A 114,898-nucleotide genomic window follows, 5' to 3' on the forward strand; every position below is an offset into this window, starting at 1 on the left:
CATCCTCCGATGATCCCAAACCCCGACCGCCTTCAGGCTCACTTCACGCTGGAATCACGTCCCTCCTTCAGGCTCATGTGTCGTTGGACAAGGCTCGGAATTGACGATGTACCCCTCCTTGTCCACCTTGAACTGACCGGCGCGGGTGTATTCCACCACCCCATCCCGCTCCAGCATGTAGAAGCCCTGCCCATTGATGGCCATGTCCAGGTTGTTGTCCGTGTATTCCAGGTCCCCCTGGGTGAACTGCTGGGCCACGTCCGCCAGGCGCACCCCGCTGCCGGTGGCCGTCTTGGATACCCCGGTATAGGAGAGGGCGAAGACGTCCGCGAACTCCGCCCGGGATCCCTTGAACCCCGCCGTGGAGGCGTTGGCCACGTTGTGACCCGTGACCTCCAGGTCCTGGGAGGCGGCGTTGAGGCCGGTCAATCCGATATTGAAAGGCATGGTGGTTTCCTCGCTGGATGCTGTTCTGAGCCGTTTAACCGATGCGGCGGACCTCGGAGAGACCGATCTCCCCGAATCCATTGACCTGGAGCATGACCCCGTCATCCCCCTGGCCGGTGCGCACACTGTTCACCCGGGCATTGAGCAGGGTCTGGGGCTGGACGTTGCCGTCCTCTCCCTGGGCCTGGGCCCGGAATTCGTAGATCCCCGCCGGGGCGCGCTCACCGGAGTGGGTGGTCCCGTCCCAATGGAAGGTGCTCAGCCCCTCGGGCTGGGATCCCAGGGGGATGCGTTTCACCAGACTGCCGGAGGTGTCATAGACGCCCACGGTGACCTCCGAGGCGGAGCGCTCCAGGTCCACCGCGCCTTCCACACCCCCTTCCGCCCCCAGGGTGGCCAGATCCACCGGCACCAGCACCTCCCGGTCCACCAGGTTGGCCGCCTGCAGGGTCTGGTTGGACTGCATGGAACCGGCGATCTCCTTGAAGGACTGCTGCATCTCGGTGATGCCGTTCACGGTGCTGAACTGGGCCATCTGGCTGAGGAAATCGCCGCTCTCCATGGGCTTGAACGGGTCCTGGTTCTTCATCTGGGTGATCATCATCTCCAGGAAATCCTCCTGGCCCAGTTCCCCGCGGCTGCTCTTGGTCTCCTGCGTCCCGGTGGAACCGGTGAGGCCCAGCCGCTGCAATACACTTGGATCGATGGTGCTCATATCGGTCTACCTCAGCCTTGCCCCATCTGCAGGGTGCGCAGGAGCAGTTGCTTGGTGGTGTTCATCACCTCCACGTTGTTCTCGTAGCTGCGGGAGGCGGAGATCATGTTGGCCATCTCGTCCACCATGTTGACGTTGGGCATGTAGACATAGCCCTCGTCATTGGCCTGGGGATGATGGGGCTCGTATTTCAGCCGCGGCTCGGCATCGCTCTCCACGATGTCCACTACCCGCACCGAGGCGCTGGAGGGCTGACTGCTGCCCGCTCCGGCGCTCACCTCTTCCATCACCGCCTGGAACACCGGCTGCTTGGAGCGGTAGGCCCCCTCGGCGGTGGGACTGCCCACCTGGGCGTTGGCCATATTGCTGGCGATGGTATTGAGGCGCACCGACTGGGCGGCCATGGCCGACCCGGAAACATCAAAGGCCTTGAACAGGTTGCTCATGATTCACTCCTCCACGGCCTACTGACCGCCCTTGAGGGCGTTCTTCAGACCGACGAACTTGTCACCGAGAAAGTCCAGGCTGGCCTGGTACTGCACGGCGTTCTCCGCGAAGGCCGCCTGCTCCAATTGGGGATCCACCGTGTTGCCGTCCAGGGATGGCTGGGTGGGGACGCGGTAGAGGACCTCGTCGCCCCCCCCTTTCCCGACGGCGGGGATATGGGCGGCATGGGTGGTGCGCAGATGCAGCCCCCCCGAGGTATCCGCCTCTTCCAGGGCCTGACGGAAATCCAGGTCCCGGGCCTTGTAATGGGGGGTGTCGGCGTTGGCGATGTTGGAGGACAGCAGCTCCATGCGCCGGGCACGGACCTGCAGGGCCTGCTCATGGATGCCGAGGGCGTCGTTGAAAGAAAGGGGCATGGTCTTCGACCTCAAGAATTCCTCTTGCCGATCGAGTTGCAAGCCCTGTGCCATCCCTTGGAATGGCTTGTCACTCAGCGACTTGAAGGCTGGCAGCTGCCAGAGGAAAGGCCCCATGCGGCAAACATTCACCGCCAGGGACCGGACGCGGGGGAGGGAAAAGACGGATTCTTGACGGGTTGCCGCGGGACGTTGCGGGCGCAAGTGCCGCCGTCAGCGATCCTTGTCCTTGAGGCGGTAGACCACACCGGGGTTGCAACGCACCATCTCGAAGGCATCGGAGTAGTTGGTCATGGATTCCGAGGCCCCGAGGAAGAGATAGCCACCGGGATTGAGCACCTGGGCGATGCGCTGCAGGATCAGCTTCTTGGACTCCACGGAGAAGTAGATCAGCACGTTGCGGCAGAAGACGATATCGAACCGCCCCAGGGCCGTGTACTGGTCCAGCAGGTTGAATTCCCGAAAGCTCACCCGGTTACGGATCTCCGGGCGCACCTCCCAGCGGTCCCCCTTTTGCACAAAGAAGCGGTTGCGCCTCTCCAGGGAGAGGCCGCGGGCCACGGAGAGGGCGTCATAGGTGGCCTCCTTGGCATCGGCGAGCACGGCTGCGGAGATATCGGTACCCAGGATCTGCACGTCCCGCAGGCTCCCGGGATGGGACTGGAGGTATTCACTGGTGGCCATGCTCACGGAGTAGGGCTCCTGGCCGGAGGAACAGGCGGCACACCAGATGCGGACCGCGGCATTGCCCTTGCGGCGGGCCAGCTCGGGGTAGACGCGGCTCTTGAGGATCTCGAAGGGGAAGACGTCCCGGAACCAGTAGGTCTCGTTGGTGGTCATCGCCTCGATGACCCGCTCCCGCAGGGCGGCATTGCCGCCCCGGCGGAGCATCCGCAGCAGCTCGCTCACGGAATCCACGGAGAATTCCTTCATCAGCCGGGAGAGCCGGCTGGTGACCAGGTAGTGCTTGTTGTCCCCCAGGACGAGGCCGCAGGACCTCTCCAGGAATTTCCGGAAATCCTCGTAGTCCTGGGGCTCGATGGGGTTGGGTGTCAAGGTGATCCTGCTTGTTCTGTTTGAAGGTTGCGGGCTGCGAGGGCAGCGCCCCGCCCGGCCTCAGGCGTCCGTTTCCCCCGAGCGCAGGCATTCCAGCACCGCCTCGGCCAGTTCGTCCGGACTGAACTTGGGAAGGAACCGGTTGGCCCCGGCCCGTTTCACCATGCTCTCGTTGAAGGTCCCGCTGAGGGAAGAATGCAACAGGATATACACCCCCGACAACTCCGGGATGCGCCGTATTTCCGAGGAAAGGGTATAGCCATCCATCTCCGGCATCTCAATATCGGAGATGACCATGCCCAGCTGCTCGTGGATGGGCCCCTGTCTGGCCATCTCCCGCAGGGCCTCCAGGGCCTGGCGCCCGTCGTGCACCACCACGGACTCCACACCGATCTGCTCCAGGGCCCGCACCACCTGTTTGCGCGCCACTGCCGAGTCATCCGCCACCAGGGCCCGGGGCACGCGTCCCCCCTCACCGGCCCGGGCCGCCAGGGAGGCATCCACGTCCTTGGAGGGGCCGGTGACCATCTCCAGGACCTTCTCCACATCGATGATCTCCACCAGCCGGTCGTCCACCTGGGTGACGGCCGTCAGAAAACTGTCCTTGTGGGTGCCCCGCGGCGGCGGACGGATCTGATCCCAGTTCAGGTTGATGATGCGGTCCACCCCGGCCACCAGCAGCCCCTGCACCGAGCGGTTGAACTCGGTGAGGATGATAAACCCCTTGTCGGGCTCCGGCGCATTCATGCCGATGGCCCGGGCCAGATCCACCACCGACACGGTTTGTCCGCGCAGGGTGGCCACGCCCCGCACGATGGGATGGGCCCGGGGCATGCGGTTCAGCGGGGGACAGGTGATGACCTCGCGCACCTTGAAGACATTGATGGCAAACATCTGCCGCGTCCCCAGGGAGAACAGCAGCAGTTCCAGCCGGTTCTGCCCCACCATCTGGGTGCGGCGGTTGACGTCTTCCAGAAGATCACTCATCGGCCCCTCCCGCGGACACCCGGGATCCGCGGTCCCCGGGTGATGATCGCCCCGTATGCCGGGGCTGACCGGTTGTATCGGCGGATCCCCCGGGTCCTTGACCCTGAATCCGGCATTAATATTGCTTTAACTACCAACAATTGTCCGGGCGCGCCGGTTTTCCGTCACTCCGGTGAGGGCCGCCGCCCGGCGGATTCGCGAACCCTTGTTGCGAGGTCTATTATGAAACAACAGTGTGTGCGTTGCCGCCAGGGATTCTTCCTCGCCCTCATCCTCGTGCTGCTGTTGCCGACGGCCGGATCCGCCGCCGAGAACGCCGCAGGGATCCAGGATCATGAGACCATTCAGGCGGCCGCACGGGCGTACCTGCAGGAAGTGGCGCGGGATCACCATGGCGAGGGGGTGGAGGTTCAGGTCGTAGCCGGCCGCCTGGATCCCCGCCTGCGCCTCAGGGCCTGCGGCGAACCCCTGCAGGCAAGCCTTCCCCCGGGAGCCCGGCTCATGGGCAGCACCACGGTGGGGGTGCGTTGTGACGGGCCGGCGCCATGGCGTCTGTTCGTCCCCATGGAGGTCCGGGTCTCCGGGGAGGTGCTGGTGACCCGCCGCCCCCTGCCCCGGGACACGGTCCTTTCCGGGGAGGACATACGCCTGGAACGCCGCGCCCTGGACGATCTGTACGGCGGCTATCTCGTGGACCCGCAACGGGTCCAGGGCATGGTGCTGAGACGCTCCCTGCAGGCGGGCACGGTGCTCACACCGCAGTTGGTAGAGCCACGGCAACTGGTGCACCGGGGACAGAAGGTGACCCTCATGGCCCAGAATGCCGCCATCAGCGTGCGCGTCCGGGGAGAGGCCCTGGGGGATGGGGCCTACGGCGAGCAGGTCCGGGTGCGTAACCTCTCCTCCGGCCGGGTGGTGGAGGGTCGGGTACTGTCCAGCGGGGTCGTGGGTGTTACGATGTGACGTGCATCCTACGGCATTTCCTAAAGGAAGCGGCCGCCATGCCGATAAAGGCGATAGTGAACGCCTTGAATTGTCTTTGCGAGGAATGGAAATGTCCATCGAAATCAAGAACCTGAACCAACCCCAGGCGCGGGGTGCGGGGGATGCCCGCAACACCCCCGAAGCGCCCCGGGGTGGCCGGGGGAATGCGGGGGGCACCGCACCCACGGGCCCCGGCGACAAGGTCACCCTGACGGAGACGGCCCGCCGTCTGAGCGATCTGGAGCAGAGCGCCACCGCCCAGCCGGAGGTGAACAGCGAGCGCGTGGAGGCTTTGCGCCAGGCCATCGCCGAAGGACGCTACGAGGTGGATGCCCGCGCGGTGGCCGAGAAGATCATGAACGCCGAGCGGATGATCTGATCCATGGGTGCCGAAACCCTCCCGCAGCGGCTGGAGCGGATCCTCGGTGACGCCCTGCGTCATGCGGGTGCCCTGGAATCCGCCCTGCAGCGTGAGAGCGCGGCCCTCTCCAGCCGCGACCTGGACGGGATGGACGCCGCCGTGGCCGAAAAACAGGAACGGGTACGGCAACTGGAGGCCCTGACCCAGGAGCAGACACAACTGCTCACCCGGGAGGGCTACAGCGCCGACGCCCAGGGCATGGAACGCTGCCTGCGGGACTGGGACGAGGATGAGATCCTGCACCCCCTGTGGCAACGCCTGACGCAGATCATGCATCACTGCCGGCAACTGAACCAGGTGAACGGCGGTGTGGTAGAAACCGCCCGGCGCCGCGTGGATCAGGCGATCCATATCCTGCGCAGTGGCGGCGATACGCGCACCGAACTCTACGACCCCCGGGGTCGCACCTTCTCCACCGCCTCCTCCCAGAGCATCACCAAGGCCTGACCCCTCCCCTTCCCGTACCATGTGCTAACCTTATTACAGGAGCACATGGATCGGGTCGTCCTATCCCGGGTGAGTGCGCGTACGCTTCGATCCCCCGAAGCGCATCGGCCCCTGGCCAGCGATGGCCCAGCCCACCCGGGCCACGGCCCGAGCATTCGAGAGGTCCGGTGCCATGCTACAGACCCCGACGGCCAATCCGGGCACCTCGCCCGGCGAACAGGGTCCCCCCCATGGGGCAGCCGATACCATCCTCACCCGGCTGCGCGAACTGGAGGCCCGGCAAACATCCCTGCACGTGCGCCTGGACAGCGAGCCGGAATTCTTCTCCACCCGGCTGCTGCGCCTGGACCCCGGGCACGGCTGGCTGTTCCTCGAGGAACTGACCCCCTACCAGGGGCATCTGCGCGTCGCCCCCGGGCGGGTCATGCAGATCTACACCACGCTCGATGGCACCCCCCTGCACTTTCAAAGCCCGGTCCTGCACACCGGCGAGCATGACGACGCTGCCTTCTATGTGGTGGAGGTCCCCGAGGCCATGGACGATGCCCAAAAACGCCTCCATTTCCGCACCCATCTGTCCGGGCGGTCGCCGGTGGAACTGATCGTGCAGGACCGGGCCGGCAGGGAATACCCCGGCCATCTGGATGACCTGTCCCTGGGGGGGCTGCGCGCCCTGCTCCCCGGCGAGCCCCCAGTGGACCGCGGGGACCTGCTTCAGGTGAAAGACCTGGCCCTACCCGGGGAACCCCCCTTCGCCTGCGGCCTCCAGGTGCGTTTCGCCCGGCAGGACACGCACAGGGGGGGGATTATTCTGGGCGGGCGCTTCTACGATCTGGAGGAAGCGGAGGCGCAGCGCCTCCTGAGGGTGCTCCTGCGCCTGGAGCGGGAACGCCATCACCCGGCGGGCTGATCCGTAAAGCCCCTGCGCAGCCCCCCGGCGGCCGCCGTGCAGGTATCCACCACCCCCAGGAAAAGCTCCAGGTCCAGGGGCTTGCTCAGGTAATCATCGAATCCGGCACGCCGGCCCCGTTCCGCGTCCCGCTCCGTGGCATTGGCGGTCAGGGCCACCACGGGGATCGTGGCCGTCACGGGATCCCCGCGCAGTTGCTCCAACACCTGATAACCGTTCAGACCCGGCATGTTGATATCCAGGAGGATGAGATCCGGGCGGTGCACCCCGGCCAGTTCCAACCCCAGCCCGGCCGATGGGGCGCTGATCACCCGCACGGCGGGGCGGCGGCTCAAGGCCTGCTCCACCAGGCGCAGGTTCGAGGGGTTGTCGTCCACATGCAGGAGGGTGAAGGGGTATGGTTCCGGCGCGGACCGCTCGATAATCCCCTCATCCCCCGATCGCGGCGCCGGGGTGGACCATCTGCCCCGTTGCAACTGGAACCAGAAGCAACTCCCTCCGCTCTCCATCGCCTCATAGCCCATGTCCCCCTGCATCAACCCCACCAGGCGTTGGCAGATGGCCAGGCCGATGCCCGTCCCCTCCGAACCGGGATGGGTCTGCTCATGCAGTCGGGAAAAGGGCTTGAACAGCTCCTGCCGCAAGCCCTCCGGGATACCGGGACCGGTGTCCCGCACCTGCACCCGCACGGCATCGGACCCGGTGAACTCCTGCAGGACCTGGACCCACCCACCGGACCGGTTGTACTTGATGGCGTTGGAGATCAGGTTGATCAGCACCTGTTTGAGGCGGATCCGGTCCGCCACCAGCACGGCATCCAGGGGGTGCACCTGGAGATCCACCCCCGCTTCCCGGGCCAGGGGAGCCAGCAGGGTGATGCACTCGTCCACCACCTCGCCCAGCGGTACCGGCTCCATGGACAATTCCAGTCGCCCGGACTCCACGCGGGAGAGGTCCAGCACCTCGTTGATCAACGCCAAAAGGTGCCGGCCGCCGCGCAGGATCTCATGGACATGGGCCCGCTGCTCCCCCCCCAGTGCCGGATCCGCCTCCAGCAGCTGGGAGAACCCCAGAACGGCGTTCATGGGGGTGCGCAGCTCGTGGCTCATACGGGAGAGGAACTCCGATTTGGCACGGCTGGCCCGCTCCGCCTCCTCCTTGGCGCGCCTCCACTGGCATACCGCCTTGTGACGCCCCTCCTCGGCGCTCAGGGCCGCCGCCAGGATGCCCACCACCCGCCGGTCCTCCTCCGTGGGGGTGTACTCGCTACGGAATACCACGCACAGGGAACCCACCGGCGCGTCGCCGCAGCGCACCACATGCCCGAGATAGGCCCGCAGCTCATAACGGCGCACATAGGGATCGGTGTGGGCGTAGCAGGTCCGGGCCAGATCGGGGGCGGCATAGAGATCCCCGTGGACACCACAGATCATGTCGTAGCAGACATGTCCTTCGGGATCATCCTCAGCGGGCATGTCCTTCGGGGTCCGCCAGCCCCCGAGGACACAGAGCCGCTCCCCCTCCAACCGGTGGTAGATGGCGGCATCGCTCTCCAAAAGTTCGCCGCAGACTTGGGTGATGCTGGCGATGTTGTCGCGATAATCGGGCCCCAGACGGGCCAGGCAATCGTTCAGGCGCATCAGGCGCGCCTCGGTGCGCTTGCGCCCCCCCAGATCCCGCAGGATCCCCACGGCATGCCAGCCCTCCCCGGAGGGAAAGGCGGACAGGGACAACTCCATGTCCATGGGCGTGCCATCCCGGTGCCGGGCCTGCACCTCCACCGTTCGCCCCACACGCTCGCCGATGCCGCTGTGAAAGAAACGTTCCAGGGATGCCCGCATGGCATCGGAGACCCCATGGGGCGTGATGCAGGCGTGGAGTTCCCGGCCCAGGACCTCTTCGGCCCGGTATCCCAGGAGGGATTCCGCGGCGGGATTCCAAAAGACGATGCGGCCGTGGGCGTCCATCATGACGATGGCATCCCGGGCCGCCGAGGTGATGGCGGTGACCAGGGCCTGGGGGGGCTGATCCAGGGAGGTGGCCATCAGGGACGCATCTTACCGAAAGGGCTGGAGACGGCGACCCGCCTGCCGGGCGGGATCCACGGAAAAGACCGGCCTGCCCCTTTGGCGGCGCGCATCTCCCTTTCCATGGTGCGTGAGGTGTTCCGGTTCGGCGCCGGGGGGATCATGGGATGGAAAGGATCCACCGCCGTGGATCGGGCGTGATCGGGGAAGGTAAGGAGAGGATCACCCTGGACCGCCTTGGTGCTTGCCAAAGCCGATCAGAATGATCAATAATAAATCTGGAATGATTCAAAAACGGCAGGCAGGCCTTCCGAGCAACCCGTGGGCGCGTCTCTGGAAAAGTCTTGCCCATGATGGTGTTGGCTCAGTCGGCCCCCTGCCGTGGTCACCGCGTCAATGGCGCAGTGGAGAAGACCTCAGTAGAAGGGTCTCCACAGGAACACCAGGAAGTGCGCGGCGGCAGCCAGGACCATGAACACCGTGAAGGTGGTCTTGAACTGTTCGTGGAATTCCTTGGCCTGTTCTTCGCTCAGACCGGAGATGCTGTTTTCATTCATGCTCGATTCCTCCGTTACTCGGAAGCGGATTCTTCAGCGGCAGCCGCGGAAGCGTCGTAGGTCAGGGGGTTGTAGTTGTCGTTGCTGTACACGAAGGCGTGCACGGCCAGGGCGACAACCAGCACGGCCATCAGGATGGGCATCAGCCAGGTGCCGGGGTTCACCACCAGCCACAGCTTCCAGTCGTCACGGGGATTGCTCGGCTTGCTCGGTCTGTACTCGCTCATGGAAATTACCCTCTTTTTTTGAATCCGGGTCCGCGGACCCGATGGTGCTCATCCCTGCATGGCCACGTGGCCATCAGGGGTGGAACGAAACGGTCTCTGTTCAGTTGCCCGGGCGGACTGCCTGCCTGAGCGCTTGAACCATGTACTCCCTGCATCGGCCGAATGACCGTGCCTGTCGTCGGGTTGTAAGTCTACGTTGACAAGGCCAAATGTCAAGCAATGACAACGCCGTGAATCCCCCCAAAAAGACCTTTACTATCAATAGGTTAAGTACAGAACCCCCGGATGCCTCAGGGAAAGTTCCCGGACATCCGGATTTTTTCTGACCCAGATCATGATTTCCTCCAGCCCCTCAGGCACCGGGGAAATCGGAGATGCCAAAACGGGAGGATCCGCCGTGGCGGGGTCCACCCTCGCGCAGCAACGGCACCATCATCACCAGGGCCGCCACCAGCAGGCCGATCTCCAGGTAATAGACCGCAAGGTACCCCGTGGCGGCTCCGGACAGACCCTCTCCGAAGAGCCCCCAGCCGGCGAACAGCCCGACCAGGTCGCGCAGGATCCCCCCCAGGGCCATGGCGGCCCCGGCGGCGGTGGCCTGGACGGCCCCCCAGGCCCCCACGGCCATGCCGCTCTGATCCCCTTGGGCGAAGGCCATCATGGCCAGCAGGGTGGACACGGCGAACAGGCCGCCGCCGAACCCGATGAGGCCGGTCCCCAGGCGAAAGATGAGGGTGGACTCCAGGGGGACCGCCGCCACCACGATCAGGAAGGCCGCCACACCGATGAGCGCCCCCAGGGCCGCCACCCGATAGGGATCGGCACCCCGGGTGAGCTGGTAGGCCGCCAGGGAGAAGGCCGCCAGCATCCCCGCCGCCCACAGGGCCGTGAGGGTGGTGGTGGCGGAGACGGACATCCCCAGGATCTCGCCGCCATAGGGTTCCAGGAGGATGTCCTGCATGTTCAATCCCAGGGTGCCCAGACCGATCACCACCAAGAGGCGGCGGATCTGGCTGTGGGCACTGAAGGAGCGCCAGGCCTCCAGGAAGGGCACACCCGGCTCATGGCGCGCCTTGGCCCGCTCGTGATTCACCGCCTCCTGCTTCCACAGGGCCAGGAGATTGAGGCCGATGGTGACCACCGCCGCCCCCTGGAGGACCTCGATGAGCCGTCCCGGGCTGTAGTCCCGCAGCAGCAGCCCGAAGACCGCCGAGGCCAGGAGCATGCCCGCCAGCAGGATGACGTACAGCAGGGCCACCACCCGGGGACGCTGCTCCTGGGCGGCCAGGTCGGTGGCCAGGGCCAGGCCGGCGGTCTGAGTGGTGTGCATGCCCGCCCCCACCAGCAGGAAGGCCAGAGCCGCCGCCAGGGGACCGAGGAAGAAGGGTCCGCTGCCCTCGGAGAGCACCAGCAGGGCAAAGGGCATGATGGCCAGGCCCGCGAACTGCAGCAGGGTCCCCATCCAGAGGTAGGGCACCCGCCGCCAGCCGAAGGCCGATTTGTGGTTGTCCGAGCGGTGCCCCAAAAGGGCCCGCAGGGGGGCGAAGGTGATGGGCAGGGCCACCATGACCGCCACCAGCCAGGCGGAGACCCCCAGTTCCACCACCATCACCCGGTTGAGGGTACCGGTGAGCAGCACCATGGACATGCCCACCGAGACCTGGAACAGGGCCAGCCGCAGCAGCCGCTGCAGGGGCAGTTCCTCGCTGGCCGCATCCGCGAAGGGCAGGATGCTGGGACCGAAGCGGTTGATCAGCCCCATGAAAGCGCCGGCGCCCTTTTTACCTGTCATGAGCGTTCTCCTCCCACCTTACATGCGTCATGCCCGTGAAACCGGGCGGGGCGGGTGCCCCACCCGTTGCCGCATCCCCTCCACCGGGGCGGCATCAGGCAAATCCCAGAAAATCGAAGATATCCCGGTCCTTCATGGGGGTGGCCCGCTGCGACTCCACCCCGTCCAGGAGGCTCTGCGCCAGGCGCAGGTATTCCTGCTGCGCGGCCTCCAGCTCCGGCTCCGGGTCCATCTCGAAGACGGTGGACTTCTTCAGGCGGCTGCGGCGGATCACGTCCAGCAGGGGGAAGTGGGCCAGCCGCTGCAGCCCCACCGCGCCGATGAAACGGTCGATCTCGTCGGTCTCCACGCTGCGGTTGGCGATGACCCCGCCGATGCGCACGGGATAGTGCTTGGCCTTGACCTCGATGGCCGCGGCGATGCGGTTGAGGGCGAAGATGGAGTCGAAGTCGTTGGCGGTGACGATCAGGGCCTGGTGGGCATGCTGCAGGGGGGCGGCGAAGCCGCCGCAGACCACGTCCCCCAGCACATCGAACACCACCACGTCCGCGTCCTCCAGCAGGTGGTGCTGCTTGAGCAGCTTCACCGTCTGGCCCACCACGTAGCCGCCGCAGCCGGTACCGGCGGGGGGGCCTCCGGCCTCGACACACTGGACCCCGTTGTACCCCTCGAAGACGAAGTCCTCGGGCCGCAACTCCTCCTCGTGGAAGTTCACCGACTCCAGCACGTCGATCACCGTGGGGATCATGCGCTTGGTGAGGGTGAAGGTGGAGTCGTGCTTGGGATCGCAGCCGATCTGGATCACCCGCTTGCCCAGCTTGGAGAAGGCGGCCGAGAGATTGGACGACGTGGTGCTCTTGCCGATGCCGCCCTTGCCGTAGACGGCGAAGATCCTGGCCTTGCCCTCCGGGATGCGGGTATCCATGGATACCTGAACGCTGCCCTCACCGTCCGGGGGGGTCGTGCAATCTGTGTTGCAACTGGAAGTCACACCGTCATCTCCTCGGTCACTAGCATGGGAATGGTCAGATGGTCGGCCACGGGCACAGAACGGACCCGGCCCCCTGGGCATGGGGTGGATCACGCCGTATCCATCGTGATGCATGGCCGCGGGGCACCCGTGCCCCGGCGGGGGAACGGCCCGCCACGGCGGGCATGGGGCTGGGCATCAGCCGCCGAGTCTGCGGTGATACCAGAGGTTGCGCCCCTCGTTGTAGATCAGCCAGATGATCCCGGCCCAGACCATCAGGTCCGCCAGGTAGTAGACCAGGGGCCGGCCGCCGTCGGGATCGTAGCCGAGCCAGGTCTTCATCCCCATGCCCAGGGTCAGGCCGCCGAAGAACAGCAGCACCGAAAGGACGCGGTGGCGCTGGACGCGATCGTTGAACTCCATCTCCTCCAGCTCCGCATCGGTCCACTGGCGCTCGTCCTGACCCTCTACATCATGGTCCTGCGGGGGTTGCTGTTCACTCTCCTGCGGCTGGGCCGTGGCATACGACGGCTGCGAGGCGATGGGCACCCCGCAATTCGGGCAGGTGGGCGCCTTGTCGGAGACCTGCCGTCCGCACTCGGGACATTCGATCAAAGCCATGTTTCTTCATCCCCTTCGAAAGCAGAACGCCCCGATCCCGGGCATACCCGGCAGGGCGGCGGATCGGATCGTCAATCCGCTGCATGATACAAGGCGATCCTCACCTGGTGAATACTTATCCGCCCGTCGCGGCCTGTGCACCCAGGATTCGGGGTGCGCGCCGGACCATACGGGAGACGGCGGGCAGGGATTCAGATCAGGCCCAGGGAGGCCATGGCCCGCCCCACCCGCAAAAAGCCGGCGATGTTGGCCCCGGCCACGTAGTCCCCCGGGAGACCGAAGCGCTCGGCGGTTTCGAAGCTCTGGTGGTGGATCTGCGCCATGATCTCCCGCAGGCGGGACTCGGTGTAGGCAAAGCTCCAGGAATCCCGACTGGCGTTCTGCTGCATCTCCAGGGCGCTGGTGGCCACCCCCCCGGCGTTCACCGCCTTGGCGGGGCCGAACAGGACCCCCGCATCCCGCAACAGGCGCACCGCCTCGGGGGTGCAGGGCATATTGGCCCCCTCGGCCACCAGCAGACAGCCATTGTTCACCAGGGCGCGGGCATCATCTGCAGTGAGCTCGTTCTGGGTGGCGCAGGGCAGCGCCACGTGGCAGGGCACCTCCCAGATGTTCCCCCCCTCCAGGTAGTTCACCCCGGACTTGCCCTCGGCATAGACGCGGATGCGTCCCCGCTCCAGCTCCTTGATGCGCTTGACCCGCTCCAGATCGATGCCGTTCCAGTCCACCACCACGCCGTCGGAATCGGAGCAGGCCACCACCCGTGCCCCCAGGGCCATGGCCTTCTCCATGGCATAGATGGCCACATTACCGGAACCGGAGACGATGCAGGTCTTGCCCTCCAGGTGATCCTGATGGGCCTGGAGCATCTCCTGGGTGAAGAAGACGACGCCATATCCCGTGGCCTCACGCCGCGCGCGACTCCCCCCCCAATCCAGCCCCTTGCCGGTGAAGACGCCGGATTCATAGCGGTTGGTGATGCGCTTGTACTGGCCAAAGAGGTAGCCGATCTCCCGCTGCCCCACACCGATGTCCCCGGCGGGCACGTCGGTGTGTTCCCCCAGATGGCGGTAGAGCTCCGTCATCAGACTCTGGCAAAAGCGCATGATCTCGGCGTCGGAGCGGCCCTTGGGGTCGAAATCGCTGCCCCCCTTGCCCCCGCCGATGGGCAATCCGGTGAGGGCGTTCTTGAAGACCTGCTCGAATCCCAGGAACTTGACGATCCCCAGGTACACCGAGGGATGGAAGCGCAGCCCGCCCTTGTAGGGCCCCAGGGCGCTGTTGAACTCCACTCGGAAGGCGCGGTTGATGCGGGTGCGGCCCTGGTCGTCCTGCCAGGGGACCCGGAAGATGATCTGGCGCTCGGGCTCGCACAGGAGTTCGATGATGCGCCGCTGGGCCAGTTCCGGATGGCGCTCCAGGACCGGACCCAGGGTCTCCAGGACCTCCCGCACCGCCTGATGGAATTCCCGTTCGCCGGGATTCCGGCGCAGGACCTCCTGATAGAGGGTTTCCATTTTTTCCCGTTGTCTGCCCGGATCGGATGCCATCGCCCTCGCTGCTCCCCTTGCCATGGATGGCGGGGCAGCCTACAGCAAGCGGGACCTCCTGTCCCGGGGCGTTTGGGGGATCAGACCTTGAAGCGGCCCACCCGGTCCTGCAGATCCGCCGCCAGTCGCGCCAGTTCCTCGCTGGCGGAGGCGATCTGATCGGCACCGGAGGCGGCGTGCTCCACACCGTCGTTGATGTTGACCACGTTGCGGTTCACCTCCTCGGCGACGGTGGACTGCTCCTCGGCGGCGCTGGCGATCTGGCTGTTCATGTCGTTGAGGGTGCCCACGGAGCGGGTGATCACCTCCAGGGACTGCCCGGCACGGCCGGCCTGGTCCACCCCGTCCCGCGCCCTGGAGCGCCCCTGATCCATGGCCTTCACCGCCTTGGAGGCCCCGGACTGCAGGCGCTCGATCATGTCCTGCACCTCGTTGGTGGATTCCTGGGTGCGGCTGGCCAGGGTGCGCACCTCATCCGCCACCACGGCAAACCCGCGCCCCTGCTCCCCGGCCCGGGCCGCCTCGATGGCGGCGTTCAGGGCCAGCAGGTTGGTCTGTTCGGCGATGCCCCGGATCACGTCCAGCACCTTGCCGATCTCCTCGCTGTCGGCGGAGAGACGGTGGATCACCTCGGCGGCGTCCTCCACCTCCTTGGCCAGGGTCTCGATGGTGTGGATGGTCTGCGTCACCTCCCGGCCCCCGGTCTGGGCCTGTTCGTCGGTGGTGCGGGTGGTCTGGGCCGCCTCGGCGGCGTTGCGCGCCACCTCCTGCACGGTACTGGTCATCTCGTTCATGGCGGTGGCCACCTGCTCCACCTCCGATTTCTGGTGCTGCACCTGCTGGCGGGTCTCGCCGCTGGTGGCGGAGAGCTCCTCCGCCGCCGCCGCCAGTTGCGAGGCGGCCCCCACCACCTGTTTCACCAGCTCATGCACCCGGTCGGCGAAGCCGTTGAAGGCCCGTGACAGATCGCCGATCTCGTCCCGGCTTTCCACCGGCAAGCGCTGGGTCAGGTCCCCGTCCCCCTCGGCGATGGCCCGCAGATGGGCCGTGGTGGCCCGCACCGGTCCCACGATGGCCCGGGTGATGAGCAGGCCCAGCCCCCCGGCCACCAGGATGCCGAACACGGCCGCCCCTCCCATGATGGAGGTGGCGGTGGCGGCGGCGGTGCGGGCCGAATCGTCCGCGGCGCGGCGCTCGCGGGTCAGGTCCTGCTTGAGGTCCGCGAACAGGTCCTGAAGGGTGGCCAGCTCCGCCAGGGTGCGGTCCCGGTAGATGCGCAGGGCCTCCCCCCGGTCCCCCGCCTCCTGGGCCTCGAGGATGTCATGGGCGCTCTGATGCAGGCGCTCATGCGGGGCCTCGATGGCATCGAAGGTACGGCGGAAGGACTCGGGGGCCTCGCTGTAGGCGGGGCTGTCCCGGAAGTCGTAATACCACTGGCCGAAGTCGCAGCGGGTGGGATCCAACTGCCCGGAAAAGCTGGACCCCAGGATGAAGGTGTTGGCCAGATTATTGACCCAGGCCAGGTGATCCACCTCCTTCTCCACCTGGAACAGGGCCTGCTCATAGGCCGCGGCGGAGGTATCATGGGCCGTTCCGAGGCGGTTCAGGCCCAACCAGCCGATGAGGGCAACGATCACCAGGAGTGTCAGGATCAAGCCGAACGACAGGGCCAGCTTGCGCCCGATCGTGAGGGAGGAAACCTTCATCGTGTACCCACCTTAGGTTCTTGCCGCGCCGAAGGACGCGTCTTTATTGTCCACGCCCCCGGGGCCCTGATCCCAACCGCGTGCCCCTCCCTGAGGGGGATTCTCCATCGCCCTGAGCACCGCGGGCATCGCCCGCCGATGCTCGCGGTATCGGCCGGCAAGGCCATGACTTGAAGGTGACAACCATCAAGTCGGCCATCCTAGGCCCTTCAGCCGCCCCTTTCAAAGACCCGCACGCAGTCGCGGCCGCTGGACTTGGCCCGGTAGAGGGCCGTGTCGGCCCGCTGCAGGGCCTCGTCCGGGGAGGGATCCTCGGGCCGCAATCGCGTGATGCCGATGCTCACGGTGACCGGGATGCAGGCCCCCTCCACGGCCACGGGATGCTGCGCCAAGCGGGCGCGCAGGCGCTCGGCCATCTTCTGCGCATCCTGGATGCCGGCGTCGGGCAGCAGCACGGCGAACTCCTCCCCCCCCACCCGTCCGGGCAGGTCGATACGCCGCAGCCCCTCGCGCAGCAACCCCGCGAAATGGCGCAGCACGGCATCCCCCGCGGAGTGGCCGTAGCGGTCGTTCACGGACTTGAAGTGATCCAGGTCCAGCATGAGCACGGCGGCCTCGTTATCGGAATGGCGGGACAACCGGGCCAGTTCCTCGGAGACCCGGGCCAGGAAATGGCGCCGGTTGGCCAGCCCCGTGAGGTAATCGGTGGTGGCCAGGGCCCGCAGCTCCTCCTCCAGGCGCTTGCGTTCGCTGATATCGGCCACCGTGCCCACCATGCGCAGGGGCCGGCCGTGGGCATCGCGGCGCACCACCAGCCCCCGGGCCAGGATCCATTTCCATGCCCCCTCCCCGGTCCGCACCCGGTGTTCGAAGACATAATGGGGGCTTTGCCCCTGCAGATGCGCGTCCAGGGCGGCCTCCAGCGGGGCCTGGTCCTCGGGATGCACCCGCGCGACCCAGTCCTTCACGCGGCTCATGCCGCTGCCCTGGGGCAACTCCAGGATCTCGTCACAGCGACGGGAGTAAAGCACCCGATCGGAAGACAGGTCCCAGTCCCATACCCCGTCCCCGGCCCCCTCGATGGCGAAGCGCCAGCGCTCGGCGTTCTCCCGCAGGGACTGGCTGTCCCGGGTCCGCTCGATGGCGATGGCGGCGAGGTTGGCCTTGTCCTGGATCTGGCGCATCTCACCCTCATCCGGGGCCCCGGCCACCGCCCGGAAGATGGCGGAGACCCCCAGCACCTCCCCGGTGGAGGCCAGGATGGGCACCGCCCAGCAGGCCGCCACCCCCGCCTCCCGGGTCACATCCAGGACCTTCGCCCAGGCGGGATCGCGGGCGATGTCGTGGCTGATGACCGTCTGACGCGTGGCCGCCGCCCGGGCACAGCCCCCCACCCCGGGACGGATCCGGATGCGCTGCAGGCAGGACCGGAAACCGGGAGGCAGCCCCGGTGCCACCGCCAGACGCAGAAACGCCCCGCCCTCCTCGGTGAGCAGGATGGCGCAGCGCTGCGCGATGGGCTCTTCCACCTCCTGGACCCCCTCCGCCAGGGCCTCCAGGATCAACTGCAGGTCCGCTCCGTGGGCCAGCAGGGAGAGCACGCGGTTACGCGCCACCTCCCGACGCTCGTGGCGTCTGCGCTCGGTGATGTCCGAGAGCACCCCTTCCAGGGCCAGCAGACCCCCGTCGGGACCATAGGTGGCACAGCTGTAGTCCTCGATCCACAGCCAGTCCCCCCGGGCGGTCCCCAAGCGGTACTCCCGGCGGAAGCGGCGGCGCCGATGGCGGATATGATTGTGCAGTTCCCGTTCCACCCGCCCCCGGTCCCGCGGGTGCATCAGCTCCATAAACGGACGCTCCCGGGACACCAGTTCGGCCGCGGAATACCCCCAGCGGGCCACGTTGGCCGAGATGTATTCCAGGGGCCAGCCCGGGCGCGGAATCCATCGGCAGACCACCACGGGGCTGGACTCCACCACCTTGCGCGCGGTCTCCAGGGCCTCCGCCGCCGTGATGCGATCCACCGCCAGGGAGAGATTGCCCGCCATCTCCCGCAGCAGGGCCTTCACCTGCTCGCTGAAGACCCCGGGCTCGTCGGCGAAGAGATTGAGGGTGCCGGTAACGGCCCCGCGGCGACCCAGGGTGAAGCGGGCCAGGGCACGCTGTCCCGCCTGCGCGGCGGCCCGTGTCTCGGAAAGATCGCCGGAGTCGACTTCCAGGTCATTGAGGACGAGGGGATTCTCCCGCTGCCCGTCCCCCGGCAGCCATTCCCCGGCGCTGGCCTGCGGATCCACGTCCCCCACATCGGCCCCGGCGCGGGCGAAGAGACGCAGACTGCGCACATCCATGGCCTCCCAGAGCCCGATCCAGCAGGCGCTGAACCCCCCCACCTCCACGGCCATGTGGCAGATCCGGTGCAACAACTCCCGCAGCCCCACCTCGCGCACGATGGCCTGGTTCACCTGCCCCAGCAACTGCTCCACGCGCCGCAACCGCTGGGTTCGGCGCATGAATTGCCGCAGATGGGTCATGTCCCTCAGGATCACGGCACAGCAGCGCAGCGTGCCGTCGGTGGCGCACACCGCACGACGCTCCAGGTGGGCATGGATGGTGCGGCCCCCCGCCCCCAGAAGGACCCGCTCCCCGACATGGATCGCATCCTCCCCGGCGCACATGCGCTGGAAGAGGTGACCATCGGCGGCGCGCTCGTGGGGATGGAGCAGGTCGCCCCAGGCCATGCCCTCCAAATCCTCCCGGGAATAACCCAGGATCTCCCTGAAGCGCTCGTTGAAGCCCAGCCAGGCACGGCCCTCGGGGGAGATCAGGGCCATGCCCACGGCATGCAGGTCGTAGAAGTGGCGCAGGGTGGTCTCACCATCCCCCGGGGACCCGAGGGACGGCATGCGCTCGGCGAGGATGAACAGGAACGGCGCGGGATCGGGGTCCTTGCGGGAGGCATGCAGGACCAGGAGATCGGCCCGGAAGGCGCGCCCCCCGGCATCCTTGAGGTGCAGATCCCGGGCCAGGGACCCGCCCTGCCCGCGGGCCTCCTCCAGGAGATGATCCAGGACCCCCGGATCCTCGCCCGCGAAGAAGTCCGCCACCCGCGCCATCGTCCCGTCCCCGCCGATCTGCGCCCCCAGGAGGTCGGCCGCGGTCTCGTTGGCGGCATGGATGTCCCCCACCCGGTCCACCCGCAGACGGGCCAACGGCAGGGTCGCCATCTCGATATCCGAAAGCCCCCAGTCCATTCTTCCCAGGGGGTTCCATTCCCGTGCTGTCCACGCACCTTCCCGCATCGCTTCCCACCGGTCTCCGACGCCGGTCCCGATCCCCGGGAACCCAAGGCATCCCCTGGCCACAGAGGGGCAGCGATCCATTCAGGCGGTGAACGGCGCCCCGCCCTGTCCCCTTAAGGACAAGCATAGACCCTTTGAAGGCCTCCATCGGGTCGGATGGCCCATTCGCGGAAGATCAAAGATCGGACCGGCCAGGGGCATGCCCCATGCAAGGGGGATCCGACCGGAGAAGGGAAAAACCACAAAAAGGAAGGGAATAAAAGGAAGGGAATCGAAAAAGTAAAGGCCCCTTGCGGGGCCTTTCTTTCGGGTCTATCCTGAACCCTTCATCCTTGACACCACTTGAATCATGCTCAAGAATGATTATGTATGGCGTCCCCACGGGGATTCGAACCCCGGTCGCCGCCGTGAAAGGGCGGTGTCCTAGGCCTCTAGACGATGGGGACTAGAGAAAGCATTATTTTAACAACAAAACCTGTTTTTGCAAGCCTTCTTAAATCTTCAAAAAATAAATTGTTTTGCAGATGGATACGAAGGCCTTGCAACGCCATCCATGGATTTACTTTTTACTTCAGAAAATAAAGTCATTCATCCTGAAGCAGATTGATGCCCTTATCCCTGGGCAAATCACTTTTGTTTGGTGGAGCCAGGCGGGATCGAACCGCCGACCTCCTGCATGCCATGCAGGCGCTCTCCCAGCTGAGCTATGGCCCCGTGTTGAAGAAGTTGCGTACTATACAGACCGCTTCATGCGTTGTCAACCGTTTTTGTTTCAATCCATTGAACGGCGTTTTCGATGCGCTTCAGCGTCCGATCCCGACCGATGAGACGCAGGGTCTGATCGATGGGCGGGGATACCGTTCCCCCGGTGACGGCCACGCGAAGCGGCTGTGCAACTTTTCCTAATTTTAACCCCATCCTTTCCGAAACATCAATCACCGCCTGATGGATCGGGCCGTCCTCCCACTGCCCCAGGGCGCCCAGGGCGCCGTGCAGGGCCTGCAGCACGGGGGCGGAATCGGCGGTGAGATTCTTGCGCGCCGCCTTCTCGTCGTAGGTCTCCACCTCCCGGTAGAAATAGAGGCTGTTGTCCGCCATCTCCACCAGGGTCTTGGCCCGCTCCCGCTGCGCCTCCACCACGTCCCGCAGCGGGGGATTACAGGCCGGATCCACGCCCCGCTGGCCCATGTGCCAGGAGAGCTGGCGCGCCACGTGGTCCGTGCCCAGGGTCTTCAGGTAATGCTGGTTCAGCCACAACAGCTTGTCGGGGTTGATGGCCGAGGCGGAGTGGTTCACGTCCTCGATATCGAACAACTCGATCAGCTCGTCCAGGGAGAAGATCTCCTGGTCCCCATGGGCCCAGCCCAGACGCACCAGGTAATTGAGCAGGGCCTCGGGGAGATAGCCCTCGTCCCGGTACTGCATGACGCTCACGGCCCCGTGGCGCTTGGAGAGTTTGGCCCCGTCCGGCCCCAGGATCATGGGCAGATGGGCGTACCGGGGCGGCTCCACCCCCAGGGCCTTGAGGATGTTGATCTGGCGCGGGGTATTGTTGAGATGGTCGTCCCCGCGGATGACATGGGTGATGCCCATGTCCCAATCGTCCACCACCACCGTGAGGTTGTAGGTGGGGGTGCCGTCGGAGCGGGCGATGATCAGATCGTCCAGCTCGCTGTTCTGGAAGGTGACCCGGCCGCGCACCATGTCGTCCACCACCGTGATCCCCTCCATGGGGTTCTTGAAGCGGATCACCGGATCCACCCCTTCCCGGGGCGCCTTGCGCATGCGGCAGCGGCCATCGTAACGGGGCTTCTCCTTGCGGGCCATCTGTTCCTCGCGCATGGCCTCCAGCTCTTCCTTGGTGCAGTAGCAGTAGTAGGCATGCCCCTCGTCCAGCAGGCGCTGCACCACCTCCTTGTACCGGTCGAAACGCTGGGTCTGGTAGAAGGGGCCCTCGTCGTACTCCAGCCCAAGCCAGCTCATCCCCTCCAGGATGGCATTCACCGATTCGGCGTTGGATCGGGCCAGGTCGGTGTCCTCCACCCGAAGCACGAACTCGCCGCCGTGCTTGCGGGCGTACAGCCAGGAGAACAGCGCCGTGCGGGCACCGCCGATGTGGAGATAACCGGTGGGGCTTGGTGCGAATCGGGTGCGGACTTTCATAGAGGCCCTCTGTGTACCAGGGGTGGACGATCAAGCCGCATAGAGTAGCAGAGCCCCGGCGGGGCTTCATCCCGCCCAGACGCCCTCAGCCCGCCGCCAGCACCACCGCCACCAGCACCCCGGTCTCCACCAGTTCCACCAGGGCCCCGGCGGTGTCCCCCGTGGTGCCCCCGATGCGGTGGCGCATCCAGGCCCGGCCCGCCAGGAAGACCCCCAGGGCCCCCGCCAGGGCCGCCAGGACCACCCCCCCCTGCCCCAGGGCAAGGCCGCCCAGCAGGGACGCCACCGCCGTCGCCGCCACCACGCCCCAGGCCCCGCGCCGGGGCAGATACTCCGCCAGCAGGCTGCCCATGCCCCCGGGGCGCACGTAGGGGGTGGTGACGAACAGCAGGGGCAGGGCCGCGCGCCCCAGGAAGGGGGCCAGCAGCACCGCCGCCCCGACCCCCTGCCCCGCCAGTTCCAGCAGGGCCGCATACTTCACCAGGAGCACCAGGATCAGCACCGCCACGGCGGCGGGGCCGCAGCGGGGATCCTTCATGATCTCCAGGGTGCGCTCCCGGTCGCCGATGCCGCCGATCCAGGCGTCGGCGGCGTCCGCCAGGCCGTCCATGTGCATCAACCCGGTGAGCACCACCCACAGGGCCACCACCAGGGCCGCCGCCAGGGGGCCCGTGCCCAGAAGGCCCAGGGCCGCCGCCAGGGCGCCCCCCATGAGCAACCCCACCAGGGGATAGTGCAGCAGGGATTGCCCCACCTGCTGCGGCGTAGGGTCGTTCCAGGTCACGGGGAAGCGGGTGAGAAAGCGCAGGGCCACGAGGAAGGGTTTCACTGCGGGGACTCCATGGGGTCGGCGGGGTCCGTGGGCACCGGCAGGCGCTCCACCCGGTGCCCGCCGGGATGCAGATGGATGCGGTACAGGCAGGCATGGGGCACCTCCAGCACCAGCAGGTCCTGGAGGGGACGCCGCTGCTCGTGCAGCAGGATGAGACGGATCACGCCACCGTGGGTCACCACCAGCCGGCGCGCCGGCGCGGGGGCACGCACCAGATCCCCCCAGGCCGCAAGGACCCGGTCGCGAAAGGCCGTCAGGGGCTCGGCCCCGGGGGGCACGTGGTGCAGGGGGTCCTCCCAGAAGCGGGCCAGGGCCTCGGGTTCCGACTCCATGAGATCGGCGGGGGTGCGCCCCTCCCAGACCCCGAAGTGCATCTCCCGCAGACGGGGCTCCTCCTGCAGGGCGAGCCCAGCGGCCCCGGCCCAGGCACGGGCCGGGGCCAGGCAGCGCTGCAGCGGCGAGGCGATGAGGGCATCCCAGGGGCCATGGGCGTCGAAGCTGCCCTGCATCTGCCCCCAGCCTTCAGGGGTCAGGGGCTCGTCCAGACTCCCCCGGAAGGCGAACCCCCCGGTGGTCTGGCCGTGACGCATGAGATCGATCCGGGGGACCTGGCTCAAAGGGCCTCCGCCACCTGGGCCTCGTCGAAGGTGGCCATGCGGCCGTGGATGTCGCAGGCCAGACGCAGCAGGGGCACGGCGGTGGCCGCCCCGCTGGCCTCGCCCAGACGCATGCCCAGATCCAGCAGGGGCCGGGCGGAGAGGGCCTCCAGCACCCGGCGGTGACCCGGTTCGGCGGAGGTATGGGCAAACAGGAACCAGTCCCGGGCGCTGGGGCAGATGCGGGCGGTGGCCAGGGCCGACACGGAACTGATGAAACCATCCACCAGCACGGGCATCCCCATCTGGGCGCAGGCCAGATAGGCCCCGCTCATGGCGGCGATCTCGAAACCGCCTACCCGGCGCAGGCATTCCACCGGTTCGTCCATATGCCCCCGGTGCAGATCCAGGGCACGGCGGAGGACCTCGGCCTTGTGCCGCACCCCCGCATCGTCCAGGCCGGTGCCCGGCCCCACCAGTTCCTCCGGCTCGGCCCCCATGAGGGCGCAGGCCACGGCGGCGGCGGCGGTGGTGTTGCCGATGCCCATCTCCCCCGCCAGGTAGACCTCGGTCCCCGCCAGCCGGGCCCGCTCCGCCGCGTGGCGGCCGGCGTTCATGGCCAGGGCCAGTTGATGCAGGTCCATGGCCGGACCCTGGACGAAGTTGGCGGTGCCCGGGCCGATGCGCACATCGGTGACCCCCTCCAGGGGCCCGGTCTCCTCCACCGTACCCAGATTGATCACCTCCAGGCGGGCGTCGATGGAGCGGGCCAGGACACTGATCCCGGCCCCGCCGCGCACGAAGTTGCGCACCATCTCCATGGTCACCGACTGGGGGAAACGGGAGATCCCCTCGGCGGCCACGCCGTGATCCCCCGCGAAGATGCTGATGTGCACCGTATCGGCCCGGGGGGTATCACTGCCCTGCATGCCGGCCAGGCGGGTGGCCAGGGTCTCCAGCTGGCCCAGGGAGCCCAGGGGCTTGGTGAGGCGGGTCTGGCGCTCCTCCGCGCGGCGGCGGGCGTCTTCGTCGATGGGTGCCGCGGGCACCTGCAACCAGGGGGTTTCTTGATTCACAATGGGTCTCCTTTCAGTACCAGGGGCAGACCGGCCACCGTCAGGGTGACGCGCTCGCAGCGCGCCGCCACCGCCTGATGCAGCCGGCCGGCCTCGTCACAGAACCGGCGGGTGAGTTCCCCCAGGGGCACGATGCCCATACCGGTCTCGTTGCTCACCAGGATCAGCCGCCCCGGCAGATCCGCAAGGACCTGCAGAAGGCGGGTCTGTTCCCGGCTACAGGTGGCCTCATCCTCGTCCCATAAGAGATGAGTGAGCCAGAGGGTGAGGCAGTCCACCAGCAGACAGCGGTCCGGGGCGGCATGGGCGCGCAGCACCCCGGCCAGATCGGGCCCCGCCTCCACCAGGCCCCAGTGCGCGGGGCGGCGCTCCTGGTGATGGCGGATGCGGGCCCGCATCTCCTCGTCCTCCCCCGGCCGGGCCGTGGCCACGTAGGTCACCCCCAGAGCGCTCTCCGCGGCCAGGCGCTCCGCCAGGGCGCTCTTGCCCGAACGGGCCCCGCCCAGGATCAGTTCTTTCATGCCCGATGCCTCCCCAGATGTGACCTGCCCGATGCAGGCGGTGGTGGCGACGCCGCCGGGGCCTCCAGCCCCAGAAGGGCCAGGATGCGGGCCATGTCCAGATGGGCCTCCACCGCGTCCGCCAACTGCTCGAAACCGTCCTCCCGATCCCACTCCAGATCGCGCCCCCCGGCGGCATCCCCCAGGCCCGCCCAGGCCAGCAGGGACCGGGCCGCCCCGGCGCGGTCGAAGACCCCGTGCACATAGGTGCCCAGGATGGCCCCGTCCTCGGAGACGGCGCCGTCGGGTCCCTGCCCCTCCAGGGTCACGGCCGGCCGCTGCAGACCCGGCCCCCGGGTCACCCCGGCATGGATCTCGTAGCCCTCCACCCGGGCCCCGTCGGCCAGTTGTCCCCGCACCTGGCGCAGCTGCTTGCCCGGGGCCAGGGTGGTCTCCACCTCCAGCAGCCCCAGGCCCGGGGTGCTGCCGGGGGCACCTTCCACCCCGTCGGGGTCATGCACCCACTGCCCCAGCATCTGAAAGCCCCCGCAGATCCCCATCACCCGGCCGCCGTAGCGCAGGTGGCGCAGGATGGCCCGGTCAAAGCCCTGTTGCCGCAACCAGTCCAGGTCCGCGCGCACCGCCTTGGAGCCGGGCAGCACGATCAGGTCCGCCGGCGGCAGGGGCCGCCCCGGTGCGGCGAAGGTGACGCGCACCCGCGGGTGCAGCCGCAGGGGATCGAGATCCGTGTGGTTGCTGATGCGCGGCAGCGCCGGCACCACCACCTGCAGCGGCTCCCCTTCCCCCTGGCCACCCCGCGGCGCGGGGGGTAAGGCCCCCGGCAGGGCATCCTCCGCCTCCAGGTACAACCCCTGGAGATAGGGCAGCACCCCCAGCACGGGCTTGCCCGTCTCCCGCTGCAGCCAGTCCAGACCCGGATCCAGCAAGGCCTTATCCCCTCGGAAGCGGTTGATGACAAAACCCGCCACCCGCGCCCGTTCCGTGGGGGAGAGCAGCGCCAGGGTGCCCACCAGGTGGGCGAACACCCCGCCGCGGTCGATGTCCGCCACCAGGATCACCGGGCAGTCCACCGCCTCGGCAAAACCCATGTTGGCGATGTCCCCCTGCCGCAGGTTGATCTCCGCCGGGGACCCGGCCCCCTCCACCAGCACCACCCGGTGGCGCCGGGCCAGGCGCCCATGGGCCGCCACCACCCGCTCCAGCAGCGTGGGCTTGAGGCGATGGTAGGCGGCCGCATCCGACATGGACAGGGGCCGTCCGTCCAGGATCACCTGGGCACCCCGGTCGGAACAGGGCTTGAGCAGCACCGGATTCATGTCCGTGTGGGGCACCACCCGGCAGGCCGCCGCCTGCACCGCCTGGGCGCGGCCCATCTCCCCGCCCTCCGGGGTGACGGCGCTGTTCAGGGCCATGTTCTGGGACTTGAACGGGGCCACGGCGATCCCCCGGCGGGCCAGGGCCCGGCCCAGGGCGGTCACCAGCAGGCTCTTGCCGGCATCGGAGGTGGTGCCCTGCACCATCAGGGTGGCCGCCGTCACGACCGTCCCTCCGCATCCGACAACGCCCCCAGGGCGGCCTCCAGCCGGGCCCAGCCCATCTCATCCCCCGGCAGACCGAAACGCAGGCTTGGGGGGTCGTCGAACAGGCGGGTGAGGATGCCGCGCCGGCGCAGGGCCGCGTGGATCGCCCCGGCCCGGGGGGTGCGCACCCACTGGAACAGGGGCGTGCCGCCGTCGGGGGGCAGCCCGTGGCGGCTGAGGACGTCCCGCAGCCGTGCCCCGGCACGGGCCAGGCCCTCCCGGGTCTGTTCCTGCCAACCCAGATCCGACAGGGCGCCGCAGGCCGCCCAACGGGAGGGGCCGGGGACCGTCCACGGCCCCAGATGGGCCGCCAACTCTGCCCGCAGGCCCGGCTCGGCAAAGACGAAACCCACCCGCGCCCCGGCCAGACCGAAGAACTTGCCCAGGGAGCGCAGCACCACCAGTCCGGGCTGGGGGCAGCGGGGCACCAGGCTGTGCTCCGGGGTGGCGTCCATGAAGGCCTCGTCCACCACCAGCCAGCCCCCCTTGACGGCCAGCCGTGCCTGCCAGTCCTGCAGGCACCGGAGATCGAAGCGGTGGCCCGAGGGGTTGTTGGGGTTCACCAGCAGCAGATGGTCCAGTGTCTCCAGCCGGTCCTCCACCGTCTGCGGCGACAGGGGCAGCACCTGATGCCCCGCCCGCCGCCAGGCGTGGGCGTGTTCGGCATAGGAGGGATGCAGCATGCCCACCCGCCGGCCGGGGGGCAGCAGGGCCGGCAGGGCCTGGATGGCCGCCTGGGACCCGGCCACCGGCAGCAGGGCCGAGGAACCGAAGTACCCGGCGGCGGCGGCCTCCAGGCCGTCCTCCTCCTCGGGCAGACGCATCCAGGCCTCGGGGGGCACCGGCGGCACCGCCCAGCCATGGGGGTTGATGCCCGTGGACAGGTCCAGCCAGTCCGCCAGGGGGATGCCCTCCTCCCGGGCCGCCCTGCGCAGGCGGCCGCCGTGGGGGAGCATCCCCGGCAACGGGTTCCCGGGATCTGCGGTGTCTTCGCTTGGGGACAAGGGGCGGGCACCTTTGTGGATCATGAAAGAAATGGACCTCAGGAGCCGATCATATGAATAAGGAGTCCGGCCAACCCCAGACCCAGGACCCAGACCCCCAGGGCCCGGTCCAGGAGGGTCAGGGCCCTGGGGATATCCGCCGGGGCGGCCTCCGGTCCCTGGCCCAGGTCGGGCCGGGGCTGTAGGCGTCCATGGTAGACCGCCGCGCCCCCCAGACGGACCCCCAGGGCCCCGGCCCCGGCGGCCATCACCGGACCGGCGTTGGGGCTCTTCCATACCCGCCCCTGGCGGCGCCAGCAGTCCAGGGCCCGGCGCGCCCCCGCCCAGCCCCCCGAGGCCAGGGCATAGGCCAGGGCCGTGAACCGGGCGGGGAGGTAATTGAGGCCATCGTCCAGCCGCGCCGCCGCCCAGCCAAAGTGCCGGTAGCGATCCGTGCGATAGCCCCACATGGCATCCAGGGTGTTCACCAGGCGGTAGGCCACCACCCCGGGGGCCCCGGCCACGGCGAACCAGAACAGGGGGGCGAAGACGGCATCGTTGCCGTTCTCCAGCACCGATTCCACGGTGGCCTTGCTGATCTGCGTGGCGTCGATGTCCTGGGTGTCCCGGCTCACCAGGAAGGCCACCCGATCACGGGCGGCCTCCAGATCCCCCTGCTGCAGCGCCCCGGCGATGCCCCGCCCGTGCTCCCCCAGGCTGCGCCAGCCCACCGCCAGATAGAGCAGCACCACCTCCAGCACCCATCCCCCCGGCAGCGCCGCGGCAAGGGCGGCCAGGGCCGTGAAGGGCAGCACCAGCAGGGCCAGCAGGAGGGCGCCCCGCAGCCGGTCATCGCCATAGCCGCGGCGCTCCACCGCCTCGATGAGGGCGCCAAAGGCCACCAGGGGATGCCCGCGCCGGGGTTCCCCCAGCAGGCGGTCCAGGGCCAGGGCGACCAGGATCCCCAGCAGGGTGGCCATCATGTGCGTCCCTCCCCCGTGAACAGCCGCGCCGTGCCCTGGGGATCCGCGGGGAAGTACAGGTGCACATAGCTGGCGGTCACCGCGCCCTTGCGATAGACCGCCTCCGCCGTATCCCGGCCGTTGGGGCAGCGGGCCCGGGCGATGGGCTCCAGGGGGGAGTGCATGGCGGAATGATGGAAGGTGTGGCCGCGGAACACCCCCTCCGGCAGGGTCACCTCCTGGGGCCCCAGGGCCGCCAGCCGGCCCTGCATACGGGCCTGTCCCGGCAGCAGGCCCACCAGGTCCGCCCCCTGCCCTTCCGTATCCTCCAGCCGTTCCAGGAGGTAGAGCATGCCGCCGCATTCCGCCAGCAGCGGCCGGCCCGCCGCCGCATGGGCGGCCAGGTCCCGCTTCAGCCGCTCATTGGCGGCCAGGGCCTCCAGGTGCAGCTCCGGATAGCCGCCGGGGAGATAGACGGCCTGCGTCCCCTGCGGCAGCCCATCCCCCTGCACGGGGGAGAAGAAATGCAATTCGGCCCCCATCTCCCGCAACAGGTCCAGATTGGCCGGGTAGAGGAAGGCGAAGGCCGCATCCCGGGCCACGGCGATGCGCCGCCCCGCCAGGTGCCGGGGCGGCGGCGGGGTCTCCTCCGGGGCGAAGGCCACCGCGGGCGGCAGCCCCGGGGCCTTCCACACCAACTGCTCCGCCGCCGCGTCCAGGCGCCGGTCCAGGTCGGCGATCTCCGCCGCCTGCACCAGCCCCAGATGGCGGCTGGGCAGGGCGGTGTCCGCCGACCGGGGCAGGTAGCCGAAGGCGGGCCGCCCCGCCGGCAGGCCCTCGGTGAGCAGGGCATAATGCCGCTCGCCGCTGACCCGGTTGGCGAAGACCCCGGCGAAGGGGACCTCCGCACGGTAGGTGGCCAGGCCATGGGCCAGGGCGGCGAAGGTCTGGGCCATGGCCGCCCCGCTGATGGCGGGCATCACCGGGATGCCGAAACGTGCCGCCAGGTCGGCGCTGGAGGGATGGCCGTCGAACAGCCCCATCACCCCCTCCACCAGGATCAGGTCCGCCTCCCCGGCCGCGGCATACAGGCGCCGGCGGATGTCCGCCTCCCCGGTCATCCACAGGTCCGCCACGTACACCGGCGCGCCGCTGGCCCGCTGGTGGATCATGGGGTCGAGGAAGTCCGGTCCCGTCTTGAACACCCGCACCCGGCGGCCCCGGTTGCGGTGATACCGGGCCAGGGCCGCCGTCACCGTGGTCTTGCCCTGGCCGGAGGCCGGGGCGGTGACAAGGAGGGCGGGACAGTGACGCAAGGGCGGACCTACTGCTGGTAGTGGAGGCTGAGGAAGACGGCGCGGCCGGGCTCGTTGTAATCATCGCCGAAGCCCCGGACCTGCACGTAGTCATGGTCCAGGGCATTGTCCAGGGTCGCCCGCAGCGTCCACTGGGACGAGAAGGCATAGGCCGCCCGCAGGTTCAGGAGGGCATACCCGGGGATGGGGTCGCTCTCGGCTTCGTCATTGTAGCGCCGCCCCTGGGCCAGGACAGTCCCCCCCAGGGACCAGCGCCCCAGGCTGCGGTCCAGATCCAGGCGCAGACTGTCATCCGGCCGCCGGGCCAGGGCCTGTCCGGTGTTGCGGTTTTCGTGGTCCAGATGGGTGAAGGCCAGCACCGCCGACCAGTCCCCGCGCCGGATACCGGTCTCCCATTCGATCCCGCGGATGCGCACCTCATCGACATTCTGCGGGATCCACCAGCGGCCGCCCCCCGGGGGCGGGGCCCAGTCGATCATGTCCTCCAGATCCGTCCTGAAGACGGTCACGTCGGAGCGGACCCCCTCTCCGGTGAAGCGCAGCCCCAACTCCGCCGTGCGTGAGCGCTCCGGCTTCAGATCGGGGTTGCCCGACCCCGGCCAGTAGAGATCGTTGAAAGTGGGGGCCTTGAAGGCGGTGCCGTAACCGGCCCGGAGCCGCCAGGCCTCGCTCATCTCCAGGCCCCAGGCCACCTGCCCCGTGGTCTCGTGGCCGAAGGCCTCGTTGTCGTCCTGGCGCAGGCTGGCGGACAGATCCTGGGCCCCCAGTTCCGTCTGCAGCTGGGCGAACAGGCCCCAGTTGTCGCGGCGGGTCCGGGCATAGTCGTTGCTGCTCTGCACCCGATCCTCCCGGTAGTCCGCCCCCAGGGTCAGCAGGTGTCTCCCCAGGAGGACATCGTTCTGCCAGGTCACCAGGTCCCGCAGGGTGTCGATGCGGGAATCGAAGGCGCCATCGTAAAAGGTCTCGGCCTCGTCACGGCTATGGGCCAGGGTCAACCGGCTGCGCCAGTGGTCGGTCACCGGACCGCGGATGCCGGCCCGCACGGCGTGATGACCGTAATCGGTCCAGTCGCGGAATTCCCCCGTGCCCACGTCGATCTCCGTCTCCCCCGTGGAATACAGGAAGGAGCCGAACAACTCCGCGCCCCCCGCCAGGCGATGGCTCACCCGACCGCTGAAGCTGCTGTTGTCGTAGCCATCGTCCGCCCGGTCCCCGGTGTTCTCCTGAATATCGATGCCGTCGGTCTGGAAATGGCTCCCCGAGAGGCTGTAGCGGGTATCCCCCTGGCCTGCGGAGATGCCGGCCCCGAATTCCCGGGTGCCGAAGGACCCGGTGCCCAGATGGGCCCGGGCCCGTGGTGCGCCGTCTCCCTCGCGGGTGAAGACCTGCACCACGCCGCCGATGGCGTCGGACCCGTACAGGCTGGTGCGCGGCCCGCGCACGATCTCCACCCGTTCGATCTCCGGGATGGGCAGGAACTGCCACGACGGGCTGCCCAGGGTGGCCGAACCCATGCGCACCCCGTCCACCAGCAGCAGGGTATGGCCGGAATCGGTGCCGCGGCTGTAGAGGCTGGCCGTCTTGCCAAAGGGACCGTTCTGGGTCACCGCCAGCCCGGCCCGGCCCCGGAGCAGATCGGTGAAGCTCTTGGGCTGCAGCCGGTCGATCTCCTCGCGGTCGATGACGGTCACCGACGCCAGGGTCTCGTCAACGGTCTCGGCCGTGCGGGTGGGGGTGACCAGGATGGGGTCCAGCTGCGCCAGATGGTTCTGGGCCAAAGCCATGGGAGGGAGGGCCAGCAGCACCGCTGCCGGCAGGGAAGCCTTGCGAATCATCGAAGTCGTCTCTCCTGCGCGCCGCCCGCGCGCGGATGGGGTGCATGGGCGGCATGGCAGGAGGGAGCGCACGCGAATCGCGGACCCGGGGCCCGCAGTGCCGGGGGATGGATCACCGGAGAGACGCGCCGCGCAAGGCCCACCGCAATGCCGCGTGAACACTCCAGGCCGGTCTCCGGGCTCGCGGACGGGTCAGGATCTGACCGGGGCAAGGCACCTTCCCACGCTTGCGCGCAGTGGCATTCCGCCTTGCCGGGGCCCTGCGGTGACGTGCAGGGCCCGCGTCTCGCCTACCGTTGCGGGGGCAGCGCCGGACTGGTCCGAGGACGGACGCACCGGCTTCCCGTTTCACCAGGCGGTTGTCATGCGCCTGGCACCTGAAGCGAGGCGGTATCATACGCAAACCGGATCCAGACCGCCAACCCAAGCCCCCGCCGCACCCCATTCCCCCACCGCCAGGACCGCCCCCTGCCGGCGGGACGCCGTGGATCCCTCCCTGGAGTTTTTTTGCGCGCCGCTTCCCTGCGGCGCACAGCCGCCGGCAGGGAGTGGTCCCGGCGGGTTTGTGGGGTGATGGACGCTGGTCCGCCAGGGCATCGCTGGTATGATGCCCTCCTTTCACGCGCCCCGATGAAACGCCATGACAGGCCCAGAGATACCGGATCCAAAATCAAAAAAAGCCCACAAATGGCTTCTTTTACTCGCCATTTATCTCCTTTTCGCCGCAATTTTCATCCCCCTGCACGGCCATGCGGCGCCCCTGACCGTAACCGACGACCGGGGCCGCCAGGTACAACTGCAGGCACCGGCGAAGCGCATCATCAGCCTGGCCCCCCACATCACCGAGAACCTCTTCGCCGTGGGCGCCGGGGAGCGGATCGTGGGTACGGTGAACTTCAGTGACCACCCCGAGGCCGCCCGGGAGATCCCCCGGGTAGGCAGCTACAAGCAATTGGACCTGGAATCCATCATTGCCCTCGAACCGGATCTGATCATCGCCTGGGAGGCGGGCAATGTGCGCAGCCAGCTGGAACGCCTGGAGGCCATGGGCTACACCCTCTACTACAGCGATCCCCGGAACATCCGCCAACTGGTGCGGGGGCTGGAGACCCTGGGACGGCTGGCGGGCCACCCGGAACAAGGACGCCGCACCGCCCGGGAGCTGGAACGGACCCTGGAAGGACTGCGGGACCGCTACGCCGGGCGCTCCCCGGTGACGGTCTTCTACCAGGTCTGGGATCGCCCCCTCATGACCCTCAATGACGCACACATCATCTCTCAGGTGATCCGCCTGTGCGGAGGCCGCAACGTCTTCGGCCATCTGGACGCCGCCGTACCCCGGCTGAACCGGGAGGTGGTCCTGGCCGCCGACCCGGAGGTGATCATGGGCGGCGGCATGGGGGAGGAAGACCCCCAATGGGTGGAGGACTGGCGCCGCTGGACGGAGATGACCGCCGTGGCCCGGGACAACCTGTTCTTCATCCCCCCCTCCCTGCTGCAACGCCCCACCCCCCGCCTGGCGGACGGCGCCCGGCGGGTCTGCCAGGCCCTGGAAGAGGCCCGCCAGCGGCGCCCGGAGGATGGTGAGTGACCCGCCTGGCGGGCATCCTCACCGTCCTGCTCCTGGCCGCCCTGGCGGCACTGGTCACCGCCGTGGCCCTGGGCAGCGTGCAGCTCACGCCCGCCCAGACCCTGGCCGTCCTCACCGGGGACGGCGATCCCCTGCACCGTACCCTGATCCTGGAACTGCGCCTGCCCCGGGCCCTGGCGGCCTTCGCCACCGGCGGCCTGCTGGCCGTGGCCGGGGCCCTGATGCAGGTGCTGCTGCGCAACCCCCTGGCCGACCCCTACGTCCTCGGACTCTCCGGCGGCGCGGCGGTGGGGGCCCTGGCCTCCATGCTCCTGGGCGCGGGCACCGTACTGATCTCGGGATCAGCCTTCGCCGGCGCCATGCTCTCCACCTTCATCGTCTTCGGGCTGGCCCACGGCACCGGCAGCTGGACCCCCACCCGGCTGCTGCTCACGGGGGTGGTGGTGGCCGCCGGCTGGGGGGCCCTCATCAGCTTCCTGCTGGCGGTGAGCCCCACGGAGGAACTGCCGGGGATGCTCTACTGGCTCATGGGGGATCTGTCCCACGCCCGGCGCATCTGGCCCGCCTGGATGGTGCTGGTGATCGTGGTCCTGGCCGCCCTGCCCCTGGGCCGCAGCCTCAACGTCCTGGCCCGCGGCCCCATGCAGGCCGCCGCCCTGGGGGTGGCCGTGCGGCCTTTGGAATGGACGGTATACATCGTCGCCGCCCTGGTGACCGCCACCGCCGTCACCCTGGCCGGCAGCGTGGGCTTCGTGGGCCTGATCGTGCCCCACATGCTGCGCCTGGTACTGGGCAACGACCAGCGCATCATCCTGCCCGCCTCGGCCCTGGCCGGCGGCATCCTGCTCACCCTGGCGGACACCCTGGCCCGCACCCTCATGGCCCCGCAGCAACTCCCCGTGGGGGTGATCACCGCCATGCTGGGGGTGCCGGTGTTCCTGTATCTTTTGCATCGCAGCAGGTGAACAGAAAACGCCCCCTGTGCCAGAGTTTGCCCTTGCGCCGGGGTCTCCCTTGCGCGGGCCGCCGTGAATCCATCCCTGGAGGCTTGCGCGCCGCTTCCCTGCGGCGCACACCCGCGCAAGGGAGACCCCGGCGCAACCACGCACTTCCCCTGGAGCGGATAGATGCCCCAGGGAAGCGGCGCGCACGAAAAACCCCGCCATCACGACGCTGCCATCCTTCTCCAATCCCCTGAAAGCGAAGGCATCACCGGAAACCCCATGGCCCCCGACAATCGCAGCATGCCTCCCCTCCTGCAACTGGATGACCTGGTGGTGGACATCCCCGGACGCCCGGACGGTGCCGCGCTGCGCCTGGCCGTACGGCCCGGCCAGTGCTGGGGCGTGCTCGGGCCCAACGGCGCGGGCAAGAGCACCCTCCTGCACACCCTGGCCGGCCTGCGTCCCGCCCGCCGCGGCGGCCTGCGTCTGGACGGCCACCCCATGGACGATCTGCCCCGGCGCCGCATCGCCCGCCACCTGGGCATGGTCTTCCAGGACCAGCAGGACGGCTTTCCCGCCACGGTACTGGAGACCGCCCTCATCGGCCGCCACCCCTATCTGCGCCCCTGGGAGATGGAATCCGCCGCCGACTACGCCGCCGCCCAGGACGCCCTGGAACGCACCGGCCTGGAGGGACTGGAGCACCGCCCCGTATCCACCCTCTCCGGCGGCGAGCGCCAGCGCCTGGCCATCGCCACCGCCCTCACCCAGGACCCCCGGGTCTTCCTCCTGGACGAGCCCACCAACCACCTGGACCTGCACCATCAGGTGGAGGTGCTGGACATCGTCCGCCACATGGTCGCCCATGGCCGGGGGGCGATCCTCACCATGCACGACGTGAACCTCACGGCCCGCTATTGTGATCATCTGCTCCTCATGTACCCTAATGGCGACGCCTGCTGGGGTCCCACCCGGGACATGCTCATCCCCCGGGCCCTGGAACGGCTCTACGGACAGCCCCTGGCCGTGGGGCAGGTGGACGGCATGCCGGTGTTCCTCCCCCTGGGCACGGAACGGGAGGACGCCGAACCCGTCCAATCCCGGCAGAACGATCTCTCCACCCGCGCTCGTCACAAGGACGCCCCCGCCCCATGAAACGCCTGCAACCGGTCCGCCGTCTCCTCCCCCTGATCCTGCTGGGGCTGGGGGTCCTGGGGTTCACGCTGCTGGTCCTCACCCGCCCCGAGCAGCCATCGCGCTCCGTGGCCGAGCGGACCTGGCGGGTCACGGCCCAGGAGATCCAGCCCCGCAGCCTGGCCCCTCGCCTCACCCTGTACGGGCACGTGCAATCTCCCCGCAGCGCGCAACTGCAAGCCGCGGTCACGGCGGATGTGCTGCGGGTACCGGCACGGGAGGGCCGCATCGTGGACGCCGGGGCGGATCTGGTGATCCTGGATGACCGGGAACTGCAACTGATCCACACCCAACGGGCCGCGGAGGTGAAGGATCTGGAGGCCCAGCTGCGGGCCCTGGAGCTGGCCCATGAACGGGACCAGGCGGCACTGGAACGGGAACGCACCCTGCTGCAGCTGGCACAGCGGGACCTGCAGCGGGCCCGGGACCTGCAGGGCCGTGATCTGGGCTCGCGCAGCGCCGTGGACGACGCCCAGCGCGCCATGGAACAGCAGGCCCTGGCGGTGGCCAACCGGCAACTGGCGGTGAACGACTACCCGGCCCGGGCGGATCAGCTGCGCGCCCGCCTGGACCGGGCCCGGGCCCTGGCGGAACAGGCCCGCCTGGATCTGGAGCGCACCCGCATCCGGGCCCCCTTCCGGGGCCGTATCGCGACCGTGCCCGTGGCCCCCGGGGAACGGGTGCGCCCCGGAGATCCCCTGGTGACCCTCTACGACCTGGACGCCCTGGAGGTGCGCGCCCTCATTCCCGCCACCTACCTGCCCCGGGTGCGGGCCGCCCTGGAGGCCGGGCTGAAACCCGCCGCCACCGGCCACGTGGATGGACAGGAGGTCCCTCTGGTGCTGCAAGGACTGGCAGGGGAGAGCCCCGCCGGGAGCGCTGGCGTGGAGGGCATCCTGCAGGTGCAAAGCACAGAGGATGATCTGCCCCTGGGACGCTTCATCACGGTGGAACTCGCCCTTCCGGAGCAACCCGGGGTGGTCCCCCTGCCCTTCGAGGCCCTCTACGGCATGGACCGAGTCTACCGCATCGAGGACGGCCGCATGCGGCGCGTCTCCGTGCAACGGGTGGGGGAATGGACCGATGCCAGCGGTAAAACCCGCATCCTGGTCACCGGCCCCGATCTCGAAGCCGGCGACCGCATCGTCACCATCCGCCTGCCCAACGCCATGGACGGGCTGCGGGTCACCGAGGCGGGGGAATGATCCATGAGGCGTGACCGCGGCATCATCGGGCTCTTCCTGCGCCACCCGGTGGCGGCCAACCTGCTGGTGGCCCTCATGCTCCTCACCGGGGCCTGGGCCCTGCTCAAGCTCAACACCCAGTTCTTCCCCAACTTCGCCCTGGATTTCGTCACCGTCCAGGTGCCCTGGACCGGCGCCAGCGCCGAGGACGTGGAGACGGGCATCACCATCCCCCTGGAGCAGGAGCTGCGCACCGTGGACGGGCTGCGCAACCTCACCTCCACCTCCAGTCTCGGCCTGTCCACCGTCACCCTGGAATTCGAGTCCGGCACCGACATGACCCTGGCCACCAACCAGGTGAAGAACGTGGTGGACCGCCAGCGGGACCTGCCCGAGGCCGCCGAGAAACCGGTGGTGACCCGCATCATCCGCTATGAACCCATCGCCAAGCTGCTGGTCACCGGCCCCGATGACCTGCGGGAACTGCGCCCCCTGGTGCGGGACCTGGAACGCCAGCTCCTGGATGCCGGCATCGCCCAGATCGAGTTCACCGGGCTGCCCGAGGAGGAGATGGCCATCCAGGTGCCCATGGCCCGGCTGCTGGACCTGAAGATGGGCCTGAACGACATCGCCGAGCGGGTGGACGACCTCTCCCGGGACCTGCCGGCGGGCATGGTGGGACGCAACGACACCGCGCGCCAGGTGCGCAGCCTGGAACAGGCCCGGGATGCCCTGGCCTTCGCCCGGCTGCCCCTGCGCGCCGATGCCGAGGAGGGACTGATCCGCCTCGGCGACGTGGCCAGCGCCATCGAGCGCCGCCCCCGGGACAACCAGGTGCTGGTGCGCTACCAGGGTCAGCCCGCCGTGGAGATGGCCCTGCAGCGGGCGGAACAGGACGACGCCCTGGAGGCCTCCCGCATCCTGCGGGACTGGCTGGAACAGACCCGCCCCGCCCTGCCCCCGGGAGTGGAACTCCATCTCTATGACGAATTCTACGAACCCCTGGCGGAGCGCATCGGCCTGTTGCTGAAGAACGGCGCCGGCGGACTGCTGCTGGTACTGGGGATCCTGTTCCTCTTCCTCAACGGACGCCTGGCCCTGCGCGTGGCCCTGAGCATCCCCGTGTCCTTCACCGCCGCCTTCGTGGCCCTGTGGGCCCTGGGGGGCAGCATCAACATGATGTCCCTGTTCGGCTTCATCATGGCCCTGGGGATCATCGTGGACAACGCCATCGTCGTCAGCGAACACGCCTACAGCGAATACCAGCGGGGCCGCACTGCGGAACAGGCCGCAGAACAAGGGGCCCGGCGCATGCTGGCCCCGGTGTTCTCCGCCTCCCTGACCACCATCGCCGCCTTCCTGCCCCTGATGCTGGTGGGGGGGATCATCGGCAACATCCTCTTCGACATCCCCCTGGTGGTAATCTGCATCCTCATCGCCACCCTGGTCATCAGCTTCCTGGTGTTGCCCCATCACCTGCGCGGCAGCCTGGAAAAGGTGCGCCCGCCCCGTCCCGGCAGCTTCCGTCACCGCTTCGACCGCACCTTCGAGGGCTTCCGTGAAGGCCCCTTCCGGCGCCTGGTGACCGGAGCCGTCAGCAACGCCGGCCTCACCCTGGCCGCCGCCCTGGCGGTGCTCATCCTGGCCCTGGGTCTGCTCTTCGGCGGCCGCCTGGGCTTCACCTTCTTCCCCTCCCCCGAAGGCACGGTGATCAACGCCAGCGTGCACTTCGTGGCCGGCACCCCGCCGCAGCGGGTGGACCGGTTCCTGGATCATGTGGAGGACGAACTCTACGCCGCCGAAGAGGCCCTGGGCGGGGACCTGATCCGCAACGTGGTGGTGCGCTCGGGCGCGGGCCTGGACACCGGCGGGGCGCAGCAGCCCCCGCGGGGGGATCAGTTCGGCTCCATCGTGGTGGAACTGGCCTCCCCGGACCGGCGCCAGGTACGCAACACCGAGTTCATCCAGGCCTGGCAGGACCGCATCCAGCAGCCCCCGGGGCTGGAGCTGTTCAGCATCACCGAGCGCCAGTCCGGGCCACCGGGGCGCGATGTGGAGGTGCGCCTCACCGGCGAGGATCCCGGGGCCCTCAAGGCCGCCGCCCTGGACCTGTCCGAGACCCTGAACGACTTCCCCGGGGTCTATGCCGTGGAGGACAACATGCCCTTCGGCCGGGAACAGCTCATCTACCGGCTCACACCGGAGGGCGAGGCCCTGGGGCTCACCACCGAATCCCTGGGACGGCAGTTGCGCGCCGCCTTCGACGGCGCCCTGAGCCAGATCTACCAGGACGGCCTGGAGGAGATCGAGGTGCGGGTGCGGCTTCCGGACGCCCAGCGCCACGACGCCGCCATCCTGGAGCGCTTCGCCGTGGTCCTGCCCGGCGGCGGCACGGCCCCCCTGGACACCGTGGCGGAACTGCGCCCGCGCCAGGGCTTCGAAACCCTGCGCCACGCCGAGGCCCGCCTTGCGGTCACCATCTCGGCGGATGTGGACCGGGCAGTGAACAACGCCGGGCGCATCCGGGAGCAACTGGAGCGGGAGGTGCTCCCCGAACTCCTGCAAAAGCATCCGGTGCAGTGGTCCTTCCAGGGCCGCGCCGTGGACCAGGCCGAGACCCTGGGGGACATGCGCATGGGCCTGGTGATCGCCCTGGCCCTGATCTACATCACCCTGGCCTGGGTGTTCGGCTCCTACGGCTGGCCCCTGGTGATCATGGCCATCATCCCCTTCGGCCTGCTGGGGGCCCTGGTGGGGCACTGGCTGCTGGGGGTGGAGCTCACCATCCTCTCCCTGTTCGGCCTCTTCGGCCTCACCGGCATCGTGGTGAACAACGCCATCATCCTGGTGAGCTTCTACCAGTCCCTGCGGGCCGAAGGCCTGGCCCAGGACGACGCCATCGTGGAGGCTTCCTGCCAGCGCCTGCGGGCGGTGGTGCTCACCTCCTTCACCACCATCGCCGGCCTGGTGCCGCTGCTGTTCGAAGGCTCCACCCAGGCCCAGTTCCTCATCCCCATGGCCATCTCCATCGTCTTCGGCCTGGCCTTCGCCACGGTGCTGGTACTGGTGGTGATCCCCGCCCTGCTGGCCTCCCACGAACGCCTGGCGGGCTGGCTGCAGGGAGGGGAACGGACCGCGGAGGGGTGATCTTCCCGGCGTGGGGCGAAAAATTCAGCGAGCAACAACTCATGATGCTTCAAAAGAAGCGATCATGTATTCATTCAACCGGAAATGAGGGCGATGATCGCTATGCGTATTTCCTGGAACTTGCCCACGTCCAGGGCCGCAGGTGCGGAAGAGAACAGATATTCGTTTGCCGTGAATAATTTGCCCGGACGGGCATAACTGATGCGCTGCAACCCCCCAGAAGCGAAATCGGTTTCTGTAATCTCGACGGCGTATGGATCAGAGTAAGGATTGCTGGTGATCTGACAGGCAATCCAGTCCCCCCGTCCGGCATGGGCAATCAGTAGCGCAGGCCGGTATTTGCTACGGCTCAGGTCCGAAAAAGGAAATGGCAGGACGACTAAGTGCCCGGCTGTAAATGCGCCCATGCCTCATCCTCTTCCGCCTTGGACCAGTCCTCTGCAAGGGCCGCTTCAGACAACAGGGCCGTTTCATCGGCAGGCGGGGTCAGCAGGGTCAGCAGAGCCCGTCCTGCCGGGATTCGCGACACCGGGTCGATCGGTTGGATGTGACCGGTGCTATCGATCTCCACTTCAATTGTATGCAGCATGGATCGCTCCTGAATCTCTTCGTGTACACCATTTTCGTCCGACGGTCTTCGGGCTTCAAATCATGTCGTACGTGCGGGCCACCGAGAAAGAACGCCCATTGCCCTAGTAACGCTGCTCCAGCACCAGCACGCTGCCCTCGTTGCGCATCTCCAGGCGTTCGAGGAAGCTCATGCCCAGCAGCGCCACCCGCGGTTCCCGCCCCGGGAGCACCAGGGCCGGGACGTTGCGCAGGCGGATGGCACCCACCCGCACCCGGTCCAGGCGCACCCGGCGGCCCCATTCCATGCCGGAGGCGGTGCGCACCGGCACCGACTGCCCCCGGTCGGGGTCGATCCCCAGGCGGCGGGCCTCGGGGGCGTTCAGCACCACGGCGGAGGCGCCGGTGTCCACCAGGAAGGTGAGGGCATGGCCGTTGATGGCCCCGGTGGTGGTGAAGGCGCCATTGGAGTCGCGGTGGATGCGGGCCGTGGCCTGCCGCCGCGGGGCATAGCCGCCCCCCACGCGCTCGCCGATGCGGATCTGGCGCACCCGGCCTTCCACCCGCACCCGGGCGGTGCCGTTGCGCCCGTCGGCGGCCTCCAGGACCACCCCCTCGGGGCTGGCCTCCCCCACCGCCAGCACCCGGCGCGTGCCGTCCACCTCCAGCACCGCCTGATCCCCGAACACCCCCACCACGCGCACGTCCAGGGCCGCGGCCGGCGGTATCGCCATAAGGCATAGGAGTGCACAGAGGATGGGGAACGACCTGAGAAGGGCGCGTGGCACGGACCGGTACCCCTACCGCTTGGGAAAGGATCGATCCTCAAGATGCCCCCGGGGCGGCAGGGATGCAAGCGGAGCTTTGAGGGCGCCGCCGGGCGGACAGGGGCGCCCGCCCCTCAGAGGAGTACCCAGGCCAGGGCCTGGAGCCCCCCCAGGGCATACAGGCCCGCCAGCACATCGTCCAGCATGATGCCGAGGCCGCCGCCCACGTGCCGGTCCAGCCAGCCGATGGGCCAGGGCTTGAGGATGTCGAACAGGCGAAACAGCACAAATCCCGCCAGGATCCAGGGCCAGCCCGCCGGGACGGCGATCAGGGTGATCCACAGGCCGACGAACTCGTCCCAGACGATCCCCGGGTGGTCATGCACCCCCAGGCGCCGGGCGCTGTCGCCGCAAAGCCATACCCCCGCCACCGCCGCCAGGGCCGTGACCAGCAGATAGGCCCACAGGGGCAGGCCCTGCAGCAGCAGGAACAGCGGCACCGCCGCCAGGGTGCCCGCCGTCCCCGGGGCCCTGGGGGAAAGGCCGCTGCCCAGGCCGAAGGCCAGGAGATGCACCGGGTCGCGCAGGATGCGTCCGGCGGGGGGGGTCTGGGGGGATGCTGCGGCCATGGGGGCGGTCCGGGTCGGGCGTGGATTCAGGAATCGAAATGGGTGTAGCCGCCCCGCTGCAGGGACAGGGGGTTGCCCTGGGGGTCCAGGATGCGCAGGCCCGGTTCGGTCTCGATGCGGCCGATGACGCTGGCCGCACACCCCAGCCCGTCCAAGGTCCGGCAGAGGGGCCCCACGGCCGCCTGCGGGGCGGTGAAGAGCAGTTCGTAATCATCGCCCCCGGCCAGGGGCAGGCCCCAGTCCACGGCATCCCCCTGGACCTCCCGGAAGGCGGCGGACAGGGGCAGGCGGGCGGTCTCCAGGGTGGCGCCGACGCCAGAGGCCGTCAGGATATGGCCAAGATCCTGGGCCAGGCCGTCGGAGACATCGATGCAGGCACTGGCCAGCCCCCGCAGGGCCTGGCCGGCGGCCACCCGGGGCTCGGGCCGGTCCAGGCGCGCCCGCAGGCCCGGATCCGGCGTGCCCCGCCCCAGCTCCCGCAGGGCCAGGGCCGCGTCCCCCACGCTGCCGGTCACCAGGACCGCGTCCCCCGCACGCGCCCCGCTGCGGCGCAGGGCGGTGCCGGCGGGGACCACCCCCATGGCCTGCACGGTGATGCTCAGGGGCCCGCGGGTGGTGTCCCCCCCCACCAGGGCCACCTCGTGGCTCCGCGCCAGGGTCAAAAACCCCCGGACGAAGGCCTCCACCCAGGCGGCGTCCTCTCCGTCCAGGGTCAGGGCCAGGGTGACCCAGCGCGGGGTGGCCCCCATGGCCGCCAGATCGCTCAGGTTCACCGCCAGGGCCTTGTGGCCGATGGCCTCGGGCGGGGTGTCCACGGGGAAGTGCACCCCGCGGACCAGGGTGTCCACGCTCACCGCCAGCTCGTGCCCCGGGGGCGAGCACAGCAGGGCGGCATCGTCCCCCACCCCCAGGGAAACGTCCCCGAGGGTGTCGGTAGGGGTGAAATACCGGCGGATGAGATCGAATTCCTTCATACCCCGCCCCCGGGCGGCTCAGTGCCGGAGTGCGGCGGCCACCTTGTCGATGACCCCGTTGACGAAGCGGTGCCCCTGCTCTGCGCCGTACTTCTTGGCCAGGGCCACGGCCTCGTGGATGACCACCTTGTAGGGCACCTCGGGGCAGTGATGCAGCTCATAGGCCGCCAGGCGCAGCAGGGCCCGCTCCACCGGGTCCACCTGCTCCATGGGGCGGTCCAGATGGGGGGTGATGGCGGCGTCCAGCTGCGCCGTCTCCGCCGTGACCCCCAAAAGCAACCGCCGGAAGTACTCCCAGTCGGCCTTTTCCATCTCCGGATCGTCGGCGTACTGGTTGAGGATCTCCCGCGCGGGATAGCCGGTGAGCTGCCACTGATACAGGGCCTGCATGGCCAGGCGCCGGGCATGGCTCCGGGCGTGGGTATGGCGGCGATGGGCGATGTCCGGGGGGATCGTCATGCACGCAGGGCCCGCATGAGGCTGATCATCTCCAGGGCCCCCAGGGCGGCATCGGCCCCCTTGTTGCCCGCCTTGGTGCCGGCGCGCTCGATGGCCTGTTCGATGGTGTCGGTGGTGAGCACGCCGAAGCTGATGGGCAGCCCCGTTTCCAGCTGCACCTGGGCCAGCCCCTTGGCCGCCTCCCCGGCGACGTAGTCGAAATGAGGGGTGGAGCCGCGGATGACACAGCCCAGGGCGATGACGGCGTCGTACTGCCCCGACTGGGCCATGGCCTTCACCGCCAGGGGCAGTTCGAAGGCCCCGGGGACCCGCACCACGGTCAGATGCTCCTCCTCCACGCCGTGACGGGTGAGGAGGTCATGGGCCCCTTCCAGCAGCCGTTCCACGATAAAGGAGTTGAAGCGGGAGAGGACGAGACCGATCCGGGCGCCGTGGGCGTCGGTGAGGCGGCCTTCGAGGGTTCGCATGTTCATGGTCATGAAGGGTCTGCCGGTGAGTGTTTATTGAACGTAGTCCACCACCTCGAGGCCGAAGCCCCCGAGGCCGTGGAAGCGCTTGGGTGAGGACAGCAGGCGCATGCGGCGCACCCCCAGGTCCTTGAGGATCTGGGCGCCGATGCCGTGGGTGCGCAGTTCCGCCGTGTCGTGCTCCGCATCCTCCGGCGGCAGGGCTCCCCCGTTCAGGGCCATGCGCCGCAGGCGCCGCACCAGGGCCCGCTGCTCCACCTCCCGGTGAATGAGCACGGCCACGCCGCTGCCCTCCCGGGCGATGCGCTCCAGGGCGCCGCGCAGGGACCAGCCCCCCTGGGGCGGGCGATAGCTCAAGGTGTCCTCCAGGGACCCGCCCAGCTGCACCCGCACCAGGGTATCCCCCTCCGGCTCGGGCCGGCCCAGCACCAGGGCGAAGTGCAGCCCCTGGCCGAGGACATCGGCGTAGGCCACCAGGGTGAACTCCCCGAATTCCGTGGGGAACGGGGTCTCCGCCACCCGCTCCACGCTGCGTTCGTGCTCGATGCGATAGCGGATCAGGTCCTCGATGGTGCCCATCTTCAGGCCGTGCTCGGCGGCGAAGCGCTCCAGGTCCGGGCGCCGGGCCATGGACCCGTCCTCGTTGAGGATCTCCACGATCACCGCCGCCGGTTCAAAGCCCGCCAACCGCGCCAGGTCGCAGCCGGCCTCGGTATGGCCCGCCCGCACCAGCACCCCCCCGGGCTGGGCCATGAGGGGGAAGATGTGTCCCGGCTGCACCAGGTCCTGGGGCGAGGCATCGGGGGCCACGGCGGTGCGTACCGTGTGGGCGCGGTCGTAGGCGGAGATACCGGTGGTCACCCCCTCCGCCGCCTCGATGGAGACGGTGAAGTTGGTGCCGTGCTTGTCGTGGGTGTCCCCCACCATCAGCGGCAGGCGCAGCTGCCGGCAGCGCTCCCGGGTGAGGGTGAGGCAGATCAGCCCGCGGCCGTAGCGGGCCATGAAGTTGATGTCCTCGGGGCGCACCCGGGAGGCGATCATGAGCAGATCGCCCTCGTTCTCGCGATCCTCGTCGTCGACGATGATCACCATGCGCCCCTGGCGCAGGTCTTCGAGGATCTCTTCGGTGTGGTTGAATGCCATAGTCAGCCGCTGTGGGGGGAAATGGGGCGCAGCCCTAGATCTGGTTCTTGCGTTCGGCCAGCCAGCCCAGGAGCAGAAAACCCCCGATCACCACGGGGGCCAGCCAGAAGGTGTCCACCTGGGACAGCCCCCGGGCGATCCACGGGGTGATCAGGACCGTCAGGGCGCCGTAGCCGAAGACACACATGACCACGAAGGCCAAAAGCCGCATGATGCGGGGCCAGGTGCGCACCGCCCCCTTCACCGTGCGGTTGATGTCGCTGCCATAGATCACCAGCAGGGTGGCCACGAAGGCCAGGGCCAATTGGCTCACATATCCCCGGAGCCAGGCACCGGCGTCCAGTAGCAGGGCGTCGAACCATTCCAGCATGGCCTGCAGGGCGTTCTCCATGATGAGGGCTCCGGCATGGGTGTGTGGATCTATCCGAGGAAGCCGTGTTCCGCCAGGAAGGACTCGCTGATCCCGCCTGCGGATTGCGCCGCCCGCTCCCCGAGCAGGAGGCGTTCCAGGTAGCGGGCGATGAGGTCCACCTCGATGTTCACCCGCGTGCCCACCCGGTAGCTGCGGATGATGGTCTCCTGCTGGGTGTGGGGCACGATGTTCACCGAGAACACGGCCCCGGAGACGGCGTTCACCGTAAGGCTCACCCCGTCCACGCTCACCGACCCCTTGGGGGCGATGTAGCGGGCCAGCGCATCCGGCACCCGGATATCATACCGCCAGGAACGGGCCTCCGGGGCCACGGCGGTCACCTCCCCCAGGCCGTCCACATGCCCGCTCACCAGGTGCCCCCCCAGGCGGGTGGTGGGGGTGAGGGCCTTTTCCAGGTTCACCGGGTCCCCCGCCTGCAGCCGGCCCAGGGAGCTGGCGGACAGGGTCTCCCGGGAGACATCCGCGGCGAAACCGTCCCCGGGCAGGGCCACGGCGGTGAGACAGACCCCGTTGACGGCGATGCTGTCCCCCAGGCGCACATCGGTCAAGTCCAGCTTGCCGCTGCGGATGCCCAGACGCCGGTCGCCGCCGCGGTCCTCCAGGGAGACCACGGTCCCCACGGATTCGATGATGCCTGTGAACATGCCGCACTCCGGGACGGATCATTCAGTGGACCTAAGATAACGCATCCGGCGCAGGCATGGGGCGCCAAGCCCCGGCCGGGGGCTTGGATCATCCCGTCCCCGCCCCGTCCCCGGGCGTCGCCACCTGCAGGGTCAGGCGCCAGTCCCGCCCCACGGGGCGCACATCCCGGATCTCCAGGGGGATGCGCCCGGCCATGTCGTGGATGGGCAGGTGGAACAGCCCGCGGGCCTGGGTACCCATCAGGTGCGGCGCCAGGTAGAGGACGCATTCATCCATCAGGCCCGCCTGCAGCAGGGCCCCGGCCAGGGTGGGACCGGCCTCCAGGTGGACCTCGTTCACCTCCCGCGCCGCCAGGGCCTGCAGCACCGCCGTCAGGTCCAGATGACCGTCTCGCAGCGGCACGGCATCCACCCGCGCGCCGGCGGCCTCCAGGGCGGCCCGCTGCCGCTCCAGGGCCTCTTGCGCGGTGAACACCCACACCGGCCCGCCAGGGGGCGCGAACAGCCGCGCCCCGGGGGAGAGCCTCCCCGTGCGGTCCAGCACCACCCGCGCAGGTTGGCGCACGGGTGCATCGATGCCCAGGTCCGCGGGGGTGAGGCGCAGGTTCAGACGCGGATCGTCGGCCGCCACCGTGCCCATGGCCGTGAGCACGGCAGAGGCCCGGGCCCGCAGGCGCTGCACGTCGGCCCGGGCCGCCTCACCGGTGATCCAGCGGCTCTCGCCGTCGGCCATGGCGGTGCGCCCGTCCAGACTGGCGGCCAGCTTCACCCGCACCCAGGGCCGTCCCCGCTCCATGCGGCGGATGAAACCGGGGTTCAGTTCCCGGGCCTCGGCCTCCAGCAGGCCGCTCTCCACCTGCACCCCGGCGGCGCGCAGACGGGCCAGGCCCCGGCCCGCCACCCGGGGGTTGGGGTCCACCATGGCGGCCACCACCCGGGCCACCCCCGCCGCGGCCAGGGCATCGGCGCAGGGGGGGGTGCGGCCGTGATGGCTGCAGGGCTCCAGGGTCACGTAGGCGGTGGCGCCCCGGGCCTCCTCCCCGGCGGCGCGCAGGGCCAGCACCTCGGCGTGGGCCTCGCCGGCACGGGCGTGGAACCCCTCCCCCACCACCTGTCCTTCCCGCACTAGGACGCAGCCGACCCGGGGATTGGGATCGGTGGTGTACAGGCCCCGGGCCGCCAACTGCAGGGCGCGGCCCATGAAGGCATGGTCCTGGGCGGAGAAGGCGGTCACGACATGGGACATGGGATCCATGGGGATGGACAGGGGGTTCGCGGCGCTTTGGGGGCTGCGCTCAGGCCCCGTCCCCGGCGTCGCTCCCGCCCGGATCGGGATCCTGCTTCTCCAGGCGCTCCACCGCCTCGCGGAAGGCGCGCACATCGGCGAAGCTCAGATACACGGAGGCGAAACGGATGTAGGCCACCTGGTCCAGGGCCAGGAGTTCCTCCATGACCCACTCCCCGATGGATCGGGCGGGGATCTCCCGCTCCCCCTGTCCCCGGGCGCGGCGTTTGATGCGCGCCAGGGCCGCCTCGATGCGGTCGGTGGACACGGGGCGCTTCTCCAGGGCATGCATCATCCCGGCCCGCAGTTTGGCCTCGCTGAAGGGCTCGCGGCTGCCGTCCCGCTTCACCACCCGGGGCAGGTGGATCTCCGCCCCCTCGAAGGTGGTGAAGCGCTCGCCGCAGGCCACGCATTCCCGCCGCCGGCGCACCTGATCCCCCTCGCCGGCCAAGCGGGAATCCACCACACGGGTCTCCGGGGCTCCGCAGAAGGGGCATTTCATCCCCGTGCCGCCTCCCGGGGTGCCGTGGGGATGCGCGGATCAGCCGCGGCCATAGACCGGCAGGCGCTTGCAGATCTCCAGCACCCGGCCCTTGACCTGCTCGATGACCGCCTCGTTGTTCAGATCGTCCAGGACATCGCAGATCCAGCCGGCCAGATCCCCGGCCTCCTTCTCGGTGAAGCCGCGGGTGGTGATGGCGGGGGTGCCGATGCGCAGACCGCTGGTGACGAAGGGGGACTGGGGGTCGTTGGGCACGGCGTTCTTGTTCACCGTGATGTTGGCGCGGCCCAGGGCGGCGTCCGCGTCCTTGCCGGTGATGCCCTTGTCGATCAGGTCCACCAGGAAGAGATGGTTGTCGGTACCGCCGGAGACCACCTTGTATCCCCGTTCCATCATGCGCGCGGCCATGGCCCGGGCGTTGGCCACCACCTGCTGCTGATAGGTCCGGAACCCCGGTTCCAGGGCCTCCTTGAAGGCCACGGCCTTGCCGGCGATGGCGTGCATCAGGGGGCCGCCCTGGGTGCCGGGGAAGACCAGGGAATTGAACTTCTTCTCCAGCTCGGGGTTGCTCTTGGCCAGGATGATGCCGCCGCGGGGTCCGCGCAGGGTCTTGTGGGTGGTGGAGGTGGTGACATCGGCGATCTGCACCGGGCTGGGATAGACCCCGCCGGCCACCAGGCCCGCCACGTGGGCCATGTCCACCAGCAGGTAGGCCCCCACCTTGTCGGCGATGTCGCGGAAACGCTGCCAGTCCACCACGCGGGAGTAGGCGGAAAAACCGGCCACCACCATCTTCGGCTTGTGCTCCAGGGCCAGGCGCTCCACCTCGTCGTAGTCGATGTAGCCCTCGTCGTCGATGCCGTAGGTGACGGCGTTGTAGATCTTGCCGGAGAAGTTCACCTTGGCGCCGTGGGTCAGGTGCCCGCCGTGGGCCAGGCTCATGCCGAGCACGGTGTCCCCGGGGTTGAGCAGGGCCATGTACACCGCGGCGTTGGCCTGGGACCCGGAATGGGGCTGGACGTTGGCGTAATCGGCGCCAAAGAGTTCACGCGCCCGCTCGATGGCCAGGCGCTCGGCCACGTCCACGTATTCGCAACCGCCATAGTACCGCTTGCCCGGATAGCCCTCGGCGTACTTGTTGGTAAGCACCGAGCCCTGTGCCTCCATGACCCGTGGACTGGCATAGTTCTCGGAGGCGATCAGCTCGATGTGCTCTTCCTGACGCCGCGCCTCGGACTCCATGGACTGCCACAGTTCGTCATCGTATCCGGCGATACTCATGTCGATGGAAAACATTCGGGAACTCCCCGCAAATCGATTGATAAGAAATCTCAAAAAGGATTGAATGTTAGCGGATTCCGGCGCCGGACGCACGTATGCGGCCGCGCCGCCCCCTGCCCGAAGGAGGACGGAGCATGCCCAAACGATTGATCTATAAAGTGATTTTCGCCCTGTCGGCGACGCTGTGCCTGAGCCTGGCCGGCGGCGGCGCACAGGCCCAGGATCGTTTCCTCACCATCGGCACCGCCGGGGTCACCGGGGTCTACTACCCCGCCGGCCAGCGCATCTGCCAGTTGATGAACCGGGACCGGGATGAACACGGCCTGCGCTGCAACGCCGAGAGCACCGGCGGCTCGGTGTTCAACCTCAACGCCATCCGCGCCGGGGATATGGACGCGGGGGTGGTGCAGTCCGACTGGCAGCACCATGCCTACCACGGCAGCGACCGCTTCGAGGACGCGGGCCCCAATGAAAAACTGCGCGCGGTCCTGTCCCTGCACCCGGAGCCCTTTACCGTGCTGGTGCGCGCGGACAGCGACATCCAGCACTTTGAAGACATCCGCGGCAAGCGGGTCAACGTGGGCAACCCCGGCTCCGGCCAGCGGGGCACGGTGGAGCGGCTCATGGCCGCCTACGGCTGGACCATGGACGATTTCGCCCTGGCCTCGGAACTGCCCTCCCGGGAACAGGGACAGGCCCTGTGCGACAACCGCATCGACGTGATGCTGTTCACCGTGGGCCATCCCTCCGCCGCCATCCAGGAGCCCATCGCCACCTGCAACGCCCGCCTGGTGCCCGTGGACGGCCAGGTGGTGGACCGGCTCATCGAGGAGAACCCCTACTACTTCCGCGCCAGCATCCCGGCGGGGATGTACCCGGGCCAGGAAGAAGACGTGACCACCTTCGGCGTGGGGGCCACCCTGGTCTCCTCCACCGACACCTCCGAGGCGGCCATTTACGCCCTGGTGAAGGCGGTGTTCGAGCGCTTCGACACCTTCAAGACCCTGCACCCGGCCTTCGCCGTGCTGGAGAAGGAGGCCATGGTGCGCGAGGGGCTCTCCGCCCCGCTGCATCCGGGGGCCGAGCGCTACTACCGCGAGGCGGGCCTGCTGGACTAAGGCCGCCCCCGCATCGGGCCGCCAGCCCCGGCATCCGATCCGGGGCCCATCCCCGAAGAAGCTCCCGGAGCCGGTCTCCCCCCGCGTTGCGACAGGGCCCCCGGCCGCCGGCGGCCGGGGGCCGGGGGCCGGGGGCCCGCACGAAGCGTTGGAGCGAAAGGACGGAGGAGCGGATGCACGCGGCGGAGGAATCCATACACCGGGACCAGCCGGCCCAGGCCGCACGCATGGAGACCGGCGCCCGTGAGCCGGGGACCCTGGGACGATGGGTGATCGCCGCCGCCGCCCTGGCCTGGTCCCTGTTCCAGCTCTGGATCGCCTCCCCCCTGCCCTATTGGCTGGACTGGTTCATCGTCTCCGAGACCCGGGCCCGGGCCATCCACCTGGCATTCGCCGTCTTCCTGGCCTTCATGGCCTTCCCGGCCGTGAACCCCATGGCCCGCATGCGCCCCCTGGCGGGGCCCCTGTGGCTCGCCGCCGGCCTTGTCCTGCTGGCCCTGGCGGCCCTGTCCTGGCCCGAACCGGACATCCGGATCCCGTTTGCCGCCATGGGCGCGGTGTTCCTGCTGGCGGCCTGGGCGGCCCTGCGTTCGCGCCCCGCACGCCGGGGCACGCCCGCCGGCGATGTGCTCCTGGGGCTTTTGGCGGCCTTCTGCGCCGCCTATCTCTTCCTCTTCCACGAACAATTGGCCCAGCGCCCCGGCGCCCCCACGACCCTGGATCTGACGGCGGCCGGTTGCGGCCTGATCCTGCTGCTGGAAGCCACCCGGCGGACCCTGGGGCCGGCCCTCATGGTCATCGCCGGGATCTTCCTGACCTACACCTTCGCCGGCCCCTGGATGCCGGAGATGATCGCCCATGCCGGGGCCTCCTTCGGCCGCGCCATGTCGCAGCAGTGGCTCTCCACCGAGGGGGTGTTCGGCATCGCCCTGGGGGTCTCCACCAGCTTCGTCTTCCTGTTCGTGCTCTTCGGCGCCCTGCTGGAGCGGGCGGGGGGCGGGGGCTACTTCATCCGTGTGGCCTTCGCCCTGCTGGGACACCTGCGGGGCGGACCCGCCAAGGCGGCGGTGGTGGCCTCGGGGATGACGGGCATCGTCTCGGGATCCTCCATCGCCAACGTGGTCACCACCGGCACCTTCACCATCCCGCTGATGAAGAAGGTGGGCTTTCCCGCCCACAAGGCCGGGGCCGTGGAGGTGAGCAGTTCCGTCAACGGACAGCTGATGCCGCCGGTGATGGGGGCGGCCGCCTTCCTCATGGTGGAGTACGTGGGCATCCCCTACGTGGAGGTGATCCGCCACGCCTTCCTGCCGGCGGTGATCTCCTACATCGCCCTGTTCTACATCGTCCACCTGGAGGCCCTGAAGGCGGGGATGCAGGGCCTGCCGCGGCGCGGGGGCGGCACGCTGCGGGGACGGCTGCTGGCCTGGGGGATGACCGTCTCCGGCTTCTTCCTCCTGGCCGGCGCCACCTACTACGGCCTGGGCTGGGTCCAGACCGTGGCCGGTGCCGCCGCCTCGCCGATCATCGCCCTGCTGGTGCTCACCGCCTACCTGGGGCTGCTGCGGCTGGCCTGCCGCGCCCCGGCCCCGGTGGAACCGGACAACGAGATGACCCAGCCACCCGCCCCCGGCCCCACCCTCCAGGGCGGGCTGCACTTCCTCCTGCCGGTGGTGGTGCTGGTGTGGTGCCTGGTGGTGGAGCGCCTCTCCCCGGCCCTGTCCGCCTTCTGGGCCGTGGCCTTTCTGATCTTCATCATGCTCACCCAGCATCCCCTCTCGGCGCTCATGACCCGGGGCGAGGGGACCGACGATGGCGGGGCAAGCCGGCCCCGCAGGCTCGGGCAAGCGGCGCTGCGGGGACTGCGGGAACTGGGGGATGCCCTGATCCTGGGCGCGCGCAACATGGTGGGCATCGGCGTGGCCACGGCGGCGGCGGGCATCATCGTGGGCACCGTGGCCATGACGGGCATCGGCCTGGCCATGGCGGACCTGGTGGGCTTTCTCTCCGGCGGCAACCTGCTGGCCATGCTCGCCCTCACCGGGGTCATCTGCCTGATCCTGGGGCTGGGGCTGCCCACCACCGCCAACTACATCATCGTGGCCACCCTCATGGCGCCGGTGATCGTGGAGCTGGGTTCGGCCCAGGGCCTGCTGATCCCCCTCATCGCCGCCCACCTGTTCGTCTTCTACTTCGGCATCCTGGCGGACGTCACCCCGCCCGTGGGGCTGGCCTCCTTCGCCGCCGCCGCCCTCTCCGGGGCCGATCCCCTGCGCACCGGGGTGCAGGCCTTCGTCTACAGCCTGCGCACCGTCACCCTACCCTTCCTGTTCCTGTTCAACACCCAGCTGCTGCTCATCGGCGTGGACGGACCGGGGCAACTGCTGCTCACCGTGTTCGGCGCCCTCACCGGGATCCTGGTCTTCGCCGCCGCCACCCAGGGCTGGTTCCTCACCCGCAGCCGGTGGAACGAGAACCTGGCCCTGCTGCTGGCGGCCCTGGTGCTGTTCGCCCCGAACCTGCTCATGGACCGCCTGCACCCGCCCCATGAGGCCCTGCCGGCGGACCGCCTGCTGGAGATCACCGAGGACCTGCCCGCCGGGGCACGGCTGCGCCTGGCGGTGGAGGGCATGGACATGGAAGGCCGTTCCGTGGAACGGGTGGCCATGCTACCCCTGGGGGATCCGGCAGCGGCCCGCAAGCGCCTGTCCCAGGCCGGCCTGGGGGTGATGACCCTGGGCGATACGGTGCGCATCAGCTTCGTCTCCTTCGGCAGCCCCGCCGATCGCATGGGCCTGGAATCCGGCTGGCGCATCACCCATGTGCTGGTGCCCGCGGACCGTCCCGCCCCGGAATGGTTCTACCTCCCCGCCCTGGCCCTGGTGGTGGCGGTGGCGGCCCTGCAGCGCCGGCGAAGCCGGGCGATGGAGGACACCAAGGGATAGCCCCGCGGAACCCCGCACGCCCCATGGAGACCAACCCGGGGACCACCCGACAGCCGAGACCGGAACATACCCATGGGCAGACTGCTGCAGAGACTGGAGCGCAACACCCGGGGACGGGACTTCGTCGCCGGCGATCTCCACGGCATGTTCAGCCTGCTGGAGCAGGGGCTGGAACGGCTGGGGTTCGACCCGGAGAGGGATCGGGTCATCGGCGTCGGCGACCTGGTGGACCGGGGTCCGGAATCCCACCGGGTTCTGGAGTTCCTGGAACGGCCCTGGTTCTTCGCCGTGCGCGGCAACCACGAGGAACTGCTCCTGGCCGCGGAGACGGACCCCGAGCTGGGCATGGAGTGGATGATGTTCAACGGCGGCGCCTGGTGGGCCCGGGTGGATCCCGAGCTGCAGGACCGCTTCCGCCGCCGCCTGCGGGCCCTGCCCCTGGCCCTGGAGATCGACACCGACCCCGGCCGCGTGGGGGTGGTCCATGCCGACGTGCCCCAGGACATGGACTGGAACCGCTTCCTGGATGCCCTCGCCGATGACACCGCCGTGCGGGATCATGCCCTATGGTCACGGCAGCGCATCGGCCAGATCCGCGCCGGGGACAGTGTGCCGCCGGTGCGCGGGCTGGAGGCCCTGCTGGTGGGGCACACCCCCGTGCCCGAACCGCTGCAGGCGGGCAACGTCTGGTTCCTGGACACCGGCGCCGCCCAGGGTAGTCTCTTGCCCCAGCCGCGTCTGACCCTGGCGCAGATCCAGCCCCATTTCGCCCTGCACAGCTTCCCGGCGGCACCGGCAAGATGACATCCACGGCTTGCAACCCGCCCATGGGCGTTCGAAACTGCTTTCTTGTGCACCGCATCCCGGGCTCCGTATAATCCGGGAAGTTTTGATTTTTCTAAATCAATACAATCACTTTCAACGATGGTGAACCTTATGAGCGGAGACTCCTTCCACCCCCCCGTGCGCACCCTCATGGGCCCCGGCCCGTCGGACATGAATCCCCGCGTCCTGGCGGCCATGGGCCGCCCCATCATCGGCCATCTGGATCCCGCCTTCGTGGGCATGATGGATCAGATGAAGGTGCTTTTGCAGTACGCCTTCCAGACCGAGAACGAACTGACCCTGCCGGTCTCCGCCCCCGGGTCCGCCGGCATGGAGACCTGCTTCGTCAACCTGGTGGAGCCCGGCGACAAGGTGGTGGTGTGCATCAACGGGGTCTTCGGCCAGCGCATGAAGGAGAACGTGGAGCGCTGCGGCGCCACCCCCGTGGTGGTGGAGGACGACTGGGGTCAGCCCGTGGATGCGCAGAAGCTGGACAGTACCCTGGCCGCCCATCCGGACGCCCGTCTGGTGGCCTTTGTCCACGCCGAGACCTCCACCGGCGCCTGCTCCGACGTGAAGACCCTCACCCAGGTGGCCCACGCCCACGACTGCCTGGTGATCGTGGACTCGGTCACGGGCCTTGGCGGCAGCGAGCTGCGGGTGGACGACTGGGGCGTGGACGCCATCTACTCCGGCACCCAGAAATGCCTCTCCTGCACCCCGGGGCTGTCGCCGGTGAGCTTCGGGCCGCGGGCGGTGGAACGCATCCAGTCGCGCAAGCACAAGGTGCAGAGCTGGTTCCTGGACCTGAACCTCATCATGGGCTACTGGGGCTCCGGCGGCGGCAAGCGGGCCTATCACCACACCGCCCCCATCAACGCCCTCTACGCCCTGCATGAGGCCCTGGTGCTGCTGCATGAGGAGGGCCTGGAGAACGCCTGGGCCCGCCACCGCCACCACCACGAGGCCCTGAAGGCGGGCCTGGAGGCCATGGGCCTTGCACTGCTGGTGGAGGAACCCCACCGCCTGCCCCAGCTCAACGCCGTGAAGGTGCCCGAAGGGGTGGACGAGGCCGCCGTGCGCACCCGTCTGCTGCAGCGATACGGCCTGGAAATCGGCGCCGGCCTGGGCCCCCTGGCGGGCCGGATCTGGCGCATCGGCCTCATGGGCTTTGCCTGCAACGCCAAGAACGTGCGCCTATGCCTGCATGCCCTGGAATCGGTGCTCACGGAGATGGGGGCCCCGGTGGAACGCGGCGCCGCCCTCCCCGCCGCCGAACGGATCTACGGCGTGACGGCCTGATCCGTCCCCCCCACGCGACGCAGCGAGGCCCCCGATGCAAGAGGCCCTGGAAAAACGCTCCTTCCTCATCCTGCTGGTGCTGGTCACCGGGCTCTTTCTCTACCTGATGAAGCCCTTCTTCGGGGCCGTGCTCTGGGCCTGCATCATCGGGGTGCTCTTCCACCCGGTGCAGGTGCGCCTGGAGGCCCGATGGGGGCAACGCCCCAACCTCACGGCCCTGACCACCCTCACCCTCTGCGTGGTCATGGTGATCATCCCGGTGCTGTTCGTGCTGGGTTCCTTCGTGCGCGAGGGGGCGGCCCTGTACCAGGCCCTGCAGAGCGGGCAGATCGACCCTGGGGCCTACCTGGACCGTATCCGCCAGGCCTTCCCCGTGATCCAGGACCTGCTGGACCGTCTCCAGGTGGATGTGGAGGGCCTCAAGCAACGGCTGGGGGACGCCGCCCTCACCACCAGCGGCTTCATCGCCCAGAACACCCTGCAGGTGGGACGCAACACCCTGCAGTTCTTTATCAGCCTGGGGCTGATGCTCTACCTGGCCTTCTTCCTGCTCCGGGACGGGGAAAAGCTGCTCCTGCTGCTGGAACGGGCCCTGCCCATCGGGGATGAGCGCGAGCGCCTGCTGTTCGCCCGCTTCTCCGAGGTGGCCCGGGCCACGGTCAAGGGCAACCTGGTGGTGGCCACCATCCAGGGCACCCTGGGCGGGCTGGTCTTCTGGGTACTGGGCATCCCCGGGGCCCTGCTCTGGGGGGTGGTGATGATCCTGCTCTCCCTCATCCCGGTGGTGGGCGCCGGCCTCATCTGGGGCCCGGTAGCCATCTACCTCTTCGCCGTGGGCGACTGGGTGCAGGGGCTGGTGCTGGTGATCTTCGGCGCCGGGGTCATCGGCCTGGTGGACAACATCCTGCGCCCCATCCTGGTGGGCCGGGACACCAAGCTCCCGGACTACGTGGTGCTGCTCTCCACCCTGGGGGGCCTCGTCACCTTCGGCATGAACGGCTTTGTCATCGGCCCCCTGATCGCCGTGCTCTTCGCCGCCTTCTGGGGCATCTTCATCCGTGATTTCCATATCCTGCCGGAGGAGGAGCCACCCCCCCCGGCAATGGAAAAGGAGAATGGTCAGGACCCGGGGGATGGAGCAACTTGATCCCGCAGCGTGCGGTCCTCACCTGGCTCTGTCCTTCCAGGCGGCGTGGCATGTCACACAAGACGTGTTCAGATCCTGCAGGGATTGGCTGGCGCCGGGCCAATCCCCCTTGGCCGCGGCCTCGGCGGTGGCCTCGGTATACCGATCCAGCAATCTGTCAAACTTTACAAGACTCGCCTTAAAGCCCTTCTGGTGCTCTTCTGGCATGATCTCCCAGGGGACATGGTTCGGAGCCGGATGGGTCAGGATGGTCTCGGCCCCTTCCTGCACCATCTGCTTGTTCTGGCGGAGAATGCCTTCGTGCATCATGCCCGAAGCCACGCCCATGATCTCCATGAGCTGACGGTAGCTCATGTCGGCCTTGTCCATGCCCGCCACAAGCTGCTCAGCCGTTCCCTCCTGGGCATGGACAGAAGAAACCATGATGCCAATCCCTATTGCCAAGATCGTTGCTTTCATTTCACCCCCCGCATTCGATTCATACTCAATGGCCACCCGTGCCTTGGAGCCGATCCTCTCCCGCTCATGGACGCTCATGGAAAATAAATACAAAAAAATCAGTAACTTGATTTCTTTACGCGATTATCCTGTATCCCCCCCGGGGGGATACAGGGGACTCTAAACCTTAGCGAACCCGGAAACAAGCGATGCAGGACAAGACCCATCTACATCAGAGCCACGGCGAAATCATCAAGCGGTTGAAAAGGGTCGACGGCCATCTGGGCCACGTTATTGCGATGCTCGAAGAGGGTCACCGTTGCGTGGACATCGCGCAGCAACTCCACGCGGTAGAAAAGGGAATATGCCAGGCGAAACGGACCTTAATCCAGGATCACCTGGATCATTGCCTGGAAGAAGCAACGAAGGCCCGGGCGCAAGGAGCTTCTGTCTCATTGGAGGAATTCAAGGAGATCACAAAGTATCTGTAGCTGTTGGATTGTTGCCTGAATCTACCGGGGAATGATGATGAGACGTTGTCCAGAAAATGATGCGAGGATGACGGATCTCGAAGACCGTCAAGACAGGCCAGCCCCTGGCGGGGTGGCCTTTTCACTCCCCCCGAAGAAATCCTCCTCCGGCGTGTTGGCGGAGCGGATGCAGCCCCTTCCGGCGCGCTTGGCCAGGTAGACGCTGTCGTCGGCCCGTTGGATGAGCTCGTCCGGGTGGGTCATGGAGGTGGTGCGCACGGCCACGCCGATGCTGGCGCTGCCCCGCCAGGCCTCGTCCCCCGTGGGCACGCGCAGGGCCGACACGGCCGCCTCCACCTGCTTCGCGACGTGCAAGGCCCCGCGGTAGGGCGTGTCCGGACACAGCACCAGGAATTCATCGCCCCCCAGGCGGCAGACGACATCGTCGTTGCGCAGGCTGTGTTTGAGGGTCCGGGCCAGGGCCACCAGCACCTGATCGCCGCTGTCGTGGCCATAGGTATCGTTCACCTCCTTGAAGTGATCCGCGTCGATCATCATGCAGGCCAGGGGGCGGCCCGTGTCGGAGGACTCGTCCCACAGGGCCCGGAGTTCCTTCATGGCGTGGCGCCGGTTGGGCAGTCCGGTGAGGACGTCCGTGCGCGAGAGCACCTCCAGGCGGCGGTTGGCCTCGGACAGCTCCCGCGTGCGCGCCGCCACCCGGGCCTCCAGGGAGTGATTCAGCTGCAGCAGTTGCCGGTTGCGCTCGGAGACCAGGGAGAACAATCCGCTCAGGGCCGTCAACAGCGGCCCGGTGGCCGCATCGCTCTCCTTCTCCTGCGCCTCGAAGGCCGCCTCGGCGGTGGATCCCGCCCGGATGGCGGCGATCTGCCGGGCCATGTTCTGATCCTGCCCCAGGATGTGAAAGGCCAGCCAATGGGATAGATAATCCAGCAGATACCGTCCCGCCTGGGACACCCCCTTGTCCAGGGCCTCGTGCAACTGGGTGACCTCTTCCAGAAAACCGCGGTGGGCGGCCACATGGGCCTCCATGTGGCGGGGGTCCACCCCCACCGACTGCATCAGTGTCTCCTCCTCCCGGAAATGGTAATCGGCATAATCCGCCAGTTGCCGGTAGAGGGCCTCCAGATCCCCCCGGTGGATCCGGTTGCTCCCCATCAACCCGCCCAGTTGGTTGATCAGTTCCACCAGGTGGTGGTGCTGCTGGTCCACGGCCGCAAGACCGGTGACGAAGCGTTCATTCCACTGGAAAGCGCGCATACGGGCCGACCCCTAGTCGGGATGATTCGATTGATTTAGACACGATACACCGCACCGGGCCGTGCCACCATTGCGGGGGATCTGCCGGCTCAGGGATCCCGGCCCAAGGCCCCCCAGGACACCCCCAGCGCCACCACGATGTAGCCGGCCAGGACCAGGGCCACCCTCTCCATGTCCAGACCGGCGTCCAGGGCCAGCCCCGCCGTCACCGGTGTGATGGCCGTGGACAGGACCATGGCGGCATGGGCCATGGCGCGGATGGCCCCCAGGTGGGCCGTGCCGTAGAGCACGGGCCAAAGGGCCCCCAGCAGGGTGCCCGCACCGCCGATGGACAGCCCCATGAGGGACATGAAGACCCACGCCAGGAGCGGATGATCCAGGGTGGCCACCAGCAACAGCCCGGCGAGCATGGGCAGCAGGAAGAGCCGCAGCATGGGCCGGGGCCCCATGCGGTCCAGGAGGATGCCCGAGACCAGAAGCCCCAGCACGTGGGCCGCGGCAAACCCGGTGAAGGCCCCCGCCAGCGCCTCCAGGGACCAGCCCTTGTCGGCGGCCAGCTGGGCCAGATGGAACACCATGGCCGTCATCACGAAAGGCGGTGCCAGCACCACCGGAAGGATGCGGTAGAAGCGCAGGTCCCGCAGCACCTCGCCCCGGGTCCACTGGCGGCGGCGCGGCCGGCCCGAACCCTCCTGTCCGCCCCCCTCGGCCTGGGCGGCATCGGCGGCATCGACATGGACCCGGCCCCGCAGCAGCCACAGCAGCAGGGGCAGGAACACCACCACCATGGCCCCGGCGGCGAGCCCCCAGGTGGCGCGCCAGCCCACAAGGCCGATGAGGGCCACGGCCGCGGCGGGCATCACCGCCTCCGCCAGGGGCAATCCCTTGGAGGCGATGCTCACCGCCTTGCCCCGATGGGTCTCGAAATGGCGCGCCATGCTGGTGGAGGCCGTGTGCATGAACAGCCCCTGGCCGCAGAAGCGCAGCAGGAACAGCCCCAGCACCAGGGCCGCCGCCGAGGTGGCCGAGGCCATCACCAGGCAGCCGGCGGCCACCCCCAGGGCTACACCGGTGACGAATCGGGACAGGGACACGCGGTCGATCCATCCCCCGGCCCAGGCCACCAGCAGGCCACTGCCCAGGGTGGCCAGGGAATACAGCAGACCGTAGTGGCCATGGCTCAGGTCAAAGGCCGCCCGAAGTTCCGCCCCGAACACCCCCACATAGAAGGTCTGCCCGTAGCCGGACAGGGCAGCGGCCAGGACACCGAAGAACAGGAAGCGCCCATTGCGGCGCACAAAGCGAAGGTAATCCGTCATGGACCCAGTGTACCGCGTCCGCCGGGCGGGTGACTTTGCGCCCCCGATACCCCGACAATGGCGCCATCGATCCAGAGGGGAAGGCCATGGATACGGATTCGGTGGAGGATCTGCTGCAACAACTGAGGGCACACCTGGATGCGGACGGGGCCCCGGCCCTGCTGCCGGTGCTGCGGGCCGTGGTGGACTGGCTGCGGCCGCAGGACCCGCGCCGCGCGGATCAGGCGGTGGAGCGCATCCGGATCTTCCATGCGGCCATCACCGCCGACACGGACCTGCACCAGGGGCTCCAGGCCCTGCTGCAGGAGGGGCTGGGGGAGGCCCGCCACCTGCCCCTGTACACCGAGATCGGCCTGTTCTCCCGCCGGGGGTTTCTCAAGGAACTGGGCCAGCGGGTGTACGAGAAGATCAATCCCAGACCCAGGGACCCCCAGAACCTGCGGGACGTGCTGGCCCTGGTCTTCGATCACCCCGAGGACCCGCAATGGGTGGTGGCGGTGCCGGACGATGCCTGGCTCATGCTGCTGGACTGCTTCGAGGACCTGGGCCGGGAGGGCGGCCCGGCCCTGAAGCGCGCCCGGGAACAGGTGCTCTACGCCCTGGAGATGCTCTCCCTGTGGGTGGCGGCGGAGGAACTGGAACCGGAACTGCTGCGCCTGGACCCGCGCATCGCCGAGCGCAACTCCCCCTTCGTGGCCCAGGAACGGGAGATCTCCGCCTACGTGAAGGACTACAACGCCTGGCTGGAGGACCCGCAGCGGACCTTCCACGATGACCGCCACGCCCGGGTGCTGCTGGAACAGTGCGCCGAACAGATCCAGCGCTTCCACCGCCGCGCCGTCACCCATGGCAGCAGCATCGGCCTCACGCATCTGCTGCAGCGCCTGGACCAGACCCTCACCCGCATGCGCGACCTGCTGGACATGCTGGACCCGGAAGACCCGGTGAAGCGGCGCTGTACCGCCGCCCGGCTGTTCCGCGCCCTGGTGGTGGAAAACGCCCGCCAGCGCTGCATCAAGGCCCTGTGGCAGGACAGCGTGCGCCTGGTGTCGCGCAGCATCACCGAGCAATCCGGCGAGACCGGCGAGCACTACATCACGCGCGACCGGCGCGAATACCTCCAGCTGCTGGCCTCCGGGGCCGGCGCGGGCCTGGTCATCGCCCTCATGGCCCTGATCAAGATCCACATCCTGCAATGGGACCTCTCCCCCGGCTGGGAGACCGTCTGGGTGTGTCTCAACTACGGCCTGGGATTCGTCCTCATCCACATATTGCACTTCACCGTGGCCACCAAGCAGCCGGCCATGACCGCCGCGCGGCTCTCGGCGGTGATCGAAGCCGGCGAGCGCGGCGCCGCCAACCAGACCCAGCTGGCGGAGCTGCTGCTGCAGGTGGGGCGCTCCCAGTTCGCCGCCGTGCTGGGCAACGTGGGCGTGGCCCTGCCGGTGGCCCTGGGGCTGGGATGGGCCGCCCTGAACCTCTTCGGGGCCCCGCTCGTGGAGACCGAACAGGCGCACTACCTGCTCCACGGCCTGCGCCCCCTGGCAGGGCTGGCCCTGTTCTACGCCGCCATCGCCGGGGTCTGGCTGTTCGTCTCGGGCCTCATCGCCGGCTACTTCGACAACCGCTGCGCCTCCCTGCAACTGGGGGCCCGACTGCGGGACAACCCCCACCTGGCCCGCGTCCTCTCCCCCTGCCTGCGCCAGCGCCTGGCGGATTACCTGGACCACAACTACGGCGCCCTGGCGGGCAATTTCCTCTTCGGCGTGCTCCTGGGGATCACCGGATGGGTGGGGCTCGTCCTGGGCCTGCCCCTGGACATCCGCCACGTGGCCTTCGCCTCCGCCAACCTGGGCTACGCCACCTCCGTACAGGACCTGACGATGCCCGTCTTCGCCCTGCACTTCCTGTTCGTGCTGCTCATCGGGGCCGTCAACCTCTGGGTGAGCTTCGCCCTGGCCCTGTACGTGGCCCTGCGCTCCCGGGGCGTGCGCCTGGGGGACCTGCGCCAGCTCTCCCACGCCTATGTCCAAGCGGTACGCCGCCGCCCCCTGGAGTTCATCCTGCCCCCGGTACCGGAACCCGAGGATCCGGAGGCGACCCACGGCAGCGGCAAGCCCCGGAACGACGCCCACGACCCATGACCCGCAAGGGCCGGAGCGTTTAGAATGAACGGCCCTCCCCAAGCATCACCCGCGGATACCCATGGCCAATGCACTGCAGGAACAGCTCCTGAAATCGGGGCTGGTGGACGAGAAGAAGCTCAAGCAGGCCCGCCAGTCCAGCCCGGGCAAAAAGAAGAAGAAAAAGGGCAAGGGCAACGCCGAGGCGGCCCCCGCCCCCAGCGCCGCCGACGAGGCCCGGCGCCGGGAGGCGGAACGCTCGCGCCGGCTCAATGAGGAGCGCAAGGCCGCCGCCGAGCGCAAGGCCCGGGAGGCCCAGATCCGCCAGCTCATCGAGACCCACCGGTTGGACCGGGCCGGCGCGGACGTGGCCTATCACTTCCAGCACGGCCGCGTCATCCGCCACGTGTACGTCACCCCAAAACAGCGGGAACGCCTGGGCAGCGGGCAACTGGCCATCGTCGACCTGGACGGGGCCTACGAGGTGATCCCCCGGGACACGGCCGAGCGCATCGCCGAACGCGACCCCGAACGGTTCCTGGTGCGCAACGACCCGGAACCGAGCGCGCCCAGCGACGAGGACGACCCCTACGCCGGCTACGAGGTACCGGATGACCTGATGTGGTGATGCCTGGGGATGGCGCCACCGGAGTCCGCCCCATCAAGATGATGGCTATCGCTACCGTTTCCGCCCCCCTTTGGGTTTGAATCCGGCCGGTTTGCTGGCGATCCAATGGCCCCCCCTGAATTCAACCAATAACCGCAATGCACCATCCCTCGTTTCTTATCCCCCTTCACCATCGGGGGATTTTTTTTGGTTTCTTCTCTTCCGCAATGCCTTTCTGCCGTGGCTCCATCAAATACTTTTCCCACATCTGGGTCGGTTTGAGGACCGCGGTTCGGGATACAATGCCGTGTGATCGATGGCTCTTTGGGTATCGGAGGGTCGCGCGTTCAATTCGGACCTGGTCGGTCGAACCACCCCGGCTTTGGCCGATTTCTTCCTTTGATTTGTTCGGTTGGAATCATGCGAAAACGCTTTCTGGATAGCGGCCAGCCGGGTTGGCAGCCGTTGGCAAAATTTCGAGTGGCGTTGCGAGGCTTATCGGGGGCAGCAGTTTCGGACTTCAGTGTCCTATACAAGCTACTGATTTCCCTACCCATCATCCTGCTGAGTCTCGTTTACCACCCGTGGCTGGACTCCCTGCTCGTCATACTTGTCACGGTGGTCATGTTGATCGCCGAGCTGCTCAATACGGCCATCGAAGCGTTATGCGACCTAGTGGAGTCGCGCTATGACCGGCAAGTCCGACATATCAAGGACGTGGCTGCGGCCGCCGCCTGGATCGCCATCCTAGTCTGGGTCATTGTCTTGGTGGTGGCTGGAAAGAACCTAGTTCACCACTTCATGGCTTCCTGATCGAATGTATTGACAGCTTGAAATCCCCGCGCAGCAGGTCCGCCACGGACCAGATGAAAGCGGCGAGTTGGGAATGACTTTCGGTGTTCATAATGGTTCGCGTGTGAATTCAGGGGTTCAGGAAGACAGCAGGGAGTGGGTGCTCAAGGAGCAACCCTGGAAAACCTCTTTGCCATGACCTTACGCCCCCACCAGCGACCCCGCCGCATGGCCGGAGGCCCAGGCCCATTGGAAGTTGTAGCCCCCCAGCTGGCCGGTGACGTCCAGGGTCTCGCCGATGAAATGGATCCCCGGGTGATCATGGCAGGCCAGGGTCTTGGAGGAGACGGCATCGGTGTCCACGCCGCCCACCGTCACCTCCGCCGCGCCGTAGCCCTCGGTGCCGGCGGGCCAGACCGTCCAGGACTGGCAGGCGGAGACCACTTGGCGCACCGCCGCTTGACCCATCTGCCCCAGGGGCTGGTCCTCCACCCAATGGCTGCACCAGCACCGGGCCACACGGCGGGTGAGGTGCCGTGCCAGCAGGGTCTGGAGCATCCGCCGGGGATGGGTGCGGCGTTGAGCGTCCAGCAGGGCCTCCAGGTCCATGCCCGGGAAGAGGTCGATGGCAACCGGTTCCCCCGGCCGCCAGTAGGAGGAGGCCTGCAGCACCGCCGGACCGCTCAGGCCCCGGTGGGTGAACAGCAGGTTTTCCGTGAAGGCATGATCCCCCACCCGCACCGTGGCCTTCAGGGCGATGCCGCTGAGGTCCCGGATGCGCTCCAGGGCCCTGCCCTCCAGGGTGAGGGGCACCAGCCCCGGGCGCGGCGGCTGCACCGGGAGACCGAGCTGGCGGGCCAGGTCCAGGCCGAACCCGGTGGTGCCGGTGGTGGGGAAGGAACACCCGCCGGTGGCCACCGCCAGGGCATCGCAGGTCACCATCCCCGCCGGGGTGACCACCTGATGGGGTGGGCCCGCATGCACCTCCACCGCGGGGGCGCGGGTGCGGATCTCCACGCCGGCGTCGGCGCATTCCGCCAGTAGCATGCGCACGATGTCCCGGGCGGAGCGGTCGCAGAACAGGCGCCCGTGCTCCCGTTCGTGATAAGGGATGCCGTGGCGCTCCACCAGGGCGAGGAAGTCCCAGGGGGTGTAGCGGCTCAGGGCGGACTTGACGAAGTGGGGGTTGCGGCAGAGGTAATGCTCCGGGCCCACGTCCCGATTGGTAAAATTGCAGCGTCCGCCGCCGGAGAGGAGGATCTTGCGCCCGGCCTGGCGGGTCTTCTCCAGCACCAGCACGCGCAGCCCCCGGGCCCCGGCCACGGCGGCGCACATGAGCCCGGAGGCCCCGGCACCGAGGACCACCAGATCGTAGTGGGCATTGCCTGGGGCGTGACTCACAAGGCCCCTCCCCTCAGCCGTCCGCGGGGTCGGTCTTCACCGGGCCCCGCAGGGCCTTGGTGCGCCCGCGGCGCACCTTCTCCTCCAGGCGGCGGCGCCGGGCCCCGGCCGTGGGGCGGGTGGGACGGCGCCGGGGTGCGGGACGGGCCGCCGACCGGATGAGGGCCTCCAGGCGCTCCAGGGCATCCGCCCGGTTCTGCTCCTGGCTGCGAAAGCGTTGGGCCTTGATCACCACCACCCCGTCCTTGCTGATGCGCTGATCGTTCAGGGCCAGCAGCCGGTCCTTGCACGGCCGCGGCAGACTCGAGCGCCGGATATCGAAGCGCAGGTGCACGGCGCTGGAGACCTTGTTGACGTTCTGTCCCCCGGCCCCCTGGGCCCGGATGGGGGTGATCTCCACCTCCCAGTCCGACAGGGTGCCCTGGCCCGGGATGGTCAGCAATATGCCCATGGCCGATGCCCATACCGCCTCAGCGGCCGCGCAGGTCCGACAGGGGCAGTTCACCGCGATCCTCCACCGTGAGCACCCGCCCCAGGCCGCCGGCGTCCAGGCGGGCGCGCACGGTGTAGTCCAGGGTATCCCCCCGGGTCTGGCGCAGCAGGTCGTTGAATAGCTTCAGCCCCCCCAGCAGGTCCACCCCCGCCTCCACCTCGAAACGGGATTCCCCGTAGGCGGGCACGGTCTCCAGGTCACGGGCCACGCCGTTGAGCAGGCGGTGCCCCTCCAGGTCCATGGTGTAGCTCATGCCCTTGAGGGGCAGGGACACCGGATTGGGGTTGACCACCCGCAGGCCGAAGGCGAAGCGCGGCGCCATCCCCTGCCCGGGGATCACGCGCACCGACTCCAGGCTCACCGAGGGTTGCTCCAGGGTGGTTTGCAGTGCCGCACAGCCGGAGAGGATCAGGGCAGCGGCCGCCGCCAGAAAGGCCCGTCTCGAGGGGGTCATCTTCGTGCTCCCAAAACCTCCACTATGCCGCCCCGCCGCCGGGAGGAAAACCCCGCACCGGCTGCAGCCGGGATCTCCATGCCATCCCCCCACCGTTTGCGCGGGTGCGGGCGGCGCCCCCTTGGGGAACCCATCCGGCCCCGGATCCGGACGCATTTCTTCTCCGGCAGGCATTGGGCATTGCGGTGTCTGCAGGAATATAATGAACGGTTTTCCTTCCGGAATGGCTGCCATGTCCCTCCAACCCGCTCCAACCCAACCCATGCCTTCCCACGACGGCCACGCACTGGCCGTGGCGGCGCTATTGTTCGGGGCCGGGCTATGGGGCTGCTTCTGGTATCCCCTGCGGGCCCTGGAGGCGGCGGGGCTGCCGGGTCTATGGGCCGTGGCCTTCATCTATCTGGGGGCAACCCTGGTGGGGCTGGCGGCGGCGCGGCATCACCTGGGCTGGCTGCGGCAGGCACCGCTGCGGGTGGCGGGCATCGCCCTCACCTCCGGCCTCTCGGGCACGGCCTTCAGCCTGGGCATGATCCACGGGGAGGTGGCCCGGGTGATGCTGTTCTTCTATCTCTCCCCGGTGTGGTCGGTGCTCCTGGCCCGTCTGTTTTTGGGGGAACACCTGACGGCCCCCGCCGTCACCGCCCTGCTGCTGGCCCTGGGGGGCGCGGTGGTGATGCTCTGGCCCGGCCAGGCGGCCCTGCAGATCATGCCGGCGGATCTGCTGGGACTGGTGGCGGGCATGGCCTTTGCTACCACCAACACCCAGGTGCGCCATGCCCGCGGGCTGCCCCTGCGCATCAAGACCCTGGCCGCCTGGGCCGGGGCCCCCTTCCTGGCGGCGGGCAGCGCCGGGGCCCTGGGCATGGCCCTGGTGGCGGATCCCAGGATCATCGCCCTGGCGCTTTTGCTGGGGATGGTCATGATGACCGCCATGACCGTGACGGTGCAGATCGGCGTCACCCGGCTGCCGGTGCGCCAGTCCTCCGTGATCCTGGTCTTCGAGCTGGTGGCGGGGGCCCTGTCCGCCGCATGGCTGGCAGGCGAGCACATGGGCCTCCAGGAATGGCTGGGCGGGGGACTGATCGTGGCCGGCGCCCTGGTAGCCGGACGGCCGGCCCCGCGGGGGCGGCCTGCGCCCCGGGGAAAAAGTCACAGGGCCCAGAGCAGGTAGGTGCTGATGGCGCCGAAGGCCATCAGGGCCGCCATGGCCCAGGGGGCCAGGGCCTCCGCCTCCCCCTCGCGCCGCTGGCGGAAGGCCGGACTCAGGCGGTAACGCAGGGCGAAGACCAGGGCATAGCCCAGCATCGCCGCCGAGGGGACGTACACCAGCATGAGCAGCCCCCCCCAGACCATGAACGGCGGCCGCGTCTGCACCAGGATATACACCAGGGTCCACCAGAAGGCGGTCAGGGCCAGGGGCACGGCGGCGATGAGGGGATTGAAGGGAGAGGGCTCCAGCAGACGCTCCCGCCAGGGCAGGCCTTTGCGACCGCCGCGGGCCCCCTCCTTGGGGATCCCCCCCTGCCCGTCCGGGTGCGGCGAACCCTCACTGCGACCCTGGGCCAGATGCCGGTCATAGCGTTCCGCGGCCGTGTTGAGATAACGGGCCCGGGCCTCGTTGGGATCCCGGCCGCAGGCCTCCAGGCACTGCTGCCACAGGTTCTCGTTGCGGTTTTCCTCGAGTTCGCGGGCGGCCAGGAGCCAGGCCTCGCGGTAGTGGATACTGCTCATGACTTCACACACTCCCGCCCCGCCCGGCGTCCGGGCAGGGGATGACATGGACTGGATGGCGCGGTGATGAATGCGCGCTCAGACGGAGAACATGGCCTCCAGATCATGCCGGGAATAGGCCTTGAAGGCCAGCAGGGTCTGGGTCTTGGCGATGCCGTCGATGGTGAGCAGGCGTTCCGTCACCAACTGCGCCAGGGCCTCGTTCTCCCGCACGCGGGCGATGGCGATCAGGTCGTAGGGCCCGCTCACGGAGAACACCTCGGAGATGGCCGGCATGTCCGCCAGCTCCGAGGCCACCTCGTTGACCCGGGTGCGTTCCACGTTGATGAGGATGATGGCGGTGAGCATGACAACGGGCTCCTGTGATGAAAGGGGGGCGGCGGGAGCACTTCAAAATACCCGATCCCGGGGCCGGGATGCGACTCCCGCCGCGCGGGGATTGCAAAACGCCGGCACCCGATCTATCAAAGCCTGGGCAGTAAAGCAGACTCGTATCCCAACCAGGGCCGAATGGCGGGGAGTGATGCCCCGCGCCTTTCTCATACAGGGGAACCCCATGGACCTCAAGACCCGCCTCCATCAGGCCCTGGCCTGGCGCCGCCAGCTCTGGCACGAACGCACCCGGGTGCTGCGGGCCCGCCTGCGCCGACCGCAGCTGTGGCGCACCAGCTTCGTCGGCATCACGGGATCGGTGGGCAAGACCACCGCCAAGGACCTGGCGGTGGCCGTGCTGCAGCAACGGGGCCCCACCCGGGGCAATGCCCTGGGACTGAACTACCTGGGTGACATGGCCGGCATGCTGCTGGCCCTGCCCCGGGACACCCGCTTCGCGGTGCTGGAGGTGGCCACCAGCGGTCCCGGGACCATCGATGCGCGCGTCCGTCTGCTGCGTCCCCGCATCGCGGCCATGACCGTGATCGGCCGGGACCACATCAAACGCTTCGGCGGCTCCCAGGAGGCCATCGCCGAGGAGAAGGCCAAGCTCATCCAGGCCCTGCCCGCAGACGGGGTCGCCGTGCTCAACCGCGACGACCCCCTGATCCGTGCCCTGGGGGGGCGCACACCGGTGCAAAAACTCTGGTTCGGCACCGCCGAGGACGCCCACCTGCGCCTGCTCTGCGCCCGCTCCGACTACCCGGAGCCCCTGATCCTGCAACTGGCCTACGAGGGGCGGGAGTACACCTGCCGCACCGCCCTGCACGGCACCCATCTGGCCGTGCCAGTGCTGACCGCCCTGGGCATCGGCCTGGCCGCCGGCCTTTCCCTGGGGGAGGCCATGGCCGGACTGGCCGGGGCCCACCCCGCCCCCGGGCGCATGCAGGTGGTGCCCACACCCGAGGGGATCACCTTCCTGCGGGATGACTACAAGGCCCCCCACTGGACCCTGCCCCCCACCCTGGCCTTCCTGCAGGGCGCCCGGGCCCGGCGCAAGGTGGCCGTCGTCGGCACCCTCTCGGACTCCTCCCTGTCCGCCTCCAAGCTCTATCCCAAGGTGGCCCGGCGCATGCGGGAGGTGGCCGACCGGGTGGTCTTCGTGGGCCCCCATGCCCTGCGCGCCCTGAAGGCCCGCACCCACGCGGACGATCGCCAGCTGGTGGGTTTTACGGACCTCCTGGATGCCCACCATTACCTGCGCGCGGAGCTGCGCGAAGGGGATCTGGTGCTGCTCAAGGGGACCAACCGCATGGATCACCTGGTACGCCTGATCCTGGCCCGGCATCAGCCCATCACCTGCTGGGTACAGGACTGCGGCAGGAACACCTTCTGCGACCGCTGCCCCCTGCGCCAGCGCACGGACTCCAGGGCAACCCCGATGGACCGCGTGTCGGGGGGGATGGACCCCGCTGGGTTGGAACCCGATGGCGAAGGGGCGGGAGGGGCCCCCACCTCCCCCGCCTGGCTGCTGGTGGGGCTGGGTAACCCGGGGGCGGAACACGACGGCACCCCCCACAACCTGGGGGCCGACGTGCTGCAACGCCTGGCCGATGGAACCCCGGTAGAATGGCACCCCGTGCCGGAAGGCCGCATCGCCCGCACCCGCATCGCAAGGCGGGAGGTGATCCTGTTCCGTCCGGGCAGCGCCGTGAACCGGAGCGGGGCCATGGTGGAGGCCCTGCGCCGGCGCCTGGGGGTGGACGGGCGGCGGGTCATGGTGATCCACGACGACATGGACCTGCCCCTGGCGGAGGTGCGCCTCAAGCCCAGCGGCAGTGACGGCGGCCACAAGGGCCTGCGCTCCCTCTTCGCGGCCCTGGGCAACGACGGCTTCATGCCCCGCATCCGGGTCGGCGCGCGCCGCCCGGACCAGGGGGACGGGGACGCCCGCGAGCAGGTCCTGCGCCCGTTCAGCACCGGGGACCGCGCCGGGGTGGAGGCCGCCTTGGAGCGCGCCGCCGCACTGGTCCAGCGGACGCTGCACGAGGCCCCTGACTAACCCCGGGCGGGATGGGCCTCGAAGCGGTTCAGCACCTGGTCCAGGAAGGGGATCCGCCCTTCCGCATCCGGTTCCGGCAGATCCAGGGCATGGAAGGACAGGGTCTCGTCGTAGCGCGGCTGCACCTGGGCATCCCCCCGGTAGAAGGCCTGCATGTAGCGGCTGGCCACGTTGACGATATCCGCCTCCGGGTGCTCCGGATCCAGACCGCTCTGGTTGCTGGCGTGGCGGATGGCCGTGGTCACCTCCGGCCCGAAACGCCAGTGGGTGGCGATCATCTCCCCCACAAAGGGATAGACCTCCTCGATGAGGGCAAAGGCCCGCTCATCCCCCAGATCCTCCTGGCGCTCGGCGATATAGGTGGCGGCGCCGAACTTGCCGATCTGGGAGAGCATCCCCACCAGCAGGACGTTCTCCGGGTCCTCCAGCCCCAGGCGGGCGGCCATGGCGTGGGCCAGGGCGGCGATCACCCGGCTCTCGCTGCGCAACTGGCGCACGAAGCGATCGAAACGCGGACAGCCCACGGTGAACACCTCGTCCAGGAAGACCACCAGGACGATCTTCTTCATGCGGGTGAGCCCCATGCGCACCACCGCCTCGCGGATGGTGGAGACCTCGTGCATGCCGGTGAACAGGGCGCTGTTGGCGGCGCGGATCACCGTGGCGGTGAGGGTTACGTCCTCCCGCACCAGGGCCTCCACCGCCTCGACACTGACCTGGGGATCCTCCAGCAGTGTCCGTGCCCGCATGGCCGTATCGGGCAGGCTGGGCAGACGGAAGCGGTCCCCGGCGATGTCCGCGCTGATGGCCTGCAGCAGCGACGCGGCATCCGGGGAGATGGCGGCCTCCAGATGGATATCCACCCCGCCCCGGGCCTTGCGGTGCTTCTGCAGGGCGTCGAACAGGTTGCGGTCCACCCGGATCACCCGGGCACCCCCGGGGAAGTCCGCCCCTTCCACCCCCACATCCAGGGGGAGCAGCTCCCGTGCATGGCGATCCGCCTCGGCCCTCTTCTGCATGGCGCCGTCCTCGCCGAAGATGCGGACCTCCCCGGAGAGCAGGTAGTACCTCCAGCGGGTCTCTTCCATGACCCGCAAATACAGCCCCGCAGGGGCCTCCATGAGCCGAGCCTTGCGCGCGATGACCTTGAGGGTCTCCGCGTCCTGATCCCGGAAATCGGCATACGCCCCAAGGATCTGGGGGGAAACCCCCTGCGGCAGCGGCCGCAGGCCCGCCTTCCGGTCGGATTGGGGATGCGCCGGCTCCCCGTCCCTGCCGGCGCCTTTGAAGAATCGCTTGAGCATGTTCATGGCTTGTCCGAGGCTTTTTGGGAGCCCGGGCGGGGAAGGGAAAGGGGGCTGTACACGCCCGGGGAGGACATTCTAACCGCTGCCGACCCCCGAGGGGGCCGGTCCTGAAAAACCCCGGTTCCGGAAGGTCAAACCATGGGGCGGGAATATTGATCTGGATCGAAACCGCGACAGGGCGGCGCCGACACCCGGCCGTGCCTGGTCTAGGCTTGGATCATGGACGACGCCCCCCTGTTCCTGCCCCGCCCTGAGGCGGACCGGCTCCTGGATGCACTCCGGGATGCCGGCTATGGCCGTGTGCGCGGCCCGGTGGCCCGGGACGGGACCGTGGTGCTCGCCCCCATCCAAAACTGGGACGATCTGCCCGCCGGTCTGCGGGACGAACAGGCCCCGGGGCACTACCGCCTCGCCCCCGGGGAAGACCCATGTTGCTTCGCCTGGGCCAACGGGCCCCAGGCCCTCAAACCCCTCACCTTCGCCCCCCGGGAGGTGCTGTGGCGGGCCCGGCGCGACGCCGACGGGGGGCTGCACTTCCAGCCCGCCGACCCCTCCCCCGAGCCCTGCGCCGTGATCGGCGCCCAGCCCTGCGACCTGGCGGCCCTCGAGTTGCAGGAACGGCACTTCCTCCACGCTTACTATGGCCTCTGCTAACGTCTGGTAGTCCATCCCGTCGCCTCTCGACGCCGGTAACACCGTGGCAGACCCAGACCTCCCAGGGTAAGACGTGCGACCTTCCCGCTTATGCCCGTCGGATATACGGCATGGTATTCCGTGCAAGTTTTGGGATTTGAGGTACCACCCTCAGGAACAGCTGCGGGGCCCCATGCAGGCCCCGCACCACCCCGCCGGGCCCTTACAGGCCCAGCCGCTGGCGCCAGCCGGGGAAGAGCTTGTCGGCGTCCCAGTGGAAGGTCTGGAAGGCACCGCGCAGCTCGGCGTGGTCCTTGGCGTAATCCACCAGGTCGATGCCGGCCATCCAGGCATCCCGGGCCTGACGCAGGGACAGGGCCCCGGCCACCGGGCCGTCCTTGTGACCGAAGGCGCCGCCGCCGGAGGTCTGGATGACATTGCAATGGCCCAGGTTATCGAAGAAGCCGGGCAGACGCAGGGCGTTCATGCCCCCGGAGATGATGGGGGTGGTGGGCATCATGCCGTACCATTTCTGGTGATAGAACAGGCCCTCGGACTCCTCGTTCTCCAGCATATGGGCCAGGAGCTTGTCCTCCGGCGCCCCTTCCATCTTGCCAAAGCCCATGGTGCCGGTATGGATGCCGGAGGCCCCCTGCAGGCGGGACATCTTCATATGCACCAGGGTGTTGTAGCCACGCTTGGCCTGGGGGCTGGTGACGGCCCCGTGGCCGGCGCGGTGATAGTGCAGGAACTGGTTGGGGAAGTAGCGGCGGCAGGTGGTCACCGCGCTGGGGCCGGCCACATAGCCGTCCACCAGGAAGGCCACATGGGAGGCGTTCTCGCCGAACTGCTCCAGGATGTACTCGCCGCGGGCGATCATCTCAAAGGGATCGTCGGCGGTGATGTTGGCGGAGAACAGCTTGGCCTCGCCGGTCTCGTCCTGGGCGCGGCGCATGGCATCGGCCACCGCCGGGATCACCTCCTTGAGGGGGCAGAAGACCTGGTTGCCCTGGGGCTCGTCGTTCTTGATGAAGTCCCCGCCGAGCCAGAACTGGTGGCAGGCATCGGCGAAGGGCTGGGGCCGCAGGCCCAGCTTGGGCTTGATGATGGTGCCCACCACCATGCCGCCGTTGTCCACGTCCCGGCCCAGGACCTTCCACATGTCGCGGATGTTCATGGCCGGGCCGTCAAACAGGTTCAGCAGGGCCGGGGGCATGTAGAAGTCCAGCATCTTGGCGTATTCCACGTCACCCATGCCCTGATTGTTGCCGATGGTCAGGGTCAGGAAGGAGGCGATCATGGCCCGCCCGTCCTTGATGTTGCGGTCGAAGAGCTCGATGGGATAGGCGATCTTCATCAGCTCCTTCGCCTCGTCGATCTCATAGACCAGGGCGTCCACGCCGCGGGTGAAGTCGTCCGTGGTGCTCACCTCCACGTTGGTCCCCGTGGAGGACTCGGCGGCAAAGTGGGCGGCGGTGGACAGGTAATCCCCGAAGCCTTCCCGCGGCTTCATCAGGTAGGCGCACAGGACGTGGCGGCCACCCCGGATGAGATCGCCCTCGTTCAGATCGAGACGGGCATAGCGGCTGGATTGATCCATGGATTCAGTTCCCCTTTGAGCGGTTCAAACCGATTTTTTTGATGGAAATCATTCTGCGCAAGTGTCGGTCCACTTGACGAACGAACGACACGGTAGGCCCCGGACACCCCAATGACAATCACGATTTATTATGATCACTATAAGAATATTTTTATGGTGCATTGCACATAAGACGCCAAGAACCCCCTCCCCCTCGACATCACCCCGGTCCGCGCTAAAATAATCACCTAAAAACCCCATATCCCCAAAAAGAATAAAACACCCCGGATGACATCCCTCCCGGCCCGCCGATCGCCGGGAAAAACCCGCAAGAAAAGATGAGGTGAAACCCCATGGGAAAAACCCCCGAAGACACCCCCGTCCTGGTGGAAAAGGAACGCCGCCGTTTCCTGCAACTGGCGGCCCTGGGGGCCGGCGCCAGCCTGCTGGCCACCACCTCCTGGGTCCCTGAGGCCCGGGCCGCAGGGGAGACCGAGGCCCTGCTGCTCACCTGCATGGACTTCCGGCTCATGGACGAGATCGAGCGCTACATGACCTACCGCGGCCTGCGCGACAAGTACGATCACATGATCCTGGCGGGGGCCTCCCTGGGGGCCCTGACGGAGCGCTACCCCGCCTGGAACAAGACCTTCTGGCAGCACCTGGAGATCTCCATCCAGTTGCACCACATCCGCCGCGTGATCCTCCTGGATCACCGGGACTGCGGTGCCTACAAGACCTTCCTGGGGGATGCGCACACCGAGACGCCGGAACGGGAGGCCAAAACCCACGCCCAGTACCTGCACGAACTGGCGCGCCAGGTCCGCATGAAACACCCGGAACTGGAGGTGGAGACCCTGCTCATGGACCTCAACGGCAAGGTGGAGGCCATCTGAAACGTCTTCTGAAGACCGGGGCTGAAGACCGGGGCGGCCGCGGCCGCCCCCTCCGCTGCAAACCCCGGCCCCGGCGCAACTCCACCGCCCCCCCGCAATGAGGTTACCCCCTCCCTGCCTCACCGGTGGCAGTGGTGCCGTGCCGCGAGGTGCATGTAGACTGTATCCATGGGCATCCGGTGCCGGTCCACGCGTACCCGCCTGATTCATCGGCAGCCCGGTATTCACTCCAAGCGGCCCCGCGGAGCCGGGCCAGTCCCAGTGGACGCCGCCGGCGTGGCTGGAGCGCACGCCGGCGATGGCGGTCGGATCCCCTTCCGACCAAGGACAGGCGTGTTGAAAGCATCGTTCCTGAAGGCCCTGCGTCCCGCGCCCGGCGCCCTGGTTCCGTGCCTCATCTGCGGCCTCTTCTGCCTGCTGCTGGCGGCGGGGATCGCCTGGGAACTGGCCACCACCCGGGAACGGGACCTGGCCACGGCCCGGGAAAACACCCGCGCCACCGGCATGCTGGTGGGGGAATGGCTGGTGGGGGCCTTCCAGGCCTCGGACCTGCTGCTGCAGGGGATCTCCCGGGACCTCACCCAGGGCCACGCCCCACCGCCCCGGGAACGGTCGGCCTGGCTGGAGGACCGGCGCAGCCTGCTGCCCAACGCCCGGGCCCTGAGCCTGTTCGATGCCCAGGGCCGGCTCCTGCACACCACCCTGGAAGACCTGCCCCCGGACTACCGCATCGCCGACTACGACCACTTCCAGCAGGTCGCGAAGGCGGATGCAGACGGCCGCGGGCACGTCTCCAGGGCCTTTGTCTCCACCCGCAATGGCACGGAATTCACCGTGGCCCAGACCCGGGCCCTGCAACATCCCGACGGGACCCTCGCCGGGGTCCTGGAACTGCGCCTGGAACTGGATTTCTTCGACCCCTGGCTGCAGCGCATCGACCTGCCCCAGGGCCACAGCCTCACCATCACCGACGACCAGGGCCGCCTCCTGGCCCGCCGACCCCGGGAGGAGGTGCAGGATTTCGGTCACCACCTGGGGCAGCGACTCGACGAACCCGCCCTGAACCGGCTCATCCGCTCGGACCGGCAGAGCCTCACCGCCACCGTCCTCTCGCCGGTGGACGGCCGGCGGCGCATCTACACCGGCTACAAGGTCCCCGACCTGCCCTTCCTGGTGCTGGCCGGCGAGCCCTACGACACGGTGATGGCCGCCTGGTGGCGCAAGTTCTGGATCCTGACCCTGGGCGGGCTGGCGGTGGCGGCCCTGAGCCTTTTGGTGCTGCGGGGCTACCTGCGCACCGCCCGCTACGACCGCCAGCTCCAGGCGAGTCATGAATCCCTGCAGCGCATGAACCGGGCCCTGAAGCAGGAGATCGGCGAACGCCGTGAGGCGGAGCGGGCCATCAAGGCCAGCGAGGCGCGCTTCCGCGCCCTGTTCGACAACTCCCTCAGCGGCGTGGCGGTGCACGAACTGATCCTGGACGAGGCGGGCCAGGCCACGGACTACGTCTTCACCCTGGTCAACCCCGCCTTCGAGCGCCACACGGGCATCCCCGTCTCCGTGGTGCTGGGGCGGCGGGCCACGGAACTCTTCCCGGCCGCAGAACTGGAACCCCTCATCGCCCGCTACGCCCGGGTGGGCCTGGAGGGGGAGTCCATCACCTTCGAGCAGTACATGCCCTCTTCCGGGCAACACTTCAGCATCGGCGCCTTCCAGACGGGCCCCGGGCGCTTCGCCGCCATCATCGACAACATCACCGCCCGTAAGCAGGCCGAGGACGAGATCCGCACCCTGGCCTTCTTCGACCCCCTCACCCACCTGCCCAACCGCCGCCTGCTCATGGACCGGCTGGACCAGGCCCTGACCGCCGCGGCCCGCACCCGGCACCACGGGGCCCTGCTGTTCATCGACCTGGACCAATTCAAGGTCCTCAACGACACCCTGGGCCACGACCAGGGGGACAGCCTGCTCATCCAGGTGGCGGAACGCATCCGCGACTGCGTTCGGGACGTGGACAGCGTCGCCCGCCTGGGCGGCGACGAGTTCGTGGTCATGCTGCCGGATCTGGGCGCGGACCGGGCGGCGGCGGCCACCCGGGCCGAGGGGGTCGCGGAGAAGATCCTGTCCGCCCTGAACGTGCCCTATCCCCTCTGCGGCCGGGAATACCACACCACGGCCAGCATCGGCATCACCCTGATGGAGCCCCGCGGCATGCGCGTGGACGAGGTGATGAAACGGGCGGACCTGGCCATGTACCAATCCAAGTCCGCCGGGCGCAACACCCTGCGCTTCTTCGACCCCAGCATGCAGGCCATGATCAGCGCCCGCGCCGCCCTGGAGGCGGACCTGCGCCGCGCCCTCCAGGAGGAGGCCTTTCAGCTGCATTACCAGCCCCTGGTGGACGATGCCGGACACATCACCGGCGCGGAAGCCCTGCTGCGCTGGGACCATCCTGAGCGCGGCCCGGTGCCCCCGTCGGAGTTCATCCCCCTGGCCGAGGAGACGGGACTGATCCTGCCCCTGGGGCAATGGGTGCTGGACCGGGCCTGCGCCCAACTGGCCACCTGGGCGCGGGATCCCCGGCGCCGGGGGATGCGTCTGGCGGTGAACGTCAGCCCCCGCCAGTTCCGCGACCCCCGGTTCACCGCAGGGGTGCTCGAGGCCATCGACCGCCACGGCGCCCCCGGCGGCCAACTCACCCTGGAGATCACCGAGAGCCTGCTGCTGGAGGACGTGGAGGACACCATCGCCAAGATGAGGATCTTGAGGGAACGAGGCGTGGGCTTCGCCCTGGACGACTTCGGTACCGGCTATTCCTCCCTCACCTACCTCAAGCGCCTGCCCCTGGACGCGGTGAAGATCGACCGCTCCTTCGTGCGGGATGTGCTCACCGACACCAACGATGCCGCCATCGCCCGCACCATCCTGGCCCTGGCCGGGGCCCTGGGGCTGCGGGTCATTGCAGAGGGGGTGGAGACCCAGGAACAATGGGCCTGGCTCCGCCACCAGGGATGCCAGGCCCACCAGGGGTATCTGTTCGGCCATCCGGTACCCGCCGATGTCCTCCCCGAGGGGCAGACCGAACCGGCGCAGGCGCAGCGGCGCGCCGGCGGGGAGGCCTGATGGGGGCGGCGGGGCGGCAACTGCAGTATCATGGGCACGGCGCCATTGCGTGAAGCAGTTCACAAGCCCCAAGATATGCGCACCAAATACCCGATGAACGGCCCGCAGCCGCCCGCTTCCCCGCAACGACCGGTGCCTGCGCCCCCCTGCGCCGGACCATGAGCCATGGCCCGAAGGATCCCCGACAACCCGCAACCGGCCACCATCCGCGAGCGCGCCCGCCAGGCCCTGCGCCGGGGGGAGTTCGACCTGGCGCAACAGTTGCTGGAACAGGGCGACCTGGATCTGGGGCAGATCACCGAGCAGCTGCGCATCTACCAGGCGGAACTGGAGATCCAGAACGCCGAACTGCGGGAATCCCAGCAGGTGGCGGAACAGGCCCTGACCCGCTACCGGGGCCTGTTCTCCGGGATCCCCGTGGCCGCCCTGGTGGTGGACCGCACGGGCCTGGTGCTGGAGTGCAACGAACACGCCGCCGGGCTCTTCGGGCTGGACAGCCGCCACCTGCGCCACCACTTCCTGGGGCGCCTCATCCACCGCCAGGACGAGATGGCCCTGAACCGCACCCTGGGCCAGGCGGAGGAGGCGGGCAAGGGGCTGGCCTCCCAGGTGACCTTCCTGCGGGCCACCGGCGGCAGCTTCAACGGTGAACTCCACGTCGCCCCCCTGGGTCCCGATGCCCAGGGCCGCCACCATTTCGTCTGCGCCGTGGTGGACCTCACCGAGCGCATCCACCAGGAACAGGCCATGGAGCGGGCCCATGCACGCCTGCGCCAGAGCGAGCAGCGCTACCGCATCCTGGCGGACTACTCCCCGGTCTGGGACTACTGGTTCGGCCCCGAAGGCCGCTACCGCTACGTCTCCCCCGCCTGCCAGGGGGTGAGCGGGCACCCGCCACAGGATTTTATCGAGGACCCGGAGTTGTTCCCCCGCCTGCTGCTGCCCGGGGACCGGGAGCGCTGGCAGAACCACGAACAACAGGTGCTGGAGGAGGACGCCGACGCCCCCCACGAACGCATGGAGCTGCGCATCCAGCGCCCGGACGGCGAGATCCGCTGGATCGAGCATGAATGCCGCGCGGTGCTGGAGGAGGACGGCGGCTACCAGGGCCGGCGCGGCATCAATCGCGACGTCACCGACCGCAAGCGGGCGGAACTGGAGGTGGCCCAGGTCAGCCTGCTCTATGCCACCCTGAGCGCGGTGAACCAGGCCATCATCCGCATCGAGGACGAACAGCGCCTGCTGGACAACCTGGTGCGCATCGCCGTGCAGCACGGCGGCTTCTCCGGCTGCATCATCAGCCTCTGCCCCGAGGAAGGGGCGGTGCCCGTGCCCCGGGCCGTGAACGGGGTCCCGCCACAGAAAGTGCCCTCCCTGCCCATGGAGGAGGCCTGGGAGCTCATCAACCGCCAGTCCTATGTCTACGCCAACCGTGACGACCCCGGTGCCCCCGAGGCCTGGAGCCGCTGGGCGCAGCACAACGGCGTGCAGACCTTCGGCCACTACCCCCTCATCCGTGGCCATCGCCTGGTGGGGGTGGCCACCTTCCTCTCCGCCACCCGCGAGGCCTTCAACCCCCAGGTGGACCGGCTGGTGCAGGACATCACCGAGGACTTCTCCTACGCCCTGCAGCACCTGGAGCTGGAGAAGAAGCGCCGCGCCAACGAGGAGCGCCTGCGCCTGGCCGATCAGGTCTTTCAGGCCGCCGATGAGGGCATCATGGTCACCGACACCGCCGGTCACATCGTGGCGGTGAACCCCGCCTTCACCCACATCACCGGCTACGAAGAGGACGAGGTGAAGGGTCGCCGGCCCACCTTCCTGCAGTCGGGCCGCCAGGACGCCACCTTCTACCAGAACCTGTGGAGCACCCTGCTGGGCACCGGCCACTGGCGCGGCGAGATCTGGAACCGGCGCAAGAACGGCGAGGTGTACCCGGAATGGCTCACCATCAGCGCCGTGCCCGGGGAATCGGGGCAGATCGAGCACTACGTGGGGGTATTCAGCGACATCGGCCAGGTGAAGGAGGCCCAGCAGCAGCTGGAGTTCATGGCCCACTACGACCCCCTCACCGGCCTGGCCAACCGCGTCCTGTTTCGCGACCGCCTGCGCCAGGCCCTGCGCCGGGTGCGGCGCCATGGCACCTCCCTGGTGCTGCTGTTCATCGACCTGGACCGCTTCAAGACCATCAACGACACCCTGGGCCACAACCTGGGGGACCAGTTGCTGCAGACCGTGGCGCGGCGCATGGAGCACACCACCCGCGCCTCGGACACCCTCAGCCGCCTGGGGGGGGACGAGTTCGTGCTGCTGCTGGACGGCGAGATGAGCCGGGACGACATCCAGACCCTGTGCCGCAAGCTGCTGAAGATCCTCGAGGAGCCCATGCACCTGGATGGCCACGAGGTAGCGGTGAGCGCCAGCATCGGCATCGCCACCTACCCGGAGGACGGCGAGGACGCCGACACCCTGCTCAAGCACGCGGACCTGGCCATGTACGAGGCCAAGACCCACGGCCGCAACGGCTATGAATTCTTCGCCCCCAACCTCTCCGAGGGGGTGCTGGACCGGCTGAAGATGGAATCCGCCCTGCGCGGCGCCTCCGCCCGGGACGAACTGCGGGTGCACTACCAGCCCCAGGTGGACCTGCGGGACCGTTCCCTGCTGGGGGTGGAGGCCCTGGTGCGCTGGCAGCACCCGGCCCTGGGACTCATCTCCCCCGGGCACTTCATCGCCCTGGCCGAGGAGATGGGGGTGATCGGGGAGATCGGGGCCTGGGTCCTGCGGGAGGCCTGCCGCCAGATGCGGACCTGGCGGAACGCCGGCTTCCATGTGCCCCAGGTGGCGGTGAACCTGTCCGTGCAGCAACTGGAACGGGAATCCCTGGTGGAACGGGTGCAGGATGCCCTGGGGGACTACGATCTGCCCCCCCAATGCCTGGAACTGGAGGTGACCGAATCCCTCATCATGAGGGCCCCGGAGAAGACCCTGTCGGTCCTCCAGCAACTCAAGGAGATGGGGGTGAAGCTGGCGGTGGACGACTTCGGCACCGGCTACTCCTCCCTTTCCTATCTCAAGCGCCTGCCCCTGGACCGGCTCAAGATCGACCGCTCCTTCATCCAGGACGTGGGCCGGGACCCCAATGGCGAGGCCATCATCCGCGCGGTCATCGGCCTGGGCCAGACCCTGGGCCTGGAGACGGTGGCCGAGGGCATCGAGCAGGAGGGCCAGGGGGCCTTCCTGCTGCGGGAGGGCTGCCACATGGGGCAGGGCTTCCTCTTCGGCCGGCCGCGGCCCGCGGCGGAATGGGAAGCGGACTGGGAGAGCGCCCCCCAGGACGGGTCCGGCTGAACCGGCTCCGAATCCCCTACGTTGGCACCGCCAGATCCCTTCCCCGGCCAGGGCCGTGGGGACGGGGTCAGTCCCGGGCGCGGGTGATCCAGTCGGTGATCTCCAGACGGCTGATGATGGCCCCGCCCTCGGGGTGGTGCAGCTTGCCCACGTGCACCAGAAACGCGGGGGCACCCGGCCCCTCCCCCTGCCGGTACTCCAGGGCAAAGCCCTCGCAACGGTCCTGCAGGACCCGCTGCAGTTCCCGCGCCATCCGCTCCCCGGCGCCGTCCGCCTCCATGCGGCCATCGCGGCAGCGCTGCAGGAAGTCCTCCCCCGGTTCGGGCACCCCCATGGGGTCCTTGGGATGGGCCCGGGCGTAGGCCCGCCAGGCGGTATTCACCATCTGCACCCGGCCCTCCCGGTCCAGCACCGCCACCTGGTGGGCCTGGGAATCCAGCACCGCCTGCAGCCGGGCCACGTCCCGCACCGAGGTGATGTCCACCAGGGTCATCACCGCGCCGCGGCTGGCCTGCCCCTCCAGGGTGTAGGGCAGGATGCGAAGCAGGTAATAGCGGCCCGAGGCGGAGGGCACCTCGTGTTCGCAGGGGCGCCCCTCCCGAAGGCTCAGGCGCAGGTCCTGCATCAGCTCCGGGTAATCCAGGCTGTGGGTGAAATCGTCGATGGGCCGGCCCACGTCCCCGTCCCGGATCTTGAAGATCTGCTGCACCTCGGGGGTGAAGCGGGTGATGCGCAGGGACTCGTCCAGGAACAGGGTGGCGATGGAGGCCGCCTTGGCCATGCTGTCCAGGTCCGCATTCAGGCGGTTGAGGATCTGGATCTTCTCCTGGTTCTCGGCGTTGACGGTGTAGAGCTCCTCGTTCACCGACTGCAGTTCCTCGTTGGAGCTCTGCAGTTCCTCGTTGGCGGCCATCATCTCCTCGTTGGTGGCCTGGAGTTCCTCGTTGGAGGCCTCCAGTTCCTCGATGGTGGCCTGCAGGCTCTCCCGCGTGGCCGCCAGTTCCTGCTCCAGGGAGTGGATGCGCTCCATGGCCTCAGCGTTCATGTCCAGGGCCTGGGGGGCCTCCCCGTCCCCGGCGGGGGGCTCCTCCTGGGCCTCGAAGGACAGCAGCAGGAACGGGGCGTTGCGGTCCTCCCCGTCCAGGCGGCGCGCGCTCAGGCGCAGGCGCGCCGCGCTGCCGTCCGGTAGCTGAAAGCGCCCGGCCTCCGAACGGATGGGCTCATCGCTCTTCATGGCGCGGCGCAGCAGGGCCTGGGCCACGGGCACGATGCCGGAGGGCAGAAGCCGGGAGACCTCCAGGGTGATGCTGCCGGAGGGGAAGTGCAGATAACGCTGGGCGTCCCCGAAGATATGGATCAGCTCCATGGCATCGGACAGCAGGATGCTGGGGGGGGCGTGATCCCGCAGCAAGGCATGCTGCGCCGACTCGATGGCGGAGGCATCCCGGGAACGGGCGGCTGCGCCCGCTGGCGGGCGGGATGGCCTGGTGGTCCCCTGGCGGCCCCCGGGAGGGGGACCCGAGAGTCGGGTGTCCACCGGCAGGGTGGCGCTGCGCAGCATCTGGAAGAGCTTGTGCTTGCTGCTCACCGGGGTGAAGTCCGGCCCCAGGGCCCCCAGGGACTCGCTGGTGCCCAGGAAGAGATACCCCCCCGGGGCCAGGGCGTACTGCAGGCGGCGCAGGGCGCGCTCCTGGGTGGCCGGAAGGAAGTAGATGAGTACGTTGCGGCAGCACACCAGGTCCATGCGGGTGAAGGGCGGATCCTCCACCAGGTTGTGGCGGGCGAACACCAGGGTCTGGCGCAGTTCCGGCCGCACCACGAAGTGGCTGCCCCGCTTGATGAAGAAGCGCTCCAGGCGCTCCGGGGAGACCTCCGCCATGATGGCCTCGGAGAAGGTGCCGGCACTGGCGGCGTCCACGTTCTTCTGCTCCACGTCGGTGGCGAAGATCTTGATGTCCGGCCAGCGCTGCAGCCGTTCGAAGGCCTCGGCGAAGAGCATGGCCACGGAATAGGCCTCCTCGCCGGTGGACATGCCCGCCACCCAGACGCGGATGGGATGGGCCTCGCTGGCCTGGCGCACGATGGCGTCCACCGCCCGCTCGGCCAGAACCTCGAAGGCGTCGGGGTCGCGGAAGAAGTTGGTCACGGGGATGAGGATCTCCCGGCGCAGCACCGAGACCTCCCCGGAATCCGCCTCCAGCAGTTCCAGGTAGTGCTCGAAATCCGGCACATGGCGCACCTGCATGCGCCGTTCGATGCGCCGCAGCACCGTGGCGGGCTTGTAGTCCCGGAAATTGACCCCGCCATGGTTGTGCAGCAGGTGGAAGATCCCCTCCAGGGCCGAACCCGTATCCAGTTCCCCGCTGGCGCGCGGGGGAGGGGGCACCTGGGTGTCCGGCTTTTGCTGGATATGGTCCCGGATGCGCGCCCCCAGGGCATCCGGCGGCAGCACCTCGTCCACCAGGCCGGTGGCGATGATGCTGCGGGGCATGCCGTCGAACTTGGCGCTCTCCGGGTCCTGGGCCAGCAACAGGCCGCCGGCGTCGTTGATGGCCACGGAGCCGCGGGTGCCGTCGGAGCCCGTGCCCGAGAGGATCACGCCGATGGCGCGGTCGCCGAACTCCCGCGCCAGGGAGGAGAAGAACAGGTCGATGGGCAGGGACAGGGCCCCGGGGTTCTTGGGGCTCAGGCGCAGTTGCCCGTCCACCACGGTCATGAGATTGCCCGGGGGGATCAGGTAGATGGTCTCCGCCCGGATCGCCATGGCGTCCTCCACCGTCTGCACCGGCATGCGGGTGTGCCGCGACAGGAGGTTGCCCATCAGGCTCTTGTGGTCGGGGGAGAGGTGCTGCACCACCACGAAGGCGGCCCCGGTCCCCTCGGGCATGGCCTCGAAGAGCTGTTCCAGGGCCTCCAGCCCCCCGGCGGAGGCCCCCACCCCCACCACATGCCCTTGGAAACCGGTCCCTTCCTGTGGCGGCAGTGCATCCGGGGCCTCCAGGCGGGCCAGTTCCGCCTCATCCGGGGCTGCCAGCCGCGGGGTCGGGGTATGTTCCAGGGCCTTGGGGTCTTCGCGGGAGGGGGTCATGAATGGCCGTCGCCCATGGTTGCAGGTGGCCCCCATTGTAGAGCAAGGGGATCCCCGCGGGCACCGCGGCCACGGCCGCCGGCGGACTCGGTCCAGCCCGGCCATGGGCGCGCACCCGCTTAGGGCGCGCGCAGGCCGACCCCGCACCTCCGGCGGGGGGCGGGAAAGGACGCGCCGGGGCGGGGCATCAGTAGCGGAAACGGCCCACCAGGCCCTGCAGCTCCCGGGTCAGACGCGCCAGTTCCTCGCCGCTGCCGGCGGTCTGCTTCGCGCCCTCGGCGGTCTCTTCGGAGATGTCGTTGATGTGCACCAGGTTGCGGTTGATCTCGTCCGCCACCGTGCTCTGTTCCTCCGCCGCCGAGGCGATCTGCGCGTTCATGTCGGAGATGCGGCTCACCGCATCGGTGATACTGGAGAGGGCCTGCTCGGCGCTGCCCGCCTGCTCCACGGTACCCGAGGCCCGGTTGCGCCCCTGCTCCATGACCTGTACGGACTCCCGCGCCGCCTGCTGCAGCTGTTCGATCATGCCCTGGATCTCCTGGGTGGAGTCCTGGGTGCGGCTGGCCAGGGTGCGCACCTCGTCCGCCACCACGGCAAAACCCCGGCCCGCCTCCCCGGCCCGGGCCGCCTCGATGGCGGCGTTCAGGGCCAGCAGGTTGGTCTGCTCGGCGATGCCCCGGATCACGTCCAGCACGGCACCGATGCCCTCGGAGTCCTTGCCCAGGCGATTGATGCTCTCCGCGGCCCGGTTCACGTCCTCGGCCAATTGACGGATGGACTGCATGGTCTCCTGCACCACCCGTGAGCCCTCGCCGGCACTGCCATCCGCCTCGCGGGCCGCCTCGGCGGCGTACTCGGCGTTGCGCGCCACATCCTGCACCGTGGAGGTCATCTCGTTCATGGCGGTGACCACCTGCTCGATCTCCGTGCGCTGGCGCTGCATGCCCTCGTTGGTGCGCGCGGTGACCGTGTTCATCTGCTCCGAGGCGGCGGCCAGGTGTTCGGTGGATCCCCCCACCTGCCGCACCGTCTCCTGCACCCGCTCGGCAAAGCGGTTGAAGGCGGCCGCCATTTCGGCGATCTCGTCCCGCCCCCCGGACTCCAGGCGGCGGGTGAGGTCCCCCTCCCCTTCGGCGATGTCCCGCATGGCCTCCACGGCGCGCTGCATGGGGCGGGTGATGGTGCGCCCCATGAACCAGGCGGTGGCCAGTCCCGCCAGCAGGGCCAGCAGCCCCACCCCCAGGACGGTGTTGCGGGCCATGGCCGCCGCCTGCACGTAGTAGCTGCGGTCCAGGGAGACCGCCAGCACCCCGACGGGCTCGCCGGAGTAGTCCTGCACCGGCGCGGCGTAGACGGCCACCGGATCCTCGCCCAGGCGGGCGGTTGTGAAGGCCTCACCCGTATCCAGGGCCCCCCGCAGGGCATCTTCGGGCATGAGATCCGCGGATCGCCAGGTGCTGGCAAAGGGCTCCAGGCGGCCCTCCCGCAGGGTATGCAGGGCGATGTGCATCCCGACCCCGGACCACTCATCGCGAATCTGCTGAAAGAAGGGTTCCCCGAAGGACATGCCCAGTTCCAGGGAGCCCACCTGCTCCCCGGCATGGCGCACCGGCACCACGCCGCGGATGCCCAGGCCCGCAACGCCGCTCTCCAGCCCGCGCACCGGCCGGCCCGTGCGGTTCACCTCCACCACCGTGTGGCGGAAACCGGAGAGGTCATCACCGAATTTCTCGGGCCGGTGCAGGCGCAGGAAGGAGGTGGCGGGGGCGGTGTGGAACTGGAACTGGCGCACCGCATACTCTTCCCTGAGGTAGTCGTGCATGGGTAGCAGCAGTTGCCGCAGGGCTTCCCGATCCCGCTGCGCGAAGCGCCGGGTGATGCTGTCCAGCTGGGCCAGGGCCCCGGAGACGGCCGCACCCACCTTGGCCTCGGCATCGATGCGACCGACGATCTCGTCGTGCAGGGCCCGCAGTTCCCGCTCTTCCGCCTCGCGGATGATCCCGTTCAACTGGCCCACCACCAGGGGCAGCAGGACCGCCAGCATCACCACCAGGGTCAGGGCCACCCCCAGGATCAGCCGCTGGCCGATGCGAAGACGTTGCAGCATGACGAGCACTCCCTGTTGCTTGTAAAAGCGGCTTCCGGGCACGCCCGCAGGTGTGCACGGCGGACCCGCCGGCCGGTGTATCCCTTGTGGCGGCCGGGCCCGGAGAAAGTTGAGTCTTCGCAACCGATCCAGCCCATGGGCCCCGCAAGCAAGGGCGGCTCATGCCCCTGATTGCGGGATCCTTGACCAGGGGGATCAGTTCCCGCCGATGCCGTGCTCCCGGGTGGCGCTGAACTCGATCTCCGGCCACTTCTCCTGGGCCATCTGCAGGTTCACCCGCGTGGGGGCGATGTACACCAGGTCCCCCCCGTGGTCGATGGCCAGGTTGCTGGCGGCCTTGTCCTTGAACTGCTCCAGCTTGCGTTCATCCTCCGAGGTCACCCAGCGGGCCGTGTTCACGTTCACGTTCTCGAAGCTGGCGTCCACGTTGTATTCCGTCTTGAGGCGATGGGCCACCACATCGAACTGCAGCACCCCCACGGCGCCAAGGATCAGGTCGTTGTTGGTGAGGGGCTTGAACAACTGGGTGGCCCCCTCCTCGCACAACTGCTGCAGGCCCTTTTGCAGCTGTTTCATCTTCAGCGGGTCCCGCAGCTGGGCGCGGCGGAAGAGCTCGGGGGCGAAGTTGGGGATGCCGGTGAAGGCCAGTTTCTCCCCCTGGGTGAAGGTATCGCCGATGCGGATGGTGCCGTGGTTGTGGATGCCGATGATGTCCCCGGGGAAGGCCTCTTCCGTGTGTTCCCGGTCCGAGGCCAGGAAGGTGAGGGCATCGGCGATGCGCACGTCCTTGCCGATGCGCACGTGGTGCAGCTTCGAGCCCTTCTTGAAGCTGCCGGAGCAGATGCGCATGAAGGCGATGCGGTCCCGGTGCTGCGGGTCCATATTGGCCTGGATCTTGAACACGAAGCCGGAGAAGGTCTCCTCTTCCGGCAACACCTCGCGGCTCTCCGTGGCCCGGGGCCGCGGCGACGGGGCGTATTCCACGAAGTCGTCCAGCAGCTCCTGCAGGCCGAAGTTGTTGATGGCCGAACCGAAGAAGACCGGGGTGAGGCGGCCTTCCAGGTAGGCCTGCAGATCGAACGCGTGGGAGGCCCCCATCACCAGTTCCAGCTCCTCGCGCAGCTCCCGGGCCTGATCCCCCAGCACCTCGTCCAGGCGCGGGTTGTCCAGGCCCTGGATCACCTCCCCCTGCTGCATCTTGCCGCCGTGGGTGGGGGAGAACAGGTGCACCGCGTCGCGGCGGATGTGGTAGACCCCCTTGAAGCGCTTGCCCATGCCGATGGGCCAGGTCACGGGGGCGCAGGGGATCTTCAGCACCTCCTCCACCTCGTCCATGAGCTCGATGGGCTCTCGGCCTTCCCGGTCCAGCTTGTTGATGAAGGTCATGATGGGGGTGTCCCGCAGGCGGCACACCTCCATGAGCTTGATGGTGCGCTCCTCCACGCCCTTGGCCACGTCGATCACCATCAGGGCCGAGTCCACGGCGGTGAGGGTGCGGTAGGTGTCCTCGGAGAAGTCCTGGTGCCCTGGGGTGTCCAGCAGGTTGACGATGCGGTCCTTGTAGGGAAACTGCATCACCGAGGAGGTGACGGAGATGCCGCGCTGCTTCTCCAGCTCCATCCAGTCGGAGGTGGCGTGGCGGTCGGACTTGCGCCCCTTGACGGTCCCCGCCAGCTGGATGGCGCCGCCGTAGAGCAGGAGCTTCTCGGTGACGGTGGTCTTACCCGCGTCCGGGTGGGAAATGATGGCGAAGGTGCGCCGGCGGGCGGTCTCGGTGGCGTGCTTGGATGGCATGGGGGCGTCTGCAATGGGGCTTGATGAAACCCGCTATTGTACCGGCCCCGGCCGGGGCGCGGCCATCCCAGGCCCCGGCCGGGGCCCCACGCCGGCATGGGGCGTGCAGTCCCGACGGGGACTCCCGCCGTCCCTAGCGGCAATGTCCGCGCAAGCCCCCCGGCGGACCGCCGTTCCCCCCATGGGGGCCCTGGCGGTGCTGGCGCAGCCGCTCGCGCTGCTGGGGGGAGAGGTCCTCCCAGCGCTCGCGCAGCTGCCGGCGATGTTCCGGCGGGAGCTGGCGGTAGCGCTCCCAGCGCTGGCGCAGGGCCTGGCGCTCCGCCTCGGTCATGGACTGCAATCGCCGGTGGTGATCGCGGATACGCTCCCGCTCCTGCGGCGATAGATCCCGCCAGCGCTCCAGGCGCTGGGCGATGCGCTGGCGCTGCTCCGGGTCCATCTCCCGCCAGCGCCCGGCCATCTCCAGGAGGCGGCGGCGGTGCTCCTCGGAGAGCCCGTCCCAGGCCTCCTCCATGGGCGCCAGCACGGTGCGCTGCCCGGCGTCCAGATCCGACCAGTCCGGCACCCCCTGCGCCATCGCCCCTCCCCAGGGCAGGCAGAGCAGGGCACCGGCCAGAAGAAGGGCCGCGGCCCTCATGGCTGCGACTCCGCGGCCCAGACGAGGAAGGCGGGATCGTCCAGATCCTCCACCCAGAAGGGGTCCTCGTCCGCGGTCATGAGCCAGTCCCAGTCCTGGGGCTCGGCCAGGGCCGCGGGCAGGGGCTGCGGACCCTGGGGGAAGGGGCCGAGGGCGACCCCCAGGGCAACGGTCAGCACCAGGGAGGCCGCCAGGGCCAGGCGCCCCACGGGCAGTTCCGGCAGGGCCAGGGGCAGGCGGCGCACGGGCCGCTGCAGGGCCTCGCGCCGGGCACGGCCCAGGCGCGCCCGTTCCGCGGGGGTCAGCCCCGCCTGTTGATCCAGGGTCCGGCCGATGCGCCGAAGCAGCGCGTCATGGTGTTCTCCGGTATTCATCGGTAGGCCTCCAGTTGGCCCTGCAGGGTCTGCAGGGCACGATGCAGATGGGTCTTCACGCTCCCCTCGGTGATGCCCAGAGCGGCGGCGGTGGCCGCCGTGTCCAGGCCCTCCCAGTGGCGCAGCAGGAAGGCCTGCTGCTGGCGCAGGGGCAGGGCCCGCAGGGCGGTCTCCAGATCGCGGGCGAAGCGCCCGTCCGCCAGGGCCCGGTCCGGCCCGGGGGTGGCGGGGTCGGGGAAGGCGGCCATGGGGTCCTCCTCCCCCTCCTCCCCGGACCCGCCCCGGCCCAGGACCGCCATCACCCGCTGGCGCACCCGCCTGCGGCGGTAGGTATCCCGGATGCGGTTTTGCAGGATGCGCCAGAACAGGGGCCCCCAGGAGCCGGATGGCCGCTGCCGGTAACGGGTGATGAAGGCGGTCATGGCGTCCTGCACCAGGTCCAGGGCGGCCTCCCGGTCGTCCAGGGCCAGGGCCGCCATGCGCACGGCCCGGCCCTGGATCCCCTCCAGGAAGGCGTCCAGCGTGGGGGCGGCCTCGGCCTCCATGGACGCGGCCGGTGGGAGCGGCCCGTCATCCATGGCACCGACATCCGGCATGGATGTGTCCATACCCCCGGCTCAGCCCTGCCGCTCCAGCCATGCCCGGCGCTCGGCGGGATCCATGTCCCGCAACCGGTCGCGCATCTCCAGGCGCTCCTCGGGGGACATCCCCCACAAGGTCTCGCGCAGGGCCTGCCGCGCCTCCGGGTCCATGGGCCCGGGACGGGTATCCATGGCTCGATCCTGACCGCGGCGGTTCCCGGCAGAGGTGCAGTCCCCCGGACCGCCCGAGCCGGGGCGGCCATCCTTCATCTCCCGGCCGGCGCCTGGGCCCTTGTCCTGACACGGCCCCGAGGGATCCCCCATGGCCTGGCGCGGCTTGTTGCTCCCGCTCATGCCGGCGCAGGGGCGGTCGTTGTCCATGCGTGCCCCGGGGCCACCGGGGGCGGCCTGTGCGTGACCGGCGGCGGCCAGGACCAGGACCAGGCACAGGCACAGGCCTGCCGCGGCGGTGCGCCTGGGGCGCGGGGGATGGCCAGGGAATCTTCTTGCGTTCATGACGGTATGCTCCTTCCGGTTGCGGTGTTGTGATGCGTTCATGGGGGGAATACGCACCACAATGGTTGCGGTTGACCCGGATCCGGGCATCGGGGTTGCATCAATCTCAGTTGCATTGTGTCAACCCGGGGACTCCTATAAAGTCCTGCCGGGTCATGCAGGGTGCCACGGCGCGGCCCCATGCCCCTCCCCCCGAGCCCCGAACAGAGTCCGCCATGCCCGACAACCAGACGCCGAAGGACGACGTGCCGGCGCGCGCCCTGCGCGCCCTCAGGGAAGGCGATCACCGACAGACCGAACAGCTGCTGCAAGAGATCCAGGCCCGCTGGCAAGAGAGCGAGACGGAGACGGAGCGCCTGCGCCGCCAGCTGGATGCGGCCCGGGAGCGACTACAGCAGGTGGAGCTGCGCTACCGTGTCGCCGCCCACCATTCCCCGGACTGGGAGTACTGGTTCGGTCCGGACCGGCGTTATGTCTATGTCTCTCCGGGCTGCGAGGCCATCAGCGGCCACCCGCCGGAGGCCTTCATCGAGAACCCGGACCTCATGGCCACCCTGGTGCACCCCGAGGACCGCCCCCTGTGGCTGCGGCATCTGGAGAAGGCGGTGCACAGCGAGAGTGCCCATGAACATGAGGCCCTGGAGCTGCGCCTGCACCGCCCGGACGGCGGCATCCGCTGGATCGAGCACCAGTGCCGCCCCGTGCTGGGGGAGGATGGGCGCTACCTGGGCCGCCGCGGGGTGAACCGGGACATCACGGCGCGCAAGGCGGCCGAGGCCCGGCTGCAGCAGATGACCCGCCTGTACGTGACCCGCAGCCAGGTGAATCAGGCCATCACCCGCATCGAGGACGAGACCCGCCTGCTGCGCCAGGCGGCGCGCATCATCGTGGAACAGGGGGGCTTCGATGTGTGCATCATCAGCCTGCGCCGCAATGGCAATGCCCCCCTGAGCCCCACCGCCGTGCACGGGCTGGACCCGGAACAGGCCCGGGGACTCCCCCTGGACGCGGTCTGGGAGGTGATCCGCGCCCACCCCTGGGACTTCATCCGCGAGCGGCCCCTGCTATGCGGCGATGCCGAGGACCCCAAGATCCCCGCCGCCTGGCGCGAACAGGCCCGCCGCCTTCACCTGCGCAACTGCGGCCACTTCCCCCTCTTTCGCGGCGACAAGCTCCTGGGCATGGCCAGCTTCCTCTCCCGCCAGGGGGAGTATTTCACCCCCGAGGTGTTGCAACTGGTGAAGGGGATCGTGGAGGACATCTCCTATGCCCTCTTCCAGATGCAGATGAACCGCCGGCGCAAGGCCGTGGAGGCGGCCGCCCACGAACGGGAGACCCGCGCCCTGCAGTTCACCCAGGCCATCATCGACTCCCTGCGCTCCAGCATCTGCGTGCTGGACCCCGAGGGGCGCATCATCACCGTCAACCGTTCCTGGAGCGAATACGCCCGCCGCTACAAACCCCACTGGGACCGTTTCGGCGAGGGGGAGAACTACCTGACCGCCTGCGAGACCCTGGAGGGGGCCGGCGGCGGCGAGGCCCGGGGCGTGGCCGAGGGCATCCGGCGCGTACTGCGGCGGGAGATAGAGCTGTTCGAGGGGGAGTTCCCCCTGGGGGGGGCGGTGTTCCTGGTGCGGGCCGCCCCCCTGAAGTCCGGCCCTGAAGAGGGCCACAGGCTGGTGGTGAGCCACATGGACATCACCGCCATGAAGCGGGCCGAGGCGGAACTGCGCCAGGCCAAGGAGGAGGCGGAACGGGCCAGCCAGGCCAAGTCCGAGTTCCTCTCCAGCATGAGCCACGAACTGCGCACCCCCATGAACGCGGTGCTGGGCTTTGCCCAGCTCCTGGAGACGGATCCCGACCTGGGCCCGCTGCAGACGGAGAACGTGCACGAGATCCTCAAGGGGGGGCACCATCTGCTGGACCTGATCAACGAGGTCCTGGACCTGGCCAGCGTGGAATCCGGCCGCGTGGAACTCTCCATCGAGGACATCCCCCTGGGGGAGCTGCTGGAGGAGTGCCTGACCCTGGTCACCCCCCTGGCGGACCGCCGCGGGATCCGCATCGACCCGGGGCCGGAGACGGACCTGGCCGCCCGGGCGGACCGCATCCGCCTCAAGCAGGTGCTCATCAACCTGCTCTCCAACGCCATCAAGTACAACCGGGACCAGGGGCAGGTGACCCTGCAGATGGAGGCCACGGACGACCGGGTGGAGATCGCCGTGACCGATACCGGCAAGGGGATCCCCCAGGAACGCATCCACGACCTGTTCGAGCCCTTCAGCCGCCTGGAGGACGGCAACAGCGGCGTGGAGGGTACCGGCATCGGTCTGGCCATCTCCCTGCGGCTGGTAGAGATCATGGACGGGGAGATCGCCGTGGAGAGCACCTGCGGCGTGGGCAGCACCTTCCGCGTACGCCTGCCCCGGGGCACCACCGAGGCCCGCAGCACCCACCGCACCGCCACCACCACCGCCCCGCCCACCCAGGGGGACGGGGACACCCACACGGTGCTGCACATCGACGACAATCCGGCCAACCTGCGCCTGGTATCCCAGATCCTCGCCCGCCGCCCGCAGGTGACCCTGCTGAGCGCGCCGGACCCGCGCCTGGGGCTGGAGCTGGCCATGGCCCACCGCCCGGAACTGATCCTGCTGGACATCAACATGCCCGAGCAGGACGGCTACCAGGTGCTCTCCCGGCTGCGGGCGGACCCGTCCACCGCGTCCATCCCGGTGGTGGCCCTCACCGCCTTCGCCACCCACCGGGACATGGAACGGGGACGGGACGCGGGCTTCGATGCCTATCTCACCAAGCCCCTGGAGGTGGGACGCTTCCTGGAGGTCCTGGACGGCATCCTGATGGATCGCTGATTCGGATACCCGCGACGCCTCAGACCGGATGGCCGAAGGCGGAGAGCACCTCCTCCAGGTCCGAGAGCCGGAAGGGCTTTTCGATGTAGGCGCAAAAGCCCCGTTCCAGGGCCTCGGTGATGCGCAGTTCCCCGGCGTCGGCGCTCACCGCCACCACCGGGATGCCTGCGGTGCACCGATCCGCCCGCAGGCGCCTGAGCACCTCGAAACCATGCATGTCCGGCAGGTTCAGGTCCAGCAGGATGAGATCCGGGGGCTGCCGGCGCGCCGCCTCCAGCCCCTGCTCACCGCTCTCCGCCTCCCGCATGCGCACCCCGGAGAAGGTCTCCATGAGCCGGCGCACCAGCTTCAGGTTGGCGGCATGGTCCTCCACGTAGATCACGTCCAGATCCAGGGAGGGGTTCCCCGATTCCGAGGAGGCCTCATGGGCGGAGACCCCGGTACGGGAGGAACGCCCCTGGGGGCGCTCCCGGGGCAGATCCACGGTGAAGACACTCCCCCGATCCGGCTCGCTCTCCACCTCCAGGGTGCCGTGCATCATGTCCACCAGGCGGCGCGAAAGGGACAAACCGATGCCCACCCCCTCGACCTGATCCTGGGCGCGACCCGTGCGTTCGAAGGGCTGGAACAGGGAGGCCATCTCCTCGGAAGTCATGCCGATGCCGTTGTCCTCCACCCGGATGGCCACCCGCTTGGGCCCCACCCGGGTGCGCACCCGCACCCAGCCCTCCGGGCAATTGTACTTGATGGCATTGGAGAGCAGGTTGATGAGCACCTGGCGCAGGCGGGTGGCGTCGGCCCGCACGTAGACCCCCTCCTGGGGCTCCGCCTGCAGGTCTACCTCCTTGTCCTGGGCCATCTGGCGCAGGGTGGCGGCGCATTCGTCGATGATCTGCGCCAGCTCGACGCTATGGCTGTCCACCTGGAGACGTCCGCTCTCCAGCATGGACAGGTCCAGGATGTCGTTGATCAGGGCCAGCAGATGCCAGCCGGCGGCCAGGATCTCCCGTACCGCCTCCCCTTCGCCGTTCCGGTATTCCACCTCCAGGATCTGGGCGAACCCGAGGATGGCGTTGAGGGGGGTGCGCAGTTCGTGGCTCATGTGGGAGAGGAAATCGGTCTTGGCCCGGTTGGCCTTCTCCGCCTCGTCCCGGGCCCGGGCCAGGCGACGTTCGTCCTGCTTGCGGGCGGTGATGTCCAGGGCCTTCATGCAGGCGGCATTGGCCACCCCACGCTCGTCCCGCAGGGCGAAATGCTGCGCCAGCAGCACCACCTCACGCCCCTCCAGCTCCAGGTGGTGCTCCCGCTCCAGGATGCCGTCCACGGCCATGGCCTCGTGGTCCGCCAGGCGCAGCAGACGGGCGATCTGCGGCGCAAACAGCTCCTCGTCCACATGGCCGATGACCGCCTCCTGGGTCTGGCCGATGCCCCCCAGGAAGCGCTGGCTCACCAGGCGGTAGCGGCCGGCACGATCCTTGACGTAGCTCCACAGGGGGGACTTGTCCAGGATCTGGCGCAGGCGGGACTCGCTCTCCCGCAGGGCACGATGGGCCTTTAGGATCTCGGCGTTGTCCCAGAAGGAGAGCAGGGCCCCCTGTTCCCGTCCCGCGGCGTCGGTGAAGGGCTGAATACGCAGCAGATGGGGCCCCGGCTCGGAGATCTGATCCTGCACGGGTTCCCCGGAGGCCAGCACCCGGTTCACCAGATCCATGAGACCGGGCACCCCGCGCAGGGACGCCACCCCCGCCAGGGGCTTGCCCACATCCGCCTCGGTGACGCCGAACACCGCCGTGGCGCCGGGATTGATCAGGGTGATGGCCTGGTTGCGGTCCACCACCAGCAAGGCATAGGGCAGACTGTCCTTGACGTTGGCCAGGGTGGCGTTGAGGCTGGCCAGTTCCTCGGTCTTGTTCTGCAGCTCCTGATTGACGGTGAACAGTTCCTCGTTGGTGGCCTGCAACTCCTCGTTGGCGGTCTCCAGTTCCTCGTTGGAAGACTGTAATTCCTCGTTGGTGGACTGCAGCTCCTCATTGGAGGATTGCAATTCCTCGTTGGTGGTCTCCAGCTCCTCCACCACCGTCTGCAGGTGTTCCCGCGTGGCCGCCAGTTCGTGTTCCAGGGCATGTACCAGGTCGCCGTTGCCCTGCGCCCCCTCGGCGGCGGACTCCAGGGGCTGCGGCCGGCCCGCGGCGGGCTCGAACAGCACCAGGTACAGGTCCCCCTCCTCCGCCGCCTGGGGCAGCCGGCGCACCGCAAGACGCACCGCCTCTGCGGCCTCCACGGCGGGGGAGGCCAGGGCCCGGCCCCGGGCCATCTCGCCGGAGCGCTGCACACGGGCCACCAGGGCGCGCAGCTCCATGGCCAGCTCCCGGGGCAGCAGTTCCATGGCGTCGAGGCTGGTCTGACCGGCGCCGTGGGAGAGATGATCCCCTGCCCGCCCCAGTACGCGCCGGATCTCCAGTTGTTCGCTGAGCACGAGACCGGGCGGGGCGTACGCCTCCATGAGGACATCCAGCACCTGCTGCAGCTCACGGGAGTCGCCGCCGGCCTGCTGCCGACGCCGTGTCCGCCCTGAACGGGGGCTGCCCATGCCGGCCCCCGAATAACGGGCATCGCCGGGCAGACGCCGATAGATGCGCCCGGCCTTGGAGCGGGTCTCGAACAGGTGCTGGAGCCCGCCGGGGGTCTCGGACCGCCCCAGGAACAGCAGGCCGTCCACCTGCAGGGCGTAGTGGAAGCGCTCCAGGACCCGTTCCTGCACGGGGGCCTTGAGGTAGATGAGCAGGTTGCGGCAGCTGATGGCATCCAGGTGCAGGAAGGGGGGATCCCGCAGCAGGTCGTGGCGGGCGAAGACGATGACATCCCGCAGGGCCTGGCTCACCTGGAACTGGTCCCGCCGCCGGCTGAAGTAGCGCTGCAGCAGTTCGGGGGGCATCACCTCCAGGGCGCCGGCGCTGTAGAGGCCCCTCCGGGCGGTGGCCAGGGCGTCCGCATCCACGTCCGTGGCATAGATCTGCAGGCGCAGGTCCCGCCCCTGGGCGCGCAGGATCTCCTGCACCAGGATGCCCACGGAATAGGCCTCCTCCCCGGTGGCGCAGCCGGGCACCCACAGGCGCAGGGGCTCCCGGTCGGCCCGCTCCTGGATGCGTTGTTCCAGGGCCGTGCGCCATTCGGCAAAGGGCTTCTCGTCCCGGAAGAAACGGGTGACCACGATGTGCAGCTCCCGCACCAGGGCCTCCGCCTCCCCGGGGTGTTCCCCGAGATACGCCAGGTAGTTCTCCAGGGTGCTGTACCCGCTATGGTCCAGGCGGCGCTGCAGGCGGCGCAGCAAGGTCCCTTCCTTGTAGTGGTTCAGATCGACGCCGGTGTGCTCCCGCACCTGCCGCAGGATGCGCGCCACCGTGCCGGGATCCCCCAGGTCCTCCGCCTTGCGTGGCAACGGACCGGGCTCGCCGCGGGCGATCCCGGCGATGGCCTTCGCGATCTGCTCCGGGGGCATGGCCCGGTCCACCACTCCGGTGGCCAGGGCCGCCTGGGGCATGCCGGGATACTTGGCCGTGGCCTCGTCCTGGACAAAGACCCGTCCCCCCGCCTGCTGGATGGCGCGCAGGCCATCGGCCCCGTCGGAACCGGTGCCGGAGAGGATCACGCCGATGGCGTGATCCCCCAGCTCCACTGCCAGGGAACGCAGCAGCAGGTCGATGGAGGGCTTGGGGATACCGCGGGTGCTGGTACGGCGCAGGCGGAAACACCCCTCTTCCAGGAGCACGTTGTGGCCCGCGGGGGTGGTGTAGAGGGTGTCGGATCCCGGACGCAGACCGTCCCGGATCTCCTCCACCGGCAGCGCGGCCTCCCGCCCCAGGATGTCCCGTAGCATGCTCTGATAGTCCGGCGACAGGTGCTGGGCCACCACGTAGGCCATGCCCGTATGCGCCGGCAGGGCCGAGACCAGCCGCCCCAGGGCCTCGATCCCCCCGGCCGAGGCCCCGATGCCCACCAGGGTGAGCAACGGCTGCGGCGCAGTGGGGTGCATGTCCCCGGCGCTCCCGTCCGGGATTGCGGTGAGGGGGTTACAAGGGACGGCATCGCCTGTGGCGTCCATGCCATCCGGGGTCTGCTCGGGGGCGCTCAAGGGTGCGTGTTCCAGATGCGGTCTGCGGTGGAAACCGACTATGTTAACGATTCCCCGCCCGAAAAGGCACTGCCGCCCCCCACCGGCAGGACAGGAGTGGCCCGGGGATCAGAGCTGGCGTGCCATCACCAGGGCGTCCTCCCGCCCCCGGCTGGCGGGGTAATAGCCCCGGCGCAGTCCCACCTCGTTGAAGCCCTCGGAGCGGTAGAGGGCCAGGGCCGGGGTGTTGGACGGGCGCACCTCCAGAAAGGCGGTCTCCGCCCCGCGCTCCCGGGCCTTGTCCAGGAAGGCCCGCAGCAGATGACGGCCGTGGCCCTGCCCCTGGCGCTCGGGGCGCACCGTGAGGTTGAGGATATGGCATTCCCCCACGGCCATGGACAGGACCCCGTAACCGATGAGTTCATCCAGTTGGGGGGCCTGCAGCACCCAGCAGGAATAGCCCACCCGCAGGCAGTCGCGGAAGATGCCCACGGTCCAGGGATGGGAATAGGCCCTGGGCTCCACCTCCATCACCCGGGGCAGATCGACCCGCTGCATGGGGCGCAGTTCCAGCTTCACGGCGGTGACGGCATTCATGGCGACTTCCGGCTCTTCAGGATCCTGGATTTCAGGGATAGGGATCAGGACCGCTCCCCCGGTTCCGCCCCCTCCCCCTGCACCGCCCGCCGCGCCAGGCACAGGTCGTCCCAGGCCTTGCGCTTGTCCTGGGGCTTTCTCAGCAGGTAGGCGGGGTGATAGGTCACCACCAGGGGGGTGCCGCGATAGTCCAGGATGCGGCCCCGCAAGCGCCCCAGGGGCTCGGCCGTGTCCAGCAGGTTCTGGGCGGCCACCCGCCCCAGGGCCACCAGCACCCGGGGACGCACCAGGGCGATCTGCCGGTCCAGATAGGGCCGGCAGGCGTGGGCCTCTTCGGGCCGGGGATCGCGATTGTTGGGGGGGCGGCACTTGAGGATATTGGCGATGTAGACCCCCTGCCCCCGGTCCATGCCCAGGGCCGCCAGCATGCGGTCCAGGAGCTGGCCGGCACGGCCCACGAAGGGCTCGCCCCGCCGGTCCTCCTCGGCCCCCGGGGCCTCGCCGATGAACATCCACCGGGCCCCGGGATCGCCGGTACCGAAGACGGTGTGATTGCGGCTGCGGGCCAGTTCCGGGCACAGGGTACAGGCCGCCACCCGCGCCTGCAGGTCCGCCCAGTCCAGTTGGGCCACTGCATCGGGCGCAGCCGCGTCCGCCCCGGCGCTGGCGGTGTGCTGATCCGGCACATCCCGTCCATCCGGGGTTGCCTTTGCCGCCCCCTGCCCCGGGGCAGGAGACATCGACGGGGGCGTGGCCTCGCCAGGGGAGACCGCCCCGGGCACCGCCGCCTCCGGGGGGGCATCGTTACGCTCCGGATGGGGAGGGACCCACCCCTCCCGCATCGCCTGGAGATCCCCATCCGGACGACCATCCGGCTGGTCTTGGGGAGGGTCTTGGGAGGGGACACCCGGCGCCGCCCGGGCCCCATCGAAGGCCGCTGAAGCCACCCAAGGGGCCTCGTCCGACGCGGGGGGCAAAGAGGCGGCGCCCCCCCCGGACCGGGGGATCCAGAGCTGGATCCCCATGGCCCGGAGACAGCGCCGCCGCCAGGCCTCGTCCATGCCGCGGCGCGGTTCAGACATCCCCGTGCTGGGGATGGGCCCGCCGGTCCGGGGTCACCAGGCGGTTGAGGGCATTGAGGTAGGCCTTGGCGGAGGCGATGACGATGTCGGTATCGGCCCCCTGGCCGTTGACGATGCGGCCGGCCTTCTCCAGGCGCACGGTCACCTCCCCCTGGGCGTCGGTGCCGCTGGTGATGTTGTTCACCGAATAGAGCAGCAGCTCGGTGTGGCTGTGCATCACCGTCTCGATGGCCTTGAAGGCGGCATCCACCGGGCCGCTGCCCTCCGCCTCGCCGTGGTGCTCCTCCCCCTCCACGTTCAGGGTGAGGGTGGCCACCGGGGTCTCGCCGGTCTCGGAACACACCCGCAGGGACACCAGCTTGACCCGCTCGTGCTCCATGGCGATGGCCGCCTCGGTGGCCAGGGACTGGAGATCCTCGTCGTAGATCTCGTGCTTCTTGTCCGCCAGTTCCTTGAAGCGGGCGAAGGCCTCGTTGAGCTCCTCCTCGGAGTCGAACTCGATGGCCAGATCCTTCAGCCGCGCGCGGAAGGCGTTGCGGCCCGAGTGCTTGCCCAGCACGATGCGGTTGTCGGACCAGCCCACATCCTGGGCGCGCATGATCTCGTAGGTGTCGCGGTGCTTGAGCACCCCGTCCTGGTGGATCCCCGACTCGTGGGCGAAGGCGTTGGCCCCGACGATGGCCTTGTTGGGCTGCACCGGGAAGCCGGTGATGGTGGACACCAGCCGCGAGCAGGGCACGATCTGGGTGGTGTCCAGGGTGGTGTCGCAGGGAAAATGGTCCTGGCGGGTGCGCACCGCCATGACCACCTCCTCCAGGGCGGCGTTGCCGGCCCGTTCCCCCAGGCCGTTGATGGTGCACTCCACCTGCCGCGCCCCGTTGAGCACCGCCGCCAGGGAATTGGCCACGGCCACCCCCAGGTCGTTGTGGCAGTGCACGGAGAAGACGGCCTGGTCGGCGTTGGGGATACGCTCGCGCAGGTTGCGGATCAGGGCGCCGAACTGCTCGGGGATGTTGTAGCCCACGGTATCGGGGATATTGATGGTGCGGGCCCCGGCCTCGATGACGGCCTCGATCACCCGGCAGAGGAAGTCCAGTTCGGAGCGGCCGGCGTCCTCCGGCGAGAACTCCACGTTATCGGTCCACTGCCGGGCCCGGCGCACGGCGGCCACCGCCTGTTCCAGCACTTGGTCCGGGCTCATCTTGAGCTTGTGCTGCATGTGGATGGGCGAGGTGGCGAGGAAGGTGTGGATGCGCGCCGAGGCGGCCTCCTTCAGGGCCTCCCCGGCGCGGTCGATATCCGCCTCCTTGGCCCGGGCCAGGCCGCACACGGTGCTCTCGCGCACGGCCCGGGCCACCGCCTGGACGGATTCGAAGTCGCCGACGCTGGCGGCGGGGAACCCCGCCTCGATGACGTCCACGCGCATCTTCTCCAGACCCTTGGCGATGCGGATCTTCTCCTCGCGGGTCATGGATGCGCCGGGGCTCTGCTCGCCGTCGCGAAGGGTGGTGTCGAAGATGTAGAGCTTTTCTTTGCCTGCCATGTCTCTGAACTCCCGTGGTCCGGCCCGGTGCCGGCCACTCGATCCGGATCGAATGCCACATGGACCCTCCGCCCCTTCGGGCCGGGTCTTTCCTGCGTCGTGGGTGCGTTTGGCCTCGCCAGGCGAAGTATGCGCCGCTAGCGCGGCAGTCGCAGGAGGGCGGTCAGGGACAGGCTGGGGAGGCGCACGGACACCGCCGCGCCCCGGTGGGGCACTGCGCGGACATCGGACTGTGCGCTGGGATGGATCATCATGGAATCTCCTTGTAAACGACTCTAGCAAAGCCTCCGGGCAAAACCAACCCCGGCGGGCCGACGCGCCGGGCCCGAAGAGGGCGCTGCCAGGCGCTACCCAGGTTGGACGCGCCGACGCTACAATGGGAAAATTGCTCCATCAATCAAGCCCCAGGATCCCCCATGCCCGCCCAGATCATCGACGGCCGCGCCATCGCCAAGACCGTTCAAGAGGAGGTCCGCCAGGCGGTGGACGCCCGCACCGCCGCCGGACGCCGTCCGCCGGGCCTGGCGGTGGTGCTGGTGGGCCAGGACGCGGCCTCCCAGATCTACGTGCGCAACAAGCGCCGCACCTGCGAGGCGGTGGGCATGGTCTCCCAGTCCATCGACCTGCCGGACAACGTCTCCCTGGGGGATCTGCTGGATGTCATCGACGAACTCAATGCCGATCCCGCCGTGGACGGCATCCTGGTGCAGCTGCCCCTGCCCCGGCACATCGACCAGGAGAAGGTGATCGAGCGCATCGATCCGGCCAAGGACGTGGACGGCTTCCATCCCTACAACATGGGCCGCCTGGCCCTGCGCCTGCCGCGCCTGCGGCCCTGCACCCCCTTCGGCATCCGGCGCCTGCTGGACCACACGGGGGAAACCTACAAGGGCCGCCATGCGGTGATCATCGGCGCCTCCAACATCGTGGGCCGGCCCATGGCCCTGGAACTCATGCTGGCCGGGGCCACGGTGACGGTATGCCACCGCTTCACCCGGGAGATGGAGAGCCACGTCCAGCGCGCCGACATCCTCGTGGCCGCCGCGGGCCGGCCGCGGCTGGTACCCGGCGAGTGGGTGCAGCCCGGGGCCACGGTGATCGACGTGGGCATCAACCGCCAGGAGGACGGTTCCCTGGTGGGGGACGTGCAGTTCGACGCCGCCGCCGAGCGCGCCGCCTGGATCACCCCCGTCCCCGGCGGCGTGGGCCCCATGACCGTGGCCATGCTGATGAAGAACGCCCTCCAGGCCTGCGAGGCCTCGGAACGCGCCGGAGACTGTCCCGCCTGATCCCAATGGGCCGAGAGGTCTGCAAGGACAGATCTAGGATAGCTCCCGGGCCGCGGGTGAGCCACGAACAGAAGGGCTCGGTATGTGCGGGGTCGCCTCACCGTCGACGGCGCCCCCGTCGCGAAGTTAGTGGATCAGCCCTCCAGATCCTCCACCTATTCTGCCCACTGGCCATCCAGCTGCTGAAGCAGTTCCTCCAAGCGCTCACTGAGACGGCCGTACTGCACCGCCTCCTCGTCCAGATGTTTGCGTACATGGGAGCGAACCGCGTGTTCCATCTCCGAGGCTTTGGCACGGTCCCCCACCTGGTGGCCCAGGTGCGCATCGAACTCGGCGTCGGTGATGCTGCACCGGCGGGATGCGCGAGTCGATTCCCATGGAAATCAAATAACTAAGCGCCTTCGATGGTAGCGAAAGCAGCGGCCAGGCAGGTAATTTCCTGGTTTGAGCCGACATCCTTTCGGTCAGAAAGCGCAGCTAGACGGCGCATAATCATACAATTGGACGAGCCATAAGAAAGCAATTGGACGATAGAATAACCATCATCTGGACGCTAACCTAGCCATTAACTGGACGCTGGCAGAGGTGGACATGGTATCCCCCTATCTCCCACGCTTGATCCGTGTTCGAGTGCTTGAGTCCCTCGCTGATACGCCGGTGGTCTGCCTGCTGGGACCCCGTCAGGCAGGCAAGACGACCCTCGCCCAGCGCATCGACCCCGAGCGCACCTACCTGAATCTGGATGACCCGACGCTGCTGGAAGCCGCTCGGCAAGATCCGTTGGGCTTCGTGGAGGGCCTGCCTGAATGCGTCACTCTGGACGAGGTACAGCGGGTGCCGGAACTTCTGCTGGCAATCAAATCGGTGGTGGACCGCGATCGCCAGCCAGGCCGCTTCCTGCTCACAGGCTCCGCCAACCTGCTGTTGTTACCCAAGGCGCAGGACTCCCTGGCTGGCCGCATGGAAGTCATTTACTTGCACCCGCTAACCGAACAGGAGAAACGTATCAGCACCTCGACCCTGCTCGGCACGCTGGTGGAAGGGCAGCTCACGCCCAGAATGGTGCCGGACACCATACCATTGGCCCCAACAGCAGAGGTGCTATGTCAGGGTGGGTATCCCGAGCCCAATCGACGTCCACCCCACCGGGCGCGTCAGTGGTATCGCCAATACCTCAAACGCCATCGTGCAGCGCGACGTGCGGGATATCGCTGCCATTCAGGACGAAGATGGGATGCTGCGCCTGATGGAGTTGTTGGCCTACCGCACTGCCGGCCTGCTCAACGTCAGCAATCTGAGCAAGGAGCTGGGGATAGAGCGTGCCACCGTCACCAAGTACCTTGGCATCCTGGAGCGCCTGTTTCTGGTCCAGCTACTCCCCGCCTGGCACCGTAACCACGCCAAACGGCTGATCAAGAGCCCCAAGATGCATCTGGTGGATACCGGCCTTGCCGCGGCACTGGGGCGCCTGGGGCCGGAACAGTGGTTGACCGAGACAGAACGCTTCGGTGCCCTGCTGGAAAGTCATGTGGTCGAGCAACTGATCGCTCAGGCCTCCTGGGTCGATCCGGAGCTACGATTCTCCCACTACCGGGACAAGGACCAAGTGGAGGTCGATCTTGTCATCGAGCGTGGCCAGGAATTCTGGGGAGTGGAGGTCAAACGCGCCGCCAGCGTGCAGACCAAGGACGCCGCCGGGCTCGCCAGGCTCGCCGAACAGGCCGGTAAGGACTTTCGTGGGGGGATGTTGCTCTACACCGGCCGCCACTGTCTCAAGCTGCAGGTGCCGGGCTGCTTCGCGGTACCGATCGGCATGCTGTGGGGAGAGCAACCCGGCTGATAAGGCCTATCCCCGCTATCGCGGGGGAACCTACCAAACCGGCCTCACTTGGCCATCGTCTTCAGCCGCGGGCGGAAGGCGCTGACGAAGTGGTTGAGCCGCTATGCCAGCCACTCACGGCATATGTCGTCGCTGGTGAAGTCTCCCAGACGCGCATAGCTGGCGAAGCCGGGGCGGTCAGGATCCAGCTAGCTGCTTTCGCCACTGTCACCGGGCAGCTCGGTCAGGATCTGCTCACGCTCTTCGTTGAGCCGATCCAGCACCTGACTGAGGCAGCTCGGCCTTCTTGCCGGCGAGGAAGATCCCGAAAACACCATATGAACAGGTCATTGAGCATCAGACTCCCCCTTGATCCAACGTTGCACTCGCTGAGCGAGGAATTCCGAGCTTTTTTCGAGTGCATCTTCCAAGCTCATCGAGGCTGTGAAGTGTTCCGCGTGGTCATACGTGATGATGGTGGCACCGGTTGCCTCCAGATCCTGCAGTCCTGCCAGGGCGGTGTCGCGTCTCTCAGCCTCGAGTCCGAACGGCAGGGTAACGGCCACAAGAAGATTCAGACCTCGCTGAATGACCTCCTTGGCGAGGGAGGGCATGGCTCCAGTGCCTGCACCGCCTCCCAGCCCTGCCAGAAGCACCACCTTGCCGCTGTCGGGTAGTCGAGCCCTGATGTCCCCGAGCGACTCTCCCAATGCCTGGCTGCCACGAATCGGGGATGTGGCGCTCATGCCACCACAGGTTTTCGGGCCTATTACTAGCCGCTGCTCTGCTGGTAGATCTTCTAGCGGTTTGCCGTCGGTATTGATGGCCATGAGCTGGCCACCCACCAACTCGTGAGCTCGTCTGGCCAGTGAAAGGCTGGCTCCGCCCACTCCGATGACGTTACATTCCCTCATCCCTGACTCCTTGTTGCCAAATGCGATAGTGATAGCCCTGTCGTAAACTGCCAATGTTGAGACCGCTGGTCCGCCAAGTCGGCGCATTCAGTAGGCAGTGGCGTCCCCGGCAATATCGGCGCCCTCGTCGGACCCCACCAGCGGCTTGGAGCTGGGTCTTGCCGGTGGTGATGTCCTTGAGCAGCTCGGGCAGCGAGCGCTTGGTGCTGTCGAAGGTGGTCATGGCGGTTCCCTGTGCGATGCGGTCCTGATGCGGCCCGGAACAGGTGCCGCTGCAACTGGTGGAGGGTAAGGATCATGGGATAGGGTCACCCCCTCCGCCAGGTGGTCCCCTCCGGCCCGTCCTCCAGCAGGATGCCCCGGGCCTTGAGGTCGTCCCGTATCCGATCGGCCTCGGTGAAATCCCGGCGCTTGCGAGCCTCCAGGCGCTGCTGGATCAGGGCCTCGATCTCTGCCGCATCCATCGCCTCCCCGGCCCCGCCCTGCTGGAAGAACCCCTCCGGGTCCGCCTGCAGCAGGCCCAGGGTCTCCCCCAGGGACTTGAGGCAACCCGCCAGGCGGGCGGCCTCCCCCGCCGCATCCGTCTGCCTCAGGCGGTTCACCTCCCGGGCCAGGTCAAAGAGCACCGACAGGGCCTCCGGGGTGTTGAAGTCGTCGTCCATGGCCGCGTTGAAGCGCTCCCGCCAGGCGGCCCCCGCGTCCCCCGGATGCGCCGGTTCCAGCCCCCGCAGGGCGGTGTACAGGCGCGACAGGGCGCTGCGCGCCGCGTCCAGGGCCTGGTCGTTGTAGTTGAGTGGGCTGCGGTAATGGCTGCCCAGGATGAAGTAGCGGATCTCCTCCGGCCGGTAGTGCTCCAGCACCTGGCGCACGGTGAAGAAATTGCCCAGGGATTTGGACATCTTCTCCTCGTCCACCCGCACGAAGCCGTTGTGCATCCAGTAGTTGACGAAATGCTCGCAGGTGGCCGCCTCGCTCTGGGCGATCTCGTTCTCGTGGTGGGGGAACTGCAGGTCCTGGCCGCCACCGTGGAGGTCGAAGTGGTTACCCAGGTAATGGGTGGACATGGCCGAGCATTCGATGTGCCAGCCGGGACGGCCCGGTCCCCAGGGGGAATCCCAGGCGGGCTCGCCGGGCTTGGCGGCCTTCCACAGCACAAAGTCCAGGGGATCCCGCTTGGATTCGTCCGGGGCCACCCGCTCCCCGGCCCGCAGGTCTTCCAGGCGGCGGCCCGAGAGCCGGCCGTAGCCATCGAAACGGGACACGCTGTAGTACACGTCCCCGTTCTCCCCCACGTAGGCGTAGCCCCGGTCCATGAGGCGCTGGATCATGTGGAGGATGTCGTGGACGTGCTGCGTCGCCCGGGGCTCGTAGGTGGGACGCAGCACCCCCAGGGCGTCGGCGTCCTCGTGCATGGCCTGGATGAAACGCGCCGTCAGGGCGTCGATGGGCTCGCAGTTCTCCGCCGCCCGCCGGATGATCTTGTCATCGATGTCGGTGATGTTGCGCACATAGGTGACCTCGTAGCCCCGAGCCAGGAGGTAGCGGTAGACCATGTCAAAGACCACCAGCACCCGGGCGTGACCCAGATGGCAGTAGTCGTAGACGGTCATACCGCAGACGTACATGCGCACCTTGCCCGGTTCCATGGGATGGAAGGGTTCCTTCTGGCGGGTCAGGGTGTTGTAGAGATTCAGCATGGACTCGGCCGTTTGCGGATGGAATGCCGGGCCGCCCGCCGTGCGGGCGGTGGTGAAATGCAGGGTCCCATGATAGCGCACCGCCGGGGGGACGTGCCCCCGGCGAAGGCGCAGCGGGGTCAGGCGGCGGACAGATCCCGGGCCTGCTCCAGGCGCCGGCGCACCCGTTCGGGCCCCAGCAGGTCCCAGACCCGATGCATCTCGGGACCGTGGGGGACGCCGGTGAGGGCCAGGCGCAGGGGCATGTACAGGCCCTTGCCCTTGTGCCCGCTGGCCCGGCCCACGGCCTTGGCGAAGTCCGGGAAGGCCTCCGGCCCCTCCTCCAGGACCGCCAGGGCCGCGTCGAAGAAGGCGGCACCGGCCTCGCGCAGCGCCCCCCGCTGGGCCTCGTCCAGAGGCGGCTCGGGGGCGAACAGACGCCGCGCCCAGGCATTCAAGTCCGCCGGGAAGAGGATGTTGTCCCGCACCGCCGCCACCAGCGCCCCGCCCTGCCCCGCCGGCACGGGGGCCTCGTGATCCAGCCAGGCCACCAGGGCCGCGTCCGGGGCCGCCGCCACCGCCAGACGCTGCCAGTGGTCCAGTTGCGCCGCGTCATGCCGGGCCGGGGCCCGGCCCAGGCGGGCGGTATCAAAACGCGCCGCCAGGGTATCCAGGTCCATGAGGCCGTCGTCTTCGTAGACATGCCCCAGGCGGGCCAGGTGGTTCAGCAGGGCCAGGGGCAGGTAGCCCTGGCGGTGCAACTGGCGCAGGCTGAGGGCCCCGCTGCGCTTGGACAGCGGCCCGCCGTCCTCGTCCAGGATCAGGGAGATATGGCCATAGTCCGGGGCGGTAAGCCCCAGGGCCTCCAGCAGCAACAGCTGGCGCGGGGTATTGGCGATGTGATCCTCCCCGCGCAGGACGAGGGTCACCCCCATGAGGGCATCATCCACGGCATTGCTGAAGAAGAACGACGGGGTGCCGTCGGAGCGGCGGATGATGAAATCCCCGATATCATCCGTGGCAAAACGCTGCGGCCCGCGCACCCGATCCTCAAAGACCACCGTGCGCCCCCGGGGCACACGAAAGCGCAGCGTGGGCCGCTCCCCCCGGGCCAGCCGTTCCTGCACCTCCTCCGGGCTGAGGCGGGCGCAGGTGCCGGGATAACGGGGCGGCTGCCCCGCGGCCATCTGCGCCTTGCGCGCCAGCCGCAGGCTCTGGTCGCTGCAGAAACAGGGGTAGACCAGACCCCGTTCCTCCAGGGAGCGGAAATACGTGGCATAGCGCTCGCCACGCTGGGACTGCAGATAGGGCCCGGCGGTCCCGTCCGCCTCCGGCCCCTCCTGCCAATGCAGCCCCAGCCAGCGCAGGTCCTCCATCAGGTCCCGGGTGTACTCCGCCCGGCTGCGCTCGGCGTCGGTATCCTCGATGCGCAGCAGGAAGGTCCCCCCCTGCCCCCGGGCGGCCAGGGCGTTGAACAGGGCGGTGCGCAGGTTGCCCAGGTGCAGATGACCGGTGGGACTGGGGGCGAAACGGGTCTTCATGGCGATGTCGGCGTCTTCGGGCATGGCGCGGGATGGTAGCTCAAAAGGGGCTCACCGGCACACCACAGCCGGCAGCACGGCGCAGGTCCGAGAGATCCGCCCGGGGTGGAGGGGTTTCCGGAGACGGGTGTACGCCGCAGGGAAACGGCGAGCAAGCATCCAGGGAGGGATTCACCCCGGCCCGGCGCAGGTCCGGAAGATCCGCCCGGGGTGGAGGGGGTTCCCGGAGACGGGTGTGCGCCGCAGGGAAGCGGCGCGCAAGCCTCCAGGGATGGATCCACGGCGGCCCGGCGCAGGGAACCCCCTCCACCCCGGGCACCTCTCCCCGCGCTTTCCCGCACAGGACGCATAAGGCTATCATCACCCCGGCGGGCATCGGCCCGGTCCACCCCTCCCAAAAAGAACGGATGCGGGGAACCCACGGCGGCGGACCCCCCACAGATACAAGGCGCCCGATACGATGCGCATGCGATCCATGTTCAGACGGCTGCTGGTCACCCTGGCCCTGCTGTCCACAACCACGGGAAACCAAGTAATGGCTGAAAGCGAAAACCCAAGGGTCCAGCTGGAGACGACCATGGGCACGATCGTCCTGGAACTCTATCCGGACAAGGCCCCGGAAACGGTGGAGAACTTCCTGGGCTACGTGCGCGAAGGGTTCTACGACGGCACCATCTTCCACCGCGTGATCCCCGGATTCATGGTCCAGGGCGGCGGCTTCACCCCCGACATGCAGCAGAAACCCACCCACGACCCCATCCGTAACGAGGCCAACAACGGCCTGAGCAACGAACCCGGCACCGTGGCCATGGCCCGCACCCCCAACCCCCACTCCGCCACGGCGCAGTTCTTCATCAACGTGGAGCACAACCGCTTCCTGGACTTCACCGCGGAAAACCCCCAGGGCTGGGGCTATGCCGTCTTCGGCCGCGTAGTGGAGGGGATGGACGTGGTGGAACGCATCGTGGCCGTACCCACCGGCAACCACGGCATGCACCAGGACGTCCCCCGGGAGCCCATCGTCCTCGACCGCGTCAGCGAACAGTAACGCGGAACCGTGCGTTCCACACTCTTCGTCTCGGACCTGCACCTGGATCCGGACCGCCCCGCCATCCTCGCCGCCTTCGAACGCCTCCTGCGCGGGCCGGCGCGGCAGGCGGACGCCCTGTACATCCTGGGGGACCTGTTCGAATACTGGATCGGGGATGACGATCCGGCCCCGCATCTGGAACCGGTCTTCGACGCCCTGGCCGACCTGGCTCAGGCCGGCGTACCGGTGTACTTCACCCACGGCAACCGGGACTTCCTGGTGGGCGAAGGCTTCGCCCGCCGCAGCCGCTGCCGGCTGCTGGACACGGAGACGGTGATCGATCTCTATGGCACCCCCGTGCTGCTCATGCACGGGGACAGCCTGTGCACCGATGATCACGAATACATGGCCTTCCGGGACATGGTGCGGGATGCGCAATGGCAGGCGGCCTTCCTCGCCCGCCCCCTGGCCGAGCGCCATGCCGAGGCCGAGGCCATGCGCGCCCGCAGCCGCCGCTCCACCCGGCGCAAGCCCGCGGACATCACCGACGTCCACCCCGGGGCGGTGGAGGCGGCCCTGCGGCGCAACGGCGTGCGCATCCTCATCCACGGCCACACCCACCGCCCCGCCCTGCACGACCTGACCCTGGACGGGGCCCCCGCCCGGCGCATCGTGCTGCCGGACTGGTACGAGACCGGCGGGCTGCTGCGGGCCACCCCCGAAGGCATGGCCCTGGAGACCTGGCCGGTGACATGAGCCCCATCCCCCTGCTTGATCCGCCGCCGCAGCCCGGGACCAACGGCGCCGCGAAAAGCTCCCCCAGAGCCACCGGCGCAGGCCCCACGCTTCACACCTGATCCAGCCCCCGACCCAGGTCGGCGCGGATATCCGCCGCATCCTCCAGGCCCACGGCCACGCGAAGCAGGCCCTCGTCGATGCCCTGCTCCGCCCGCTGCTCCGGGGTGAGGCGGCCGTGGGTGGTGGTGGCCGGGTGGGTGATGGTGCTGCGGGTGTCCCCCAGGTTGGCGGTGATGGAGAGCATCCGGGTGGCGTCGATGACCCGCCAGGCCGCCTCCCGGCCCCCCCGCACCCGGAAGGAGACGATGCCCCCGAAGCCGGACTGCTGGGCCGCCGCCAGGTGGTGTCCGGGATGGGATTCCAGCCCCGGGTAGTGCACCCGTTCCACCGCCCCGTGCCCCTCCAGCCAGCGGGCCAGCTCCAGGGCCGCGGCGCTGTGGGCCCGCATGCGCAGGGGCAGGGTCTCCAGGCCCTTGAGGAAGACCCAGGCATTGAACGGACTCATGCTGGGCCCTGCCGTGCGCAGGAAGCCGAACACCTCCTTCCCCACCCGCTCGGCATCCCCCACCACGGCCCCGCCCACGCAGCGGCCCTGCCCGTCCAGGTACTTGGTGGCCGAGTGCACCACCAGATCCGCCCCCAGCCCCAGGGGGTGCTGCAGGGCCGGGGTGCACAGGCAGTTGTCCACCACCAAGAGGGCGTCCCGGGAGCGGGCCAGCCGCGACAGGGCCTGCAGGTCCACCACCTCCCCCAGGGGGTTGGACGGGGTCTCGGCGAACAGCATGCGGGTGCGGGGCCCCATGGCCGCCTCCCAGGCCGCCAAGTCCCCCAGGGGGACATAGCTCACCTGGATGCCGAAGCGGGTGAGGTAGTTGCTGAACAGGGCCGTGGTGGAACCGAACACGGAGCGGGAGGAGACGATATGGTCCCCCGCCCGCAGCAGGGCCAGACAGGTGGAGAGGATGGCCGCCATGCCCGAGGCGGTGGCCACGCAGGCCTCGCCCCCCTCCAGGGCGGCGAGGCGGTCCTGGAAGGTGCGCACCGTGGGATTGGTGAAGCGGGCGTAGATATTCCCCGGCGCCTCACCGGCGAAGCGGGCGGCCGCCTCGGCGGCGCTGGAGAAGACGAAGCTGGAGGTGGCGTAGATGGGGTCGGAATGCTCCTGTTCCGAACCCCGCCGCTGTCCCGCCCGCACCGCCAGGGTGTCGAAGCCGGGATCGCGGCCCCATGTGTCGAAGAGATCCTCCACGGATGTGTCCCCGAAATGAAAAAAATCAATCTATGGGGGACTGCTCCCGGCTGTCAATGCGCATTCCCGGCCACCTCCTCCACCCGCACCCGTCCGGCCACGGCGCAGAGCAGGTCGTAGCTAATGGTCTCGGCGGCCCGGGCCACCTCCTCCACCGGCAGCCCCTCCCCCCAGAGGGTCACGGGATCCCCCACCGCGGCCCCGGGCAGGTCCGTCAGGTCGATGGTGATCAGATCCATGGAGACCCGTCCGATGAGCGGCGCCCGGCCCTGGGGCAGGCACACCGGCACCCCGCTGGGGACATGGCGGGGATAGCCATCGGCATAGCCGATGGCCACTACCCCCACCCGCGTGGGCCGGCGGCAGCGGAAGGTGGCCCCGTAGCCCACCGCATCCCCCGGGGCCAGGTCGTGCACCGCCACCAGGGGGGCCTGCAGGGTCATCACCGGCTGCAGGCCGTGACGGCGGGCATCGCCGTCGGCCATGGGCGAGGCGCCGTAGAGCAGGATGCCGGGTCGGTTCCAGTCCCCGTGGGCCCGGGGCAGTCCCAGGATGGCGGCGGAGTTGGCCAGGCTGCGCTCCCCCGGCAGATCACGGGTGGCGGCCTCGAAACGGGCCAGTTGCGCGGCGTTCTCCGCCCGCCCCGGCTCGTCCGCACAGGCCAGATGGGTCATGAGCACCGGTGATGTGGCCACGTTGGCGCAGTTTTGCAGGGCCCGCAGCCGCACGAAGGCATCCTCCGCCGGAAAGCCCAGCCGGCCCATGCCGCTGTCCAGTTTCAGCCAGACCCGCACCGGCCGCGGCAGGGGGGTCGTCTCCAGCAGCCGCAGCTGCACGGGGTCGTGCACCGCCACGGCGATCCCCTGGCGTGCGGCATGGACGAGTTCATGGCCATCGCGAAAACCCTGCAGGGCCAGCAGCGGCAGGGCGTGTCCCGCATTGCGCAGGGCGAAGGCCTCCTCCAGGCAGGAGACGGCAAAGCCGTCGGTGTGCGGCGCCAGGGCATCCGCCACCCGCAACAGGCCGTGGCCGTAGGCCTCGGCCTTGATCACCGCCATGACGCGGGAGCGGGGGGCGGCGCGGCGGGCGATGCCCAGGTTGTGCACCAGGGCCGCCGGGCGCAGGCGGGCCGTGGCGGCCCGTTTCACGCCTCGTAGTCCCCGCCGGAATACACCTCCGGCACGTAGTTCTCAAAGCGGGTGTACTGCCCCAGGAAGGTGAGGCGCAGGGTGCCGATGGGACCGTTACGCTGCTTGGCGATGATGATCTCCGCCGTGCCCTTGTCGGGGCTGTCCTCGTTGTAGACCTCATCGCGATAGATGAACACGATCACGTCTGCATCCTGCTCGATCGCCCCCGAGTTGTGACTGACGATGCCGTCCGCCAGCCAGCAGGCCGGTCCCGGCACCGTCAGGTCATAGACCGCCTCCTCGCCGTCGGGCTCGATGGAGACCACCCGATCCCAGAAGCGATCACTGCTGGCGTGCTGCCGGAGGGCTTCATTGTTGAGCAACTCACCATACCCCCGAATGGTCTCCCGCGAGGGAGCGAAACGGAAATGGGCACTGCCCCCATAGGTGGTCCCCCGCATGCGCGCCATGGCGCGGTGGGAGATGCCCCCGTCCGCCATGGCCGCCCGCACCTCCTGGAAGACCTCCTGTGGCAGGGTATCGGTGTTGGTATTCGCCTTCACCCCCTGCAGGCAGGCCCTCAGGGTCTCGGCCTGAGGCACGCGCGGACCAAAGGCCCCCACCTGGTCCAGGAATCGCAGCTGTTGTTGCGCGCCGGTGATCCAGACCAGATAGGTGGGGCGGTGGACACCACTTTGGATGGACTGGATGCGGGCGATGATCCCCAGGCGCATCAACAGGGCCGCCACATCCTCCGCCAGACCGCGGCTGTTGGTGCTCAGATGGATGCCATGGCTGCCCCGTTGCTCGGGTTTGCGGGCGGACAAGGTGCCATCGGTGGCCCAGAGATGGCGCAGGAACATAGCGATCTGCTGGTTGGACAGTTGGAACAGGGCTTCGGGAACCCGCTTCTCGTAGGACCGTTGTCCAAATACGCCCAGGTTCCGGAGCCAGAGATTGATCCCTTCCGGATGCCACCGATTGCCGTTCCCGCTGAACACCAGCTGATGCCATCGTCCACGACCTTCATGCCGATGGACCTGCACCCCGAATCCCTCCCGGGCGCAGCGGGTCACCACCTCGCTGTTCTCCGGTGATGCCGTGGTATAGCGCAGCGGCTGTCCCTTGAGGTAACTCCCATCCCCCATGAGATGGGCCAAAAGGATCACCTCGTGATCCGCCCACACCTCGGCCACCCGGGGCTCGGGAAGACGGCGCGCCAGGGCCAGGCGATCCCCGGGTTTGAGTTCGGCGAGGGTCTTCCACCCCCCCCAGGCGTAGAGACGGTGGTCAGCGGTGGCCCGGATGGAGCGTCCACTGGCCAGTTGCAGGCGATACACCGGCCGCGTGCCCACACGCCAGACCTTGTCGGAACGGGTCTCCACCAGACGACCCTGTTCATCCATGGCCATCACCGTTGGCGCATACCCCTCCAGGTCACGGATGGGCACCCAACGCCCATCGGCCAGGACCACCCGGGTATCCCCGGTGACACATTCACGCAGGTCCGACATCACCGGCCGCTTGTTGGGGCGCTGTTCCAGGCCGCGGTTGAGCTGGGACAGGGCGATCACCGGGACATTCATCTCCTTGGCCAGGGCCTTGAGGCCGCGGGAGATCTCGGAGATCTCCGTGGTGCGGTTCTCCGCGCTGCCGGGGATCTGCATGAGCTGCAGGTAGTCCACCACGATCAACCCCAGCTGCTTGTGCTCGCGCATGAGGCGGCGGGAGCGGGCACGCAGGTCATTGGGGGAGAGGGCCGGGCTGTCGTCGATGTAGAGCTGGGCCTCGGAGAGCATGGACACGGCGCTGGAGAAGCGGGGCCAGTCATCATCCTGCAGCCGGCCGGTGCGCAGGCGCTGCTGGTTGATGCGCCCCAGGGAGGACAGCAGACGCATGGTCAGCTGCTCGCCGGGCATCTCCATGCTGAAGATGGCCACGGGGTACTGTTGCTTGAGGGCGGCATACTCGGCCATGTTCATGGCCAGGGTGGTCTTGCCCATGGAGGGGCGGGCGGCGAGGATCACCAGGTCCCCGGGCTGGAGGCCGGAGGTGAGCTCATCGAACTCGTCGTAGCCGGTGGGCATCCCGGTGATGGGGCTGTCCCGCTCGAAGAGCATCTCGATGTGCTCCACGGTGGCCTTGAGCAGGTTGCGCATGCCGCGAAAGCCCTGGCGGGAGCGCTTGCTCTGCTCGGCGATCTCGAACACCCGCTGCTCGGCCTCGTTGAGCAGGTCTTCGCTGTCGCGGCCCTCGTTCTGGAAGGCGCTGTCGGCGATGCCCGTGCCCACGCTGATGAGCTGGCGCAGCACGGAACGCTCGCGCACGATATCGGCGTAGGCGGTGATGTTGGCGGCGCTGGGGGTATCCCGGGCGAGCAGGCCCAGGTAGGCCAGGCCACCGGCATCCTCCAGCTCGCCGCGGGCCTCCAGGCGCTCGGAGATGGTGACCAGATCAAACGGGGCGTTGCGCCCTGCCAGCTCGGCGATGGTGCGGAAGATGAGGCGGTGGTCGTAGCGGTAGAAATCCACCTCGGCCACCCGGTCGGAGACCCGATCCCAGGCGCTGTTCTCCAGCATGAGACCGCCCAGCACCGCCTGCTCGGCCTCGATGGAATGGGGCGGGATCTTGAGGGCGTCGGTGTCTTGCCCGCGGGGGGCGGTCGGCGTATCGGACATGGACCTGATCCCGGTGGGGGAAGGGGCGGGTCCGCAAGGACCCGCTCCGTCGGTCCCGGCCGGCAAGGGGGAACCGCCGGCCGGGGAAGGCACGCCCGTGGGCGGCTCAGCCCTCGGCGGCCACCACCACCTTCAGGGTGGCCTTCACGTCCGTGTGCAGCTGCAGGTCCACCTCGAACTCGCCGGTCTGGCGCAGGGGACCCTCGGGCAGGCGCACTTCGCGCTTCTCCAGCTCCACACCCATGGACTTGACGGCATCGGCGATGTCCGCCGTGCCCACGGAACCGAAGAGCTTGCCTTCGCCGCCGGCCTTGGCGGTGACGGTGACCGTCATGGCCTCCAGCTTCTCGCGGCGCGCCTCGGCGGCGGCCAGGGCCTCGGCGGCGGCCTTCTCCAGCTCGGCGCGCCGGGCCTCGAACTCGGCGAGGTTCGCCTCGGTGGCGAACTTGGCCTTGCCCTGGGGCAGCAGGTAGTTGCGTGCATAGCCGGGACGCACCCGCACCTTGTCACCCAGATTGCCCAGGTTTTCCACCTTTTCCAGAAGAATGACTTCCATCGATCTCTACCTCAATCAAGAAACAACGATGTGGCCCGAGCGCATCGGGGCATCAGGTATCATCGGGCCGCGCCCGTTCCGGGAGGCGGCCCCGCAGGTCCAGAAGGCTGTCCACGACGCCCAGGGTGGCCAGCATGACCATCACCTGGGGCAGGGCCAGGAACAGGAGCACGTACACGGCCACCAGCCACAGGCGGTGCAGCCCCAGGCGGGCATGGAGGCCGTGGAGCAGGGCCAGCCCATGCACGAAGAACGCCGCCAGGCACACCAGGGCCAGCTCGAACCAGAGGGTGGCCCCCGTGCCCCAGGCCAGGGCCATGAGCACGGCGAGGACAGCGGCCGGCCCCGGCCCCAGGCGCAGGGCGTGAAACTCCCGGCGGAACCCGCCGGGGTTGTACAGCTGCGACTGCCAGTGACGCGCCAGCATCAGCCCCAGGATCAGGGCCAGCACCGACACCGCGGCCACCATGCCGTTCATGAGGGCGGCCGCCTGAC

95 protein-coding genes, 2 tRNA genes, 4 pseudogenes and 1 riboswitch (1 of these 102 cut by a window edge) are annotated in these 114,898 nt (G+C 68.7%); of the genes and pseudogenes, 30 read left to right on the forward strand and 71 right to left on the reverse strand.

The window, feature by feature from the left end; all coding sequences use genetic code 11:
• Positions 1-93: 93 nt before the first annotated feature.
• The 6 genes and pseudogenes from BM214_RS04975 to BM214_RS05000 form a co-directional block, all read right to left on the reverse strand.
• Positions 94-447: pseudogene (locus tag BM214_RS04975) on the reverse strand (flagellar hook-basal body complex protein); the annotation flags it as partial.
• A 34-nt stretch (positions 448-481) separates the two neighbouring features.
• Positions 482-1,162 carry a flagellar hook assembly protein FlgD gene (locus BM214_RS04980; RefSeq protein WP_090484140.1) on the reverse strand — a complete coding sequence of 227 codons (681 nt, stop codon included), beginning with the start codon at positions 1,160-1,162 and terminating at the stop codon, positions 482-484.
• Positions 1,163-1,173: 11 nt separating this feature from the next.
• Positions 1,174-1,608, reverse strand: a complete 435-nt coding sequence (flgC, locus tag BM214_RS04985) for a flagellar basal body rod protein FlgC (protein ID WP_090484142.1) — start codon at positions 1,606-1,608, stop codon at positions 1,174-1,176.
• Between the two features lie 18 nt (positions 1,609-1,626).
• Complete coding sequence (gene flgB / locus BM214_RS04990) at positions 1,627-2,025, reverse strand: flagellar basal body rod protein FlgB (RefSeq protein ID WP_090484144.1); 399 nt, start codon at positions 2,023-2,025, stop codon at positions 1,627-1,629.
• Positions 2,026-2,238: 213 nt separating this feature from the next.
• On the reverse strand, positions 2,239-3,081 hold the full coding sequence (locus BM214_RS04995; RefSeq protein ID WP_090484146.1) for a CheR family methyltransferase: 843 nt from the start codon (positions 3,079-3,081) through the stop codon (positions 2,239-2,241).
• 60 nt (positions 3,082-3,141) lie between these two features.
• On the reverse strand, positions 3,142-4,068 hold the full coding sequence (locus BM214_RS05000) for a chemotaxis protein (RefSeq protein WP_090484148.1): 927 nt from the start codon (positions 4,066-4,068) through the stop codon (positions 3,142-3,144).
• A gap of 222 nt (positions 4,069-4,290) precedes the next feature.
• Between BM214_RS05000 and flgA the strand changes: the two genes are divergently transcribed.
• From flgA to BM214_RS05020, 4 genes are all read left to right on the forward strand, one after another.
• On the forward strand, positions 4,291-5,031 hold the full coding sequence (gene flgA / locus BM214_RS05005) for a flagellar basal body P-ring formation chaperone FlgA (RefSeq protein WP_090484150.1): 741 nt from the start codon (positions 4,291-4,293) through the stop codon (positions 5,029-5,031).
• Between the two features lie 91 nt (positions 5,032-5,122).
• Positions 5,123-5,431, forward strand: coding sequence for a flagellar biosynthesis anti-sigma factor FlgM (flgM, locus tag BM214_RS05010; RefSeq protein ID WP_090484151.1), 309 nt, complete (start codon positions 5,123-5,125; stop codon positions 5,429-5,431).
• A gap of 3 nt (positions 5,432-5,434) precedes the next feature.
• Positions 5,435-5,920, forward strand: coding sequence for a flagella synthesis protein FlgN (locus BM214_RS05015; protein ID WP_090484153.1), 486 nt, complete (start codon positions 5,435-5,437; stop codon positions 5,918-5,920).
• A gap of 172 nt (positions 5,921-6,092) precedes the next feature.
• Entirely contained in the window at positions 6,093-6,830 is a 738-nt protein-coding gene (locus BM214_RS05020) for a flagellar brake protein (protein ID WP_177217584.1), read from the forward strand.
• On the opposite strand, the gene BM214_RS05025 is transcribed toward BM214_RS05020, so the two are convergent.
• The 21 genes from BM214_RS05025 to BM214_RS05125 all read right to left on the reverse strand — a co-directional run bounded on the left by BM214_RS05025 (position 6,815) and on the right by BM214_RS05125 (position 31,440).
• The gene (locus tag BM214_RS05025; RefSeq protein WP_090484159.1) at positions 6,815-8,875 is read right to left on the reverse strand and encodes a hybrid sensor histidine kinase/response regulator; all 2,061 of its coding nucleotides are present in this window, start codon (positions 8,873-8,875) and stop codon (positions 6,815-6,817) included. The genes BM214_RS05020 and BM214_RS05025 overlap by 16 nt on opposite strands.
• 398 nt (positions 8,876-9,273) lie before the next feature.
• Positions 9,274-9,414 (reverse strand): light-harvesting antenna LH1, beta subunit, encoded by a 141-nt coding sequence (gene pufB, locus BM214_RS05030; protein ID WP_063464715.1) that lies wholly within the window; start codon positions 9,412-9,414, stop codon positions 9,274-9,276.
• Positions 9,415-9,428: 14 nt separating this feature from the next.
• Positions 9,429-9,641, reverse strand: coding sequence for a light-harvesting antenna LH1, alpha subunit (gene pufA, locus BM214_RS05035; RefSeq protein WP_090484161.1), 213 nt, complete (start codon positions 9,639-9,641; stop codon positions 9,429-9,431).
• A gap of 352 nt (positions 9,642-9,993) precedes the next feature.
• Positions 9,994-11,433, reverse strand: a complete 1,440-nt coding sequence (locus BM214_RS05040) for a BCD family MFS transporter (RefSeq protein ID WP_090484163.1) — start codon at positions 11,431-11,433, stop codon at positions 9,994-9,996.
• Positions 11,434-11,527: 94 nt separating this feature from the next.
• A complete protein-coding gene (gene bchL, locus BM214_RS05045) occupies positions 11,528-12,358 on the reverse strand; it encodes a ferredoxin:protochlorophyllide reductase (ATP-dependent) iron-sulfur ATP-binding protein (RefSeq protein ID WP_244887853.1) in 831 nt (276 codons plus the stop codon).
• Positions 12,359-12,601: 243 nt separating this feature from the next.
• Positions 12,602-13,024, reverse strand: a complete 423-nt coding sequence (locus BM214_RS12575) for a zinc ribbon domain-containing protein (protein ID WP_090484165.1) — start codon at positions 13,022-13,024, stop codon at positions 12,602-12,604.
• Between the two features lie 191 nt (positions 13,025-13,215).
• Positions 13,216-14,574, reverse strand: a complete 1,359-nt coding sequence (gdhA, locus tag BM214_RS05055) for an NADP-specific glutamate dehydrogenase (protein ID WP_090484167.1) — start codon at positions 14,572-14,574, stop codon at positions 13,216-13,218.
• Positions 14,575-14,654: 80 nt separating this feature from the next.
• Positions 14,655-16,280 carry a methyl-accepting chemotaxis protein gene (locus tag BM214_RS05060; protein WP_090484169.1) on the reverse strand — a complete coding sequence of 542 codons (1,626 nt, stop codon included), beginning with the start codon at positions 16,278-16,280 and terminating at the stop codon, positions 14,655-14,657.
• Between the two features lie 209 nt (positions 16,281-16,489).
• Positions 16,490-19,504, reverse strand: coding sequence for a diguanylate cyclase (locus tag BM214_RS05065; RefSeq protein ID WP_143096351.1), 3,015 nt, complete (start codon positions 19,502-19,504; stop codon positions 16,490-16,492).
• 445 nt (positions 19,505-19,949) lie between these two features.
• Positions 19,950-20,025 (reverse strand) — tRNA-Glu (locus BM214_RS05070).
• 192 nt (positions 20,026-20,217) lie between these two features.
• Positions 20,218-20,293, reverse strand: a tRNA-Ala gene (locus BM214_RS05075).
• 33 nt (positions 20,294-20,326) lie between these two features.
• Positions 20,327-21,742: a glutamate--tRNA ligase gene (gene gltX, locus BM214_RS05080; RefSeq protein WP_090484173.1), complete on the reverse strand. Its 1,416-nt coding sequence runs from the start codon at positions 21,740-21,742 to the stop codon at positions 20,327-20,329.
• An 85-nt stretch (positions 21,743-21,827) separates the two neighbouring features.
• A complete protein-coding gene (locus BM214_RS05085; RefSeq protein ID WP_090484174.1) occupies positions 21,828-22,571 on the reverse strand; it encodes an adenosylcobinamide-GDP ribazoletransferase in 744 nt (247 codons plus the stop codon).
• Positions 22,568-23,191: a histidine phosphatase family protein gene (locus BM214_RS05090; RefSeq protein ID WP_177217585.1), complete on the reverse strand. Its 624-nt coding sequence runs from the start codon at positions 23,189-23,191 to the stop codon at positions 22,568-22,570. Before BM214_RS05090 ends, BM214_RS05085 begins: the two co-directional genes overlap by 4 nt.
• Positions 23,188-24,246 (reverse strand): nicotinate-nucleotide--dimethylbenzimidazole phosphoribosyltransferase, encoded by a 1,059-nt coding sequence (gene cobT / locus BM214_RS05095; protein WP_090484178.1) that lies wholly within the window; start codon positions 24,244-24,246, stop codon positions 23,188-23,190. Before cobT ends, BM214_RS05090 begins: the two co-directional genes overlap by 4 nt.
• The gene (gene cobU, locus BM214_RS05100) at positions 24,243-24,767 is read right to left on the reverse strand and encodes a bifunctional adenosylcobinamide kinase/adenosylcobinamide-phosphate guanylyltransferase (protein WP_090484180.1); all 525 of its coding nucleotides are present in this window, start codon (positions 24,765-24,767) and stop codon (positions 24,243-24,245) included. Before cobU ends, cobT begins: the two co-directional genes overlap by 4 nt.
• Positions 24,764-26,305: a cobyric acid synthase gene (locus tag BM214_RS05105; RefSeq protein ID WP_090484182.1), complete on the reverse strand. Its 1,542-nt coding sequence runs from the start codon at positions 26,303-26,305 to the stop codon at positions 24,764-24,766. The genes cobU and BM214_RS05105 overlap by 4 nt, the downstream gene beginning before the upstream one ends.
• Complete coding sequence (cobD, locus tag BM214_RS05110) at positions 26,302-27,303, reverse strand: threonine-phosphate decarboxylase CobD (protein WP_090484183.1); 1,002 nt, start codon at positions 27,301-27,303, stop codon at positions 26,302-26,304. The genes BM214_RS05105 and cobD overlap by 4 nt, the downstream gene beginning before the upstream one ends.
• A gap of 86 nt (positions 27,304-27,389) precedes the next feature.
• Positions 27,390-28,310 (reverse strand): adenosylcobinamide-phosphate synthase CbiB, encoded by a 921-nt coding sequence (cbiB, locus tag BM214_RS05115; RefSeq protein WP_090484463.1) that lies wholly within the window; start codon positions 28,308-28,310, stop codon positions 27,390-27,392.
• Entirely contained in the window at positions 28,310-29,608 is a 1,299-nt protein-coding gene (locus tag BM214_RS05120; RefSeq protein ID WP_090484185.1) for a cobyrinic acid a,c-diamide synthase CobB, read from the reverse strand. Before BM214_RS05120 ends, cbiB begins: the two co-directional genes overlap by 1 nt.
• Before the next feature lie 8 nt (positions 29,609-29,616).
• The gene (locus BM214_RS05125) at positions 29,617-31,440 is read right to left on the reverse strand and encodes a TonB-dependent receptor domain-containing protein (RefSeq protein WP_090484465.1); all 1,824 of its coding nucleotides are present in this window, start codon (positions 31,438-31,440) and stop codon (positions 29,617-29,619) included.
• A 152-nt stretch (positions 31,441-31,592) separates the two neighbouring features.
• A riboswitch (cobalamin riboswitch) is annotated at positions 31,593-31,839 on the reverse strand.
• A 244-nt stretch (positions 31,840-32,083) separates the two neighbouring features.
• Between BM214_RS05125 and BM214_RS05130 the strand changes: the two genes are divergently transcribed.
• The 5 genes and pseudogenes from BM214_RS05130 to BM214_RS05150 all read left to right on the forward strand — a co-directional run bounded on the left by BM214_RS05130 (position 32,084) and on the right by BM214_RS05150 (position 39,503).
• On the forward strand, positions 32,084-33,034 hold the full coding sequence (locus tag BM214_RS05130) for a cobalamin-binding protein (RefSeq protein ID WP_090484187.1): 951 nt from the start codon (positions 32,084-32,086) through the stop codon (positions 33,032-33,034).
• Positions 33,031-33,999: a FecCD family ABC transporter permease gene (locus tag BM214_RS05135; RefSeq protein ID WP_090484189.1), complete on the forward strand. Its 969-nt coding sequence runs from the start codon at positions 33,031-33,033 to the stop codon at positions 33,997-33,999. The genes BM214_RS05130 and BM214_RS05135 overlap by 4 nt, the downstream gene beginning before the upstream one ends.
• A gap of 258 nt (positions 34,000-34,257) precedes the next feature.
• Positions 34,258-35,040, forward strand: a pseudogene (locus BM214_RS05140) (ABC transporter ATP-binding protein); the annotation flags it as partial.
• An 89-nt stretch (positions 35,041-35,129) separates the two neighbouring features.
• On the forward strand, positions 35,130-36,377 hold the full coding sequence (locus tag BM214_RS05145) for an efflux RND transporter periplasmic adaptor subunit (protein ID WP_090484194.1): 1,248 nt from the start codon (positions 35,130-35,132) through the stop codon (positions 36,375-36,377).
• 3 nt (positions 36,378-36,380) lie between these two features.
• Complete coding sequence (locus tag BM214_RS05150) at positions 36,381-39,503, forward strand: efflux RND transporter permease subunit (RefSeq protein WP_143096352.1); 3,123 nt, start codon at positions 36,381-36,383, stop codon at positions 39,501-39,503.
• A 74-nt stretch (positions 39,504-39,577) separates the two neighbouring features.
• Here BM214_RS05150 and BM214_RS05155 read toward each other — a convergent pair whose 3' ends face one another.
• The 13 genes from BM214_RS05155 to glyA all read right to left on the reverse strand — a co-directional run bounded on the left by BM214_RS05155 (position 39,578) and on the right by glyA (position 48,669).
• On the reverse strand, positions 39,578-39,910 hold the full coding sequence (locus tag BM214_RS05155; RefSeq protein ID WP_090484196.1) for a MazF family transcriptional regulator: 333 nt from the start codon (positions 39,908-39,910) through the stop codon (positions 39,578-39,580).
• Positions 39,883-40,092, reverse strand: a complete 210-nt coding sequence (locus BM214_RS05160) for a hypothetical protein (RefSeq protein WP_090484198.1) — start codon at positions 40,090-40,092, stop codon at positions 39,883-39,885. The genes BM214_RS05155 and BM214_RS05160 overlap by 28 nt, the downstream gene beginning before the upstream one ends.
• Before the next feature lie 103 nt (positions 40,093-40,195).
• Positions 40,196-40,804 carry a retropepsin-like aspartic protease family protein gene (locus tag BM214_RS05165; RefSeq protein ID WP_090484200.1) on the reverse strand — a complete coding sequence of 203 codons (609 nt, stop codon included), beginning with the start codon at positions 40,802-40,804 and terminating at the stop codon, positions 40,196-40,198.
• A gap of 167 nt (positions 40,805-40,971) precedes the next feature.
• Positions 40,972-41,466, reverse strand: a complete 495-nt coding sequence (locus BM214_RS05170) for a phosphatidylglycerophosphatase A family protein (protein ID WP_090484202.1) — start codon at positions 41,464-41,466, stop codon at positions 40,972-40,974.
• A 26-nt stretch (positions 41,467-41,492) separates the two neighbouring features.
• The gene (gene thiL / locus BM214_RS05175; RefSeq protein WP_090484204.1) at positions 41,493-42,440 is read right to left on the reverse strand and encodes a thiamine-phosphate kinase; all 948 of its coding nucleotides are present in this window, start codon (positions 42,438-42,440) and stop codon (positions 41,493-41,495) included.
• An 18-nt stretch (positions 42,441-42,458) separates the two neighbouring features.
• Positions 42,459-42,899 (reverse strand): transcription antitermination factor NusB, encoded by a 441-nt coding sequence (gene nusB / locus BM214_RS05180; protein ID WP_090484206.1) that lies wholly within the window; start codon positions 42,897-42,899, stop codon positions 42,459-42,461.
• Complete coding sequence (ribH, locus tag BM214_RS05185; RefSeq protein WP_280521882.1) at positions 42,896-43,372, reverse strand: 6,7-dimethyl-8-ribityllumazine synthase; 477 nt, start codon at positions 43,370-43,372, stop codon at positions 42,896-42,898. The genes nusB and ribH overlap by 4 nt, the downstream gene beginning before the upstream one ends.
• 27 nt (positions 43,373-43,399) lie before the next feature.
• Complete coding sequence (ribBA, locus tag BM214_RS05190; protein ID WP_090484210.1) at positions 43,400-44,509, reverse strand: bifunctional 3,4-dihydroxy-2-butanone-4-phosphate synthase/GTP cyclohydrolase II; 1,110 nt, start codon at positions 44,507-44,509, stop codon at positions 43,400-43,402.
• Positions 44,510-44,543: 34 nt separating this feature from the next.
• On the reverse strand, positions 44,544-44,900 hold the full coding sequence (locus BM214_RS05195; protein WP_238619694.1) for a DUF3392 domain-containing protein: 357 nt from the start codon (positions 44,898-44,900) through the stop codon (positions 44,544-44,546).
• 29 nt (positions 44,901-44,929) lie between these two features.
• Positions 44,930-45,586, reverse strand: coding sequence for a riboflavin synthase (locus tag BM214_RS05200; protein WP_090484212.1), 657 nt, complete (start codon positions 45,584-45,586; stop codon positions 44,930-44,932).
• 88 nt (positions 45,587-45,674) lie between these two features.
• Positions 45,675-46,832, reverse strand: a complete 1,158-nt coding sequence (gene ribD / locus BM214_RS05205; protein ID WP_244887854.1) for a bifunctional diaminohydroxyphosphoribosylaminopyrimidine deaminase/5-amino-6-(5-phosphoribosylamino)uracil reductase RibD — start codon at positions 46,830-46,832, stop codon at positions 45,675-45,677.
• A 49-nt stretch (positions 46,833-46,881) separates the two neighbouring features.
• Entirely contained in the window at positions 46,882-47,373 is a 492-nt protein-coding gene (gene nrdR, locus BM214_RS05210) for a transcriptional regulator NrdR (RefSeq protein ID WP_090484214.1), read from the reverse strand.
• 39 nt (positions 47,374-47,412) lie between these two features.
• Positions 47,413-48,669, reverse strand: a complete 1,257-nt coding sequence (gene glyA, locus BM214_RS05215) for a serine hydroxymethyltransferase (protein ID WP_090484216.1) — start codon at positions 48,667-48,669, stop codon at positions 47,413-47,415.
• 119 nt (positions 48,670-48,788) lie between these two features.
• On the opposite strand from glyA, the gene BM214_RS05220 reads away from it, so the two are divergent.
• From BM214_RS05220 to BM214_RS05240, 5 genes are all read left to right on the forward strand, one after another.
• Positions 48,789-49,772, forward strand: coding sequence for a TAXI family TRAP transporter solute-binding subunit (locus BM214_RS05220; RefSeq protein ID WP_090484218.1), 984 nt, complete (start codon positions 48,789-48,791; stop codon positions 49,770-49,772).
• A gap of 173 nt (positions 49,773-49,945) precedes the next feature.
• Positions 49,946-52,717: a TRAP transporter permease gene (locus tag BM214_RS05225; RefSeq protein ID WP_090484220.1), complete on the forward strand. Its 2,772-nt coding sequence runs from the start codon at positions 49,946-49,948 to the stop codon at positions 52,715-52,717.
• Between the two features lie 72 nt (positions 52,718-52,789).
• Positions 52,790-53,521 (forward strand): metallophosphoesterase, encoded by a 732-nt coding sequence (locus tag BM214_RS05230; RefSeq protein WP_090484222.1) that lies wholly within the window; start codon positions 52,790-52,792, stop codon positions 53,519-53,521.
• 132 nt (positions 53,522-53,653) lie between these two features.
• Positions 53,654-54,844 (forward strand): pyridoxal-phosphate-dependent aminotransferase family protein, encoded by a 1,191-nt coding sequence (locus tag BM214_RS05235; RefSeq protein WP_090484224.1) that lies wholly within the window; start codon positions 53,654-53,656, stop codon positions 54,842-54,844.
• Between the two features lie 34 nt (positions 54,845-54,878).
• Positions 54,879-55,991: an AI-2E family transporter gene (locus BM214_RS05240; protein ID WP_090484226.1), complete on the forward strand. Its 1,113-nt coding sequence runs from the start codon at positions 54,879-54,881 to the stop codon at positions 55,989-55,991.
• Positions 55,992-56,009: 18 nt separating this feature from the next.
• Here BM214_RS05240 and BM214_RS05245 read toward each other — a convergent pair whose 3' ends face one another.
• Complete coding sequence (locus BM214_RS05245) at positions 56,010-56,528, reverse strand: hypothetical protein (RefSeq protein WP_090484228.1); 519 nt, start codon at positions 56,526-56,528, stop codon at positions 56,010-56,012.
• Positions 56,529-56,638: 110 nt separating this feature from the next.
• Here BM214_RS05245 and BM214_RS05250 point away from each other — a divergent pair, with 110 nt between their 5' ends.
• Complete coding sequence (locus tag BM214_RS05250; RefSeq protein ID WP_090484233.1) at positions 56,639-56,920, forward strand: metal-sensing transcriptional repressor; 282 nt, start codon at positions 56,639-56,641, stop codon at positions 56,918-56,920.
• A gap of 87 nt (positions 56,921-57,007) precedes the next feature.
• Here the strand turns inward: BM214_RS05250 and BM214_RS05255 are convergent, their stop codons facing one another.
• Together BM214_RS05255 and BM214_RS05260 are read right to left on the reverse strand one after the other, a co-directional pair.
• Complete coding sequence (locus BM214_RS05255; RefSeq protein ID WP_090484234.1) at positions 57,008-58,177, reverse strand: GGDEF domain-containing protein; 1,170 nt, start codon at positions 58,175-58,177, stop codon at positions 57,008-57,010.
• A gap of 89 nt (positions 58,178-58,266) precedes the next feature.
• The gene (locus tag BM214_RS05260; protein ID WP_090484236.1) at positions 58,267-59,496 is read right to left on the reverse strand and encodes an MFS transporter; all 1,230 of its coding nucleotides are present in this window, start codon (positions 59,494-59,496) and stop codon (positions 58,267-58,269) included.
• Positions 59,497-59,582: 86 nt separating this feature from the next.
• On the opposite strand from BM214_RS05260, the gene BM214_RS05265 reads away from it, so the two are divergent.
• From BM214_RS05265 to BM214_RS05275, 3 genes are all read left to right on the forward strand, one after another.
• The gene (locus tag BM214_RS05265; RefSeq protein ID WP_090484238.1) at positions 59,583-61,640 is read left to right on the forward strand and encodes a site-specific recombinase; all 2,058 of its coding nucleotides are present in this window, start codon (positions 59,583-59,585) and stop codon (positions 61,638-61,640) included.
• 61 nt (positions 61,641-61,701) lie between these two features.
• A complete protein-coding gene (locus BM214_RS05270) occupies positions 61,702-62,247 on the forward strand; it encodes a DUF2058 domain-containing protein (protein WP_090484240.1) in 546 nt (181 codons plus the stop codon).
• 399 nt (positions 62,248-62,646) lie between these two features.
• Positions 62,647-63,039, forward strand: coding sequence for a diacylglycerol kinase (locus BM214_RS05275; protein WP_090484242.1), 393 nt, complete (start codon positions 62,647-62,649; stop codon positions 63,037-63,039).
• 180 nt (positions 63,040-63,219) lie between these two features.
• Here the strand turns inward: BM214_RS05275 and BM214_RS05280 are convergent, their stop codons facing one another.
• From BM214_RS05280 to BM214_RS05290, 3 genes are read right to left on the reverse strand one after another with little or no spacing between them, the layout of a single operon-like run.
• Positions 63,220-64,419: a BaiN/RdsA family NAD(P)/FAD-dependent oxidoreductase gene (locus BM214_RS05280; protein WP_280521883.1), complete on the reverse strand. Its 1,200-nt coding sequence runs from the start codon at positions 64,417-64,419 to the stop codon at positions 63,220-63,222.
• A gap of 13 nt (positions 64,420-64,432) precedes the next feature.
• Entirely contained in the window at positions 64,433-64,870 is a 438-nt protein-coding gene (gene arfB, locus BM214_RS05285; RefSeq protein ID WP_090484244.1) for an alternative ribosome rescue aminoacyl-tRNA hydrolase ArfB, read from the reverse strand.
• Positions 64,871-64,889: 19 nt separating this feature from the next.
• Positions 64,890-65,366, reverse strand: a complete 477-nt coding sequence (locus BM214_RS05290; RefSeq protein ID WP_090484246.1) for an LEA/WHy family protein — start codon at positions 65,364-65,366, stop codon at positions 64,890-64,892.
• Positions 65,367-65,598: 232 nt separating this feature from the next.
• Here BM214_RS05290 and BM214_RS05295 point away from each other — a divergent pair, with 232 nt between their 5' ends.
• Positions 65,599-66,537, forward strand: a complete 939-nt coding sequence (locus tag BM214_RS05295) for a DMT family transporter (protein WP_143096354.1) — start codon at positions 65,599-65,601, stop codon at positions 66,535-66,537.
• On the opposite strand, the gene BM214_RS05300 is transcribed toward BM214_RS05295, so the two are convergent.
• Together BM214_RS05300 and BM214_RS05305 are read right to left on the reverse strand one after the other, a co-directional pair.
• Complete coding sequence (locus tag BM214_RS05300) at positions 66,516-67,097, reverse strand: hypothetical protein (protein ID WP_090484250.1); 582 nt, start codon at positions 67,095-67,097, stop codon at positions 66,516-66,518. The two genes, BM214_RS05295 and BM214_RS05300, sit on opposite strands and share 22 nt — an antisense overlap.
• A 78-nt stretch (positions 67,098-67,175) precedes the next feature.
• The gene (locus tag BM214_RS05305; RefSeq protein WP_090484252.1) at positions 67,176-67,445 is read right to left on the reverse strand and encodes an Lrp/AsnC family transcriptional regulator; all 270 of its coding nucleotides are present in this window, start codon (positions 67,443-67,445) and stop codon (positions 67,176-67,178) included.
• A 208-nt stretch (positions 67,446-67,653) separates the two neighbouring features.
• On the opposite strand from BM214_RS05305, the gene pth reads away from it, so the two are divergent.
• Entirely contained in the window at positions 67,654-69,531 is a 1,878-nt protein-coding gene (gene pth / locus BM214_RS05310; protein WP_090484254.1) for an aminoacyl-tRNA hydrolase, read from the forward strand.
• Here the strand turns inward: pth and BM214_RS12970 are convergent.
• Complete coding sequence (locus BM214_RS12970) at positions 69,528-70,841, reverse strand: HDOD domain-containing protein (protein ID WP_143096356.1); 1,314 nt, start codon at positions 70,839-70,841, stop codon at positions 69,528-69,530. The two genes, pth and BM214_RS12970, sit on opposite strands and share 4 nt — an antisense overlap.
• Positions 70,842-71,057: 216 nt before the next feature.
• Between BM214_RS12970 and BM214_RS05320 the strand changes: the two genes are divergently transcribed.
• A complete protein-coding gene (locus BM214_RS05320) occupies positions 71,058-71,492 on the forward strand; it encodes a hypothetical protein (protein ID WP_090484258.1) in 435 nt (144 codons plus the stop codon).
• Between the two features lie 202 nt (positions 71,493-71,694).
• Here the strand turns inward: BM214_RS05320 and BM214_RS05325 are convergent, their stop codons facing one another.
• Positions 71,695-73,071 carry a ribulose-bisphosphate carboxylase gene (locus tag BM214_RS05325; RefSeq protein WP_090484260.1) on the reverse strand — a complete coding sequence of 459 codons (1,377 nt, stop codon included), beginning with the start codon at positions 73,069-73,071 and terminating at the stop codon, positions 71,695-71,697.
• 332 nt (positions 73,072-73,403) lie between these two features.
• Here BM214_RS05325 and BM214_RS05330 point away from each other — a divergent pair, with 332 nt between their 5' ends.
• The 3 genes from BM214_RS05330 to BM214_RS05340 all read left to right on the forward strand — a co-directional run bounded on the left by BM214_RS05330 (position 73,404) and on the right by BM214_RS05340 (position 80,420).
• Positions 73,404-73,946, forward strand: coding sequence for a carbonic anhydrase (locus BM214_RS05330; protein WP_090484261.1), 543 nt, complete (start codon positions 73,404-73,406; stop codon positions 73,944-73,946).
• A gap of 336 nt (positions 73,947-74,282) precedes the next feature.
• On the forward strand, positions 74,283-77,069 hold the full coding sequence (locus BM214_RS12500; protein ID WP_090484263.1) for a bifunctional diguanylate cyclase/phosphodiesterase: 2,787 nt from the start codon (positions 74,283-74,285) through the stop codon (positions 77,067-77,069).
• Between the two features lie 165 nt (positions 77,070-77,234).
• A complete protein-coding gene (locus BM214_RS05340; RefSeq protein WP_090484266.1) occupies positions 77,235-80,420 on the forward strand; it encodes a sensor domain-containing protein in 3,186 nt (1,061 codons plus the stop codon).
• A 67-nt stretch (positions 80,421-80,487) separates the two neighbouring features.
• Here BM214_RS05340 and BM214_RS05345 read toward each other — a convergent pair whose 3' ends face one another.
• From BM214_RS05345 to BM214_RS05375, 7 genes are all read right to left on the reverse strand, one after another.
• Positions 80,488-83,508, reverse strand: coding sequence for a chemotaxis protein CheB (locus BM214_RS05345; RefSeq protein WP_090484268.1), 3,021 nt, complete (start codon positions 83,506-83,508; stop codon positions 80,488-80,490).
• Positions 83,509-83,695: 187 nt separating this feature from the next.
• On the reverse strand, positions 83,696-85,615 hold the full coding sequence (locus BM214_RS05350; RefSeq protein WP_090484270.1) for a methyl-accepting chemotaxis protein: 1,920 nt from the start codon (positions 85,613-85,615) through the stop codon (positions 83,696-83,698).
• Positions 85,616-85,810: 195 nt separating this feature from the next.
• A complete protein-coding gene (locus BM214_RS05355) occupies positions 85,811-87,409 on the reverse strand; it encodes a peptide chain release factor 3 (protein WP_090484272.1) in 1,599 nt (532 codons plus the stop codon).
• 133 nt (positions 87,410-87,542) lie between these two features.
• On the reverse strand, positions 87,543-88,046 hold the full coding sequence (locus BM214_RS05360) for a DUF3106 domain-containing protein (protein WP_090484274.1): 504 nt from the start codon (positions 88,044-88,046) through the stop codon (positions 87,543-87,545).
• Positions 88,043-88,420 (reverse strand): hypothetical protein, encoded by a 378-nt coding sequence (locus BM214_RS05365; RefSeq protein ID WP_090484276.1) that lies wholly within the window; start codon positions 88,418-88,420, stop codon positions 88,043-88,045. Before BM214_RS05365 ends, BM214_RS05360 begins: the two co-directional genes overlap by 4 nt.
• Complete coding sequence (locus BM214_RS05370) at positions 88,417-89,016, reverse strand: RNA polymerase sigma factor (protein WP_244887855.1); 600 nt, start codon at positions 89,014-89,016, stop codon at positions 88,417-88,419. Before BM214_RS05370 ends, BM214_RS05365 begins: the two co-directional genes overlap by 4 nt.
• A 21-nt stretch (positions 89,017-89,037) precedes the next feature.
• Positions 89,038-89,517: a hypothetical protein gene (locus tag BM214_RS05375; protein WP_143096358.1), complete on the reverse strand. Its 480-nt coding sequence runs from the start codon at positions 89,515-89,517 to the stop codon at positions 89,038-89,040.
• Positions 89,518-89,732: 215 nt separating this feature from the next.
• On the opposite strand from BM214_RS05375, the gene BM214_RS05380 reads away from it, so the two are divergent.
• On the forward strand, positions 89,733-92,390 hold the full coding sequence (locus tag BM214_RS05380) for an ATP-binding protein (RefSeq protein WP_177217586.1): 2,658 nt from the start codon (positions 89,733-89,735) through the stop codon (positions 92,388-92,390).
• Between the two features lie 19 nt (positions 92,391-92,409).
• Here BM214_RS05380 and BM214_RS05385 read toward each other — a convergent pair whose 3' ends face one another.
• From BM214_RS05385 to BM214_RS05400, 4 genes are all read right to left on the reverse strand, one after another.
• Complete coding sequence (locus BM214_RS05385; RefSeq protein WP_090484283.1) at positions 92,410-96,522, reverse strand: chemotaxis protein CheB; 4,113 nt, start codon at positions 96,520-96,522, stop codon at positions 92,410-92,412.
• A gap of 108 nt (positions 96,523-96,630) precedes the next feature.
• Positions 96,631-97,098 (reverse strand): ribosomal protein S18-alanine N-acetyltransferase, encoded by a 468-nt coding sequence (rimI, locus tag BM214_RS05390; protein ID WP_090484285.1) that lies wholly within the window; start codon positions 97,096-97,098, stop codon positions 96,631-96,633.
• Positions 97,099-97,142: 44 nt separating this feature from the next.
• Positions 97,143-97,838 (reverse strand): uracil-DNA glycosylase, encoded by a 696-nt coding sequence (locus tag BM214_RS05395; RefSeq protein ID WP_244887865.1) that lies wholly within the window; start codon positions 97,836-97,838, stop codon positions 97,143-97,145.
• A gap of 334 nt (positions 97,839-98,172) precedes the next feature.
• Positions 98,173-99,723: a 2-isopropylmalate synthase gene (locus BM214_RS05400; protein ID WP_090484287.1), complete on the reverse strand. Its 1,551-nt coding sequence runs from the start codon at positions 99,721-99,723 to the stop codon at positions 98,173-98,175.
• 416 nt (positions 99,724-100,139) lie between these two features.
• Here BM214_RS05400 and folD point away from each other — a divergent pair, with 416 nt between their 5' ends.
• Positions 100,140-101,012 carry a bifunctional methylenetetrahydrofolate dehydrogenase/methenyltetrahydrofolate cyclohydrolase FolD gene (gene folD, locus BM214_RS05405; RefSeq protein ID WP_090484289.1) on the forward strand — a complete coding sequence of 291 codons (873 nt, stop codon included), beginning with the start codon at positions 100,140-100,142 and terminating at the stop codon, positions 101,010-101,012.
• Positions 101,013-101,051: 39 nt separating this feature from the next.
• On the opposite strand, the pseudogene BM214_RS13060 reads toward folD, so the two are convergent.
• Positions 101,052-101,402 (reverse strand): annotated as a pseudogene (locus BM214_RS13060) (restriction endonuclease subunit R); the annotation flags it as partial.
• A gap of 201 nt (positions 101,403-101,603) precedes the next feature.
• On the opposite strand from BM214_RS13060, the pseudogene BM214_RS13085 reads away from it, so the two are divergent.
• Positions 101,604-101,999: pseudogene (locus tag BM214_RS13085) on the forward strand (ATP-binding protein); the annotation flags it as partial.
• A 124-nt stretch (positions 102,000-102,123) separates the two neighbouring features.
• A complete protein-coding gene (locus BM214_RS12770) occupies positions 102,124-102,852 on the forward strand; it encodes an ATP-binding protein (protein WP_244887856.1) in 729 nt (242 codons plus the stop codon).
• A 326-nt stretch (positions 102,853-103,178) separates the two neighbouring features.
• Here the strand turns inward: BM214_RS12770 and BM214_RS05420 are convergent, their stop codons facing one another.
• The 4 genes from BM214_RS05420 to gltX (BM214_RS05430) all read right to left on the reverse strand — a co-directional run bounded on the left by BM214_RS05420 (position 103,179) and on the right by gltX (BM214_RS05430) (position 106,986).
• Positions 103,179-103,661 carry an FtsZ/tubulin family protein gene (locus BM214_RS05420; protein ID WP_177217587.1) on the reverse strand — a complete coding sequence of 161 codons (483 nt, stop codon included), beginning with the start codon at positions 103,659-103,661 and terminating at the stop codon, positions 103,179-103,181.
• Between the two features lie 70 nt (positions 103,662-103,731).
• A complete protein-coding gene (locus BM214_RS12505; protein ID WP_177217588.1) occupies positions 103,732-103,968 on the reverse strand; it encodes a hypothetical protein in 237 nt (78 codons plus the stop codon).
• Positions 103,969-104,053: 85 nt separating this feature from the next.
• Positions 104,054-105,442: a cysteine--tRNA ligase gene (cysS, locus tag BM214_RS05425; protein WP_090484475.1), complete on the reverse strand. Its 1,389-nt coding sequence runs from the start codon at positions 105,440-105,442 to the stop codon at positions 104,054-104,056.
• A 119-nt stretch (positions 105,443-105,561) separates the two neighbouring features.
• Positions 105,562-106,986 carry a glutamate--tRNA ligase gene (gene gltX / locus BM214_RS05430; RefSeq protein ID WP_090484293.1) on the reverse strand — a complete coding sequence of 475 codons (1,425 nt, stop codon included), beginning with the start codon at positions 106,984-106,986 and terminating at the stop codon, positions 105,562-105,564.
• Positions 106,987-107,437: 451 nt separating this feature from the next.
• Here gltX (BM214_RS05430) and BM214_RS05435 point away from each other — a divergent pair, with 451 nt between their 5' ends.
• Together BM214_RS05435 and BM214_RS05440 are read left to right on the forward strand one after the other, a co-directional pair.
• Positions 107,438-108,010 (forward strand): peptidylprolyl isomerase, encoded by a 573-nt coding sequence (locus BM214_RS05435; protein ID WP_274600724.1) that lies wholly within the window; start codon positions 107,438-107,440, stop codon positions 108,008-108,010.
• A gap of 9 nt (positions 108,011-108,019) precedes the next feature.
• Positions 108,020-108,748, forward strand: a complete 729-nt coding sequence (locus BM214_RS05440) for a UDP-2,3-diacylglucosamine diphosphatase (RefSeq protein ID WP_090484294.1) — start codon at positions 108,020-108,022, stop codon at positions 108,746-108,748.
• Positions 108,749-108,839: 91 nt separating this feature from the next.
• Here BM214_RS05440 and BM214_RS05445 read toward each other — a convergent pair whose 3' ends face one another.
• The 5 genes from BM214_RS05445 to BM214_RS05465 all read right to left on the reverse strand — a co-directional run.
• Entirely contained in the window at positions 108,840-110,039 is a 1,200-nt protein-coding gene (locus BM214_RS05445) for an O-succinylhomoserine sulfhydrylase (RefSeq protein ID WP_090484296.1), read from the reverse strand.
• 53 nt (positions 110,040-110,092) lie between these two features.
• Positions 110,093-111,187 carry an alanine racemase gene (gene alr / locus BM214_RS05450; protein ID WP_090484298.1) on the reverse strand — a complete coding sequence of 365 codons (1,095 nt, stop codon included), beginning with the start codon at positions 111,185-111,187 and terminating at the stop codon, positions 110,093-110,095.
• Positions 111,184-113,847, reverse strand: a complete 2,664-nt coding sequence (locus tag BM214_RS05455) for a replicative DNA helicase (protein ID WP_090484300.1) — start codon at positions 113,845-113,847, stop codon at positions 111,184-111,186. The genes alr and BM214_RS05455 overlap by 4 nt, the downstream gene beginning before the upstream one ends.
• A 106-nt stretch (positions 113,848-113,953) precedes the next feature.
• On the reverse strand, positions 113,954-114,403 hold the full coding sequence (rplI, locus tag BM214_RS05460) for a 50S ribosomal protein L9 (protein WP_090484302.1): 450 nt from the start codon (positions 114,401-114,403) through the stop codon (positions 113,954-113,956).
• 52 nt (positions 114,404-114,455) lie between these two features.
• Positions 114,456-114,898, reverse strand: partial view of a YybS family protein gene (locus BM214_RS05465; RefSeq protein ID WP_090484304.1) — the 3' end only. It continues 469 nt past the right edge of the window; only the last 443 of its 912 coding nucleotides appear in the window; its start codon lies off the right edge, out of view; it ends in the stop codon at positions 114,456-114,458.

Origin of the sequence: Ectothiorhodospira mobilis (genome assembly GCF_900114895.1) — a bacterium.
GTDB classification, from domain to species: domain Bacteria; phylum Pseudomonadota; class Gammaproteobacteria; order Ectothiorhodospirales; family Ectothiorhodospiraceae; genus Ectothiorhodospira; species Ectothiorhodospira mobilis_A.

What these genes read in the sequence shown, in the direction of transcription:
- BM214_RS05250 (WP_090484233.1), top strand. Translation starts at nt 56,639, where the DNA reads ATGCAGGACAAGACCCATCTACATCAGAGCCACGGCGAAATCATCAAG.
- BM214_RS05015 (WP_090484153.1), top strand. Translation starts at nt 5,435, where the DNA reads ATGGGTGCCGAAACCCTCCCGCAGCGGCTGGAGCGGATCCTCGGTGAC.
- BM214_RS05295 (WP_143096354.1), top strand. Translation starts at nt 65,599, where the DNA reads ATGTCCCTCCAACCCGCTCCAACCCAACCCATGCCTTCCCACGACGGC.
- BM214_RS05240 (WP_090484226.1), top strand. Translation starts at nt 54,879, where the DNA reads ATGCAAGAGGCCCTGGAAAAACGCTCCTTCCTCATCCTGCTGGTGCTG.
- bchL (WP_244887853.1), bottom strand. Translation starts at nt 12,358, where the DNA reads ATGGATACCCGCATCCCGGAGGGCAAGGCCAGGATCTTCGCCGTCTAC.
- BM214_RS05380 (WP_177217586.1), top strand. Translation starts at nt 89,733, where the DNA reads ATGCCCGACAACCAGACGCCGAAGGACGACGTGCCGGCGCGCGCCCTG.
- BM214_RS05255 (WP_090484234.1), bottom strand. Translation starts at nt 58,177, where the DNA reads ATGCGCGCTTTCCAGTGGAATGAACGCTTCGTCACCGGTCTTGCGGCC.
- BM214_RS12575 (WP_090484165.1), bottom strand. Translation starts at nt 13,024, where the DNA reads ATGGCTTTGATCGAATGTCCCGAGTGCGGACGGCAGGTCTCCGACAAG.
- BM214_RS05260 (WP_090484236.1), bottom strand. Translation starts at nt 59,496, where the DNA reads ATGACGGATTACCTTCGCTTTGTGCGCCGCAATGGGCGCTTCCTGTTC.
- BM214_RS05025 (WP_090484159.1), bottom strand. Translation starts at nt 8,875, where the DNA reads ATGGCCACCTCCCTGGATCAGCCCCCCCAGGCCCTGGTCACCGCCATC.
- BM214_RS05155 (WP_090484196.1), bottom strand. Translation starts at nt 39,910, where the DNA reads ATGGGCGCATTTACAGCCGGGCACTTAGTCGTCCTGCCATTTCCTTTT.
- pufA (WP_090484161.1), bottom strand. Translation starts at nt 9,641, where the DNA reads ATGAGCGAGTACAGACCGAGCAAGCCGAGCAATCCCCGTGACGACTGG.
- pufB (WP_063464715.1), bottom strand. Translation starts at nt 9,414, where the DNA reads ATGAATGAAAACAGCATCTCCGGTCTGAGCGAAGAACAGGCCAAGGAA.
- BM214_RS05355 (WP_090484272.1), bottom strand. Translation starts at nt 87,409, where the DNA reads ATGCCATCCAAGCACGCCACCGAGACCGCCCGCCGGCGCACCTTCGCC.
- BM214_RS05275 (WP_090484242.1), top strand. Translation starts at nt 62,647, where the DNA reads ATGCGAAAACGCTTTCTGGATAGCGGCCAGCCGGGTTGGCAGCCGTTG.
- folD (WP_090484289.1), top strand. Translation starts at nt 100,140, where the DNA reads ATGCCCGCCCAGATCATCGACGGCCGCGCCATCGCCAAGACCGTTCAA.
- cysS (WP_090484475.1), bottom strand. Translation starts at nt 105,442, where the DNA reads ATGCTGAATCTCTACAACACCCTGACCCGCCAGAAGGAACCCTTCCAT.
- glyA (WP_090484216.1), bottom strand. Translation starts at nt 48,669, where the DNA reads ATGTTTTCCATCGACATGAGTATCGCCGGATACGATGACGAACTGTGG.
- BM214_RS05435 (WP_274600724.1), top strand. Translation starts at nt 107,438, where the DNA reads ATGTTCAGACGGCTGCTGGTCACCCTGGCCCTGCTGTCCACAACCACG.
- BM214_RS05340 (WP_090484266.1), top strand. Translation starts at nt 77,235, where the DNA reads ATGGCCCGAAGGATCCCCGACAACCCGCAACCGGCCACCATCCGCGAG.
- flgC (WP_090484142.1), bottom strand. Translation starts at nt 1,608, where the DNA reads ATGAGCAACCTGTTCAAGGCCTTTGATGTTTCCGGGTCGGCCATGGCC.
- flgM (WP_090484151.1), top strand. Translation starts at nt 5,123, where the DNA reads ATGTCCATCGAAATCAAGAACCTGAACCAACCCCAGGCGCGGGGTGCG.
- BM214_RS05245 (WP_090484228.1), bottom strand. Translation starts at nt 56,528, where the DNA reads ATGAGCGTCCATGAGCGGGAGAGGATCGGCTCCAAGGCACGGGTGGCC.
- BM214_RS05290 (WP_090484246.1), bottom strand. Translation starts at nt 65,366, where the DNA reads ATGACCCCCTCGAGACGGGCCTTTCTGGCGGCGGCCGCTGCCCTGATC.
- flgA (WP_090484150.1), top strand. Translation starts at nt 4,291, where the DNA reads ATGAAACAACAGTGTGTGCGTTGCCGCCAGGGATTCTTCCTCGCCCTC.
- BM214_RS05130 (WP_090484187.1), top strand. Translation starts at nt 32,084, where the DNA reads ATGACAGGCCCAGAGATACCGGATCCAAAATCAAAAAAAGCCCACAAA.
- BM214_RS05420 (WP_177217587.1), bottom strand. Translation starts at nt 103,661, where the DNA reads ATGGCCATCAATACCGACGGCAAACCGCTAGAAGATCTACCAGCAGAG.
- BM214_RS05265 (WP_090484238.1), top strand. Translation starts at nt 59,583, where the DNA reads ATGGATACGGATTCGGTGGAGGATCTGCTGCAACAACTGAGGGCACAC.
- gdhA (WP_090484167.1), bottom strand. Translation starts at nt 14,574, where the DNA reads ATGGCATCCGATCCGGGCAGACAACGGGAAAAAATGGAAACCCTCTAT.
- thiL (WP_090484204.1), bottom strand. Translation starts at nt 42,440, where the DNA reads ATGAAGGAATTCGATCTCATCCGCCGGTATTTCACCCCTACCGACACC.
- rimI (WP_090484285.1), bottom strand. Translation starts at nt 97,098, where the DNA reads ATGAATGCCGTCACCGCCGTGAAGCTGGAACTGCGCCCCATGCAGCGG.
- BM214_RS05330 (WP_090484261.1), top strand. Translation starts at nt 73,404, where the DNA reads ATGGGAAAAACCCCCGAAGACACCCCCGTCCTGGTGGAAAAGGAACGC.
- BM214_RS05200 (WP_090484212.1), bottom strand. Translation starts at nt 45,586, where the DNA reads ATGTTCACAGGCATCATCGAATCCGTGGGGACCGTGGTCTCCCTGGAG.
- BM214_RS05345 (WP_090484268.1), bottom strand. Translation starts at nt 83,508, where the DNA reads ATGACCCCCTCCCGCGAAGACCCCAAGGCCCTGGAACATACCCCGACC.
- BM214_RS05365 (WP_090484276.1), bottom strand. Translation starts at nt 88,420, where the DNA reads ATGAATACCGGAGAACACCATGACGCGCTGCTTCGGCGCATCGGCCGG.
- gltX (WP_090484173.1), bottom strand. Translation starts at nt 21,742, where the DNA reads ATGAAAGTCCGCACCCGATTCGCACCAAGCCCCACCGGTTATCTCCAC.
- BM214_RS05395 (WP_244887865.1), bottom strand. Translation starts at nt 97,838, where the DNA reads ATGTCTCCTGCCCCGGGGCAGGGGGCGGCAAAGGCAACCCCGGATGGA.
- BM214_RS05360 (WP_090484274.1), bottom strand. Translation starts at nt 88,046, where the DNA reads ATGAGGGCCGCGGCCCTTCTTCTGGCCGGTGCCCTGCTCTGCCTGCCC.
- BM214_RS05305 (WP_090484252.1), bottom strand. Translation starts at nt 67,445, where the DNA reads ATGCTCACCGCCATCATCCTCATCAACGTGGAACGCACCCGGGTCAAC.
- BM214_RS04980 (WP_090484140.1), bottom strand. Translation starts at nt 1,162, where the DNA reads ATGAGCACCATCGATCCAAGTGTATTGCAGCGGCTGGGCCTCACCGGT.
- BM214_RS05060 (WP_090484169.1), bottom strand. Translation starts at nt 16,280, where the DNA reads ATGAAGGTTTCCTCCCTCACGATCGGGCGCAAGCTGGCCCTGTCGTTC.
- ribH (WP_280521882.1), bottom strand. Translation starts at nt 43,372, where the DNA reads ATGAACATGCGAACCCTCGAAGGCCGCCTCACCGACGCCCACGGCGCC.
- BM214_RS05270 (WP_090484240.1), top strand. Translation starts at nt 61,702, where the DNA reads ATGGCCAATGCACTGCAGGAACAGCTCCTGAAATCGGGGCTGGTGGAC.
- BM214_RS05325 (WP_090484260.1), bottom strand. Translation starts at nt 73,071, where the DNA reads ATGGATCAATCCAGCCGCTATGCCCGTCTCGATCTGAACGAGGGCGAT.
- BM214_RS05195 (WP_238619694.1), bottom strand. Translation starts at nt 44,900, where the DNA reads ATGGAGAACGCCCTGCAGGCCATGCTGGAATGGTTCGACGCCCTGCTA.
- BM214_RS05455 (WP_090484300.1), bottom strand. Translation starts at nt 113,847, where the DNA reads ATGTCCGATACGCCGACCGCCCCCCGCGGGCAAGACACCGACGCCCTC.
- arfB (WP_090484244.1), bottom strand. Translation starts at nt 64,870, where the DNA reads ATGGGCATATTGCTGACCATCCCGGGCCAGGGCACCCTGTCGGACTGG.
- BM214_RS05235 (WP_090484224.1), top strand. Translation starts at nt 53,654, where the DNA reads ATGAGCGGAGACTCCTTCCACCCCCCCGTGCGCACCCTCATGGGCCCC.
- BM214_RS05170 (WP_090484202.1), bottom strand. Translation starts at nt 41,466, where the DNA reads ATGGCCGCAGCATCCCCCCAGACCCCCCCCGCCGGACGCATCCTGCGC.
- BM214_RS05375 (WP_143096358.1), bottom strand. Translation starts at nt 89,517, where the DNA reads ATGAACGCAAGAAGATTCCCTGGCCATCCCCCGCGCCCCAGGCGCACC.
- ribBA (WP_090484210.1), bottom strand. Translation starts at nt 44,509, where the DNA reads ATGGCATTCAACCACACCGAAGAGATCCTCGAAGACCTGCGCCAGGGG.
- ribD (WP_244887854.1), bottom strand. Translation starts at nt 46,832, where the DNA reads ATGTCCCATGTCGTGACCGCCTTCTCCGCCCAGGACCATGCCTTCATG.
- BM214_RS05020 (WP_177217584.1), top strand. Translation starts at nt 6,093, where the DNA reads ATGCTACAGACCCCGACGGCCAATCCGGGCACCTCGCCCGGCGAACAG.
- nrdR (WP_090484214.1), bottom strand. Translation starts at nt 47,373, where the DNA reads ATGAAATGCCCCTTCTGCGGAGCCCCGGAGACCCGTGTGGTGGATTCC.
- BM214_RS05160 (WP_090484198.1), bottom strand. Translation starts at nt 40,092, where the DNA reads ATGCTGCATACAATTGAAGTGGAGATCGATAGCACCGGTCACATCCAA.
- pth (WP_090484254.1), top strand. Translation starts at nt 67,654, where the DNA reads ATGGACCTCAAGACCCGCCTCCATCAGGCCCTGGCCTGGCGCCGCCAG.
- cbiB (WP_090484463.1), bottom strand. Translation starts at nt 28,310, where the DNA reads ATGGCCACCCTGCTGGGGATCCTGGTCGCCCTGGCCCTGGACCGCCTG.
- BM214_RS05400 (WP_090484287.1), bottom strand. Translation starts at nt 99,723, where the DNA reads ATGGCAGGCAAAGAAAAGCTCTACATCTTCGACACCACCCTTCGCGAC.
- cobD (WP_090484183.1), bottom strand. Translation starts at nt 27,303, where the DNA reads ATGCTCCCCCACGGCGGCCGCCTGCGCAGGGCGGCCCGGGAGGAGGGC.
- BM214_RS05225 (WP_090484220.1), top strand. Translation starts at nt 49,946, where the DNA reads ATGCACGCGGCGGAGGAATCCATACACCGGGACCAGCCGGCCCAGGCC.
- BM214_RS05320 (WP_090484258.1), top strand. Translation starts at nt 71,058, where the DNA reads ATGGACGACGCCCCCCTGTTCCTGCCCCGCCCTGAGGCGGACCGGCTC.
- BM214_RS05065 (WP_143096351.1), bottom strand. Translation starts at nt 19,504, where the DNA reads ATGGCGACCCTGCCGTTGGCCCGTCTGCGGGTGGACCGGGTGGGGGAC.
- BM214_RS05370 (WP_244887855.1), bottom strand. Translation starts at nt 89,016, where the DNA reads ATGCCGGATGTCGGTGCCATGGATGACGGGCCGCTCCCACCGGCCGCG.
- BM214_RS05000 (WP_090484148.1), bottom strand. Translation starts at nt 4,068, where the DNA reads ATGAGTGATCTTCTGGAAGACGTCAACCGCCGCACCCAGATGGTGGGG.
- BM214_RS05145 (WP_090484194.1), top strand. Translation starts at nt 35,130, where the DNA reads ATGAAACGCCTGCAACCGGTCCGCCGTCTCCTCCCCCTGATCCTGCTG.
- BM214_RS12970 (WP_143096356.1), bottom strand. Translation starts at nt 70,841, where the DNA reads ATGAACATGCTCAAGCGATTCTTCAAAGGCGCCGGCAGGGACGGGGAG.
- BM214_RS05220 (WP_090484218.1), top strand. Translation starts at nt 48,789, where the DNA reads ATGCCCAAACGATTGATCTATAAAGTGATTTTCGCCCTGTCGGCGACG.
- BM214_RS05040 (WP_090484163.1), bottom strand. Translation starts at nt 11,433, where the DNA reads ATGACAGGTAAAAAGGGCGCCGGCGCTTTCATGGGGCTGATCAACCGC.
- cobU (WP_090484180.1), bottom strand. Translation starts at nt 24,767, where the DNA reads ATGAAAGAACTGATCCTGGGCGGGGCCCGTTCGGGCAAGAGCGCCCTG.
- rplI (WP_090484302.1), bottom strand. Translation starts at nt 114,403, where the DNA reads ATGGAAGTCATTCTTCTGGAAAAGGTGGAAAACCTGGGCAATCTGGGT.
- flgB (WP_090484144.1), bottom strand. Translation starts at nt 2,025, where the DNA reads ATGCCCCTTTCTTTCAACGACGCCCTCGGCATCCATGAGCAGGCCCTG.
- BM214_RS05165 (WP_090484200.1), bottom strand. Translation starts at nt 40,804, where the DNA reads ATGGCGATACCGCCGGCCGCGGCCCTGGACGTGCGCGTGGTGGGGGTG.
- BM214_RS05230 (WP_090484222.1), top strand. Translation starts at nt 52,790, where the DNA reads ATGGGCAGACTGCTGCAGAGACTGGAGCGCAACACCCGGGGACGGGAC.
- nusB (WP_090484206.1), bottom strand. Translation starts at nt 42,899, where the DNA reads ATGACGATCCCCCCGGACATCGCCCATCGCCGCCATACCCACGCCCGG.
- gltX (WP_090484293.1), bottom strand. Translation starts at nt 106,986, where the DNA reads ATGCCCGAAGACGCCGACATCGCCATGAAGACCCGTTTCGCCCCCAGT.
- BM214_RS05350 (WP_090484270.1), bottom strand. Translation starts at nt 85,615, where the DNA reads ATGCTGCAACGTCTTCGCATCGGCCAGCGGCTGATCCTGGGGGTGGCC.
- BM214_RS12505 (WP_177217588.1), bottom strand. Translation starts at nt 103,968, where the DNA reads ATGACCACCTTCGACAGCACCAAGCGCTCGCTGCCCGAGCTGCTCAAG.
- BM214_RS05150 (WP_143096352.1), top strand. Translation starts at nt 36,381, where the DNA reads ATGAGGCGTGACCGCGGCATCATCGGGCTCTTCCTGCGCCACCCGGTG.
- BM214_RS05300 (WP_090484250.1), bottom strand. Translation starts at nt 67,097, where the DNA reads ATGAGCAGTATCCACTACCGCGAGGCCTGGCTCCTGGCCGCCCGCGAA.